125 protein-coding genes (2 of these 125 running past the window's edge) are annotated in these 115,343 nt (G+C 40.9%); 25 read left to right on the top strand and 100 right to left on the bottom strand.

What is annotated here, in order from left to right; translation table 11 throughout:
- The 20 genes from NSQ25_RS07320 to NSQ25_RS07225 all read right to left on the bottom strand — a co-directional run.
- On the bottom strand, nucleotides 1-969 hold the beginning of the coding sequence (locus NSQ25_RS07320; protein ID WP_231122763.1) for a S8 family peptidase. The gene continues 3,342 nt to the left of window position 1, outside the view; 969 of the gene's 4,311 nt are visible here — the first part of the coding sequence; its start codon is at nucleotides 967-969; the stop codon falls past the left edge of the window.
- Nucleotides 970-1,277: 308 nt separating this feature from the next.
- On the bottom strand, nucleotides 1,278-2,423 hold the full coding sequence (gene ftsZ, locus NSQ25_RS07315) for a cell division protein FtsZ (RefSeq protein WP_024426931.1): 1,146 nt from the start codon (nucleotides 2,421-2,423) through the stop codon (nucleotides 1,278-1,280).
- A 33-nt stretch (nucleotides 2,424-2,456) separates the two neighbouring features.
- On the bottom strand, nucleotides 2,457-3,779 hold the full coding sequence (gene ftsA, locus NSQ25_RS07310; protein ID WP_034281692.1) for a cell division protein FtsA: 1,323 nt from the start codon (nucleotides 3,777-3,779) through the stop codon (nucleotides 2,457-2,459).
- Between the two features lie 159 nt (nucleotides 3,780-3,938).
- Nucleotides 3,939-4,307, bottom strand: a complete 369-nt coding sequence (locus NSQ25_RS07305; RefSeq protein WP_003210988.1) for a small basic family protein — start codon at nucleotides 4,305-4,307, stop codon at nucleotides 3,939-3,941.
- On the bottom strand, nucleotides 4,307-5,032 hold the full coding sequence (locus tag NSQ25_RS07300; protein WP_034281689.1) for a DUF881 domain-containing protein: 726 nt from the start codon (nucleotides 5,030-5,032) through the stop codon (nucleotides 4,307-4,309). Before NSQ25_RS07300 ends, NSQ25_RS07305 begins: the two co-directional genes overlap by 1 nt.
- Nucleotides 5,033-5,052: 20 nt before the next feature.
- Nucleotides 5,053-5,742, bottom strand: a complete 690-nt coding sequence (locus tag NSQ25_RS07295) for a DUF881 domain-containing protein (RefSeq protein ID WP_034281688.1) — start codon at nucleotides 5,740-5,742, stop codon at nucleotides 5,053-5,055.
- Complete coding sequence (locus NSQ25_RS07290) at nucleotides 5,739-6,518, bottom strand: cell division protein FtsQ/DivIB (RefSeq protein ID WP_061109806.1); 780 nt, start codon at nucleotides 6,516-6,518, stop codon at nucleotides 5,739-5,741. The genes NSQ25_RS07295 and NSQ25_RS07290 overlap by 4 nt, the downstream gene beginning before the upstream one ends.
- 125 nt (nucleotides 6,519-6,643) lie before the next feature.
- Entirely contained in the window at nucleotides 6,644-7,555 is a 912-nt protein-coding gene (gene murB, locus NSQ25_RS07285) for a UDP-N-acetylmuramate dehydrogenase (RefSeq protein WP_034281685.1), read from the bottom strand.
- A gap of 31 nt (nucleotides 7,556-7,586) precedes the next feature.
- Nucleotides 7,587-8,681 (bottom strand): undecaprenyldiphospho-muramoylpentapeptide beta-N-acetylglucosaminyltransferase, encoded by a 1,095-nt coding sequence (gene murG / locus NSQ25_RS07280; protein ID WP_046310860.1) that lies wholly within the window; start codon nucleotides 8,679-8,681, stop codon nucleotides 7,587-7,589.
- A gap of 197 nt (nucleotides 8,682-8,878) precedes the next feature.
- Nucleotides 8,879-9,979, bottom strand: coding sequence for a stage V sporulation protein E (spoVE, locus tag NSQ25_RS07275; protein ID WP_024424259.1), 1,101 nt, complete (start codon nucleotides 9,977-9,979; stop codon nucleotides 8,879-8,881).
- A 59-nt stretch (nucleotides 9,980-10,038) separates the two neighbouring features.
- Nucleotides 10,039-11,394 carry a UDP-N-acetylmuramoyl-L-alanine--D-glutamate ligase gene (murD, locus tag NSQ25_RS07270; RefSeq protein ID WP_080943444.1) on the bottom strand — a complete coding sequence of 452 codons (1,356 nt, stop codon included), beginning with the start codon at nucleotides 11,392-11,394 and terminating at the stop codon, nucleotides 10,039-10,041.
- Nucleotides 11,395-12,369: a phospho-N-acetylmuramoyl-pentapeptide-transferase gene (gene mraY / locus NSQ25_RS07265; protein ID WP_003211854.1), complete on the bottom strand. Its 975-nt coding sequence runs from the start codon at nucleotides 12,367-12,369 to the stop codon at nucleotides 11,395-11,397.
- A 135-nt stretch (nucleotides 12,370-12,504) separates the two neighbouring features.
- A complete protein-coding gene (locus NSQ25_RS07260) occupies nucleotides 12,505-13,980 on the bottom strand; it encodes a UDP-N-acetylmuramoyl-L-alanyl-D-glutamate--2,6-diaminopimelate ligase (RefSeq protein ID WP_326136467.1) in 1,476 nt (491 codons plus the stop codon).
- A 211-nt stretch (nucleotides 13,981-14,191) separates the two neighbouring features.
- Nucleotides 14,192-16,111 carry a stage V sporulation protein D gene (locus NSQ25_RS07255; protein WP_326136468.1) on the bottom strand — a complete coding sequence of 640 codons (1,920 nt, stop codon included), beginning with the start codon at nucleotides 16,109-16,111 and terminating at the stop codon, nucleotides 14,192-14,194.
- 128 nt (nucleotides 16,112-16,239) lie between these two features.
- Nucleotides 16,240-18,390 (bottom strand): penicillin-binding protein, encoded by a 2,151-nt coding sequence (locus tag NSQ25_RS07250; RefSeq protein WP_046312222.1) that lies wholly within the window; start codon nucleotides 18,388-18,390, stop codon nucleotides 16,240-16,242.
- A gap of 7 nt (nucleotides 18,391-18,397) precedes the next feature.
- Nucleotides 18,398-18,745, bottom strand: a complete 348-nt coding sequence (gene ftsL / locus NSQ25_RS07245) for a cell division protein FtsL (RefSeq protein WP_024424265.1) — start codon at nucleotides 18,743-18,745, stop codon at nucleotides 18,398-18,400.
- 37 nt (nucleotides 18,746-18,782) lie between these two features.
- Complete coding sequence (gene rsmH, locus NSQ25_RS07240) at nucleotides 18,783-19,715, bottom strand: 16S rRNA (cytosine(1402)-N(4))-methyltransferase RsmH (protein ID WP_024426925.1); 933 nt, start codon at nucleotides 19,713-19,715, stop codon at nucleotides 18,783-18,785.
- A 66-nt stretch (nucleotides 19,716-19,781) separates the two neighbouring features.
- On the bottom strand, nucleotides 19,782-20,213 hold the full coding sequence (gene mraZ, locus NSQ25_RS07235) for a division/cell wall cluster transcriptional repressor MraZ (protein WP_003211163.1): 432 nt from the start codon (nucleotides 20,211-20,213) through the stop codon (nucleotides 19,782-19,784).
- 128 nt (nucleotides 20,214-20,341) lie between these two features.
- Nucleotides 20,342-21,961 (bottom strand): bacillithiol biosynthesis cysteine-adding enzyme BshC, encoded by a 1,620-nt coding sequence (gene bshC, locus NSQ25_RS07230; protein ID WP_326136469.1) that lies wholly within the window; start codon nucleotides 21,959-21,961, stop codon nucleotides 20,342-20,344.
- Between the two features lie 65 nt (nucleotides 21,962-22,026).
- Nucleotides 22,027-22,926 (bottom strand): 2-dehydropantoate 2-reductase, encoded by a 900-nt coding sequence (locus tag NSQ25_RS07225; RefSeq protein ID WP_034281680.1) that lies wholly within the window; start codon nucleotides 22,924-22,926, stop codon nucleotides 22,027-22,029.
- 210 nt (nucleotides 22,927-23,136) lie between these two features.
- Here NSQ25_RS07225 and NSQ25_RS07220 point away from each other — a divergent pair, with 210 nt between their 5' ends.
- Nucleotides 23,137-23,616, top strand: a complete 480-nt coding sequence (locus tag NSQ25_RS07220; RefSeq protein ID WP_007499784.1) for an N-acetyltransferase — start codon at nucleotides 23,137-23,139, stop codon at nucleotides 23,614-23,616.
- Between the two features lie 46 nt (nucleotides 23,617-23,662).
- Here NSQ25_RS07220 and gerR read toward each other — a convergent pair whose 3' ends face one another.
- From gerR to NSQ25_RS07205, 3 genes are all read right to left on the bottom strand, one after another.
- Entirely contained in the window at nucleotides 23,663-24,202 is a 540-nt protein-coding gene (gene gerR / locus NSQ25_RS07215) for a sporulation-specific transcriptional regulator GerR (RefSeq protein WP_034281678.1), read from the bottom strand.
- Nucleotides 24,203-24,342: 140 nt separating this feature from the next.
- Nucleotides 24,343-24,516: a 50S ribosomal protein L32 gene (gene rpmF, locus NSQ25_RS07210; protein WP_008354700.1), complete on the bottom strand. Its 174-nt coding sequence runs from the start codon at nucleotides 24,514-24,516 to the stop codon at nucleotides 24,343-24,345.
- A gap of 21 nt (nucleotides 24,517-24,537) precedes the next feature.
- The gene (locus NSQ25_RS07205; protein ID WP_019743276.1) at nucleotides 24,538-25,056 is read right to left on the bottom strand and encodes a DUF177 domain-containing protein; all 519 of its coding nucleotides are present in this window, start codon (nucleotides 25,054-25,056) and stop codon (nucleotides 24,538-24,540) included.
- 206 nt (nucleotides 25,057-25,262) lie between these two features.
- Between NSQ25_RS07205 and NSQ25_RS07200 the strand changes: the two genes are divergently transcribed.
- Nucleotides 25,263-26,510, top strand: a complete 1,248-nt coding sequence (locus NSQ25_RS07200; RefSeq protein ID WP_326136471.1) for a nucleotidyltransferase — start codon at nucleotides 25,263-25,265, stop codon at nucleotides 26,508-26,510.
- Between the two features lie 233 nt (nucleotides 26,511-26,743).
- Here NSQ25_RS07200 and NSQ25_RS07195 read toward each other — a convergent pair whose 3' ends face one another.
- Nucleotides 26,744-27,772, bottom strand: a complete 1,029-nt coding sequence (locus NSQ25_RS07195) for a SepM family pheromone-processing serine protease (RefSeq protein WP_024426920.1) — start codon at nucleotides 27,770-27,772, stop codon at nucleotides 26,744-26,746.
- A 4-nt stretch (nucleotides 27,773-27,776) separates the two neighbouring features.
- Nucleotides 27,777-28,556: a patatin-like phospholipase family protein gene (locus NSQ25_RS07190; protein ID WP_041117300.1), complete on the bottom strand. Its 780-nt coding sequence runs from the start codon at nucleotides 28,554-28,556 to the stop codon at nucleotides 27,777-27,779.
- A gap of 156 nt (nucleotides 28,557-28,712) precedes the next feature.
- Here NSQ25_RS07190 and ylbJ point away from each other — a divergent pair, with 156 nt between their 5' ends.
- Nucleotides 28,713-29,921 carry a sporulation integral membrane protein YlbJ gene (gene ylbJ, locus NSQ25_RS07185; protein ID WP_326136472.1) on the top strand — a complete coding sequence of 403 codons (1,209 nt, stop codon included), beginning with the start codon at nucleotides 28,713-28,715 and terminating at the stop codon, nucleotides 29,919-29,921.
- 13 nt (nucleotides 29,922-29,934) lie between these two features.
- Here ylbJ and coaD read toward each other — a convergent pair whose 3' ends face one another.
- The 9 genes from coaD to NSQ25_RS07140 all read right to left on the bottom strand — a co-directional run bounded on the left by coaD (nucleotide 29,935) and on the right by NSQ25_RS07140 (nucleotide 34,993).
- Nucleotides 29,935-30,417: a pantetheine-phosphate adenylyltransferase gene (coaD, locus tag NSQ25_RS07180; protein ID WP_024426917.1), complete on the bottom strand. Its 483-nt coding sequence runs from the start codon at nucleotides 30,415-30,417 to the stop codon at nucleotides 29,935-29,937.
- 1 nt (nucleotide 30,418) lies between these two features.
- Nucleotides 30,419-31,006, bottom strand: a complete 588-nt coding sequence (gene rsmD, locus NSQ25_RS07175; protein WP_254967935.1) for a 16S rRNA (guanine(966)-N(2))-methyltransferase RsmD — start codon at nucleotides 31,004-31,006, stop codon at nucleotides 30,419-30,421.
- A gap of 280 nt (nucleotides 31,007-31,286) precedes the next feature.
- Entirely contained in the window at nucleotides 31,287-31,559 is a 273-nt protein-coding gene (locus NSQ25_RS07170; protein ID WP_024424276.1) for a YlbG family protein, read from the bottom strand.
- Nucleotides 31,560-31,624: 65 nt separating this feature from the next.
- On the bottom strand, nucleotides 31,625-32,074 hold the full coding sequence (locus tag NSQ25_RS07165; protein ID WP_007499807.1) for a YlbF family regulator: 450 nt from the start codon (nucleotides 32,072-32,074) through the stop codon (nucleotides 31,625-31,627).
- Between the two features lie 57 nt (nucleotides 32,075-32,131).
- Nucleotides 32,132-32,542, bottom strand: coding sequence for a hypothetical protein (locus NSQ25_RS07160; protein WP_342497916.1), 411 nt, complete (start codon nucleotides 32,540-32,542; stop codon nucleotides 32,132-32,134).
- 70 nt (nucleotides 32,543-32,612) lie between these two features.
- Entirely contained in the window at nucleotides 32,613-32,861 is a 249-nt protein-coding gene (locus tag NSQ25_RS07155; RefSeq protein WP_024424278.1) for a YlbE-like family protein, read from the bottom strand.
- 19 nt (nucleotides 32,862-32,880) lie between these two features.
- The gene (locus tag NSQ25_RS07150) at nucleotides 32,881-33,294 is read right to left on the bottom strand and encodes a YlbD family protein (protein ID WP_024426914.1); all 414 of its coding nucleotides are present in this window, start codon (nucleotides 33,292-33,294) and stop codon (nucleotides 32,881-32,883) included.
- A 110-nt stretch (nucleotides 33,295-33,404) separates the two neighbouring features.
- On the bottom strand, nucleotides 33,405-34,448 hold the full coding sequence (locus tag NSQ25_RS07145) for a CAP domain-containing protein (protein ID WP_024426913.1): 1,044 nt from the start codon (nucleotides 34,446-34,448) through the stop codon (nucleotides 33,405-33,407).
- A 122-nt stretch (nucleotides 34,449-34,570) separates the two neighbouring features.
- Nucleotides 34,571-34,993 carry a CBS domain-containing protein gene (locus NSQ25_RS07140; protein ID WP_029707658.1) on the bottom strand — a complete coding sequence of 141 codons (423 nt, stop codon included), beginning with the start codon at nucleotides 34,991-34,993 and terminating at the stop codon, nucleotides 34,571-34,573.
- Nucleotides 34,994-35,154: 161 nt separating this feature from the next.
- Here NSQ25_RS07140 and NSQ25_RS07135 point away from each other — a divergent pair, with 161 nt between their 5' ends.
- Nucleotides 35,155-35,520, top strand: a complete 366-nt coding sequence (locus NSQ25_RS07135) for a YugN family protein (RefSeq protein WP_024426911.1) — start codon at nucleotides 35,155-35,157, stop codon at nucleotides 35,518-35,520.
- Between the two features lie 67 nt (nucleotides 35,521-35,587).
- Here the strand turns inward: NSQ25_RS07135 and ctaG are convergent, their stop codons facing one another.
- The 6 genes from ctaG to cyoE all read right to left on the bottom strand — a co-directional run bounded on the left by ctaG (nucleotide 35,588) and on the right by cyoE (nucleotide 41,760).
- Entirely contained in the window at nucleotides 35,588-36,466 is an 879-nt protein-coding gene (gene ctaG / locus NSQ25_RS07130; RefSeq protein ID WP_034281665.1) for a cytochrome c oxidase assembly factor CtaG, read from the bottom strand.
- Nucleotides 36,467-36,496: 30 nt separating this feature from the next.
- A complete protein-coding gene (gene ctaF, locus NSQ25_RS07125) occupies nucleotides 36,497-36,826 on the bottom strand; it encodes a cytochrome c oxidase subunit IVB (RefSeq protein ID WP_024426910.1) in 330 nt (109 codons plus the stop codon).
- 2 nt (nucleotides 36,827-36,828) lie between these two features.
- Nucleotides 36,829-37,452, bottom strand: a complete 624-nt coding sequence (gene ctaE / locus NSQ25_RS07120; protein ID WP_087977219.1) for a cytochrome c oxidase subunit III — start codon at nucleotides 37,450-37,452, stop codon at nucleotides 36,829-36,831.
- Nucleotides 37,449-39,320, bottom strand: coding sequence for a cytochrome c oxidase subunit I (ctaD, locus tag NSQ25_RS07115; RefSeq protein ID WP_034281664.1), 1,872 nt, complete (start codon nucleotides 39,318-39,320; stop codon nucleotides 37,449-37,451). Before ctaD ends, ctaE begins: the two co-directional genes overlap by 4 nt.
- 175 nt (nucleotides 39,321-39,495) lie before the next feature.
- Entirely contained in the window at nucleotides 39,496-40,563 is a 1,068-nt protein-coding gene (coxB, locus tag NSQ25_RS07110) for a cytochrome c oxidase subunit II (protein ID WP_034281662.1), read from the bottom strand.
- 279 nt (nucleotides 40,564-40,842) lie between these two features.
- Complete coding sequence (gene cyoE, locus NSQ25_RS07105; RefSeq protein ID WP_003211774.1) at nucleotides 40,843-41,760, bottom strand: heme o synthase; 918 nt, start codon at nucleotides 41,758-41,760, stop codon at nucleotides 40,843-40,845.
- A 393-nt stretch (nucleotides 41,761-42,153) separates the two neighbouring features.
- Here cyoE and NSQ25_RS07100 point away from each other — a divergent pair, with 393 nt between their 5' ends.
- The gene (locus NSQ25_RS07100) at nucleotides 42,154-43,077 is read left to right on the top strand and encodes a heme A synthase (protein ID WP_041118118.1); all 924 of its coding nucleotides are present in this window, start codon (nucleotides 42,154-42,156) and stop codon (nucleotides 43,075-43,077) included.
- A gap of 37 nt (nucleotides 43,078-43,114) precedes the next feature.
- Here NSQ25_RS07100 and NSQ25_RS07095 read toward each other — a convergent pair whose 3' ends face one another.
- The 5 genes from NSQ25_RS07095 to glsA form a co-directional block, all read right to left on the bottom strand.
- Nucleotides 43,115-44,551, bottom strand: coding sequence for a deoxyribodipyrimidine photo-lyase (locus NSQ25_RS07095; protein ID WP_326136474.1), 1,437 nt, complete (start codon nucleotides 44,549-44,551; stop codon nucleotides 43,115-43,117).
- 98 nt (nucleotides 44,552-44,649) lie between these two features.
- Nucleotides 44,650-48,096: a pyruvate carboxylase gene (gene pyc / locus NSQ25_RS07090; RefSeq protein WP_034281655.1), complete on the bottom strand. Its 3,447-nt coding sequence runs from the start codon at nucleotides 48,094-48,096 to the stop codon at nucleotides 44,650-44,652.
- Between the two features lie 79 nt (nucleotides 48,097-48,175).
- Complete coding sequence (ftsW, locus tag NSQ25_RS07085) at nucleotides 48,176-49,387, bottom strand: putative lipid II flippase FtsW (RefSeq protein WP_046310843.1); 1,212 nt, start codon at nucleotides 49,385-49,387, stop codon at nucleotides 48,176-48,178.
- 210 nt (nucleotides 49,388-49,597) lie between these two features.
- Nucleotides 49,598-49,879, bottom strand: a complete 282-nt coding sequence (locus NSQ25_RS07080) for a YlaN family protein (protein WP_003212509.1) — start codon at nucleotides 49,877-49,879, stop codon at nucleotides 49,598-49,600.
- A 122-nt stretch (nucleotides 49,880-50,001) separates the two neighbouring features.
- Nucleotides 50,002-50,931, bottom strand: a complete 930-nt coding sequence (gene glsA / locus NSQ25_RS07075; RefSeq protein WP_034281651.1) for a glutaminase A — start codon at nucleotides 50,929-50,931, stop codon at nucleotides 50,002-50,004.
- Nucleotides 50,932-51,051: 120 nt separating this feature from the next.
- Here glsA and NSQ25_RS07070 point away from each other — a divergent pair, with 120 nt between their 5' ends.
- Nucleotides 51,052-51,534, top strand: a complete 483-nt coding sequence (locus NSQ25_RS07070; RefSeq protein WP_034281650.1) for a hypothetical protein — start codon at nucleotides 51,052-51,054, stop codon at nucleotides 51,532-51,534.
- 15 nt (nucleotides 51,535-51,549) lie between these two features.
- On the opposite strand, the gene NSQ25_RS07065 is transcribed toward NSQ25_RS07070, so the two are convergent.
- Nucleotides 51,550-52,872 (bottom strand): PhoH family protein, encoded by a 1,323-nt coding sequence (locus NSQ25_RS07065; RefSeq protein WP_025092370.1) that lies wholly within the window; start codon nucleotides 52,870-52,872, stop codon nucleotides 51,550-51,552.
- Nucleotides 52,873-53,012: 140 nt separating this feature from the next.
- On the opposite strand from NSQ25_RS07065, the gene NSQ25_RS07060 reads away from it, so the two are divergent.
- The gene (locus tag NSQ25_RS07060) at nucleotides 53,013-53,630 is read left to right on the top strand and encodes a YhcN/YlaJ family sporulation lipoprotein (RefSeq protein WP_034281647.1); all 618 of its coding nucleotides are present in this window, start codon (nucleotides 53,013-53,015) and stop codon (nucleotides 53,628-53,630) included.
- A 99-nt stretch (nucleotides 53,631-53,729) separates the two neighbouring features.
- Nucleotides 53,730-53,963 carry a YlaI family protein gene (locus NSQ25_RS07055; RefSeq protein WP_223250959.1) on the top strand — a complete coding sequence of 78 codons (234 nt, stop codon included), beginning with the start codon at nucleotides 53,730-53,732 and terminating at the stop codon, nucleotides 53,961-53,963.
- Nucleotides 53,964-53,994: 31 nt separating this feature from the next.
- Here NSQ25_RS07055 and NSQ25_RS07050 read toward each other — a convergent pair whose 3' ends face one another.
- On the bottom strand, nucleotides 53,995-54,318 hold the full coding sequence (locus NSQ25_RS07050; protein ID WP_003210819.1) for a YlaH-like family protein: 324 nt from the start codon (nucleotides 54,316-54,318) through the stop codon (nucleotides 53,995-53,997).
- Between the two features lie 54 nt (nucleotides 54,319-54,372).
- The gene (gene typA / locus NSQ25_RS07045) at nucleotides 54,373-56,211 is read right to left on the bottom strand and encodes a translational GTPase TypA (RefSeq protein ID WP_041084955.1); all 1,839 of its coding nucleotides are present in this window, start codon (nucleotides 56,209-56,211) and stop codon (nucleotides 54,373-54,375) included.
- Between the two features lie 113 nt (nucleotides 56,212-56,324).
- On the opposite strand from typA, the gene NSQ25_RS07040 reads away from it, so the two are divergent.
- Together NSQ25_RS07040 and NSQ25_RS07035 are read left to right on the top strand one after the other, a co-directional pair.
- A complete protein-coding gene (locus tag NSQ25_RS07040) occupies nucleotides 56,325-56,504 on the top strand; it encodes a DUF5325 family protein (RefSeq protein WP_034281645.1) in 180 nt (59 codons plus the stop codon).
- A gap of 275 nt (nucleotides 56,505-56,779) precedes the next feature.
- On the top strand, nucleotides 56,780-57,415 hold the full coding sequence (locus NSQ25_RS07035; RefSeq protein ID WP_034281643.1) for a hypothetical protein: 636 nt from the start codon (nucleotides 56,780-56,782) through the stop codon (nucleotides 57,413-57,415).
- A gap of 42 nt (nucleotides 57,416-57,457) precedes the next feature.
- On the opposite strand, the gene NSQ25_RS07030 is transcribed toward NSQ25_RS07035, so the two are convergent.
- The 6 genes from NSQ25_RS07030 to NSQ25_RS07005 form a co-directional block, all read right to left on the bottom strand.
- Nucleotides 57,458-57,754, bottom strand: coding sequence for a zf-HC2 domain-containing protein (locus NSQ25_RS07030; RefSeq protein WP_061109793.1), 297 nt, complete (start codon nucleotides 57,752-57,754; stop codon nucleotides 57,458-57,460).
- Nucleotides 57,751-58,269 carry a sigma-70 family RNA polymerase sigma factor gene (locus NSQ25_RS07025; RefSeq protein ID WP_061109971.1) on the bottom strand — a complete coding sequence of 173 codons (519 nt, stop codon included), beginning with the start codon at nucleotides 58,267-58,269 and terminating at the stop codon, nucleotides 57,751-57,753. Before NSQ25_RS07025 ends, NSQ25_RS07030 begins: the two co-directional genes overlap by 4 nt.
- Nucleotides 58,269-58,532 carry a hypothetical protein gene (locus NSQ25_RS07020; protein WP_070325785.1) on the bottom strand — a complete coding sequence of 88 codons (264 nt, stop codon included), beginning with the start codon at nucleotides 58,530-58,532 and terminating at the stop codon, nucleotides 58,269-58,271. Before NSQ25_RS07020 ends, NSQ25_RS07025 begins: the two co-directional genes overlap by 1 nt.
- Nucleotides 58,522-60,447, bottom strand: coding sequence for a hypothetical protein (locus NSQ25_RS07015; RefSeq protein WP_326136475.1), 1,926 nt, complete (start codon nucleotides 60,445-60,447; stop codon nucleotides 58,522-58,524). The genes NSQ25_RS07020 and NSQ25_RS07015 overlap by 11 nt, the downstream gene beginning before the upstream one ends.
- 111 nt (nucleotides 60,448-60,558) lie before the next feature.
- Nucleotides 60,559-61,365: an inositol monophosphatase family protein gene (locus tag NSQ25_RS07010; protein ID WP_024426895.1), complete on the bottom strand. Its 807-nt coding sequence runs from the start codon at nucleotides 61,363-61,365 to the stop codon at nucleotides 60,559-60,561.
- A gap of 133 nt (nucleotides 61,366-61,498) precedes the next feature.
- Complete coding sequence (locus NSQ25_RS07005) at nucleotides 61,499-61,687, bottom strand: hypothetical protein (RefSeq protein ID WP_024424761.1); 189 nt, start codon at nucleotides 61,685-61,687, stop codon at nucleotides 61,499-61,501.
- A gap of 286 nt (nucleotides 61,688-61,973) precedes the next feature.
- Between NSQ25_RS07005 and NSQ25_RS07000 the strand changes: the two genes are divergently transcribed.
- A complete protein-coding gene (locus tag NSQ25_RS07000) occupies nucleotides 61,974-62,609 on the top strand; it encodes a DUF1054 domain-containing protein (RefSeq protein ID WP_024426894.1) in 636 nt (211 codons plus the stop codon).
- A gap of 27 nt (nucleotides 62,610-62,636) precedes the next feature.
- Here the strand turns inward: NSQ25_RS07000 and NSQ25_RS06995 are convergent, their stop codons facing one another.
- The gene (locus NSQ25_RS06995; RefSeq protein ID WP_326136477.1) at nucleotides 62,637-62,906 is read right to left on the bottom strand and encodes a UPF0223 family protein; all 270 of its coding nucleotides are present in this window, start codon (nucleotides 62,904-62,906) and stop codon (nucleotides 62,637-62,639) included.
- A 190-nt stretch (nucleotides 62,907-63,096) separates the two neighbouring features.
- Here NSQ25_RS06995 and NSQ25_RS06990 point away from each other — a divergent pair, with 190 nt between their 5' ends.
- A complete protein-coding gene (locus NSQ25_RS06990) occupies nucleotides 63,097-64,569 on the top strand; it encodes an aminotransferase class I/II-fold pyridoxal phosphate-dependent enzyme (protein ID WP_108909025.1) in 1,473 nt (490 codons plus the stop codon).
- Between the two features lie 43 nt (nucleotides 64,570-64,612).
- Here NSQ25_RS06990 and NSQ25_RS06985 read toward each other — a convergent pair whose 3' ends face one another.
- Entirely contained in the window at nucleotides 64,613-64,732 is a 120-nt protein-coding gene (locus NSQ25_RS06985) for a GapA-binding peptide SR1P (protein ID WP_003212464.1), read from the bottom strand.
- 316 nt (nucleotides 64,733-65,048) lie between these two features.
- Between NSQ25_RS06985 and NSQ25_RS06980 the strand changes: the two genes are divergently transcribed.
- Nucleotides 65,049-65,429, top strand: a complete 381-nt coding sequence (locus tag NSQ25_RS06980; RefSeq protein ID WP_227001729.1) for a hypothetical protein — start codon at nucleotides 65,049-65,051, stop codon at nucleotides 65,427-65,429.
- 326 nt (nucleotides 65,430-65,755) lie between these two features.
- On the opposite strand, the gene lpdA is transcribed toward NSQ25_RS06980, so the two are convergent.
- The 5 genes from lpdA to NSQ25_RS06955 form a co-directional block, all read right to left on the bottom strand.
- The gene (gene lpdA, locus NSQ25_RS06975; RefSeq protein WP_024426892.1) at nucleotides 65,756-67,168 is read right to left on the bottom strand and encodes a dihydrolipoyl dehydrogenase; all 1,413 of its coding nucleotides are present in this window, start codon (nucleotides 67,166-67,168) and stop codon (nucleotides 65,756-65,758) included.
- 4 nt (nucleotides 67,169-67,172) lie between these two features.
- Nucleotides 67,173-68,513 carry a dihydrolipoamide acetyltransferase family protein gene (locus NSQ25_RS06970; RefSeq protein WP_034281632.1) on the bottom strand — a complete coding sequence of 447 codons (1,341 nt, stop codon included), beginning with the start codon at nucleotides 68,511-68,513 and terminating at the stop codon, nucleotides 67,173-67,175.
- 107 nt (nucleotides 68,514-68,620) lie between these two features.
- Complete coding sequence (pdhB, locus tag NSQ25_RS06965; protein WP_012009824.1) at nucleotides 68,621-69,598, bottom strand: pyruvate dehydrogenase complex E1 component subunit beta; 978 nt, start codon at nucleotides 69,596-69,598, stop codon at nucleotides 68,621-68,623.
- 3 nt (nucleotides 69,599-69,601) lie between these two features.
- Nucleotides 69,602-70,717, bottom strand: coding sequence for a pyruvate dehydrogenase (acetyl-transferring) E1 component subunit alpha (gene pdhA, locus NSQ25_RS06960; protein WP_024424754.1), 1,116 nt, complete (start codon nucleotides 70,715-70,717; stop codon nucleotides 69,602-69,604).
- A 410-nt stretch (nucleotides 70,718-71,127) separates the two neighbouring features.
- Nucleotides 71,128-71,796, bottom strand: a complete 669-nt coding sequence (locus NSQ25_RS06955; RefSeq protein ID WP_326136478.1) for a YkyA family protein — start codon at nucleotides 71,794-71,796, stop codon at nucleotides 71,128-71,130.
- Nucleotides 71,797-72,028: 232 nt separating this feature from the next.
- Here NSQ25_RS06955 and NSQ25_RS06950 point away from each other — a divergent pair, with 232 nt between their 5' ends.
- A complete protein-coding gene (locus tag NSQ25_RS06950; protein ID WP_034281949.1) occupies nucleotides 72,029-72,217 on the top strand; it encodes a YjcZ family sporulation protein in 189 nt (62 codons plus the stop codon).
- Between the two features lie 111 nt (nucleotides 72,218-72,328).
- On the top strand, nucleotides 72,329-72,886 hold the full coding sequence (def, locus tag NSQ25_RS06945; RefSeq protein WP_024424751.1) for a peptide deformylase: 558 nt from the start codon (nucleotides 72,329-72,331) through the stop codon (nucleotides 72,884-72,886).
- 38 nt (nucleotides 72,887-72,924) lie between these two features.
- Here def and NSQ25_RS06940 read toward each other — a convergent pair whose 3' ends face one another.
- On the bottom strand, nucleotides 72,925-73,704 hold the full coding sequence (locus tag NSQ25_RS06940; RefSeq protein WP_024426890.1) for a Cof-type HAD-IIB family hydrolase: 780 nt from the start codon (nucleotides 73,702-73,704) through the stop codon (nucleotides 72,925-72,927).
- 397 nt (nucleotides 73,705-74,101) lie between these two features.
- Here NSQ25_RS06940 and NSQ25_RS06935 point away from each other — a divergent pair, with 397 nt between their 5' ends.
- Entirely contained in the window at nucleotides 74,102-74,311 is a 210-nt protein-coding gene (locus NSQ25_RS06935; protein ID WP_008345114.1) for a DNA-directed RNA polymerase subunit epsilon, read from the top strand.
- 5 nt (nucleotides 74,312-74,316) lie between these two features.
- Nucleotides 74,317-75,984 carry a ribonuclease J1 gene (gene rnjA / locus NSQ25_RS06930; RefSeq protein ID WP_012009818.1) on the top strand — a complete coding sequence of 556 codons (1,668 nt, stop codon included), beginning with the start codon at nucleotides 74,317-74,319 and terminating at the stop codon, nucleotides 75,982-75,984.
- A gap of 92 nt (nucleotides 75,985-76,076) precedes the next feature.
- On the opposite strand, the gene ade is transcribed toward rnjA, so the two are convergent.
- The 5 genes from ade to NSQ25_RS06905 form a co-directional block, all read right to left on the bottom strand.
- Complete coding sequence (ade, locus tag NSQ25_RS06925) at nucleotides 76,077-77,807, bottom strand: adenine deaminase (RefSeq protein ID WP_326136479.1); 1,731 nt, start codon at nucleotides 77,805-77,807, stop codon at nucleotides 76,077-76,079.
- Between the two features lie 262 nt (nucleotides 77,808-78,069).
- Nucleotides 78,070-78,738 carry a TrkA family potassium uptake protein gene (locus NSQ25_RS06920; RefSeq protein WP_008345123.1) on the bottom strand — a complete coding sequence of 223 codons (669 nt, stop codon included), beginning with the start codon at nucleotides 78,736-78,738 and terminating at the stop codon, nucleotides 78,070-78,072.
- Between the two features lie 37 nt (nucleotides 78,739-78,775).
- Entirely contained in the window at nucleotides 78,776-79,612 is an 837-nt protein-coding gene (locus tag NSQ25_RS06915; protein WP_070325777.1) for a gamma-glutamylcyclotransferase family protein, read from the bottom strand.
- 4 nt (nucleotides 79,613-79,616) lie between these two features.
- A complete protein-coding gene (locus NSQ25_RS06910; RefSeq protein ID WP_101677238.1) occupies nucleotides 79,617-80,927 on the bottom strand; it encodes an ATP-binding protein in 1,311 nt (436 codons plus the stop codon).
- Between the two features lie 145 nt (nucleotides 80,928-81,072).
- Nucleotides 81,073-81,351 (bottom strand): AbrB/MazE/SpoVT family DNA-binding domain-containing protein, encoded by a 279-nt coding sequence (locus tag NSQ25_RS06905; protein WP_024424746.1) that lies wholly within the window; start codon nucleotides 81,349-81,351, stop codon nucleotides 81,073-81,075.
- Nucleotides 81,352-81,627: 276 nt separating this feature from the next.
- Here NSQ25_RS06905 and mreBH point away from each other — a divergent pair, with 276 nt between their 5' ends.
- The 3 genes from mreBH (at nucleotide 81,628) to NSQ25_RS06890 (ending at nucleotide 84,181) form a co-directional block, all read left to right on the top strand.
- Nucleotides 81,628-82,635, top strand: coding sequence for a rod-share determining protein MreBH (mreBH, locus tag NSQ25_RS06900; RefSeq protein ID WP_024424745.1), 1,008 nt, complete (start codon nucleotides 81,628-81,630; stop codon nucleotides 82,633-82,635).
- Between the two features lie 74 nt (nucleotides 82,636-82,709).
- Nucleotides 82,710-82,841, top strand: coding sequence for a protein YkpC (locus tag NSQ25_RS06895; protein ID WP_326136480.1), 132 nt, complete (start codon nucleotides 82,710-82,712; stop codon nucleotides 82,839-82,841).
- Between the two features lie 107 nt (nucleotides 82,842-82,948).
- On the top strand, nucleotides 82,949-84,181 hold the full coding sequence (locus NSQ25_RS06890) for an aminopeptidase (RefSeq protein WP_326136482.1): 1,233 nt from the start codon (nucleotides 82,949-82,951) through the stop codon (nucleotides 84,179-84,181).
- Between the two features lie 35 nt (nucleotides 84,182-84,216).
- On the opposite strand, the gene NSQ25_RS06885 is transcribed toward NSQ25_RS06890, so the two are convergent.
- Nucleotides 84,217-85,836 carry an ATP-binding cassette domain-containing protein gene (locus tag NSQ25_RS06885; RefSeq protein WP_024426884.1) on the bottom strand — a complete coding sequence of 540 codons (1,620 nt, stop codon included), beginning with the start codon at nucleotides 85,834-85,836 and terminating at the stop codon, nucleotides 84,217-84,219.
- 143 nt (nucleotides 85,837-85,979) lie between these two features.
- On the opposite strand from NSQ25_RS06885, the gene NSQ25_RS06880 reads away from it, so the two are divergent.
- Entirely contained in the window at nucleotides 85,980-86,255 is a 276-nt protein-coding gene (locus NSQ25_RS06880) for a hypothetical protein (protein WP_070325775.1), read from the top strand.
- 62 nt (nucleotides 86,256-86,317) lie between these two features.
- Here the strand turns inward: NSQ25_RS06880 and lepB are convergent, their stop codons facing one another.
- The 8 genes from lepB to NSQ25_RS06840 all read right to left on the bottom strand — a co-directional run bounded on the left by lepB (nucleotide 86,318) and on the right by NSQ25_RS06840 (nucleotide 94,610).
- Nucleotides 86,318-86,890, bottom strand: a complete 573-nt coding sequence (gene lepB / locus NSQ25_RS06875; protein WP_029706712.1) for a signal peptidase I — start codon at nucleotides 86,888-86,890, stop codon at nucleotides 86,318-86,320.
- 211 nt (nucleotides 86,891-87,101) lie between these two features.
- Nucleotides 87,102-88,994: a PTS fructose transporter subunit IIABC gene (locus NSQ25_RS06870; protein WP_061109782.1), complete on the bottom strand. Its 1,893-nt coding sequence runs from the start codon at nucleotides 88,992-88,994 to the stop codon at nucleotides 87,102-87,104.
- A 13-nt stretch (nucleotides 88,995-89,007) separates the two neighbouring features.
- Nucleotides 89,008-89,919, bottom strand: a complete 912-nt coding sequence (gene pfkB, locus NSQ25_RS06865; RefSeq protein WP_034281616.1) for a 1-phosphofructokinase — start codon at nucleotides 89,917-89,919, stop codon at nucleotides 89,008-89,010.
- Nucleotides 89,916-90,671 (bottom strand): DeoR/GlpR family DNA-binding transcription regulator, encoded by a 756-nt coding sequence (locus tag NSQ25_RS06860; protein ID WP_326136483.1) that lies wholly within the window; start codon nucleotides 90,669-90,671, stop codon nucleotides 89,916-89,918. The genes pfkB and NSQ25_RS06860 overlap by 4 nt, the downstream gene beginning before the upstream one ends.
- Nucleotides 90,672-90,989: 318 nt before the next feature.
- Complete coding sequence (locus NSQ25_RS06855) at nucleotides 90,990-92,183, bottom strand: ABC transporter permease (protein WP_061109780.1); 1,194 nt, start codon at nucleotides 92,181-92,183, stop codon at nucleotides 90,990-90,992.
- Nucleotides 92,170-92,871 (bottom strand): ABC transporter ATP-binding protein, encoded by a 702-nt coding sequence (locus NSQ25_RS06850; RefSeq protein WP_034281612.1) that lies wholly within the window; start codon nucleotides 92,869-92,871, stop codon nucleotides 92,170-92,172. The genes NSQ25_RS06855 and NSQ25_RS06850 overlap by 14 nt, the downstream gene beginning before the upstream one ends.
- Nucleotides 92,868-93,974, bottom strand: a complete 1,107-nt coding sequence (locus NSQ25_RS06845) for an efflux RND transporter periplasmic adaptor subunit (protein ID WP_061109778.1) — start codon at nucleotides 93,972-93,974, stop codon at nucleotides 92,868-92,870. Before NSQ25_RS06845 ends, NSQ25_RS06850 begins: the two co-directional genes overlap by 4 nt.
- Before the next feature lie 9 nt (nucleotides 93,975-93,983).
- Nucleotides 93,984-94,610: a YIP1 family protein gene (locus tag NSQ25_RS06840; protein ID WP_065214315.1), complete on the bottom strand. Its 627-nt coding sequence runs from the start codon at nucleotides 94,608-94,610 to the stop codon at nucleotides 93,984-93,986.
- A 517-nt stretch (nucleotides 94,611-95,127) separates the two neighbouring features.
- On the opposite strand from NSQ25_RS06840, the gene NSQ25_RS06835 reads away from it, so the two are divergent.
- Entirely contained in the window at nucleotides 95,128-95,505 is a 378-nt protein-coding gene (locus NSQ25_RS06835; RefSeq protein WP_065214314.1) for a hypothetical protein, read from the top strand.
- A 47-nt stretch (nucleotides 95,506-95,552) separates the two neighbouring features.
- On the opposite strand, the gene moaD is transcribed toward NSQ25_RS06835, so the two are convergent.
- From moaD to NSQ25_RS06805, 6 genes are read right to left on the bottom strand one after another with little or no spacing between them, the layout of a single operon-like run.
- Nucleotides 95,553-95,786, bottom strand: coding sequence for a molybdopterin converting factor subunit 1 (gene moaD / locus NSQ25_RS06830; RefSeq protein WP_034281607.1), 234 nt, complete (start codon nucleotides 95,784-95,786; stop codon nucleotides 95,553-95,555).
- Nucleotides 95,779-96,270, bottom strand: a complete 492-nt coding sequence (locus NSQ25_RS06825) for a molybdenum cofactor biosynthesis protein MoaE (RefSeq protein ID WP_326136484.1) — start codon at nucleotides 96,268-96,270, stop codon at nucleotides 95,779-95,781. The genes moaD and NSQ25_RS06825 overlap by 8 nt, the downstream gene beginning before the upstream one ends.
- Entirely contained in the window at nucleotides 96,267-96,791 is a 525-nt protein-coding gene (gene mobB, locus NSQ25_RS06820) for a molybdopterin-guanine dinucleotide biosynthesis protein B (protein ID WP_065214461.1), read from the bottom strand. Before mobB ends, NSQ25_RS06825 begins: the two co-directional genes overlap by 4 nt.
- Complete coding sequence (glp, locus tag NSQ25_RS06815) at nucleotides 96,773-98,050, bottom strand: gephyrin-like molybdotransferase Glp (RefSeq protein WP_326136485.1); 1,278 nt, start codon at nucleotides 98,048-98,050, stop codon at nucleotides 96,773-96,775. Before glp ends, mobB begins: the two co-directional genes overlap by 19 nt.
- A 9-nt stretch (nucleotides 98,051-98,059) precedes the next feature.
- Nucleotides 98,060-99,076 carry a thiazole biosynthesis adenylyltransferase ThiF gene (locus tag NSQ25_RS06810; protein ID WP_326136486.1) on the bottom strand — a complete coding sequence of 339 codons (1,017 nt, stop codon included), beginning with the start codon at nucleotides 99,074-99,076 and terminating at the stop codon, nucleotides 98,060-98,062.
- A gap of 29 nt (nucleotides 99,077-99,105) precedes the next feature.
- A complete protein-coding gene (locus tag NSQ25_RS06805; protein WP_326136488.1) occupies nucleotides 99,106-99,687 on the bottom strand; it encodes a molybdenum cofactor guanylyltransferase in 582 nt (193 codons plus the stop codon).
- An 85-nt stretch (nucleotides 99,688-99,772) separates the two neighbouring features.
- Between NSQ25_RS06805 and NSQ25_RS06800 the strand changes: the two genes are divergently transcribed.
- Nucleotides 99,773-100,690, top strand: coding sequence for a sigmaE regulated sporulation protein (locus NSQ25_RS06800; protein WP_326136489.1), 918 nt, complete (start codon nucleotides 99,773-99,775; stop codon nucleotides 100,688-100,690).
- 47 nt (nucleotides 100,691-100,737) lie between these two features.
- Here the strand turns inward: NSQ25_RS06800 and rok are convergent, their stop codons facing one another.
- From rok to ahpA, 3 genes are all read right to left on the bottom strand, one after another.
- Nucleotides 100,738-101,310, bottom strand: coding sequence for a transcriptional regulator Rok (rok, locus tag NSQ25_RS06795; protein WP_024426871.1), 573 nt, complete (start codon nucleotides 101,308-101,310; stop codon nucleotides 100,738-100,740).
- Between the two features lie 481 nt (nucleotides 101,311-101,791).
- Nucleotides 101,792-102,250, bottom strand: a complete 459-nt coding sequence (locus tag NSQ25_RS06790) for a TlpA disulfide reductase family protein (protein WP_024424727.1) — start codon at nucleotides 102,248-102,250, stop codon at nucleotides 101,792-101,794.
- Nucleotides 102,251-102,332: 82 nt separating this feature from the next.
- Entirely contained in the window at nucleotides 102,333-102,875 is a 543-nt protein-coding gene (gene ahpA / locus NSQ25_RS06785) for a biofilm-specific peroxidase AhpA (protein WP_003211758.1), read from the bottom strand.
- Nucleotides 102,876-103,146: 271 nt separating this feature from the next.
- Here ahpA and NSQ25_RS06780 point away from each other — a divergent pair, with 271 nt between their 5' ends.
- Entirely contained in the window at nucleotides 103,147-103,956 is an 810-nt protein-coding gene (locus tag NSQ25_RS06780; RefSeq protein WP_024424726.1) for a mechanosensitive ion channel family protein, read from the top strand.
- Nucleotides 103,957-103,978: 22 nt separating this feature from the next.
- Here the strand turns inward: NSQ25_RS06780 and NSQ25_RS06775 are convergent, their stop codons facing one another.
- The 15 genes from NSQ25_RS06775 to fadH all read right to left on the bottom strand — a co-directional run bounded on the left by NSQ25_RS06775 (nucleotide 103,979) and on the right by fadH (nucleotide 115,203).
- Nucleotides 103,979-104,221: a YkuS family protein gene (locus NSQ25_RS06775; RefSeq protein ID WP_024424725.1), complete on the bottom strand. Its 243-nt coding sequence runs from the start codon at nucleotides 104,219-104,221 to the stop codon at nucleotides 103,979-103,981.
- Nucleotides 104,222-104,271: 50 nt separating this feature from the next.
- A complete protein-coding gene (locus NSQ25_RS06770; RefSeq protein ID WP_034281599.1) occupies nucleotides 104,272-105,402 on the bottom strand; it encodes an N-acetyldiaminopimelate deacetylase in 1,131 nt (376 codons plus the stop codon).
- Between the two features lie 81 nt (nucleotides 105,403-105,483).
- Nucleotides 105,484-106,194, bottom strand: a complete 711-nt coding sequence (dapD, locus tag NSQ25_RS06765; protein ID WP_008347987.1) for a 2,3,4,5-tetrahydropyridine-2,6-dicarboxylate N-acetyltransferase — start codon at nucleotides 106,192-106,194, stop codon at nucleotides 105,484-105,486.
- A gap of 109 nt (nucleotides 106,195-106,303) precedes the next feature.
- On the bottom strand, nucleotides 106,304-106,762 hold the full coding sequence (locus NSQ25_RS06760) for a flavodoxin (protein ID WP_024424724.1): 459 nt from the start codon (nucleotides 106,760-106,762) through the stop codon (nucleotides 106,304-106,306).
- 16 nt (nucleotides 106,763-106,778) lie between these two features.
- The gene (locus tag NSQ25_RS06755; protein ID WP_046312215.1) at nucleotides 106,779-107,672 is read right to left on the bottom strand and encodes a hypothetical protein; all 894 of its coding nucleotides are present in this window, start codon (nucleotides 107,670-107,672) and stop codon (nucleotides 106,779-106,781) included.
- Entirely contained in the window at nucleotides 107,662-108,138 is a 477-nt protein-coding gene (locus NSQ25_RS06750; protein ID WP_024426866.1) for a flavodoxin, read from the bottom strand. The genes NSQ25_RS06755 and NSQ25_RS06750 overlap by 11 nt, the downstream gene beginning before the upstream one ends.
- 185 nt (nucleotides 108,139-108,323) lie before the next feature.
- Nucleotides 108,324-108,746, bottom strand: a complete 423-nt coding sequence (locus tag NSQ25_RS06745) for a DUF4275 family protein (RefSeq protein ID WP_326136490.1) — start codon at nucleotides 108,744-108,746, stop codon at nucleotides 108,324-108,326.
- Between the two features lie 87 nt (nucleotides 108,747-108,833).
- Complete coding sequence (locus NSQ25_RS06740; RefSeq protein WP_120207134.1) at nucleotides 108,834-109,715, bottom strand: LysR family transcriptional regulator; 882 nt, start codon at nucleotides 109,713-109,715, stop codon at nucleotides 108,834-108,836.
- 95 nt (nucleotides 109,716-109,810) lie between these two features.
- Nucleotides 109,811-110,254 (bottom strand): cyclic-di-AMP-binding protein CbpB, encoded by a 444-nt coding sequence (gene cbpB / locus NSQ25_RS06735; protein ID WP_034281593.1) that lies wholly within the window; start codon nucleotides 110,252-110,254, stop codon nucleotides 109,811-109,813.
- A 146-nt stretch (nucleotides 110,255-110,400) separates the two neighbouring features.
- Nucleotides 110,401-110,592, bottom strand: a complete 192-nt coding sequence (gene abbA / locus NSQ25_RS06730; protein ID WP_003210802.1) for an antirepressor AbbA — start codon at nucleotides 110,590-110,592, stop codon at nucleotides 110,401-110,403.
- Between the two features lie 149 nt (nucleotides 110,593-110,741).
- On the bottom strand, nucleotides 110,742-111,257 hold the full coding sequence (locus tag NSQ25_RS06725; RefSeq protein WP_024426864.1) for a ribonuclease H-like YkuK family protein: 516 nt from the start codon (nucleotides 111,255-111,257) through the stop codon (nucleotides 110,742-110,744).
- A 146-nt stretch (nucleotides 111,258-111,403) separates the two neighbouring features.
- Nucleotides 111,404-111,646, bottom strand: coding sequence for a DUF1797 family protein (locus NSQ25_RS06720; protein WP_003212254.1), 243 nt, complete (start codon nucleotides 111,644-111,646; stop codon nucleotides 111,404-111,406).
- Between the two features lie 184 nt (nucleotides 111,647-111,830).
- Nucleotides 111,831-112,727: a manganese catalase family protein gene (locus NSQ25_RS06715; protein WP_034281589.1), complete on the bottom strand. Its 897-nt coding sequence runs from the start codon at nucleotides 112,725-112,727 to the stop codon at nucleotides 111,831-111,833.
- A 426-nt stretch (nucleotides 112,728-113,153) separates the two neighbouring features.
- Nucleotides 113,154-114,374: an EAL-associated domain-containing protein gene (locus tag NSQ25_RS06710; protein WP_034281946.1), complete on the bottom strand. Its 1,221-nt coding sequence runs from the start codon at nucleotides 114,372-114,374 to the stop codon at nucleotides 113,154-113,156.
- A gap of 64 nt (nucleotides 114,375-114,438) precedes the next feature.
- Nucleotides 114,439-115,203: a 2,4-dienoyl-CoA reductase gene (gene fadH, locus NSQ25_RS06705; protein ID WP_251232159.1), complete on the bottom strand. Its 765-nt coding sequence runs from the start codon at nucleotides 115,201-115,203 to the stop codon at nucleotides 114,439-114,441.
- A 138-nt stretch (nucleotides 115,204-115,341) separates the two neighbouring features.
- Here fadH and NSQ25_RS06700 point away from each other — a divergent pair, with 138 nt between their 5' ends.
- Nucleotides 115,342-115,343: a 2-nt sliver of a metallophosphoesterase gene (locus NSQ25_RS06700; RefSeq protein ID WP_326136491.1), read on the top strand. It continues 856 nt past the right edge of the window; just 2 of its 858 coding nucleotides fall inside the window; the start codon is cut by the window's right edge — 2 of its three bases fall inside, at nucleotides 115,342-115,343; the stop codon falls past the right edge of the window.

Genomic DNA, 115,343 nt, shown 5'->3' with positions numbered 1-115,343 from the left:
AGCTAAAATCCATTCACCTGCGTCAAGCAGATCAGCATCTGATCCACCATCTTCTGAGAAAGCTTTCACCGCGATCCATTTTGCACCTGGTGCGACTCCAATTTGATTCTCTCCATTTGGCTCAGAGCCAACCATCGTTCCCGTTACATGTGTACCATGCTCTAAATCATCGTATGGCGCTTCAGAACCTGTCGTTGCATCGTACCAATTGAATTCATGAGAAGGTTCATTCGGACGTGCAGGATCAAATCCACGGTATTTTTCTTTTAATGCAGGATGATCCCATTCCACACCTGTATCAATACTTGCCACAACGGTACCAGTTCCGTCATAGCCTAAAGCCCACGCTTCTGGGGCATGAACTTGAGAAATGTTCCACTCGATTCCATCTGCTGCTTTGATTTGTTTGTTTTTCTTTGAAGTTTTCAAATCAACAGGACGATGGATTTGACGGATTTCATTTGGCAGCACTTGATCTACTTCTGGGAAGGAAGCCACCTTTTCCATGACTTCTTTCGTTCCCGTCACAGCGAGACCATTTACAATATAGTACGAATGAATATCCTTCACTTGCTTTTTCTTTTGTGCCTTTTGTAAATAAGCAAGCAGCGCTTCTTGCGTCTCTTCAGACGTCGCTCTTAGTTCTGATACGACAGCTGATCTTTTTGTGTACTGCGTTTTAGCTGCTGTTAACTTCTGTTTTTTGGCCTTTGACACAGCATCCTTCGCCACTTTTTTGACATTGGTTTGTTCCTTCATTTTGACTAAAAAGGTCACCTTGTCTTCTTGTTGAAACTGTTTCATTAATCTAGATGAGATCTTTGCTTTTGTTTTCTTGGAGGAAACAGCTTCCTCTTGATATGAGGTAGAAGTCGATTTTGCTTGAACCATCCCAAAGCTTGTCATCGTTAAAGTACCAATCACCAAAAGACTCATCAAACGATAGCCGGCGGTCTTGCGAAACTTCACTTTCAATCAAATCCCTCCTCCTCAAATGGTCAAACAGTGTATGGGTTTAACTCCTCCCTTTCCTTTGTTCATGACAAGATTCATGGTGTTCTATTTAATGTAGTCAAATAAAGTTCATCATTTTGTCGCTTTTTGTAATAGGATTTAAAAATGATTCTTTTTACTTAATCACTCTAAGTCGAAATACATATGTTGAATAAAGTAGCCCAGACAGATTTAAGACTTTTTGATTAGGAGTGATACAGGTTTCTTTATATATTGGACATGAAAAAATCCCCTTCCGGTGGAAGGGGATGAGTGATACTCGATTAGCGTTTATTACGATTGCGCAAGAACGTTGGGATATCCAGCGTATCATCGCTTGATTGTGTATTTTGTCTCGGCTGAGATGATGACTGCTGATGTTCCTCACGCTTTACTTCACGTTTTTGAGGAATGGATTGATTTTGCTTTAATCCTTGCCCTAATGGATTTCTTTGTGGTTTTGACACCTCTGGCTCTTGCTCAATAAATCCCGTTGCGATCACGGTTACCACAATTTCATCCTTCAAGTTATCATTAATGACAGAACCGAAAATCATGTTTACATCTTCATCAGATGCAGAAGCCACAATGTCCGCTGCTTCTTGTACCTCATAAAGACTTAGGTTCGTACCACCAGTAATATTCATGATGACACCTTGTGCACCGTCGATTGCCGTTTCCAGAAGTGGTGAAGAAATAGCTTTCTTCGCAGCTTCAGCGGCACGATTTTCACCAGTCGCAACACCGATACCCATAAGAGCAGAACCTTTATTGGACATGATCGTTTTCACGTCAGCAAAGTCAAGGTTGATTAAACCTGGTGTAGCAATAAGATCTGAGATCCCTTGAACACCTTGTCGTAGCACGTTATCTGCTGCACGGAATGCTTCAAGCATTGGCGTGTTTTTATCAACAATTTCAAGCAAGCGATCATTTGGAATCACAATTAATGTGTCAACTGCTTCCTTCATAGAAGCAATTCCTTCGACTGCTTGAAGCTGACGCTTTCTTCCTTCAAATGTGAAAGGACGAGTCACGACTCCAACTGTCAATGCACCAGAATCTTTTGCGATTTTTGCAATGACAGGTGCAGCACCCGTACCAGTTCCACCGCCCATACCAGCAGTAACAAAGACCATGTCTGCGCCTTTTAATACTTCTTCAATCTGTTCTTTGCTTTCCTCAGCAGCTTTTTTACCGACTTCAGGATTCGCACCTGCTCCAAGCCCTCTTGTCAGCTTAGCACCGATTTGCATTTTCGTTTCTGCTTTTGATAGATTTAACGCCTGTGCATCTGTGTTGACTGCAATGAAATCGACACCTTGTACGTCATTTTCGATCATTCGGTTGACAGCGTTATTTCCGCCTCCACCTACTCCGATTACTTTAATTGATGCTAGGCCGTCTATATTTGTTTCAAACTCCAACATGCTGAATCCTCCTAATCCGTCGAAAATCTAATTCTATTCCCAGAACATATTAAATAGTTTTTTCATTTTGCCCGGTTTTTTATTTGTCTCTTCTTGTGCTTTTTGTTTTACTTTCGGTCTTGGCTGCGCTTCTTTTACTTGTGGTGCAGAAGAAACCGGCTCCATGGACGCGCCTACTTCATGAAACGCCTCATCCGGCATTTGGAATCCAACCTGTCTGCCCTGAATCTTTGCATTGCGATAAGCAAAGTGGATCAGACCCACTCCTGTCATATACTGAGGTTCTCTCACCCCAATATAATTCGGACTTGCAATTCTAACATTGTTTTGCAAGACCGTTTGTGCAAGAGAAAGGATACCTGGTATAGCTGCCTGTCCACCTGTTAAAACGAATCCTCCAGGCAAATCATGGACACCCATATTTCTTAATTCCTCTGCCACAAAGAGCAAGATTTCTTCCAGCCGCGCCTCGATGATATTAGCCGCTTCAAGCTGTGTATACGTCTGTTTCTGATCGGTACCGATGACAGAAACTTCAAATGTTTCCTCAGACGATGCCTCATCATAAAACGCATGTCCAAATTGTTTTTTGATTCGTTCAGCTTCTTCAGTAGAAGTTCTAAGTCCTATAGACAAATCTTTTGTAATGTTCTCTCCGCCCAAAGGGATACTGTGAGTAGAATAGAGATGCCCGTTTTCAAATACGGAAATCGTTGTAGATCCGCCGCCAATATCGACGAGAGCTACCCCTAGATTTTTTTCATCTTTCGATAATGCTGCTGAGCCCGATGCGAGCGGCTGCAAGCAAATATCCATAATTTCAATTCCAGCTCTTTCTACACATCGGAGCCAGTTATGTAGAATCGTCTTAGAACCTGTAATTAACGTTCCATCCACCTCTAGCCGAACACCAAGCATTTTTTTCGGATCAGTGATCTCATCTCTTCCGTCGACGATAAATTGTCTCGGGATGACGTCTACGACGAGATGTTCTTGAGGAATAGATACTACCTGTGCAGCATCTAAGACACGTCTCACATCTTCAGCATGTATTTCTTTGTTTTCACTAGATACTGCGACCACGCCGCTCGTGTTCTGAATATGAATGTGGTTTCCGTTAATTCCGACAATCGCCTTTTGTAAAGGAAAACCTACCATTCTTTCAGCCTGTTCAAATGCTTGTCTAATAGAATGAACTGTCTCATCTATATCAACAATCGATCCTTTTTTTAACCCTTCTGAAGGGACATTTCCAACACCTATAATGTTAAGCGAATCATCCGCCATTTCTCCGACGATGACTTTTATATTGGATGTACCGATGTCAAGGCTGACGTAAATTTCATTGTTGTTCATTCTATGGCACCTCCTCACATATCAATACTTTCTATTCTATTATTTGCTGAACAACAATACAATGAATGTGTTTTTACAAGTGTGTAACAAAACTTAAAAAATCAACATTTTTTATTAGGATTACTGAAAATATTCGTTACATCATATGTATATCCTTTTTTATGACTCACTTTTTTTCTTTTTTTCTCTAGAAATTGTCCATTTTGTTAGTAGAATTCTTCGAATAACTGCTATATTTTGAAACAATCTAACGCCGAAAGCAAACATTCCGACTAAATACAAGTCTACACCAAGATGGACGCCCAGAAAAGCTAAACTTATTGCAAGTATAATATTAAAGAAAAAGCCTGATACAAACACTAGTTCATCGTATGCCCCTTGCAGATGTGCCCTGATTCCACCAATCAATGTATCAAGCGCAGCAAGTACAGCGAGGGAAAGATAATTAGAATACTCATTCGGTATCGTAAAATTTGTTAAGAAACCGATCGCAACTCCTATGATTAAGCCAAGTACAGGAAGCCACATTAAGATTTTCCCTCCTTTACATCGTCAAGAGGCTTCAACTCGTTTAACTGAATCGCACCGTCATATGCTTTTAATTGAATTTGCTGCTTCGGCTGGCTAATACTTAAGCCGAAATTTTCCTGAGCAAACAAATCACCAATATCTGATACATTTAAACGGCTATATAATTTGTCGGCCTGGTCGCTGATCATCTTGATGGTCACTTCATCACCATCTAAGCTGTAGCCATCCATTTTCGTCGTGCCATTAATATCTCGAATCACACTTGTATTAATCACACGGTGGTCATTAATGGAAATATGTTTTGCCCCATACATATTTGCTTCGTTGATTAACTTTTTCAGAAGATCAGGCGGGATATTTTTCACTTCTTCCCCGGTCAGTTCCTTGGAGAAAAGCTGAGAGATGTCAACTTCAATTCCTTCCCCTGTCACTTCTGTAAAACCAGCCTTTTCTTTTAAATCTTTTAATGTTTTTGTCAGTTGAGCTTCTTTTGATTGATCTCCTTGATGACCATACTTTTTCAGCATTTCATCGTATTTATCAATTTCTTTCAGTAAATCCAATTCTTTACTTTTAGATGCAGATAAATCCTCTCTTAGCTCCCACACATCGCGAGTATCACGAACTTTGGGCTTTTGCAATGAATTAAATTGGATGGAGACCATGATGCCGAATATCACCATTAAGGCTGTCAAACTAAGTAAAGGCTTCTTTTTCCTCAACACCACTCACCTTTTCACTTTTAATCTTTGTGTTTTAAAAGAGGATTCATACGAATATCCTTTTTTTCAATCGTCATCGAAATGTGATCACTTGTCAGCTGATCGACTACTCCTCCTGCAATATTTAATGCAGGTATTAACACAGCCGGATCACCAATAGCAGAAATAACAAATGGCGCTGGATGCTGAACCCCGTCAACTGTGACAACTGGGCCGTTACAATGTATGTACGATTGGTGTGTAATTCTCTGTCCATTAATAGATACAGCAGAGGCCCCTGATATAAACAGTTCGTTTATCACATGAAAAATGTGGCTCTCATGAACAATGTAATTATTGACATTTTGTCCACTCGGGATATAAGATGCATCTTCAAGGGATACTTTTACCCCTTTTCCTTTTACACCGATCTCTCCTGTAAACATCCTGTATTTCTCAACATCTTCCAATACATTAAAATACTGCTCTTTTTCATTTTTCAAATTGGCCTCAGTGGCTTGAACCTGTGATTGTAGGCTATATAATTCTTTTTCAAGTTTCTGATTCGCCTTTTCTTGCTTTGTCAGCTGACTTTTCAAGGAATATTCTTTTTTCCATTGCTCTGTTCGGATGACATCTGCCTGATGCTGCTTTGTATATTGGTATGAAAAAGAAATCAGAAAACCAAGAACAAGCATTACAATTGAGAATATAACTGTTTTGCCTCTCAACGTTCATCTTCCTTTTTCTTAGATTTAAACGCTTCAAAATACGTCGCGACTTCCATATGGATTGTGCCTTTTTCAGATGGCGAAAGTTCTTTTACAATGGCAGGATAGGTTTTCATTTTATCAGCGAATGTTTTAATTGATGCAATCACGGTGTTCCCGTCATTCATATAAAATTTAACGAGCCACTGGTTTGAGCTTGTCGGCACATAATATATTTCTGAGATGAGTTCCTGAATAGAGGCTGGCAGCTGATTTAAAGTTCTAACCGTTTGCTTCAGCTTCTCTTTATTGTCCCAATCAACAAAAATAGGTCCTGCATGACTTGGTGTGACTTCTTCTGGCAATACTGTCCCATTTTCAAGAAGCTCATAGTATAGATTTCCCTTTTGAAGATAAGCAATATTGGCATATTCTTTGACAGCAATACTAACCTTATTTGGAAAATGTTTTTTGATACTGACACTTTTAATCAGTTTGTTTTGTTTAATATGATCTGCTGTTAAATCTTTATTTAAATTCCAAAACTCTGTTTCGCCTTCTTTAATCTGGGAAAGTTTCACAAGCTGTTTTGTAGGGACATGCTCGTTACCCGTAATAGTTAAAGAAGAAATTTTACTGATTGGTGTCTGCAAATAAATAATGATTAAAACCATGATAAAAAACAGTAGAATAAAAGAGATTAGTCTCCGATTCGCTTTCTGCTTCCTTTGTTCTTTAATTTTAGGAATCCGTTCTTCTATATTGACGATCTTTTCATTTTCATGATCAGGCCGCATATATATTCTTCACCCCATTCAAAGCTGCTTGTCCACACCTTTGGGTCATCATTTTGATGAGAAAACAAACGGCATTCTTCATGCCGTTTGTTTTCCTGTGATGCCATCATTCATAAATCTTGCTTTTAATTTGCTTCACCGATAATTTCTACTTCTGTATGCATATCTACATTGTAGTCATCTTTAATTTTCTTTTGGATGTACTGAATTAAGTCCAGCACGTCTTGAGCAGTAGCCCCGCCAGCGTTCACAATAAAGTTTCCATGCATGTCAGAGATTCTTGCTCCGCCAATTTGGTACCCTTTTAAATTCGCTTTTTCTACAAGCTGTCCTGCATATTCAGGCAGCGGATTTCGAAAAATACTTCCCGCACATGGTCGATTATAAGGCTGTGTTTCCTTGCGATAGTCTTTATTTTGCTGCATTTTCTTTGTGATTTTCTCGCGATCATCCTGTTTTAACTTAAACACGGCCTCGAGAACAATGCCTGGTCGTTCCTTTTGAAGGACAGACGTTCTGTAGCTAAAGTTCATCTGCTCATTTGTTAGCCACTCGATGCTTCCATCTTCAAATAAGATTCTCGCTTTCACAAGAATTTTACTGATATCAGATCCGTGCGCACCTGCGTTCATATAAACAGCGCCGCCAATAGACCCTGGAATACCAGCTGCAAATTCCAGCCCTGAAAGACCCTGCTTACTAAGAGACGTTGCAAGCCTTACAACAGAATAGCCGCCGCCAACTGTAATTTCTTCACCATTTACAGTTAAGTGATCAAGTCCAGCGCCTAACTTCAGGACGACACCGCGTATTCCTTTATCAAGTACGAGTAAATTTGATCCTCTTCCAATAACCGTCCAGTCCGCGTGGTGTTTTTTTATCTGATCCATGATCGTTTTAACTGCATCAATATCTTTAGGAACGATCAATAGATCTGCCGGCCCGCCTATTTTCATTGTCGTATGATTTGCAAGCGGCTCATTTTCAAGCACTTTACCGACTTGCGCTTCTAATAATTCATTCTTCAAGTTCTCCATATTACCCTCCGCCTTACCTAATATCATTCCATCATGTAGTCGTAATTTCTTTTAATACATTATATAAACGTCCAGCCGCATCTGGTACTCCGAGTTCTTTTGTTAAACGGCTCATTTCGTTTAATTTTTCTTCATGACCAGCAATTTCATCAATGGCATGAAGGAGGCTCTCTCCAGAAAGCTCTGATTCTCTTAAAACGATTGCAGCGTCATGCTTTTCTAGTGATCTTGCATTGATTTCCTGGTGATTTGCCGTCACGTATGGACTTGGAATAAAAATAGTTGGAATTCCAAGGGCTGTCACTTCAGCAATCGTTGTGGCTCCCGCTCTTGCAACAATCACATCAATCGATTTCAAGTACTCCGGCATTTGATGCAAGAAAGGCTTTGTAATCATATTAGGTGCTGCACCTTTTTCCTTTAGTTCGTTCAGCACTTTTTCATAATGAACCTCACCTGTGATATATAAAAGCTGATAGTTCTTAGCCTTTAATTCATCTTGCATGTCAATAACTGCTCTATTAATCGGCGCAGCCCCCCGGCTCCCGCCAAAAATAAGAACCGTTTTTTTCTTTTCATCCAGCCCAAACTCCTTCAGAGATTTCCCCTCTTTTATAGAGACGACTTCAGAGGCTCTAGGGTTTCCCGTAAATACAACCTTTTCAGATGGAAAATGTGCCTTTGCTTCTTCAAAACAGATGGCTACCTTATCAACATACCTTGCTAAAAACTTATTTGTGATACCAGGCAGGCTGTTCTGTTCGTGAATAATGGTCGGAATCTTCAGCTTAGAAGCTGCATAAACAACAGGGCCGCACACATAACCACCTGTTCCAATGACCGCATCTGGCTTAAATTCCTTTAAGTAAGATTTACTTTTTTGAACGCCTTTTAGAAATCTCATCACCGTTTTTACATTATCAAAGGAAAGCTTTCTTTTAAAACCTGAAATTTCTATGGACTTGAAAGGGATATTTTCTCTTTCTACAATTTTCTTTTCAAGTCCATTTTCAGTACCAATATATAAAAATTCTACATCAGGATGCAGTCTTTTCACTTCTTTAATAAAAGCTAAGGCCGGATAAATATGTCCGCCTGTTCCGCCTCCACTGATTACTATACGCATTATACCATTTCCCCTCAATTTTTTTCTGCTCTGAACAAAGTATAAACCCTGTTTTAAACAACAGGGCTCCGTTAAAACCTGTAAAGAAGAGGTAAAAAACATGTTTTCGGATACTAAAGCTGTCTTTTTCACTCTTCAAATCATTTTTTTGTACTTTTGCAAAATAAATGTCATCATGGTTTCATGAACTAGCAGCATTAGTATCTAGCGTACCTGCTTACATTCAAGAGTACGCCAATGGCCATCAGCATTAATGTCAGTGATGAGCCGCCATAACTTAGGAATGGGAGCGTGATACCTGTCACAGGGATAAGTCCAGTAACAACTGCGATATTAATCATCACTTGAATGGCAACCATTGAAATAATGCCAACTGCTAGGAAACTTCCATATAAGTCTGGGGCTCCAAGTGCTATTCGTATGCCTCTCCATAATAGAACACTAAAGAGCAGCAAAATGAGTGATCCTCCTATAAAGCCAAGTTCTTCAGACAATATTGCAAAGATGAAGTCTGTTTGAGGCTCAGGTAAATAAAAGAATTTTTGTCTACTTTGACCGAGACCCATCCCGAACAAACCGCCTGGACCAACAGCGTATAAGGATTGAATAATTTGAAACCCACTGCCTAGTGGATCTTCCCAAGGATTTAAGTACGATGTAATTCGTTTTATGCGGTAGGGCGCTGATAAGACTAGTGCAGCAAATCCGCTGAGCCCTAAAAGACCGAGAAATATAAAGTGAGCAATTCTCGCACCTGAAACAAATATCATAATAATACAGGTTCCAACCATTACCGTCCCTGTTCCCAAATCTGGCTGCAGCATGATGATGGCAAATGCAGAAAACACAATGCCTAATGCTGGTGCGAAACCTTTACGAAAGGATGTGATATTTTTTTGTTTTTCAGATAAGAATTTTGCAAGAAACGCAATCATCGCAAGCTTCATAAATTCAGAGGGCTGAATACTAAACGCACCGACACCGATCCAGCTTCTTGATCCATTTCTCTCCATACCGATACCAGGAATAAGTACAAGCAACAAAAGGAGAAAACAAACAGCAATCAATATCTTTGACCAAGTCCGCCATGTCCAATAATCGACTCGCATAATGAAAAACATCGCGATAACTCCGATTCCGGCAAACAAAAGCTGTCTTTTTGCAAAATAAAACGAATCATCAAATTTATACGATGCCCACACAGCACTAGCGCTGTACACCATAATTAAACCAATCGTCAATAAAAGTAACGTAATGACAACAAGCAAAAAGTCCGGAGAAGTTTTCTTATTCGTCAAGAGACCGACACCCCAAGCATAATTTCATTTGGGCTGTCAGTCATACGAGAGACAAGCCCTTATTTAAGCATATGCACGGCGTTTACAAACATGTCTCCACGTTCTTCAAATGTTTTATGCTGATCCCAGCTTGCACAAGCCGGGGATAATAAAATCACGTCTTCTTCTTCAGAAATGTTAAACGCCGCAGGTACTGCTTGTTCAACATTATCGACATGTTTTACGTGATGTATTCCCAGTTCTTCACCAAGCTTCACAAACTTAGGTGCCGTCTCACCAAATGTAATAATTCCTTTTACATTTTTCATAAAAGGTTTCAATTCATCAAATTCATTGCCCCGGTCAAGTCCGCCGGCTAATAAAATAGTCGGCTGCTCAAAAGCTGACAATGCTTTACTTGTTGCCAGTATATTGGTGGCTTTACTATCGTTATAGAATTTTCTGCTTTGAATTGTATCTACAAACTGCAGACGGTGCTTCACTCCACTAAATGTCGTGAGAACGTGTGCGATTGCTTCATTTGAACAGCCTGCATTTTTCACGACACAAATAGCTGCCAAAATATTTTCTTGGTTATGCTCACCAGGAAGAACAACATCCTTTAAATCGATGATATGTTCATTCATGTAGTAGATCGCACCATTTTTAATATACGCACCATGTTCTACTTGCTCTTTCACGGAGAAAAACACTTTTTTTGCTTTTGAAGCTTCAGCCAGTTTTACGACTGATGGATCATCGAGGTTAATGACTGCTATGTCATCATCCAGTTGATGTGCGTAAACTTTCTGCTTTGCTTTTTCATATTCATCACGAGTGTGGTGATAGTCTAAATGTGCATCAAAAATATTTAATATTAAGCTGATTTTAGGTCTGAATTCAACTGTTCCCATTAACTGAAAAGAAGAGAGTTCAGTTACGATCCACTCATCACCAGCTGCCTTTGCAGCGACTTCGCTGGCAACTGTGCCAATATTACCTGCCACTAAAGTTTTTTGACGGTCTTGTTTCAACATTTCATAAATCAAAGTCGTGGTAGTGGTTTTTCCATTTGATCCAGTAATCCCAATAAAAGGAGCTGAGGTTAAATGATAAGCTAATTCTATTTCCGTCCAAACTGGAATTTGGCGGCGAAGCGCCTCTTGAACCATCACATTTTCATATGGAATTCCAGGATTTTTAATTAAAATCGTAATTTCTTTATCATCGAACATACGAAGAGGATGGCTGCCGCAAATGACATCTATCCCCTTTTCAGAAAGAAGCTGAGCAGGTTCATTTTCTTCAAACGGCTTTTGGTCATTTACTATGACATTTACTCCATGCTCATGAAGAATTGAAGCTGCCGCATATCCGCTTTTTGCAAGACCTAATACTAGTACATGTTCGTTTTTTAACATTTGCATCTTATTCAATTATAACCACACCTCGATGTAAATTCCTAAAACAGCAAGTAATAAACCAGCTGTCCAGAAGGTGACAACTACTCTCCACTCAGACCAGCCAACTAACTCATAGTGGTGGTGAAGCGGACTCATCTTGAAGATTCTTTTTCCAGTTGTTTTAAAGGAGATCACTTGAAGAATAACAGATAACGTTTCGACAACAAATACTCCTCCAATAATGACAAGCAAAATTTCAAGCTTTGTTAAAATGGCAATCGCTACAATCGCTCCGCCTAAAGCAAGCGACCCTGTATCACCCATAAATACTTTTGCAGGATGCGCGTTAAACACAAGAAACCCAAGAACGGCTCCAGCAACAGCTACTGAAAAGATCGCTACATCGTACTGTGATTGATTCCAAGCCAGTATAGCAAAGGCTCCGAAGGCAATTGCAGCAGTTCCAGATAATAGACCATCCAGTCCATCCGTTAAGTTCACGGCATTAGAACCTCCGACAAGCATGAAAACGACAAGGATAAAGTAAGCCCATCCTAAATCAAAGCTGACATCTGTTCCTGGAATGCGAATCGTCGTTGCAAACTGATAATAATGGAAGACTGCATAAAAAATCACTGCGATCACGATTTGACCGATTAATTTCTGTTTCGATGTTAAACCTAGGTTTCGTTTCATCGCTACTTTAATATAATCATCTAAAAATCCTAATAGACCGTAGCCAAGCGTGACAAATAACAATAAAAACATTTCTGGACTAATCTCAGAAAATTTGTTGATCATCACAATCGTTGTAATTGTAATAGAAAAGATAATCATAATTCCGCCCATTGTCGGAGTACCTGATTTCTTTTGGTGAGACTGTGGTCCTTCTTCTCTAATACTTTGACCAAATTTAAGCCTTCTTAAAAACGGAATAAAAATCGGGGATAAAAGAACACTGATTAAAAATCCCATTATGATTGTAAACAATATCACCTGTTCAAGCATCGTTCTTTACTCCTTCCGAATTTCCAAAGCCGTTTTCCATCAGAAAATTACATTCATTATTAAGGTATTCATTCACGTTCTTCGTATGTTGTTTTTGTACAAAATGCTTCATTTCATTACACTCTTTTCATCATTTTAAGATTTGTTTAGATCTAAAATAGCGTCCATAGCAACCTGTGCATCATCAAAATCGTAAACTTGATCGCCAACGATTTGATATGTCTCATGACCTTTACCCGCTATTAAGACTGTATCGCCTTTTTTCGCATTGGCAATTGCAAAAAAGATGGCTTGTTTGCGATTCACAAAACTATGATAATATGCGTCTGGCACCCCATTTTCCATATCCTTCAAAATAGCTGAAGGATCTTCGCTTCTTGGGTTGTCTGATGTAAATACAGGTTCATCTGCATACTTCACAGCGATTTGGGCCATTTGAGGACGCTTTGTTTTATCACGGTCACCGCCGCAGCCTATCACACAGAAAATTTTGCCCTCTGTTAATTCTCTACACGTTGTCAGGACATTTTCTAAGCTGTCAGGTGTATGGGCGTAATCGACAATAACAGGAAAATCTTGATCACAGTTCACAAGTTCAAATCGGCCTTTGACTCCCTCCAGCTCTTCAATAGCACTTACAATCGTTTCAAATGTTAAGCCAGATACGATCCCTACTGATACAGCTGCTAGGATGTTGTACACATTAAACTTACCGATGAGGGCAACTGTCACACTTTTTGTGCCAATTGGAGTGATCAAATCAAATTGAGTTCCCTTCGGTTTGATTTGAATATTCTTTGCCATCACATCTGCTTTTTGCTCTAAGCCATATGTCATGACTTCAGCAGCTGTAACTTTTTCATAATAACTCGAAGCGTCATCATCTGCATTTAAAATCGCATGCTTTGGCTTATCGTGATGAAAGGCACTGCCAAGCTGTGAAAATAGCAAGCTTTTCGCATGTTTATATTCTTCCATTGTGTTGTGGTAATCAAGATGGTCCTGCGAAAGGTTTGTGAAAACGGCAATATCATAATCACATCCATGTACCCTGCCAAGATGCAGTGCATGTGATGATACTTCCATAATGGCTGTGTCTACATCTTGGTCAAGCATCTGTTTAAAGGTTTTCTGAAGTGTGACACTTTCAGGTGTAGTGTTTTTCACATCGAGAATGTCATCATTCACCTTCATATACATTGTACCGATTAAGCCTGTTTTCTTTTCAGCTTTTCTCATCATTTGTTCAATCATGTGTGTTGTCGAAGTTTTTCCGTTTGTTCCTGTGATCCCGATGAGATTCAGCTTATGAGTTGGCTGCTCGTAAAACGCATCAGCTATTCTTGCAAGAGCTCTTTGAGAGTGTTTTACAATAATGACTGGTACATCTGATATGTTAAGAGGGTGTTCTGCTACAATCGCTGCAGCCCCGCTTTTCACCGCTTTTTCAGCATAATCGTGTCCATCTACTGTATAGCCTTTTATACAGACAAAAAGGCTTCCTTTTTTCACCTCTCTTGAATCCATTTCAATGGAAGTGATATCAGGATTTTCGTTTATTAATTCGTTATTTTCACTTTTAAAGTATGTAAGGAGTTCTTGTAATTTCATTTCATATCAAACCTCTCAAATTCGTTCACGTGCATGTCTTGTGAAAAAAACACACAGTCTATATTTTATCGTAAAAAAAAGGATACATCCAGCGTATTCCTTAAGTTTCTCTTGGAAAAAACACACTTTAGGCTCTTTTTTTCAAACAGACCTTCTCTTTCAACAAAAAGAGGCAGCCGAATGAGTGCGGCTACCCTCTGTTCATTCTTTATTATTCATCGTTTAAGTATAATCTGATGGTGGAGCCTTCCTTGACCTTTGTCCCGGCAGCAGGTGATTGCTTCACCACTTTACTGCCCGTTCCAGAAGCATCGATCTTAAGGTTAATCAGTAAGGATTCAAGGTCTGAAACAGATCCCCCTACAAGATTCGGTACTTCAATGGTTTTTGTGTCCAGCCACTGGTACTTCTTTTCAATTTGTCCTTTTCTTTTTTTTACACCCATCTCAGGCAGGCTGTCCCGCATAATATGACCCACAATTGGTGCAGCAACTGTCCCGCCAAATTGAATAGTGCCTTTCGGGTTATCTACAGCCACATATACAACGATACTTGGATCATCAGCAGGCGCAAACCCGATAAACGACACAATGTGGTTATTTTCCATGTACTTGCCGTCTTTTACTTTCTGTGCTGTCCCTGTTTTTCCGCCAACTCGATATCCTTCAACAAATGCATTTCGGCCAGTTCCTTGAGCGACTACACTTTCAAGCGCATATCTGATTTCTTTGGATGTTTCTGCTGAAATCACTTTCTTTTTGGCAATCGGTGATTGCTTTTTCACTACCTCTTTTGTGATTGGATTTATCCATTCTTTTGCAATGTACGGCGTGTAAAGTGTTCCGCCATTTACCGCAGCTGCTACGGCAGCTACTTGCTGTATCGGCGTAACAGATACACCTTGACCAAAGGCAGTTGTCGCCTGCTCTACAGGGCCAACCCGGTCCAGCGGGAACAAAATGCCTCGCCCTTCCCCTTGAAGATCGATTCCTGTTTTTTGGCCAAATCCGAAATTTTTAATATAGGAAAATAATTTATCCTTTCCTAGACGGTCGCCTAGTTCAACAAAACCGGGGTTACAGGAGTTTTGAACCACTTCTAAAAATGACTGTGATCCGTGGCCGCCTTTTTTCCAGCACCTAAGTCTTGCACCATCAACTGTCACAGAACCGCTGTCAAAAAAATGATCGCGTTTTAAATTGACTTTTTTCTCTTCTAGTGCTGCTGCAAGCGTAATAATTTTAAACGTCGAACCTGGCTCATATGTGCTCCACACCGGTAGATTTCGGTTAAACACTTTCGAGTCAACTGATTGATAATCCGCTGGATCAAAATCCGGTCTGCTCGACATCCCAAGCACTTCACCGTTCTTCGGGTTCATCGCAATTGCAATCATCCCATCTGGGTTATATTTTGCCTGCGCATTGTCTAATTCCCGTTCTATAATGGTTTGCACCTTCGCATCGACAGTTAACTTCATATCAAGACCATCTTTAGGCGGTGTATAATCATCTGCTTCATCTGGCATTTTCTGCCCTTTTGCATCGGAATAGAACTTCACAGAGCCTTTTTCACCTTTTAGGTCATCATCATAATAGGCTTCCAGTCCAAGTAACCCTTGATTATCAATTCCAGCGAAGCCCAGCACATGAGAAAGAAAACTGCCAAACGGATAGTGTCTGATGCTGTCTTCTGCAACATAAACACCATCTAAATCAAGCTCTCTGACTTCTTTTGCTTTTTCATGAGATACTTTTCTTCCTTCTGGAGAAATTCGTTCGATGGATGTTTTCTTTGTGACGTGCTTGTACGCTTTTTCTTCAGACATATTCAGTACTGCCGCCAGTTTTTTGCTTGTTTCTGCCGGATCTTTAATTTGCCGCGGGACGACCAATATAGATGGGGCACTTTTGTTCGTCGCAAGCTCTACCCCATTTCGGTCCAAAATATCTCCCCTTTCTGGTTCGAACGGGAGGTTCCGGCTCCATGAATCTTTTGCTAAGCTTGTGAGCTTCTCGCCCATAATAAACTGTACATATCCTAATCTAGTATCTATGATGAAAAAAATGATCACCCCAAACAGCAGCACGAAAAGCAATCGTTTTCTCACTGTTACACTTGATACTCGCACGCCTGGTTCACTCCTTACATACATATGGCTTGTTTCCATCATATGCAGGCCCGTCCTTATGTAGAACGTCTCGTCTATCCCGCTCGGCAAAAGAAAAAACCTAGCAAGTGGTTTGCTAGGTTTTGCAGTTAATTCGGACTTTTAAATGTCACAGTGACGACTTTATCTGAAATCTCCGATCCTCTTTTCACACTTTGTTTGACAGCATATCCTTGTCCCTTTGTTTCGATATGCACACCGGAAATGGATGCATATTGAAGGACTTCCCGTCTCGACCAGCCTGTCATATCAGGCATTTTTATCGTTTTTCCTGCTGTTTTCAAGAAAACTTTCTGGCTTTCAGAGAATTCAGAGCCTGCACTTGGCCACTGTCGTTTAATGGAGAGGCCGTCGCCGATGACAACAGGCGTTAAGTTTTTGTTTTTGGCTTCTGTTTCCGCCTGCTTCACTTCTAAATCTAAGAATGAAGGCATTGTTTCTTGCTTCACTTTTTGTTCGCCTGATTTTTTATCGTCTGTTTTTGTTGGTGCAATATTTAAATATAGCAGACTATTTTTCATCACTGGGTTAAAGATTTGTGCAACTGGGGCAGAGCCAGTTTCTGTGTCAGACAGCTGCGGCTGCTGTACAGCTACATACACGAGCAGCTTCGGATCATCTTTTGGCGCCATTCCCATAAATGAAAAGACGTAATCGTTTCTTCCTTTGAGATAACCGCCGGCACCGCCAATTTGTCCTGTTCCTGTTTTCCCAGCAACGTCAAATCCTTTGATTTGGTAAGGCTGGCCTGTTCCAATCTTCGAGGATACCACCTCACCTAAAATGTCACGGACTTGCTTTGCTGTATCAGAGGAAATTGGCTTTCCAGCTACTGTTGGTTCGTGCTGTAAAATTGTTTTGTTTGTGTTCGGGTCTGTAATATGATCAATAACATATGGCTTCATCATCGTTCCGCCGTTTGCTATCGCTGTCGCTGCTTCTATTTGTTGAATCGGTGTAATGGCAGACGCTTGACCGTAAGCCGTCGATGCTTTGTCATATTCGTATCTGTAATTGATTTTACTAGACGCTTCGTTCGGCAAGTCAATACCTGTTTTGTCATAGAAATGGAACTTCTGCAAATATTGTTCGTAGCGCGTGAAGCCTAGTTTTTCTTTTGCCAGCTTTGCAAAAGCTACGTTAGACGAACGGAGAACACCTTCATGAAAGTCAATTTTTCCCCAGCCATTTCCATTGTTGTGGTCTCTTACAAGGCCTCCTCCTACTTTATAAGTACCAGATTGATATTTATCATTGCCTTGGTAGACACCTTCTTGGATTGCTGCAGCAAGTGTGAAGATTTTCATCGTTGAACCTGGTTCAAACGCATATGAAATGACATCATTGTTATAATTCGTAATGTCTAATTCATTTAAATTAAAGCTTGGCCGCTGTCCCATCGCGAGCACCTTTCCCGTTTTTGGGTCAACGACTGTGGCAATGATTTTCTTCGGTTTATATTTTTTGGCAACCTGCGTCATACTTTCTTCAAGGAACGCCTGGATTTTTTGATCGATGGTCAGCGTGACATTTTTCCCATCCTTCGGAGCGACAATGTCTTCTTTACTATTTGGAAGAGCCCATCCGCTTCTGTCACTGTTATATGTCACATAGCCGTCTTTTTCTTTTAAAAATTTGTTCAGCGCCTTCTCAAGTCCCATCGCGCCTGACATGTCCTTCGTTGCCTCATCTAATCTTGCATAACCGATCAGATTCGACGCAAACATGCCGTTTGGATAATATCGCTTCGTGTCTTTTTCAAATGCGATCCCTGGAAGCTTTAGCTTTTCAATTTTTTCCTTTGTTGAAAAACTGATGTCTTTCCCAGCTTTACCAAACTCCACTTGGAACGCACCTTTAGTATTCAGACGCTTTAAAATTTCGCTTTCACTCATATCAATGACTTTTGACAGCTCTTTTGCTGTCTTTTCTTTGTCGACGACATGCATCGGGTGCTTTGGGTCGACTGTCATTTTCTTGCTCATGACCGCAATGAGCTTATAAACAGACGTATCTTCTGCAATCACATTTCCATTTCGGTCTAAAATAGATCCTCTTTTGGCTTCAAGTGTTTTCTTCGATTGATATTGTTCATTTGCCTTTGCGGCTAACACTTGGCCATCGACCGTTCCTGTAATCTGAATATAGATAAAACGTGCAAGGATGATAAAGAAAAACAGGGCGAAGCAAATACTCGCAATTGCCGCGCCTCTGTTCATCATTTTATTCTTTTTAGGCATCGCCATCTTAATCGACCTTCTTAACATCTTTCGAAATGCTTAAGCCTGCTTTTTTCGCAGTATCAATGACTCTCTCCGGTTCACTCAGCAAGTCTTTTTCTTTTTGAAGCTCAGTGATCTTCTTCGATTCTAAAGATACTTGCTGTTCTAATTTCTGGACTTCAATATTAGCGTGATAGACAGCAAAGGCTTTAGAAATGATGAGAATGGAGCTGCACATAAGAGCCATGACAAACATGACAAGTAAGATTTTTTCACCAAGTGTGATAGAACCTCTTCTTTTAATAACAACCGATTGGCCTTGCTGCTCTGTTTGATATTGTTTTACTTCTCTTTGGTAAGCCAAATTACTCATAAGAAACCTCCTTTTTATCATCATCTATGGTGTCGTTTTACTTTTTTTCTGCAATTCGGAGCTTCGCTGAACGGGCACGGTTGTTATGTTCCAGCTCTTGTTCTGATGCAACGATTGGTTTTCTCGTGATCAGCTTCAGCTTTGGTTCAAGTCCTTCTGGAATCACTGGTAGTCCGTGCGGAAGTTCTGGAAGAGAAGACATTTCTTTAAATGTACTTTTACAAATCCGGTCTTCAAGTGAATGGAATGTAATGACAGAAATTCTTCCCTTCGGATTGAGTAACTCTATTGCTTGTTCTAGTGCTTCTTCAAAAACTTTCAATTCATCATTTACGGCAATTCGGATCGCTTGAAACACTCTTTTTGCTGGATGTCCGCCAGTTCGTCTTGCAGGTGCGGGAATTCCTTCTTTGATAATGTCGACAAGCTCACCTGTAGTTTCAATTGGTGCTTTTTTTCTAGCTTCTTCAATTTTGCGTGCGATTTGCTTGCTGAATTTTTCTTCCCCATATTTGTAGAAAATCCGAACTAGATCTTCAAATGGCCATTCATTCACCACTTGTTTTGCCGACAATGCGGCTGTTTGATCCATTCGCATGTCAAGAGGTGCATCATGGTGATAACTAAAGCCTCTCTCTGGTGTGTCGAGCTGAGGAGATGAAACCCCAAGGTCAAAAATCACACCGTCTACGCTTGTAATGCCTTGTTCATTCAGACGTTCTTTTAAATATCGGAAGTTGCTCTTTATGAAAAGAATGTTCGCTTTAGAATCCGCGAGCTTCTCTCGTGCATGATCCAGTGCAGCATCGTCTTGGTCAAATCCAATCAATGTACCTTTTTCTGATAGTTGAGATAGTAGATATGAGCTGTGACCTGCTCCGCCCAGCGTGCAGTCTACATATGTACCGTCTTCTTTGACGTTTAAACCGTCAACTGTTTCTTTTAATAATACTGTCTCATGTTGGAACATGATATTATGGTCCCACCTTTTTCAAATAGAAATGAATGTGTAGAAAGCTTGCTGCACAAGGGATTATTATATATCAAATCCAATCATGTTTTCAGCAATTTCAGCAAAAGAATCTTCTTGCTCTTCTGTATATTGTTCCCAGATCGACTTACTCCACAACTCAATTCGATTTGAAACGCCGATGACCACACATTCTTTTTCGAGTTTTGCATATTGGAGTAGGTTTGATGCGATGTTAATACGCCCCTGCTTGTCCAGATCGCATTCAACTGCGCCAGAGAAGAAGAACCGGGTAAACGCACGTGCATCTTTTTTCGTTAGCGGCAGTGCTTTGAGTTTCTCTTCGATTAGTTTCCACTCACTCATAGGGTAGCCAAATAAACATTGATCAAGCCCTCTCGTCAGCACAAACTGTTCTCCGAGACCGTCTCTAAATTTAGCAGGGATGATCATGCGCCCTTTTGTATCAATCGTATGTTGGTATTCACCCATGAACATGATAATCAGAGCCCCACTTTCTCACCCTTACTCTCCACTATCCACCACTTCTCTCCACAAAACTTATTTTACACTGTTTCTACATAAAAAAAAACCCTGAACTAGTCAGGGTTCATTAAAACTTTATTTCAAAGTTTGACAATTTGCTGCTTGTTTTGAAATGAAAATGGCAGATTTTTGAACGTTTTGAAGAATTCTGGACCATATTTGTTTAAAAAGTACATGATATTCCAAATTCTTTCTTGCGGGGCATCTAATGGTTTTAAGCTGTTTTCAATCCGTTCAAAATCTCGAAGGATATATCCTTCCTTCTCTTCCACACGCTGCGCCACCTTTTGATAAACAAATTGAAGCTGGCCTTCGATAAATTTGGCATTTTTATCTAGCAGCTGTTCGAAGTTTGGTTCAACCTCCAGTGCTTCTTGCCTCAATACGCCATGAACATTCGCTAATTCACGTTTCGCCTGATCAACGGCTTGAACAAAGCTGTCTGGAAGGCTTTGCTCAAAGTGAGCCTCTTTCTTTTCTTTTACTCCGTTTGTGAGCACTTCTTCAAGAGAAAGTTCTCTGACCGGCAGCTTCTTATCGATGTGCCTTTCAAGAATGGTCACGTGCAGTCTTGGAAGAACGGGTGCCATCTTTAATTCAAAATGCTCAAAAATTCCTTTCAGTTCTCCCCAATAGTTGACTTCACCGTGTCCTGCCATAAAAGCAAGTGTTGGGAGAAGGGTTTCCTGCATTAAGGGACGCGTCACCACATTGTTGCTAAACCGTTCTGGGTGCTTCTCAATTTCCTGCAAAAGCTCTTCTTTTGTCCACGTAAGCCCCACTTCTGATATAGAAAACTGGCCGTTTTCTTTTTCAATAAGGAAACGCTCTTCATCATATTCGTAAAACAGGTTCGCCTGATTGTCACCAGCTTCTATGATCGGCTGATATCCCGCTCGTTTCATGGCAGCCTGCGTTTCATTCAAACGAGCTGTGACCGCATCATTTGTCTCAACAATATGCTTGAATAACGTACGCTCAAGTGGTTTGACGCCTAAGTCTCCTGAATTAAATAGAAGCAGTCCATCTTCTTCAAAAAGGTCGCATACAATCCATTCAAAGAAATCCGTAAATGTTTGTGATTTGCGTAAACATCGAAGAAGCTGATTAAGCAAGTCATTTGTATACGCAGATTCTTCATATGTTGAAAACACATCGCGGAGCCATTTCTCTGTTTTTTCTTGATGCAGAGGTGTTCTTTTGGCAGCAGTTTTTTTGACGTTATGTAATGGCAGCTTTTGCTTGACTGGACCTTTTTCGCCAGATGTGTAGACAAAATTAATTTCATCTACGTCATGATCCTCACCTGCTACCCAAAAGACTGGAATCACAGGAACGCCAAGCACTGATTCTTTTTCTTTTGCGAACTGAATAATGGATATGATTTTATGTATGGTATAAAGCGGTCCTGCCAGTAGGCCTGCCTGCTGTCCTCCAACCACCATGACACTCCGTTCATCACGGATCTTTTCAATGTTCTGACGCATCGCTGCCGATTCAAACTTTGCGTGGTATGCGCTCATATAATCCGCTAAAGCCTCGCGCGGGAAGCTCATTTCCATGAGATCGTCGTATCTTTTTTTCCATGTGTGCTCAGAATGTATATCATAATCAAAAAAAGCAGTCATCTCTTTTTTTTCTTCTATATAATCACGTATGAATAAATTCTGACTTCGGATGGAAAGTTCAGTCAATTGCATGTTTAGAACTTCCTTTCTTCAATAAATAGTTAGTTTCCCGAAAAAAGTATAGCATGTAAATGAGCTCACTCAAAAGATTTTGTTTGCTTTTTTTCCAATACTTCCAAGCTTCGATTGAAGAAAGTAAGATGTGGCGCCAGAATTTCTTGAGCTTGAGCCTTTTTTAAAAGATAGCCAACGATGGCTTTTCTTTCGGTTTCACGGCCTTTGACGATATCTTGAAGCATTGACGATTGATTGGCGGCCGTTTTCTTACAAATGGAAACGACGTGTGACCAGAGCCGCTCTTTTTCAGCCAGACCTAGAATGGACAATGCTTCCTCAAATGCACATTTCATCATGTATTCATATGCAGGAGTTGCGATCAATTCTCCATTTTTCACATGCAATAAAGCCGTGAGCGGGTTAATACAGACATTGACCAGCAGTTTTTCCTCCAGCACTTTTTTCCATTCATCCGTATAAATCATCTGAAATTGGGCCGGCGTTTCATTCAAAGCATTTCTCACATCAGCTGCATCCTCAGGATGAAAAGCCCCCCACTTGATGACACCAATCCCTGTATGGTTTACTGCATGATCTGATACCTTCATCGCCCCGTGCTCTACGACACCTATATATATTGAATGCGGCGTGTCCCAGTTTTCTAAATCTAATAAGTGGGCCATGCCATTTTGTAAAAATAAGATTCGTTGACGAGGTAATGTGGATAGTTCATCAAGCACCTCTTGCAGCTGGTGATATTTCACCGTCACAATCAGCAGATCAAATACTCCTGTAATCCCTGCCCTTGCCTCCGCAGACGCCAGGAATGTGTCTCCTTTTACCGTTCGCTTAATACCTGATGTTCGAATCTTCTCTGCTTGTTCTTTTCTTCTTGTCAAAACAGTGATGTCATGATGCTGTGATAAATAACTGGCACAAAGCAGACCAATCGCACCGCCGCCAATGATTCCAATGTTCAACTGCCGCACTTCCCTTTTTCTGTTTACTTCATCATATCAACCATTTTAACAGTTTCAAGCCGCGATGCAAAAAGCAGATGGCGCGCCGCGATTGAATTTTTTTAATTTAAAAACTATAATAATAAGTGTAAAAACTTTTTGAGGCGGATGGGATGAAAACGCCTTCAACGACATCACTGTCAACATTATGTGTGTAAGGGGGAAGATCATATGACACAAGTAAAACGACTTCTAATCAATTACAAAACTTTAGAGGAATTTAAACAATTTAAGGAATATGGCATACAAGAACTATCCATGCTTGAAGACCTTGAAAGTAATATGATTGAAAATGACAGCAACTCTCCATTTTACGGGATTTATTTTGGAGATAAGCTGGTTGCACGTATGAGCCTTTATCAAGTGGACGGCTCGACGACAACGTATTTTGACCACAATCATGATTATTTAGAGCTGTGGAAGCTGGAAGTGCTTCCTGGGTATCAGCGTAAAGGGTACGGCGAGGCACTTGTTGATTTCGCCAAATCTTTCGGACTGCCAATCCGGACCAATCCACGCGTCAAATCTGCTGGTTTTTGGGATAAAATGGGCTTTGAAGCGGTAAAATATGATATGGAACGCGACAAAGGTGAAAATCCACTCATCTGGGAACCTGCCCATATTCAAAAGAATACAGGTGAATCCGCTTAATCACTGATGGCAAAACGCCCCTCCTTTCTCTGTGAGGGGCGTTTTCTTATTTAGCATATTCTTTTAAGTTGATATTCTGTTTGACTCTTTCAACAATCCCAATAAGTGCCCGGTAGTCTTCTTCCGTCATTTTTAATTGCCGCTTCAAATGTTCATTTTCTTCTGTGAGCGACTTCAGTTGATGCTGCGTGTCCGCCAGTTCTTCGCGTAAATAAGCAGAGCCAGCAGGTTCTTTTTCAAGCTTCTCTAAAAACTGAATCACTTCTCGCAAGGTCAATTCAGCCTGATCTGAAGATGCCTTCTCTTCTATGGTTAGCGTATTTTGCGGTAAACCCGAGGAATGAATTCCAATCTTTTTACGCAGTTCTTTCCGCTGTTTTTTCGCCAGCTCAATGCCTGCCTGATATTGTTTTCTGACGTATGAGTTCCATCTGAATCCACATGCTGCCGCTGTTCTTGACAATGCTTTCCCGACTTCCTCAAATGCGGAAAGCTGCGTTCCTCCATCTCGAATATGCCTTAAGACGACTTCTGCTAAAAGTAAATCTTCATCTTGTGTCCATGCGTCCTGCCTTGTAATCGTCAATTGATCATCCCCCCCTGAATCTGAATACCACATCATATGCGCTTACTAGAGTAGATAGACTATTTGCAGGAGAGAAACCTAAAAAAATAGACAAATAAAAAAACGCAAGGGAAGATTCCCTTACGCTTTTTTATCAAGCATTAGTTGCTTTTTACGTCTTTGCCTTTGTATGTTCCGCAAGATTTGCAGACACGATGAGAAATTTTCATTTCACCGCATTCTGGGCAAGCTACCATACCAGGTACTTGTAGTTTGAAATGCGTACGACGCAATCTTTTTTTCATTTTAGAAGTTCTTCTAAAAGGTACAGCCATTATTCCCACCTCCTTAAAGAGTTAAGATTCATTATTTTCTTCTAAAAGCTTTTTCAAGCCTTCCAGACGCGGATCAATTCGGTTTTGATGTGCATCTTCCGAAATGACCGCCCAGTCATTCCCTTCCTGTGGTGCAGCACCTTTTACGTCTGTTTGGTCGCAAAAGATTTGCATCGGCACTTCAAGAAGAATTTCTTCCTTGACTATAGGCGTTAAGTCGATGATATCGTCTTCTACAACAGATACGTCTTCATCTTCTATATCGTCTGTCTTATGAAGTACAAATAGTTCTTTCGTTGAAATCGCAAATGGATAATTTACATCAACAAGCGTTCTTGAACAAGGCAATGTCATTTCACCTGTGATGGTTAAATCAAATGCGACTTGCTTTGATTCGATCACTCCAGTCCCTTTCACCTCTACCGGTGAAATACGACGTATATCTGAATGAAGGCTAGTAAGTTCATTTAAGTCAACCGTCTCATGAAAATCGAAGCTGTTTTTAGCTTTTTGATGTAACTGATAAACTGTCCATTTCAATTGTATCACCTCTAAGAGCAACAAACATGATTATAGCTTTCATCATGCTATTTGTCAATATTTTTTCTTTACAGTCCTTTGTGATGTCAGAGCGTTGTTTGACATCAGTTCACGGAATGCCTACACTGAAAAAAATGGGCTTCATTTTTCCCTTATGCTACTGTAGCATAGACCATTTAACCATAGCAAGAAAGGCGGAACATCTATTGAAAGCAACAGGAGTTGTTGTCGAGTACAATCCATTTCATTATGGACATGCCTATCATGTTCGCCAGGCGAAAACACATACCTCCTCAGATGTAGCCGTTGCCGTCATGAGCGGATCCTTTCTCCAGCGCGGAGAGCCCGCTATCGTCTCCAAATGGGCACGAACAAAAATGGCATTGCAAAACGGTGTAGACATCGTGTGTGAGCTTCCATACATATATGCAGTGCAAAAGGCAGAAACCTTTGCAAACGGCGCTGTGTCTATTCTAGATGCTTTAAAATGCCGCTCCCTTTTTTTCGGAAGTGAGGACGGAAACATCAAAGCATTTGAGCGAACAGCTCACGCTTGGCATGAGAAAAAAGAAGAAATCGACCTTTTCACAAAAGCAAAGGTAAAAGAAGGTCTTAGTTATCCGGCTGCCGCTGCCGCTGCGTTTCAAGAGGTCATTGATCCGAAACACTTACTGGATCTGTCTAGGCCTAATAACATTTTAGGCTTCCATTATGTCAAAGCCATCTTAGAGAGATCTCCTCACATAGAGCCCTTTACCTCTCAAAGAATTGCATCCGGTTATCATGATCAAGAGCTTCCTAAACATCAGAAAATCGCAAGCGCTACAAGCATCCGAAAAGCCTTAAAAGAGAATGGGTCATTTGAAACTGTCGCCTCTTATCTCCCGGAAGCCTCGCTTAAGCAATTACATGACTATTATTCTTCTTATGATCTTTTACATACGCAAGAAGACTATTTCAGCTTCTTAAAACATGTGTTTCACACAATGGATACAGCAGAACTAGAAGGCATCTATGAAATTGAAGAAGGCATCGAACACCGCATGCAAAAGGCGATCACACATGCGTCCTCCTACGAGGAATATCTATCACTTGTGAAAACAAAACGATATACGTGGACAAGGCTGCAGCGGATGAATACGCACCTTTTAATGAGGGTGAAGAAAACGGTCATGCATGAGCTGCTAAAGGAGAAACAAGCACCATACATTCGTTTACTTGGTATGTCAAAGAAAGGTCAGCAATACTTATCTCTTGTAAAAAAGGAATTGGACGTACCGCTTGTCAGCAAGCTGTCTTCCTTTTCACATCCTGCCCTTGATCTTGACATTCGCGCTTCCCGCGTCTTCAGCCTTCCCATCAGCGAACCAATGCAAACAAAGTTAACAGAAGCAGAATTTAAAACCTCACCGATCCGCTATGATGAAGAGACTGGTCTCTTCCAATCTCGATAAAAAAAGCAGCCTAAGGCTGCTCTCTGATTGTTGACAAAGGGCTAAAAGGATCTTTATTTTAGTCCTTTGTCCTCTTTTCAGCGTGATAGAAAACCTTTGAAGTCTAGGAAGGGCGAGCACCGGAACGGAGCGAATTTGACATTCGTGAGTACCGGCGCAGAGACCTGACACCGAATGCGAGGGTTTGTCTACACGCTGAGAGCAGCCTGTGATAAAGGCTGCTCTTTTTTCACTTAAGATGCTTTCTCTTTTAACTTGTTTAAATAGTTCAGTGCGTCCTGCATTGTGTCCACAGGAACGATTTTCATATTACTTTTAATATCTTTTGCTGTTTTCACTGCATTTTTGTAGTCTGAATTTGGATCACCTTTATCGTTTGGTGCAAAGAAGATATCTTTTCCTGCTTTATCTGCTGCAACAACCTTTTGATCTATTCCGCCAATTGGCCCGACCGTACCATCAGCGTCAATCGTTCCAGTCCCTGCAATCGCATAACCATGTGTTTCGTCTTCTTTTGTCAGCTGGTTATAAATTTCAAGTGACATCATTAAACCTGCCGACGGGCCGCCGATATTTTCAATATCGACCTTAATGGAAGGCGAGACTTTCACATTTCGGTCTGTAAATAATGATACGCCAATTCCAACTCGGTTCGGCTCTTCTTTAAAAGGTTTTAACTTCACTTTCTGCGTGATATCCTTGCCGTTTCGTTCAAGGACAAAACGGACAGATGTACCAGCTTTTTGACGGCTGATATACGACACCATTTTATCAGCAGAATCATACGTCTTGCCATCAACGCTTTTAATCCGGTCGCCCACTTCAATTTTGCCATAAGCAGGCATGCCTTTCATGACGTAGCTCGCATATACCCCATTAAACGTATAATCTACTTTTTTGCCTGCTTTTGTATACGCTGCAATCATGGCATTTTCTTGAGAGCTTTTCATCAGCTGAAGCTGTCTTTTCATATAATCTTCATCCGACTCTCCGTCCGCTTTAATATTTTCTTCTGGGACGATCTCGTCATATTTATTCATTTTCGCAAGTAAATACGTATACGGATTGGCTGGACCTACTTTTATCGTCATAAGAGAGAAGCTGCCCTTCTCGCCGTATCCACCGTCCACTTGAATGTGAGGGGCAATCTCTGTTGCATCACCCGGCTTTGTCACGTAATACGGCAGTTTAACAAAAGTTAAGCCAAATAAGACAAGAACAACGACAAAAAAGCTGAGCCAGCGAATATTCAATTTTTTCATTCGATTAACACTCCCATTTATCAATGACATCTTTCAGTTTACCTGCTAGTTGATCTGCGGCGAGCTCACCAGCTTCAATCATCTCCTGAACCTGGGTGAACGAACTAGAGCTAAATGTTTCAAGCCTCGGCCGGATCATGAGATCTGCATGAATGGTTTGATGACGGACCAATTCATTTTGAAGGATGTCCAAACTTTGCATAATCACATCCGATAATCTCGTCGCCTTTTCTGTTTTTTTCACCCTTGATACATCAGAGGCGATAATAAGGTCTGCGCCCATTTCTTTTAAAACAGACACAGGAATGCGGTCAACAACCGCTCCATCCACTAGCTGTCTGCCGCCCATTTCGTGAGGAACAAACACGCCTGGAATGCTGATGCTTGCTCTGACTGCTTGTGAGACAGACCCTTCTTTAAACACAACCTTCTCCCCTGTTTCGAGGTCACAGGCAACCACCGCAAGGGGCATTCTTAATTCTTCGAATGTTTTCCCATATGTAAACGTGTGAATCAGCTGCAAAATTCGATTTCCTTTTAAAAGACCGATTTTTGGCAGTGTATAGTCAGCATAATACTTTCTTCTGAAGACAAGTGCAAGTTTTTTCATTTTTTCTACGTCTTGTCCTGCCGCATAAAAGCTCCCAACAAGTGCGCCAATACTGCTTCCAGCAATCATATCTACCTGTATTCCTTGCTTCTCAAGACTAGACAATACCCCGATATGCGCCATTCCCCTCGCACCCCCGGAGCCTAGTGCAAGCCCGATGATCGGTCGCTTCATGAAAATCCACCCTCCTCTTTCTATGCATATATACGAATCTATAGGTCTAAACATGCCCCTACTGCTCGTATAGTAATAGAAGACAGGCTCGGCTAGTTTCTTTTTCTAATATCACGAGCTCGCCAATAGATCATAACGGCAAGGGGCGAAATCTCCATGAAAAAATGGAACACTCTGTTCATCGCTGCTTTTTTTATTTTTTTAACAGCCACTGTGATTACACATCCACAAGCCTCTTTGCAAGCGTCGAAAAATGGACTTGCAATGTGGTGGGAGGTTGTATTTCCATCATTGCTTCCTTTTTTTATTTTGTCCGAGCTATTAATTAGTTTCGGGATTGTCAGATTTGTCGGGGTATTATTAGAGCCATTTATGCGCCCCATCTTCCGGGTGCCGGGTGTAGGCGGATTTGTACTGGCTATGGGAATGGCTTCAGGTTTTCCTTCTGGAGCAAAATTAACAACAAGACTCAGGCAGGAAAGGCAGTTGACGAGAATCGAAGCAGAGCGTCTCGTTTCTTTTACAAATTCATCGAATCCATTGTTTATTTTCGGTGCGGTGGCTGTTGGTTTTTTTCATCACCCAGCTTTAGGCATTGTACTCGCCAGCGCTCATTATTTAGGGAATCTCGCTGTTGGTGTGACGATGCGCGCGTATAAAGCGCGGCATGATGCACACCTAAGAAGCCGCAAGAAGTTTTTATTCCCGCCGTTTAAAGAGGCATTTAATGCTCTTCATACAGCAAGACTCGCAGAGAAAAGACCGCTCGGCCAAATTTTAAGTGATGCAGTCATGTCATCAGTCCAAACACTCTTTATGATTGGCGGCTTTATTATCTTATTTTCTGTGTTTAGTAAAATGCTGTCAGTTGTCCATGTGACAGACCTTTTATCCATCGGGCTCGGATATATGCTGCAAACGATGCATCTTCCGCCAGAATTAGACCTTGCCATGATTGCCGGTTTATTTGAAATCACATTAGGAAGCCAGATGACGGGGTCACAGGAAGTCACCCTTCTCGCTAAAACCATTGTCGTCAGCTTTATTTTAGGATTCAGCGGGTTTTCTGTTCAAGCCCAAGTCGCCGGCATTTTGGCGGCAACCGATATCCGCTTTAAACCGTTTTTCTTCGCCCGTTTGCTTCACGGAATTTATGCAGCTGTTTTTGCCTTTTTATTATTCAAGCCTCTTTATGTCTCTCGATCAGACATGGCTCTCCCAGCGGGTGCCTTTGATGCAGGCCAGCAGGTCGTCATGTTCAGCAGCGTGGTTTGGAATCAGCTTGTGACAGCTGGTCCTTTGATCACACTTTGCAGCTTGATTGTGTATATCGCACTGTACTATCGGAAATTAAAAAATGGATGAGTGCTGGGTGCACTCATCCATTAAATTTTTCCTTCAGCGCTGCTTCTACCTCTTTTGGTACAAGATCTTTGACTGCCCCATGATATTTCGCTACTTCTTTGACAATACTGGAGCTTAAGAAGGAATATTGATTGTTGGTCATCATAAAAAACGTTTCAATTTCATCGTCTAACACTTTGTTCATTGAGGTGCCTTGCATCTCATACTCAAAGTCCGTCACAGCCCTTAATCCGCGTAAAATGACTTTGGCTTCTTTTTGCTTTGCATAATCAACAAGCAGGCCGTGAAACGATTCAACTTTAATATTTGGCAGCTCCTTCGTCGCTTGGCGAATAAGCTCACACCGTTCTTCAACAGTAAATAACGGTTTTTTAGATGAGTTATTTAATACACATACATACACTTCATCAAAAATCTTTGCACCTCTTTTGATGATATCCAAATGCCCCAATGTAACTGGATCGAAGCTGCCCGGACAAACGGCTATGTTCCCCATGCTAATTTCCCCGCTTTCTATAAATCGTAATACCAGTCAATCCGTACAGTTCCTGTCTTGTGATATGAAGCTGTCCTGCTTCTTCTGGCAGCTTCACGTCTTTATCATGCTCACACACGATCACGCCGTCATCTGTTAACAAGGCGTGCTCGTCAATCATTTCAAGAAGTGCTTTTAGCTGTTGATCTTTATAGGGCGGATCAAGGAAAATGGCTTGAAAGGATTCCTCTCGTTTCACAACAGCTGCGAGTGCACGCTTTGCTTCATTTCGAAACACTTCACTTTGATCCATTAGCGACAATTGATTCAGGTTTCCTTTAATCGTCTGAATCGCCTTTATATCTCGATCAACAAATATGCAATGATCGAATCCTCTAGAAAGCGCTTCAATCCCTAAACCACCGCTTCCTGCAAATAAATCAAGAGCCCATCCGCCATCAAAATACGGGCCGATCATATTAAATATTGATTCTTTTACTTTATCTGTCGTCGGTCTTGTTGATTGACCTGGTACCGCTTTAAGTGTGCGGCCTTTTCTCGTTCCAGAGATGACTCTCATTTTTCCACCACTTTTTCTGCTTGCTTCTATTCGTCATTGTTTATGACAAAAAATTCAACATTATCTTACCACATCACTCCTCAAGGAACAATGCGTGGATATTCATTCATTTTCTATGTATAGATCACGAAATCCGGGGTCATACTACTTATAACAGCATCTGATGTGGTGCTGTTGCCAACCGCGGAGAAGACTTACGTTTCCCCATAAGTTCTTCCTCCGGTTTCTCCTCTCCCTTTGCCTTCTCCTTAATGAATCATTAAGAATAGAAGGACCCCGCGGGTGATGCCGCGGGGATTTTTTTGTGTCTTTAAAAGCCCACCTTATAATCATACTCTTTTGCTTTGTCCAATTTGGATTCGTACTCTAATTTAATAAAAGGTTTATATGAAGGCTCAACACGTTTCACAAATGGTAACGAGCTGAGTTTAGCCATATGGCGCTCAAGATCATCCATATCACAATAGATCACGGCATATTTCATTTTCCTTGAAATATAGTGAACATTCCCGAATTTTCTTAGCGCTTTTGACTGCTTTAACGAATGCAGCCAGACAACCATCCCTTGACGTTTGGTTTCCATCTTTTCACCTGCCGCTTTTCAATTCTTTTCATTCATTATGTAAAAGACGAGACATTCAAGTCTCGTCAAGATACTTTACAGCCGCAGCTGCCACCTGATCCACAGCCGCCGCCGCATGATGATAGACCATCAAAATATGGGTTCCCTGTTGGAACTTTAATATATGCTGATACAGCTTGACCGATTTCAATACTAATCTCATCTAAGATGGATTGAATCGCTGTTTCTGCTTTTTTGAAATCAACCACTGTATCGTGAAGATCTAGCTTTCTTTTGACCTCACGCATTTCCTTTGAGATCGTTCTATAGTCCGGATGATACTTGCCGAACCGCTGCACATCCTCATACTGCTCTTTTACTTTTGTAAAATGGGCAATAATTTGTTGGGCTTCTTCGTCTTGCTGGAGACGCTTAAAGCAGTTGCGGTAATGTTCAGCCTCCTCCGACTGAAGAATCATGGCAGCCAATTGATTTGCTTCCTCTTGGAGCTCCACAGATTCGATTGTCGCATACATAAATGTTGCACCTCCAATTCATAGTTTACCACGAAACCTATGGATCAGAAAATGCTTTTACGTGACAAATACATCCCATGTCTCTCTTTTCTGTTGATATTCTGGATGACGGGAATTCAGCACAACGGTCATTTTATGCTTTCCTTTTGAAAGATGCTTGACCACAAATGCCGCGGTATACTCATTCCCTGCACGTTTCCCGTCTACATACACTGTAAAATATCCCGCCTTCTCGTTCTTTTTCAGACGCTCTGGCTGAAGATGAAAATCTTGAAGTGTACTTTCTATATAGACAGACGACCCTTGCACTTTGTATTTCAAAAAGCCTTGCTGCTTCATTTCGCTTTGGGCCTGCTGCATGACTGGTACTGCTGGGTCTTGCTTAATCACTTGCTCTTCTCCATGTTGACTTTGACACCCAGTGACAAGAAAAAGCAATGCGCCTATTGACAGCATCCATTTCATCATCTGATTCTCCTTTCATCTACTTTTATAGGATGCTCAGGAAATAGACATCTTAATCAACTCAAAAAAAGCCTCAGCCGGCTCCATTTTGATTGCGCATTGCTTGGAACATTTGAATCATCATTTCAGCCATTTGGACGCTATTGCTCAACTGACTCACACGATGAGGAATGGTTTTTTCGTAAAAGTTCATTTTATCTAATTCAAAGGACGTTAGATTTTCAGGATGCCGCGTCAGCTGTCTGTACCAGATAGGACGCTGCCTTATGAATTTGATTCGCTCCTCTTCGGCCATGACAAATTCCTGTACTTCTTTTCGCACCAGAAGCATCCCCTTTCACTTAATCTTTCCTGAAGGAGAATGGGTGCTGACTGCCTCCAGATGAACCTTTCTTTGAACCATTGGATGAAAATTGGCCGAGTAAGCTTTGTAAAGAGGAAATAGACTGGCTCATTTTGTTAATCTGTTCATTCATTTGATCAGCGTCCATTTTTTTCACAGCAGAAACCATTTTAGACATAAAATCTGCTTTTCCTGTTTCACTTGGCTTAGAGGCTTTTTCTTCTTTCGCATCTTCAGATTTCGATTGCCGGTAAGGTGACCACATCTCATCTTCCTCACCAAACATGACCCAATTCTCGTATACACTTTGCCAGCTTTTTTCTTGCGATTGCACTTCTTGAATTAACTTCGGATGGCGTCTGACGAATTGTTTAAATTCATCAATGGATGTTTGTTTTTGCTTGTTTGTCATATCCTCACCCCCCATACAAATGCCTACTATACTATATACATCAGCATCTGTTTTGGTGAGCCTCTTTTTAACCATCAAAAAAGCAGCTGCGACCATGCAGCTGCTTTCGTTTAAGATGTTTTCTTGATGAAATTTTGGGTGTAATATTTTTCTTTTACCCCTACGCCAAGATGCGTGTAATCTTTATTTAATAACGCCTTCCTGTGACCTTCACTATTGAGCCAGCCCTCTACCGCTGCGGGTCCATCGACATAGTTATAAGCAATGTTTTCACCTGCGAGCTGAAAGCCCACCTCGCCTCTTTCTAACCGGTCTTTCAGCGTACCGTATTTTTTAGATTCATGGGAGAAATAATGATTCTCTTTCATGTCCTCACTATGCATGAAGGCCACTTCAGAGGTTTCATCATCCCACTTTAAGATCGGCAGGTTGTACTTATGGCGGATAATATTGGTCATATCAAAAATTTGTTTTTGACTGGAAGCTTCGATATCTTTCCACTTTTCGCCTGATATCGCCTCAGGTTCTATCAATTGACCTCGATAGACCACCTCATACGGCTTTTGTTTCACAAATGTATCTGCGTTGAAGGCCCTGATACTTGAAAGGGTGCTTTCAAACTTATCCATGTAAAGCTGAACATACACATCATCTCCGACTTTCACAGTGGGTCTTGTATTCATATCATCTTCTGAGAATTCAAAGCGGTATGAATTTTGTTCATCCTCTACATGAATGTAAGGTGCAATTTGTGTTTTCTTAAATACTTCACTTGTGGCTTGACCGATTTTAAACGGTTCTACATTCAGTCCGTCTCCTGTTGCAAACAAGGTCACCACTTTACTATCCTTTACCCCTACTTGAATATAGTGCTTCTTCGATTGGTTGTAAATCCACCAGTCATAATCATATGCGGAAGGATCAATGCGATCTGGTTCTCCCAGCTGTTTAAGCACTTCGTTTGAAGATTTCCCCATAAAGGACATGAGTCCCTTTTTTGGGATGTTGATCGGCTTATCGCTAGATGTTTCTTCATTAGACACCTTCGGTTCATTGCTGTTTTCTTTTTCTGGTGAAGATCCATATTGAATAAACAGAACGTATGTTCCAGATATAATCAGGAGGATGAGGAGTGTTTTGAGCACAGTTTTCAAATAAACACCTCCGTTAAATTGGCAAGGTACAAAAAGTACCTTCTACTGTCATTTAAACAAAACTTGCTCCATTTATCAACGACAATACAGCCTATTTAACACGAATTTAAAATATGCCCCTCTTAATGAAGAAATCCTTGTCCATGATCTTGATCCTGTTGAGAGATTTCTGTCAGTGCCTCTCCCGCGCGATCATTTGATAAATCTTCGACTGATAAATCTCCTAGAGCGACAATCCCTGTTAATGCGCCGTTTTTTACAACAGGAATGCGGCGGAGCTGATGCTCTGACATGAGCCGGACAATTTCTTCAAGTGTTGCATCTTCTTCAGCTGTTAGTACTTCCTTTGTCATCAGCGAGCCCACTTCCTGTGAGTTTGGCTTTTTTTCTGCAATGCCTCTAAGCACAAGGTCACGGTCTGTCACTATCCCAACGAGCTGATCTCCGTCAACCACTGGAATGGCACCGATATCAGCATCTCTCATTTTGACTGCTGCTTCATACGTATTGTCATCTTGCTGACATGTCACTACTTTTTTTGTCATAATATCTTTGATTTTTTTCGTTTTCACGTTGATTCCTCCATCCGTTATTTTCTTTATTACTGTAACCAGCTTATAAAAGAACATACCTTTCACAGTTGAAAGTTTAACGCTTTCATACTATGATTGTCAGTAAAGGGAAATTTTATAAGGAGGGGTTTTGGGTGAAGTTTGAAGGTACGGGGATTGAAGAGGTATCAGCTGACTTAAATAAATTAGATTTCATTATGGAAAGCGAAGGATTTGTACGAGCCGATCAATGGGATTATGAGCGTGTGACGTACGACAGAAAGTACAGCATGGTAGAGGGAACCTTTTATTTACGGATTTCCGGCTACGCTACTGAAGGAGATGTCGGTGCCAAAAAGGCACACATTCAGCTTCTAACACCATTACTTGGAAAACACTATTATCCACATGGCGTTGAATACGGCGAAGGCGAAGAATTCCCTAAGTCTCTCATCCAATCGAGCAAAAAAACACTTGCACAGCTGAAGGAAAAACTAGAAGCCATGACGGCTGAAGCATAAAACAAAGGGCTAAAATATTCTTTATTTTAGCCCTAGATGAAAGCACAGCCATCTGGCTGTGCTTTTTTTACTCATATTTCGGAATAAGCGCATCTGGTACGGCATCTTTCGCTCTTTCTTTTCTTGCCCAGTCAAAGAAGACAACAGCAAGAATAGAGCCATACACAATCTCCTGAATAATTTTCATCAAAATCGCACCTAGCTGCTGATCCTCTAGCAGCGGCAAGGTGTGGAACATATCAGGGCCAGTGAGAGCAAGGCCTGCAAGCATATCACTTGGCACACATAAATGCAGTGCTTGTATCCAGGCGCCTGCATCTGAATAGGTTGCATAGATCGGTGCCTCACTAAACATGATGAGTGCACAGGCCGGAGTCATCAATATCCCGTCTGCCATGATATATCCAAGCTTCAAAATGCCTGTGATCTGCGGCTGACTTTGGACTTTATGGACAAGCGGCCACCACATGAAAAAGGCAGCGATAAAAATAACCACCGTCATCAATGCGTGGTAAAACGGATCTGTTTTCACAAAATCAAACACAAGCGGAATGTGATACAGCGAAAACAATCCGTTAAATCCAAGCAGTGCAATTAAAGGTTTGGAAAACAAACGGAAAACAGCTTGAATACCTGGTGTTTGAATGATCCGCTCCCATATGGCTGGAGGCAATCCTGTAATAAGGAGAGGCGGGATGACTAGGTATAGCACCGCCATTTGCGCCATATGTGCACTAAACATAATATGCCCCATTAAATCAATTGGGCTCCCTTTCACAGCATATAACAGAACAAGCCCCGTCAGAAATAACGTTTTCTCTTTCACCGTCGCACGGTGCTTTCCCTTTGTCACAAGAAGCAGATAAAGAGCAGCTGCTATCACAATACAAGTCAAATAATAAGGGCTCCATAATGCCCGAAATCCGAATATTTCTAAGTTCTCCATTGCTGCGCCTCCTTCAAGGGCAAAGCGGGTTTACCACCATATAATGGTCAAAAAGGCTAATACGGTAATAAACGCAACAAACACACCTGAGTATAGAAACAAGGCGGGTGTTTCATGCCCTTTTTGGTTCATGTGCATAAAATAATAAAGCTGAAAAGCTACCTGAATGCCTGCAAGCAGTAAAATAAATGGTACTGCGAACCAATTTCCAACGTCTTCTGAGGCGATCGTTAAAAACGCAACAAATGTTAATCCAATCATCAAGCCGAAGGAAATGAGCTGATGCTTCATTTCCTCGGCATTTTTCTTTTTACGATATACAAGATCGACTTTGGACTGATTTGTGTTTTTATTTCCCATTCTTATCCCACCATTCCCATTAAATATACAACGGTAAAGATGAAGACCCACACAACATCAATGAAGTGCCAATAGAGACTTGCCACATAATATTTCGGCGCATTGTATAAATCAAGTCCGCGTCTCATATTTCGAATCATAAGAGCGGTAATCCAGCAAAGTCCGAAGGCAACGTGAGCTCCGTGAGTTCCAACAAGTGTATAGAAGGAAGAACCAAGAGCTGAGCTGGTAATCGTAAACTCATACGCATGCACATAGTGATAAAACTCATAAATCTCAACCCCTAAAAATCCAGCACCTAAAAGGACCGTGATACCAAGCCAAAGCTGCATCTTTTTAAAGGCAAAGTTTTTCATATGATACATGGCATACACACTCGTTAAACTGCTCGTTAATAGAAGCATTGTGGCAATAAAGACAAGTGTGAGGTCAAACATATCAGTTGTTTTTGCTCCGCCTGCATTTGAGTTTTTCAGCGCCAAATAAGTGGCGAAAAGCGATGCAAACAGAACGGTTTCTCCTCCAAGAAACAGCCAGAACCCGACAAACTTATTCTTCCCTTCTAACGTGGCCTTCTCAGGAGAAGCCGGAAAGGTTTCCGCCGTCATTTTTTGTGGTTCCATTATGCTTTCACCCCTTTATCATCGTCGTCAGTCAAATCTTCTTTGTGAATATGGTATCCATGATCATCTTTCAGAGACCTAACCAGCATGGTCGCAAACGTAATGCCAAGACCAATGAAGATCACCGGAAGCCCCCAGCTGTGCTCTTGACGATACATGAAACCAAACGCTGACACAAATAGACCGAATGAGATAATGACAGGCAAGATGGAGTTATTCGGCATGTGAATATCATCGAGCGGTTCAGATGCTGTCATTCCTTTTTTACCATCCATTTTTTCAATCCATAATGGATCTAGTCCTCTGACAAGCGGAAGCTGTTTAAAGTTGTATTCTGGCGGAGGCGAAGACACTGCCCATTCAAGTGTTCTTCCATCTCCCCAAGGATCGCTCGATACACGCTCCCCTTTGGCTGTTGTCCAGATGATATTAATCAGCATGATCACAACAGCTACAAACATAAACAGTGCCCCAATCGTACTGATCAAGTTCCCAAGCTCGAGACCCTGACCTGGCAGGAATGTAAAGACCCGGCGCGGCATGCCCCATAGACCGAGAAAATGCTGGATAAAGAAAGTTAAATGGAAACCGATGAAAAACAGCACAAAGCCAATTTTTCCAAGCTTCTCATTCAGTATTTTTCCAAACATCTTCGGCCACCAGTAATGCACACCTGCTAGAATACCGAATACAACCCCGCCGATAATGACGTAATGGAAATGCGCCACAACAAAATACGTATCATGGAACTGATAATCCGCTGCAGCTGCCGCAAGCATGACCCCAGTTACCCCGCCAAGTAAGAACGACGGAATAAAGGCAACAGAATAAAGCATCGGCGTTGTAAACTTCACATTACCGCCCCATATCGTGAGCAGCCAGTTGAATACTTTAATTCCTGTTGGCACCGCAATTGCCATGGTCGCTACAGCAAAGATCGCATTGGCGATAGGTCCAAGCCCCGTAGTGAACATGTGATGCGCCCATACCATGAATCCAAGGAAACCAATCAATACAGTAGCGAACACCATGGACGAGTAACCAAACAATCTTTTTCTTGCAAACACCGGAATGATCTCAGAGAAGATTCCGAATGCCGGCAGGATCAAGATATATACTTCCGGGTGTCCGAAAATCCAGAACAAATGCTCCCAGATGATTGTATTTCCTCCAAGCTCTGGATTGAAAAAGCTCGTGTCAAACATTCTATCAAGCATCAGCATCGCAAGCCCTGCTGTCAGCGGCGGGAATGCGAATAAAATAAGTGCAGAGGCGACAAATGTCGTCCAAGTAAAGAGCGGCATTCTCATATACGTCATGCCAGGCGCTCTCATATTAATAATCGTTGCAAGAAAGTTAATCCCGGCAATCAGCGTACCAATACCCGCAATCTGCAAACCTAAAATATAGAAATCCATTCCATGCCCTTCTGAATTCAGCGTGAGCGAAGCGTATGCAGTCCAGCCAGCATCAGGTGCTCCGCCCATAAACCATCCAAGGTTTAAGAAAATTCCTCCGAAAAAGAATAACCAAAAACCAAGTGAATTCACAAACGGAAATGCTACGTCACGTGCACCAATTTGAATTGGTACAACCGCATTCATTAATGCAAATAAAAGCGGCATAGCTGCAAGGAAAATCATTGTCGTTCCATGCATCGTCATGATTTCATTGTAAACCCCTGCACTGACAAAATCACTTTCAGGGATGGCTAGCTGAATACGGATAAACATCGCTTCTATCCCGCCAACCAAAAAGAAAAATCCCCCTGCCACTAAATATAATATGGCAATTTTTTTGTGGTCAACCGTTGTCAAGTAATCCCATAAGACAGCGCCAAACCCCCGCTTTTTAGCTATTGTACTCACCATGAAATCCCCCTCTTATCTCCCATTTGCCCCTTTTCATATAGATGTCTTTCTTCACGATCCTTTAAGCAGACTATGTCTGACAGATGACGGCTTCTCGGTTGTAGAGACATATTCGGGAGCTCTTAACAAAAACTTCACATCGATCACATACCCTCTTGAATATCTGCTCTAGGCGTTACTCGATTTTAAGACCTTTTAAATACTCGTAAAGTGCATCTGCTTCTGAGTCATTTAATTTAGGGTACGTTCCTGTCATCTTATTACCTGGTTTAAAGCTTTCTGGATCTTTCAGCCATGCTTTCACATTTTCTTTGTTCATGTCTTTGATTCCAGCTACTTTCGTTCGCTCTCCGAAGGTCGCAAGGTTTGGTGCTGTCCTTGCTGCTTCCGGCCGCTTGTCACCAGGCTCTACTGCGTGACAGCTTAAGCAGTTTTTCTCTTTAAATAGCTTTTCACCCTCTAAAGCGAGATCCTTTGTGGATTCAGGCTTCTTGTAATCAGCCATTTTTTTCGTCCATCCTAAGAACTCATCTTGAGAAAGCGTTTTAACTTTAAAGTCCATTAAAGCATGTGACGGCCCGCAAAGCTCCGCACATTTCCCGTAGAAATATTCCCCTGCATCTTTCGTTCGTTTCGAGTCAAAGGTTAAATAAAATTTGTTCTCATTATCTGTGTTTGTATCAATTTTACCGCCAGCCGATGGAATCCAGAATGAGTGTTTGACATCGGATGCTTTCAGCTTAAAATACACCTTTTGATCTGTTGGTACGATCAATTCCTGACTTGTGACAATCCCATAATCAGGGTATTCAAATTCCCACCAATATAAGCTGGCCCTTACATTAACAACAAGTGTCTTTTCAGGATCTCGTTTTTTCTTATCCATAGCGCTTGTGTCCCCTAGTTCAAGCGTGTATGCAACAACAGGTACAACGAGAATAATGAGTAGAAGAATCGGAATCGCTGTCCATGTGATTTCCAAGTTGCGGTTCCCTTCCACCTGCTTTGGAATCGTATCTTCTCCCACTTTAGAACGTTTGAATTTAATGATGACGTAAAAGAAAATGATCGATACAACAATGACGACAAGAACCATAATAAGTGTACTCAGTACCGTTAGGAAAAACTGTTTATCTGCTACTTCCCCAACTGGCTTGAGTGTTGATAAGTATGGTTCACCACAGCCCGCCAAAACGAGCGTCAGTAAGAGAAACAGTGAATAAACACGCCATTTTCTTATCATAATTTGTCCCAACCCCTTTTGCTTGATCTCCTTTGCCTTTCGCTTTTTACCTCTTATTTATAAAATCACTTCTCACCCATCTATAACCCCCGCCTCTTATAAAAGCACTTACATTTCCTCTTTTCATAAAAAAATGATGTTTTTACTCAAAATACCATCTATGTATAAACAGAAAGCCGCCTAAATAGAACTGAATATCAGGCGGCTTTCATAGTTGTTAGAAAATGTTGTGTTATAAGATATAGCCTTTGTTTTGATGTGATCAAAGTGTATTTCACTCTAGAATAGTGTAATAATAATCATCGCTACGAAAAAGATGGTTAAGTAGTTTAATGAATAAACGAACATGAGCGTCGACCACTTCATGACGTCTTTCATTTTAAAGCCCATAAGGCCAATAACAAGCCATCCAATATTAAGCAATGTACCAAGTGCGACAATCGGCCATCCTAATCCACCTAAGAAAAATGGAAGCGGTAGAAGACATGCTGTCCAAATGATGATCTGGCGTTTTGTGACTTCAAAGCCGTAAACAACTGGCAGCATTGGAATGCCCGCCTTACGGTAATCTTCCGTTTTCTTAATCGCAAGTGACAGGAAGTGCGGGATTTGCCAAATGAACATAATCATAAACAAAACCCAAGCCGTTGTGTCGATTGTACCTGTGACAGCTGTCCAGCCGATTAATGGCGGAACCGCGCCAGATACACTTCCGATAACTGTATTGATGGTGTAATGGCGTTTAGACCACATGGTGTAAAGAACCGCATAAGTAAAGACTCCAATAAATCCAATCACTGCTGATGTAATGGTTGTCATCAGAAGCATAATGAGTCCTAATACAACAAGCAGAATGCCAAATGCATACGCTTGCCCCGGCTGAATTTTACCTGTAACCGTCGGTCTTGTTTTTGTTCTTTCCATTAATATATCAATATCACGGTCAAACGCATTATTAATTGCGCATGAACCGGCAATAATAAGAGAAGAACCAATCATTGTTAACAGCACAATATCAAGATTTCCAAGAAAACTCATACCTGTAAAATAAAAAGCAAGCCACATTCCAGTAAATGTCGTAATGAAATTGGAATTGACGATGCCCATTTTAATCAGAGCAAGAAAATCTTTCCACGCTGTTGTTTCTTCTATTTGTCCATGAATAGCTGCTTCCGCGGCTGTTTTGGAATTTGCCAATGTGTATAACCTCCCTTGCCCAAACCTTCAAACGAACGAATGACACGTAAAATCATTACAACTCTATCATACAAGATAAACAGCTGTAAAAAAACATCCTATTAAATAATAAACGACAAACTTGAAGTTATTTGTGAACTTTTCGTGAATTTATTAGGATATATGTGTGTTTCAGAAGGCGGTGCAAAATGAAATATTCTCTCCTCTATTTCTATCAGACTGTCAAAGAAAGATCAAGCACTCTAAATCTGTAAACTTTGTGAACTGACATATCATTTTTTTGTGAACTTTGGTCATTATGAATTGCAACAGAACACGCATTTGGCTTAAACTTGAGAGCATGTGAGGTTTTCATTTACATCAGAAGTTTTTTAGAGAAGGTGAAATAATTTGATGAAATTTGCTTTAAGGCTATTGAGCGTGATCACAACGTTTGTGATGCTGATCGTGCTGATTGGCGGTGCGCTTGTGACGAAAACCGGTTCGGGTCTTGGCTGCGGTAGACAGTGGCCCCTTTGCCACGGTCGTTTCTTTCCTGAAATGAACCCCGCTTCCATCATCGAATGGAGTCACCGCATGTCAACAGGGGTTTCCACCATTCTTGTTCTGGCACTGGCGGTCTTATGCTGGAAAAAAATTAGTCCAGTATTCCGTGAAACCAAATTTTTGGTCATCATGTCCATTATATTTTTAATGCTTCAAGCGCTGTTAGGAGCTCTTGCCGTCGTATTTGGTTCTAACGCACTTGTGATGGCACTGCACTTCGGTATTTCACTCATTTCATTTGCTTCAGTATTACTGCTTGCACTTCTTGTCTTTGAAGCAACCAGATCTGAAACAAAGCTTGTGAAGCCGCTTCATATCGGCAAAAAAATGCAGTTCCATATTTATGGGTTGATCACGTATACGTATATCGTGGTATATACGGGCGCTTATGTGAGACATACAAAGTCAAGCCTTGCTTGTTCTGTCTTCCCGTTTTGTTCAAAAGACGGTGCGCTTCCAGCGTATTTTAATCAGTGGGTTCAAATGTCTCACCGAGCAGCAGCACTTCTTTTATTCGTCTGGATATTTGTCGCTATGTTCCATGCCCTGAAACATTATAAAGAACAGAAGCAGCTGTATTATGGATGGATCATTTCAGCCATTCTCATTACACTTCAAGCCATTTCAGGTGTGATGTCTGTTTATTCTCAGCTTGCACTTGGTTACGCGCTGGCTCATTCATTCTTTATTTCTTGTTTGTTTGGGGTGCTATGCTACTTCTGCTTACTTATTGCCCGGTTTAAATATGAAAGCAAAGAGCCATTTAGATAAAAATTGTATCCCCCTTTCATGTAGAGAGGGGGATTCTTTATTGTCGTTTTGCTTCTTCGAATAGCGAGATGGCTTTTTTGCGTCTTTCCTTGTGATCAACTGTCGGCAGCGGGTATGTATCACCCAGCACACAGCTCGATTTCCGTTGTTCATCTATCGGCATTTTAATTGGTTCATGAATCCATTTTTCCTCAACATGCTCTAGCTCTCGTACATATCTTCTAATATATTCCCCGCTTGGATCAAACCGCTTCGACTGGGTCGTTGGGTTAAAAATACGGAAGTACGGCACGGCATCTGTCCCAACAGAAGCTGCCCACTGAAATCCTCCGATATTCGAAGCCTCATCATAATCCACAAGCTTTTTTGCAAAATACGCTTCTCCCTTTCTCCAATCAATCAAATAGTCCTTTGTTAAAAATGAGGCAGTGACCATTCTTAAACGATTATGCATCCAGCCTTCCTCATTTAATTGTCTCATCCCTGCATCAACGAGAGGAAAGCCTGTTTCACCTTTACACCATGCTTCAAACAGCGTCTCATCTTCATTCCATTTCATCCCTTGAAACGCTGAATTGATTTCTTTTTCTTTCATCTCTGGATAATGAGCATAAATCATATGGTAAAAATCTCGCCACGCCAGCTCTTTGATAAAGGTTTCTCTGCCCTCGTCTTCAAACAGTGCTTCCTTATGTACCGCATGAAAGATCGTTCGAATTGAGATGGTCCCTGTTTTTAAGAAACGTGACAGCTTGCTCGTTCCAAAAACAGATGGCATATCTCGTTTTTCATGGTAACGTGTTAGTCTTTTTTGGATAAAGTCATGCAGCGTGTTCATCGCTTTGTGTGAGCCGATTTGATCAAATTTTCTTGAGCATCTCATGATTATACTGCGCAGTTTGTTATTCCCTTTGTGTGAAAGTGACTCATCACAAATCGTATGAGCGCTGCTGAGAAATGATTTGTCAACTTTTATCACAGGCTGCTTCTCTTGCTTTCGCCATGATTGATAGTATGGAGTAAACACTTGATAATGAGTGCCATCCCTTTTTAAAATATCTTGCGCCCCGTGAAGGTGTGTATCTTGCCATTTTGATACATGAATGCCCTTCTTTTCTAAAAAAGCGGTTACTTGATGGTCACGCTTTTGACCGATTCCCACTTGATCTTCATTAAAAAAGACAGCATTGATGTCATACACATCGATAACTTGCTGAAAGGCACGCAAGACATCACCATAGAGAAGATGAACATACATTTGAGATTCTCTTGCTTTCTTGATAAAATGCGCCAAGTTTTGAAAAAAATGTTCGTTGTTTAAATCGAGGTCCATTTCAGTAAAAAATGGATCTAGATGATAAAGAGCAAATAATTTGTACTCGTGTTTTTTTGCATATGTGATCGCTTTTGATAAGGCGATATGATCATCTAATCGCATATCCCGGCGAAACCAAATCACAACAATGTTGTCCAACTTTCTTCACCTCACTCTATAGTGTAATCACTCTCACTGGCTGCTGCACATTTTAATGCGCTCAAAAAAGACACATCACGGTGGATGTGTCTCACTTCTTATTCAGGCTTTAATACGATTAACAGATCACCGGTTTGAATCGGTTCTCCATTTGTCACATGTATTTCATCTACGACCGCAGAAAATGGTGCTTGTACAGTCGTTTCCATTTTCATGGCTTCATTGATCATCAAATGCTCACCTTGTGAAATTTTCTGCCCTTTTTCCACGAGTACTTTGATGACAGTGCCTGGCATCGATGCGGCGATGTGATTTGGATTTGAACGGTCCGCCTTCATTTTTTCTTGAACGGAGGATTTGATGCTTTCATCCTTAATCACCACTTCACGCGGCTGGCCATTTAACTCAAAGTAAAGAACTCTTGTGGCATCTGGATTCGGTTCACCAATTGATACGAGTTTGACAATCAGGGTTTTTCCTTTTTCGATTTCTACCTCAATCTCTTCTCCAAGCCTCATCCCGTAGAAGAACGTTGGTGTATCAAGAACAGAGATGTCACCATAGCTTTCTGCTGTTTGGACAAATTCAGAAAAGACTTTCGGATATAAGGCATACGCAATTGCGTCTTGCTCTGTTAACGTCAGGTCATGAGATTCTTTGAACTGCTTCTTAATGTCTTCAAAGTCCACTGGCTTCAGCTTCTCACCAGGTCTGACAGTAAGAGGCTCTTCCCCTTTTAAAATCAGCTTTTGCAGCTTTTCTGGGAATCCGCCATGCGGCTGGCCTAAATAGCCTTTAAATAATTCCACAACAGAATCCGGGAAGTCTAGTGTTGCGCCTTTTTCATAAACATCTTCTTCTGTTAGATCATTTTGCACCATATAAAGTGCCATATCTCCAACTACTTTAGAGGATGGTGTTACCTTTACAATATCACCAAACATGTCATTCACACGTCTGTACATTTCCTTTACTTCATTCCAGCGCTCGCCAAGACCGACACCTTTCGCCTGCTGCTGCAAGTTACTATATTGACCGCCAGGCATTTCATGTTCATAAATTTCTGTATGAGGCGAATTCATGCCGCTTTCAAATTCATGATAGTATTTTCTGACGGAATCCCAGTATTGAGAAAGGCGTTCGACAGATTGGACATTCATGTCTGGCTTTCTTTCATGTCCATCTAAAGCATAATAAAGTGAGCTTGCACTTGGCTGCGATGTGAGTCCTGCCATAGAGCTGACGGCAACATCCACAATATCAACACCTGCATCAATCGCTCTTGCATAGGTGAACAGTCCATTTCCACTCGTGTCATGCGTATGAAGATGGATAGGGATCGTAAGCTCATCTTTTAAAGCAGAGACTAGCTCGTAGGCTGCCTGCGGTTTTAATAGCCCCGCCATATCTTTAATACCTAAAATATGTGCGCCGGCAGATTCAAGCTCTTTTGCAAGAGATACATAGTAATCAAGATCATATTTTGGGCGAGATGGATCAAGAATATCTCCCGTATAACAAATCGCCGCCTCTGCCACTTTGCCTGATTCCCGAACAGAATCAATGGCAAGCGTCATGCCTTTGACCCAGTTTAAGCTGTCGAAAATACGGAACACATCAATGCCTGCCTCGGCTGATTCTTTTACAAATGCTTTGATCACATTATCCGGATAGTTTGTATATCCGACAGCATTTGATGATCTTAACAGCATTTGGAACAGCGTGTTTGGCACTTCTTGACGAAGCTCTTTCAATCGTTCCCAAGGATCTTCTTTTAAGAAACGGTACGCAACATCAAATGTAGCGCCGCCCCACATTTCCATACTAAACAGCTCTGGCCATAAACCTGCTGTCGGCTGGGCAACTTTCTTTAAATCATGTGTTCTGAAGCGTGTCGCAAGCAGAGACTGATGCGCATCTCTAAAGGTTGTGTCAGTTAAAAGGACGTTATTTTGTTCTTTTACCCAGTTGGCAAGTCCCTCAGGTCCATGCGTATCTAACAATTGTTTTGTCCCAGACGGAATCTCTTGATTAAGAGGAAGCTTCGGTACGTCTGGCTTGTCAAAATGAGGCTTCTTTTTCTCCGCAATACCTGGGAACCCATTAATGGTAACGTTACCAATATAAGTCAGCATCTTCGTTCCGCGGTCTTTTTGCTTAGGGAAATTAAATAGCTCTGGCGTTGAGTCGATAAACGATGTATCGTATTCCCCTTTTAGGAACTTCTCATGCTTAGCCACATTTTCAAGAAATGGGATGTTAGTTTTAATCCCGCGAATCCTGAATTCTTGTAAATTTCGGACCATTTTAGCAGCCGCTTGATCAAACGTGAGCGCCCATGTAGACAGCTTGACCAATAGTGAGTCGTAATAAGGTGTAATGACCGCACCTTGGAAGCTGTTCCCTGTATCAAGACGTACACCAAATCCCCCACCTGAGCGGTAGGCCATAATTTTTCCTGTGTCTGGCATAAAGTCATTTAAAGGATCTTCTGTTGTGACCCTTGATTGAATGGCAAAGCCGTGTGTAAAGATATCTTCTTGCTTTGGAATACCAACTTCTTTGCTGTGAAGGTTATGCCCCTTTGCAACAAGAATTTGGGTTTGAACGATATCGACACCTGTGATCATTTCTGTAATCGTGTGTTCTACCTGTACCCTTGGATTGACTTCAATAAAGTAAAACTCTCCATTTGCAACAAGGAATTCTACAGTCCCTGCATTAATGTACGATACATTCTTGGCCAGCTGGACAGCTGCTTCGCAAATATCTTCACGCAATTGATCTGTTAGAGACACACTTGGCGCCACTTCAATGACCTTTTGATGCCGCCTTTGAACAGAGCAGTCACGCTCATATAAATGAATGATATTGCCGTGATTGTCTCCAATCACCTGCACTTCAATATGTTTTGGATTTTCAATCAGCTTTTCAACGTATACTTCGTCATTTCCAAAAGCAGCTTTTGCCTCTGACTTCGCACGGTCATAGGCTTCCTTCAGCTCTTCTTTTGATCTGACAATGCGCATACCCCGGCCGCCGCCGCCTAGTGAAGCTTTAATAATAAACGGGTAACCGTATTCTTCACCGAATTTTTCGACTTCTTCGACCGAATCAACTGGTCCGTCACTTCCTGGAATGACTGGAATACCAGCTTTTTTCGCTTCATCTCTCGCCTTTACTTTATCTCCAAACATATCTAAATGCTGAGAAGTTGGACCGATAAATTGAATGCCTTCCTCTTCGCATCGTCTTGCAAAATGAATGTTTTCGGATAAAAATCCGTAGCCTGGATGAATCGCATCCACGTCATTTCGTTTTGCAATTTCGATGATCCCCTCGATATCGAGGTAGGCATCAATCGGTTTTTTCCCTTCTCCAACTAGATATGCTTCATCAGCTTTATAGCGATGATAAGAGCCAGAGTCTTCTTTGGAATAAATGGCCACTGTACGTAAGTTGAGCTCTGTACAGGCCCTGAAGACTCTGATAGCGATTTCCCCTCTGTTTGCAACTAGAACCTTTTGAATTGTTCTCTGTGACATTCTCACTCCTCCATATCCCTTAAAATTTTATATGTACTCTATAATAAAGGAAGAAATGAAAACTGTACACTTTTGTTTTCTAAAGATTCAAAGTTTTCTGCAATCCATTTTTTTCAACCGATGGTTTGCTCATTGATTTTTTCTTTTTATAACGCTCTTTATATTCAGTAAACATGCTGATATTCAGCAGCATTCCCATACAGATGCTAAGTAAAATGATAGACGATCCCCCGTAGCTGATAAACGGAAGTGTCACCCCAGTAATTGGAATAAGACCTGAAACACCGCCTAAATTGATACAAGTTTGGATCGCAATCATGGAGGAAATTCCTATTGCAAGCAAACTTCCAAACGGATCTTCACACTTTCTCGCAATATAAAAACCTTTCACGACGATGAAACCAAGAAGAGCGAGAACAAAAAACACGCCGAAAAAACCAAGCTCTTCTGAGATAATTGCCATGATAAAATCTGTGTGCGGTTCTGGAAGATACCCGTACTTTTGAACACTTTCCCCTAGACCGAGTCCAAAAAAGCCGCCTGATCCAATCGCATAATATGAATTAATCAATTGATGCCCAGTAGCCCCTGCATCTTTAAATGGATCTTGGAAACTCTCAAAACGTCCGAGACGATTTTGCGTGAAAATTTTATCCCAAAAAAGAATAATAAACGGGGTCACGACGACCATCACTGCACTAAATAGCGCCAGCAGCTTCGCAAGCGTTTTGCCGCTAAAGCCTGAGCATAAAATCATCGCAAGGGCAATCATGCCAATAATAAAGGCTGTCCCATAGTCTGGCTGCAAAATGATAAATCCGCACAGGATAGAGACAATCACGATTGGAGGCGTGACACCTCTTAAAATATGATCAATATAATGCTGCTTTTTGGCATACACCGCAGCAAGATAGATGATGACGACAATCTTCACAAATTCAGCTGGCTGAAGACTAAAAGGGCCTAATTTGATCCAGCTTCTTGCGTTCCCTGCAACATGACCGAGAAAGTACACATAGATGAGGGAAAAAACTGAAATCAGCAGCATACCAATCTGGAATTTCTTATTTGAAAACAGCTGATATGGAACTAATGCTGTAAAGATTAAGATGGCTGCTCCAACAATCATAAATAAGAGCTGTTTCTTAAAAAAGTTATCTGGCGCGGCATCGTATCTGATAACAGATGTAATCATACTTGAGCTATATACCATAACCAAACCGAATGCGCTGATTAAGATGATGGCGAACAATAATGAGTAGTCATACGATTTTAGCATTCTCTTTAACATATAATCCTCTTCCTAACGTCTGTTTCTACTGCTTGATATCTTCTTAGCTGTTCTTATTCTACTACATTTTCTCCGTTTGATCCCGTTTTACCTCTTTTATATTGTTCGTCATTCATGAAAGAATCAAGTCCGTTTGCCGTCAATCCATCAAAAGAAATGAGAGGACAAAAAAACTCAAACCTATGTTGTGGAAGTTTGAGTTTTCAATCGTTATTTTTTTGTGAACGCATCATGAAGTGCGGAAAGCTCTCTCTCAAGTTTATCGAGTAGTTTCTTGCCTTCATGTTGATCAACTAATCCAAGCCGGACAGCAAAATCAATCTCCCTCGATAATCCGAACATTTGAGTATCTAAAACCTCTTCATAAAGAGGACATTGCGGCATCGTTAAGTTGTCCATTTGCACTTGGATCAATTTTAAAATTTTATCTGCATCCAATTTTAATAAAGCCAGTGCTTTTTGCCGATGATCGACTAAAATTTCTGACGCCAAAAGTATCCCTCCGTTCCCCAGGCGAGTACCTAATTCTTCTATTTATCATAAAGCGAAACGCCCAAAATTGCAAGCAGATTTGTACAGTTCGCTTTGTAAAAATAAAAAGAAGACATTCCTCATTAAAAGATACTCATCTCATATTTTTCACTCATGAGCTCAAGCAGCTTAATCCCAGCAATACTATTCCCTTTTTCATCCAGTGCAGGACCGAAAATTCCGATCCCAAAATCATATGGTGCCGCTCCCATAATCCCGCCTGAAACACCGCTTTTAGCAGGTATGCCGATATTAATGGCAAATTCCCCGCTTGCATTATACATGCCGCACGTCACCATAAAGGTTTTACAAATTCTAGCGACATCTTTTGAAAGAATTTGCTGGCCCGTCTCTGGATGTCTGCCATCTAATGAAAAAACACAAGCAATTTTCGCCAAATCTAAGCTGTTCATCATGATGGCGCATTGTTTCGTATACACGTCCATGACCTCTTCTACGTTCCCTCTAATAATATGATATTGCTTCATATAATAGCACATAGCCCGGTTAATCATCGATGTCTCAAATTCGGATGCCGCTGTCTCTTTGCAGTATGTAATGCTTTTATCATTTGCGAGCTCTCTAATAAAGCCAAGAAGGCGGTTCAGCTGATCTTGCGGAGTCGCTCCTCTTATCAAGCTTGTAACTGCAAGCGCTCCTGCATTAATCATTGGATTCAGCGGCTTATTCGGACTTGCTGTTTCCAGCTTAATCATTGAATTAAACGGATCACCTGTAGGCTCTTGTCCAACAAATTGAAAGACTTTTTTTGGCCCTTCTTCTGAGAGTACGAGCGCAAGGGCTAATACTTTAGAAATACTTTGCAGGGTAAAGCGTTTATCTACATCTCCTGCCGAGTGGCAAGTATTACTCACATGGTACACAGCCACAGATAAATCCGTCTGATCCGCTTTGGCAAGAGCGGGAATATAGGATGCTACTTTGCCATCTTTGGCCACTTTTTTTGCTTCTTCTACAAATCGCTGAAGCTCTTCATTGTCGCGACATGCCATGCCCAATATCCTCCCTATGTTTCATGTACGATTAGTGTGTACAAGGAGAAGCATGTTTATGAAAGTGACAAAGCAGGAGAAAACTTCTATAATTTATGGTGGAAAGGGGTTGTCTTGAACATGAGTATCATTCAAATTAAGGGGAACGTAAAGTACAAGATCACCATTGATCCAAGTGTATGGATTTTTGATGACCGCAAATTTTTAATGGATTCATTTTTTGAAAACAGCGCAGCAAATGAAGAAAATCAGCTGGATCAGGAGCTTGACCAAGAGCGGGTGATCAGAGAAGGTCAAACACTTCCACCCACTTTAAAAACAGAGAAGAAGTACGAAAAGGAAAGACTCGTCACAGGCAGCTTCGGAATGAAGCTGGGTGATATGCTGAAAAATGCAGAACCGCTTGAACATGCAGACACATGCGAATTTGTCACAGAAACAGAGACAATTGCTGTTCCGCTTTCTCAGGCAATGGAAAGCATTGCACACTTCAGCCAAAATGGGAAGCCGATGACTGAAGAAGGACCAATCCACGTTTATTTCGCAGATCAGTCCAACCTCACTCAGCCGATAAAAGGTGTCAAAGAGCTCATCATTACATAAGACAGAGGGTCTGGACTACAGCAAATCAGCTGCAAGCTGTGCAAGTCCAGACCTTTCTCCTTTGACAAGCTTGACATGTCCAGATATTTGCTGTCCTTTGAACCGCTCAATGACATACGTAAGCCCATTATTTAAGCTGTCTAAATAAGGATGATCAATCTGCTCCGGGTCCCCCATCAGCACAATTTTACTTCCCTCTCCGACGCGCGTTAATAATGTTTTCACCTCGTGTTTCGTTAAATTCTGCGCCTCATCAATGATAATAAATTGATCAGGGATACTTCTTCCGCGGATATACGTTAAAGCTTCGACTTGAATAGAACCAATACCCGCCAAAATCGCATCAAGTTCACCAGGTTTTTTTGTATTAAATAAAAATTCCAGGTTGTCATAAATCGGCTGCATCCATGGTCTGAGTTTCTCTTCCTTTTCACCTGGCAAGTAGCCTAAATCCTTGCCGACAGGAACAATGGAACGGGCTACGATCAGTTTTTTAAACATGCCGAGATCCTCTGTCTGCATTAATCCGGCAGCAAGTGCAAGCAGTGTTTTACCAGTACCCGCTTTTCCGATCAATGTCACAAGCGGAATATCACGGCGCAATAGCAGCTCTAGGGCCATCGTCTGCTGAACATTTTTCGGACGGATTCCCCAAACATGCTCTTGATCATAAATGAGGCGTTTCACGTGCTCTGCCTTTTGATCAAGCATTCCTAAAGCAGAACCGCCTTCATTCCCCTTCATAATGACAAATTGATGAGGGTTTAATGGTGCACTTGTGACCTCTTTTATCGGCAATTGACTTTGCTTATAAAATGTATTCAATTGCTCGGTCGGAATATAGAGCTCATGATAGCCGTTATCAATGTCTTCGTTTTGCAGCACACGGTCACTTAAGAAGTCCTCTGCCTGAAGACCTATCGCATCTGCCTTTACCCTGACTAAGACATCCTTACTGACCAAAATGACAGGCCGGCCGTGAGGTTTTGTTTCTTCCTCTAAGCTCAAATTTTTCGCGACCGCTAAAATCCGATTATCGTTCGTTTTTTCAATAAAAATTTCTTGAAGCTCATGGAAAGAGCGATGATTCAGCTCGATGCGCAGCGTCCCTTTTGACTCTAGCGTAATTTTTTCATGCAGTTTCCCTTTCGATCTCAAACCGTCGATTAAACGTGAGACGCGCCGGGCGTTTTGCCCAACCTCGTCCATGTATCTCTTTTTCGAGTCTACTTCTTCTAACACAACGGCCGGAATGACGACTTCGTTGTCTTCAAATGAAAAGATTGAATTCGGATCCTGTAATAACACATTTGTGTCTAATACATAAATTTTACTCAGGTCCTTCGCCTCCTGATCGGGGTTTCATTCATCCTTGTCTTTCCCAAAACGATTGTTAAAATATATGTTTTCATGAATAAAGTTAGAAGGTTAATTCAACAATAAAATAAATCATGCAGTTTGTGAAGGAGGGAATTTAGATGCGACTATTTTTAACATTATTCATGATTCAAACGATCATTCTGTTAGGCGCTTGCCAGCAGCAGGAAAAGCCAGAAGCGCTGGACAAGCAAGATGGACGCCAGCACTTAGTACGGGTGTCAGACTCATCCAAGAAAAAGACAAATCAAGCCCGCCCATCTACAGATGTTGCGCAGCATCTTGTCAATGTGACAGAGCATGTAGCAGATGTCAATGATGCAACGGCAATTGTCATCGGCCGCTATGCTGTTGTTGGTATTGATGTAAAAGATGATTTAGATAGAAGCAAAGTAGAAACCATTAAATATTCAGTTGCAAAAGCGCTGAGAAATGACCCTGAAGGTGCAAATGCTGTTGTGGTTGCTGATCCAGATACAGTCAGCCGTTTAAAAGAAATGGGCAAAGAAATCCAAGCAGGCCGTCCGGTAAGCGGTATTATGGACGAACTGGCTGCCATTGTCGGCCGCGTGATGCCAGAGATGCCGAGAAATGAGATCGAGCGTAACGAAAAAGACCCGACAAATGATCCGAATAATCAGCTCAAAGAACAGGATCAAAAGCAGTTAGAAAAAAATCAAAACGACCAATCAAACCATCATATGAATCAGAAGAAATAATGAGAACGGCTTATATCTCCTGTGATATAAGCCTTTTTCTACGCTGATTTTAAGTAGCTGGAAAACATGCTATAATAAATGCAATAAAGTGAGGTGAAAATGATGAGAGTGAAGTGCTCATTATGTGAAAAGCTTGAAACCATTGATGATGATACACTTGTTGCTAAACGGTTAAGAAACCGGCCAATTCATACATATATGTGCGATGACTGCCAAGAACGCATTAAAATAAAGACTGAAGCCCGCATCAAAACTGGCAGATTCTCTCTTTATCAGGATCCTGCGACGAAAGAGAAAAAGAAGAAAAAAGGAAAGAAAGAACAAAAGACATAAAAAAAGACCTGACACATGTTCAGGTCTTTTTTTACGTATTAACTGTTCCTTCTTTTTTCGCACGATGCAGCCGTATTTTATAAATAATCAAAATGGCAGCTGCCACAACCAGTCCTTCCGCTACTGGAAGGAAGATACCTAGAAATGTGAGAAACGTGCAGCCAAAAATCAAAAACAAATAAATCACGAGCGCTTTTAAAATCGGTAAACGTCTTGCAAAGCCGAGCTTAAAAACAATAATCGCTAAAACAAGGATGGTGCCATATAGGAGCCACATCCCTGTTTGCGGATTTTCATCGACACGAAACAGCATCGCGAAAAAGGATAGATTTTCACTTACTTCCTGATCATTCAAAAAGATTCCCTCCCCTTATCTTTCAGGGTTCTATCTTTTTAATTCTTCATGGAATTAAGATAATCCTGCTAGCTTTTTCTTCTTCGCTGCTTTCTCACGTTCGTTTTTGTCTAAAATTTTCTTTCTAAGACGAATTGATTCAGGTGTAACCTCACAGTATTCGTCTTCATTCAAGTACTCAAGAGATTCCTCAAGTGACATAATACGAGGTTTTTTCATGCTAACCGTTTGATCTTTCGTCGCTGAACGTACGTTTGTTTGTTGTTTCATACGGCTTACGTTTACAACAAGGTCATTCTCACGATTATGCTCCCCAACAATCATCCCTTGGTATACTTCAGTACCCGGCTCAACGAAGATCACACCGCGCTCTTCAACACCTTGGATTCCGTAAGCAGTCGCTTTACCTGTTTCCATTGAAACAAGTACACCTTGACGGCGTCCGCCAACTTGACCAGACTGCATTGGCTGGTAGCTGTCAAACGTATGGTTCAAAATACCAAAACCACGAGTTAATGAAAGAAATTCAGTTGTATAACCAATTAAACCACGTGATGGTACTGTAAAGATCAGGCGAACTTGACCGTTACCATTATTGATCATGTCAATCATTTCACCTTTTCTTGCACCCATTGATTCCATAACAGAGCCAGTATGCTCTTCTGGTACATCAATTTGAACGCGCTCTACAGGCTCACATCGAACACCATCAACTTCTTTTACAATAACTTCTGGCTTCGATACTTGTAATTCAAAACCTTCACGTCTCATATTCTCAATGAGAATGGATAAGTGAAGCTCTCCGCGTCCAGAAACAACCCAAGCATCAGGTGAATCAGTTGGATCCACACGAAGACTGACGTCTGTTTGAAGCTGCTGCTCTAAACGCTCTTCAATTTTACGTGATGTCACGTATTTTCCTTCACGGCCTGCAAATGGGCTGTTGTTTACAACAAACGTCATTTGAAGTGTCGGCTCATCAATACGAAGGATTGGAAGTGCTTCTTGGTGTTCTACCGGACAAACCGTTTCACCTACGTTGATGTCTTCCATTCCAGATACAGCGACAAGATCTCCCGCTTTCGCTTCGTTGATTTCCACTCGTTTTAACCCTTGGAAACCAAAGATCTTTGTTACTCGGAATTGTTTCACAGTGCCGTCGACTTTCATCAAGGCTACCTGCTGTCCTACTTGCATTGTTCCTCTGAATACACGGCCAATTCCAATTCTGCCAACATAATCATTGTAATCAAGTAGTGCCACTTGGAATTGAAGCGGCTCTTCATGGTTATCAACTGGGCAAGGAATATGGTTCACAATGGCTTCAAACAAAGATTCCATGTTTTCATCTTGCTTGCTCGCATCGTTACTTGCTGTACCATTGATTGCTGATGCATAGACAACTGGGAATTCAAGCTGTTCTTCTGTTGCATCCAATTCAATGAACAAGTCGATCACTTCATCAACTACTTCAGCCGGACGAGCAAAGTCGCGGTCAATTTTATTGACGACAACGATTGGTGTTAAGTTTTGCTCAAGTGCTTTTTTCAGCACAAAGCGTGTTTGAGGCATACAGCCTTCATAAGCATCCACAACGAGGAGTACACCATCTACCATTTTCATGATACGCTCAACTTCACCACCGAAATCGGCGTGTCCTGGTGTATCTAAAATATTAATGCGTGTATCTTTATAATGGATCGCAGTATTTTTAGCTAAAATCGTAATACCGCGCTCTCGCTCTAAATCATTTGAATCCATGGCTCTCTCAGCGATATTTTCATTCGCACGGAAAGTACCAGCTTGATGGAGCAATTGGTCAACAAGCGTCGTTTTACCATGGTCAACGTGGGCAATAATTGCGATGTTGCGAAGGTCTTTTCGAAGTTTCACATTTTCATCTCCTAAAATAATTAGATAACTTTCATATTATATCACAATCCCCTTTAAATGCCGATCGTTTTTCTGTAAACTTATATTAACTCTAAAAAAAGGGATGGAGACAAATGAAACAAATCAAATGGCTTCTATTATTATGTGCATTACTTGCAGTTGTCAGTATGGCGTTTATTGGGGTATCTCTTGCAGAAAAAAACATACTGGGTATATGTTTTAGTATCGTGTTCGCCATGATTTTCATGGGTACAGGATTTACATTAAAAAGAAAATTAAACGTGCAATCATAAAATTAGTTAAAAGCCTTTTACATTCTATATGTAGAAGGCTTTTTATTTTGAGTAAAAACAAGACAAATCACCTATGAAAGCTCCATTCATCAGACGGAACGTATCTTGAAGAATTGACAAAAGTAAGCAATCTGCACCCCTATATTTTTCGACAAGAACTTTTATAGTTCTCCAAAATCAAACAGAAAGTTACATTTTTCCTATTCTTCCACAAAGTTTCTCATGGTATGCTTTTCTTGCAACAAAATTTAACAGAAAAGGGAGAGAAAAGAAGCATGAAGAAGTTTTTGAGCAAATCGCTCAGCTCTGTTGTATTTTTCGCTTTAGCTATCATTCTTACTTTCACAACAGTAGCTCCTGGGCAAGCAAGCGCTGCAACTTTCAAAGGAATTCCTTTTGAACAGCAGCAAATCATTAAAGAATTATTGGAGAAAAACGAGCGTGTCATCAACATTCTCATCAATTCATTTGTTGAGGAAGACAACAGCTACACATTTGATGTGAAAAAAGCTGTTGAGCTCGGACTAACTGAAGAAGAAGCGGCGACTGCTGAGAAATTCTTAGATCGCGCAGCTGTTCTTACAATCGTTTTCAGTGAAAGCATCACTAAAAACGAAAAAGGGAAATTGGTTTTTGATGCAGCAAAAGCTGTTGAACTTGGTCTTACAAAAGAAGAAGCGGCTAAATTTGAAAAGCTTTTCAAATCAGTGATCAGAATTGCTGATCTTGCTGGTGATGCCCTTGTTCTAGACAAAAAAGGAAACGTTGTGATTGATTCAAAAATCGCAAAAGGTCTTGGATTCAGCTCTACTGAATTACTTGTTTTCAACCAAATGCTTAAGAAAATTCCTCAAGAGCAATTGAAAACGTTCTATGATGCAGTTCAAATTGCGAAAGAAAAATTAAGCTAATCTCAGAAAAACCCCCACCTGGTTCATCCAGATGGGGGTTTTTTATTTCAGCCAATAAAGAATGATCATCATGACGTACCCTATACCAAACGCGATACTTGCTCGATAAAGCAGCTTACCATAGTAGCGCTTTTCAAATTTTCTTTTTTCTTCCTTTTCATCTATATATGGCACGAGATCAGGAGCCTGTATAAGAGTTATTGGCTCTTTCATTTCGTGATAAAGGTGACGGCAGCTTTCGCAGGATTGTATGTGCTCTGCAACAATTTTATTTGTTTCTGCACTTGTGTCTCCCTCTATATAAAGTGGTAACAATTCTTCAATCAAATAACAGCTCATTTATTGAACTCCTCACAATGTAGCATTCGCTTCAGCTCTAACCTCGCTCGATGAAGGGTTGTTTTGACTTTAGATAAAGTCCAATTCAAAATTTCAGCTACTTCTTCATATGATAATTCTTGAATATCTCTTAAAATGAGGACATCCCGATATGAATCCTTCAGCTGATGAATATGATGCCACAGCCTTTCTATGTCGGCTTGTGTTTCGATGTAATCTTCTGGTGTTGTGAACGACTGCTGCTCTAAGAAATCCATTTCTTCTACGTTCGTAAAAGTCCATTTTATTTTTCGGCGATAGTCATTCACAAATGTGTGATACGCAATGGTATAAAGCCATGTTTTCATACTAGAATGTCCCTTAAAGGAGGACAACCCATGCAGTGCCTTCATAAATACGTCTTGCGCAAGGTCCTTGGCCGTTTCCATATTTCCCGTCCGGCGATATAAATATTTGGTGATTTCCTGAAAATATTCTTCATAGATTTTTTCAATTTGGTCGGCTGGTCTGGACATCAAAAATAAAACCACACAGTCATCCAAATCGATAAAACGATAAAAAAGAAGTATAACGAGTAAATAAACCCTTTCATGCGTTTTAACTCGTCATAGTCATTATGGCTTTCCATCGGCGCTGAAGACTGCTTTCTTCCCGCGGCCGTATGCTGAAATTGCTGTTCGTGTGCCTTCATCCAGCTGGCTGCCTCGGCTCCTAGATCCCCTTCTTGATACAGTTCATATAAGTCTTGAAAGATGGCTTGTTTTTCTTTATCTGTCAAAACGATGCACCTCTTTTGTTCGTCCATTCACTTCATAGATTTTATGCTCACTTGATCCGAAGGTTTGTATAATGACAAGCCATGAAATGTCGATATTCCCTTCTTTGTCGATCATCCTCACAGGTTTTATTTGTTTTTTATAGATCGTATATGGTTTATACCTTTTAAGTACTTGCTGATAGACTTCATTACGATCTTGATTAGATACTCCGTGCGGGATAGAAGAAGCTGCTTGCACTCTCAACTCAATTCCATCATCCCCTTTAAACAGATTGACGACATGAGAGGAGCGTTTAAATATATATTGTTTACTTTCACTAGTGCCTGTTACTTTTCTTACGTCTTTTGGCTTTTTCCCTATGATTTTTAACAAATCTTCATCGCTGACGTTCTCTTTTTTCTGTTGAAGAAGTGATTTTGACAACTTGAAGCTGATGATATCTTTTGTTGAGCCATTAAACAGAAACTCAGATTGATCTTTTGTTGTGACTCTCACTTCATGCTGCCAATCCAAATAAAAATCATTGATGCCTGTGATTTGATAAGCTGGCAGCTTTAGGTTTAAATGTTTATAAATACTGTTGATCCTGTTTTTTATCTCCATTTCTGTTAAACGGATGCCGTCTATATCCTTTAATTGAAAGATAGCGTTTTCGTATTGCGCTTGTCGAAGCGTCCCTTTTTTCCAGGTGGCAAACGCTAAACTGTCCTCTTCATTCTGAGACATTTTTGGCAGAAGAAGAACGTCCGTCTTTCCGTCCTCTTTTTTTACAGCTAATTGAATGCGCTGTAGATCAATTGATCGCCCGCTTCTTTCGAAAAATTCAATGGTTTTTTTCTTATATTCTTTATCGGTCAGTTCCTTCCCCTCTACACGACCTCGATAAGAATACCCGCTTAAATCGCCTGTAAACGCAGAAATATTCACTTCATACTGATCATCTGCAAACACGTAATGATAAGGGATAGGCTGATGACTAGCATTTAAATAAAGCGATTGATCCTCTGGTACAAATTTTGAAGCGAATGCTTTTGCACTTACTGCTGATAAAGGGCGATATTCTTCTGAAAAAGTATCTACCAGTTCCGTTTTGGTGAATTGGAACATGGTATGAGGAATATTGACAATCGGGTTGAGTAATAGCAGAAAAAAGACAGCTATACAACCAGCGCCCCACTGCCTTAATTTCACCTTGTCCCGTAGTAAAGCAGATAACAAATCAATCGTCATAAAGCTTCCTGCCGCTGCTACTAAAATGACAATCGATTTAAATGTAGATTGAAGCTCATACTTCGAAATAGAAGGATAAAATATATAAAGCAAAGCTGCGAAAATCAAGATATAAAACAAAAGCAATTCCTTCCACTTCCAATGCCAAAACAAGCGAAAGAAAAGGTGGAGCAGCAAAGCGGCAAAGCAAGCCATAGCCAAAATGGTGATCATATCTCTCCATACTAACCCCGTATCACTGCTAAGAAAGAACTTTTTGCTTTCAGCAAACACAATAAACACTGTTTGACATAAAGGCAGAAGTAATACAGATAAATCAAAAGCAAAGAACATACCTTTATTTTTTAAATAAGGAAGAGTAATGACATAGTACAGTGATGCAAGCAAGACGTACCCATAAATGAGAAATTGCATGAAATCTGTCAGCACTTCAAATGTTTCGATCGTATACTGTCTAGACAGGACTTGGTGGATCATTTCAACTGTCATCCCGCCTAATAGCACTACTCTTAATATGATACCAGCATAGAATACATAACTACTCCTCTTTTCTTTCCATATGGGGAGTGTCACGAAAAGGACAAATAGTCCAAGTACACACCATTGAATGATGTGGATACTGTACTCATTTAAAATAAAATACCTTTCAAAATAGAGCGATAAATCACTAAACAAATCAAACATTGATACACAATCCTTTACATGAAATTAAGGCCTCATTCGTATAGACATCCGCCTTACCAAAAAGTTTCAGGAAAAACAAAAAATCACTTCATTCTCATGAAGTGATGTCGTTTATTTTTTATTTCCGCTTCCTTTTATGTAATCATGCAAGATTTTTTCACAAATGGATCGATTTCCAGCCACTATGCTGTTTTTGTCTAGGAACGTAAGACGTTCTCCGTGAATATTTGAGTAAACGGCCCCTACTTCATCAAGCAGCACGCAGCCCGCTGCATAATCCCACGGCGCAAGCCTTAAGGTGACATATGCGTCACTTCTGCCGCTTGCAATATAAGCAAGCTCAAGGGCAGCTGATCCAATCGTTCGTGTCCCTCTCACGTCACGCACTAGACGGGCAAATGGTTTGGCGTCAAAATAAGGACTTTCAATCGCCCATGTCGGATTAATACCCACAATCGCTTTTTCAATCTCCACATCTTTTAATGGAGGGAGCAGGATATCGTTCATATAGGCTCCTTCTCCTTTAATGGCATGGTAGAGCTCGTCATGAATGACGTCATAAATAAGACCGATTTTCCCCACACCATTTTCAAATATCCCGATTGAAATGGCAAAGTTGCGCTTTTGATGGACAAAGTTCATTGTGCCATCAATCGGATCAATGATCCACACAATTCCATCGAGTGAGGTGACCTCTTCCCCTTGTCCCTCTTCTCCTAAAATGTGATGATCTGAAAATGTCGACTGTATTTTTTCAATAAAAAAACGTTCTGTTTCTTTATCGATATTTGTGACTAGATCATTTGGATTTGATTTTGTTTCAATTGATAGACCTTCCTGCATGGACGCTTTAATACGGCTCCCTGCTTCTTTTACCCAGAGCTTTGCAAGACGGTCAATTTCCACCCAGTTTGTCATCAGATTGTAAACCTCTTTTCTATGTAGGACCTATTTGTAATAGCATACTGATATTATGTACGTAAAAGCAAGAAAAAAGCAGCTTCATACAAAAACGAACCGATGAATTGGTTCGTTTTTACCTCACCCTGTTTTACCCTTGAAGCTGCTCCCATTCTTTTCTTAGGCGCTCAAGCTTTCGTTTGCTGCGTTCGATTTGGATGTCATCTTTTTGTTCGATGGCTTCATGAAGCGTAGAAAGCTCATAATCAACCTCTAATCTCCACACAGCGATGCGATTTTTCTTCTCCTGTCTATAGCCCTGCTTCACGATTTGCTTCATTGGTCAACGCCCCTTCCAGAGAATGATTCATTCCTTGTCAGTTTTCATTGATAAAAATTCAATCGATAAGAGAAATGGTTCTTGCTTATATCGTATGAAGCGATCGCATAACCGCAACGACATTCTGAAAATTGTGTCTTTACCTATTAATGATGTACCACAAAATGAAAGGTTTTAAACGCTGCACCACGCCCTTTACAATCTTTTATCTGACGGTGCATCTTTTTTTGAGCTTGACCCAAGCTATGATAAAATATGATCAGCGAAAAGATACAGGAGGCATAACATGAGTGAAATGCGTTTTAGAGATGAAGATTTTGAAACATTCACAGTTGATGGTTTAGATGAACGAATGACTGTATTAAAAGAAAGAGTACGTCCAAAGCTTGAGGCACTTGGCGAACATTTTGCACCACTTCTTTCTTCTATTACAGGAGACGAAATGTTTGTACACGTCGCAAAGCATGCTAGAAGATCTGTCAACCCGCCAAATGATACATGGGTTGCTTTTGCAAACAGTAAGCGCGGATATAAAAAACTCCCTCATTTTCAAATTGGGCTTTGGAAAACACATGTCTTTGTCTGGTTTGCGCTCATTTATGAATCTCCAGTGAAAGGTGAGTACGGCCAGCTGTTTGAAAAAGAGCTAGACACCATCCAGCAGAAAATACCGCAAGATTTTGTTTGGTCTAAAGATCATATGAAACCAGATGTCATGCGGCACAGCGAACTAGATTCCGAACAGCTGAAAACGCTTTTTGAACGTGTTCAAACAGTCAAGAAAGCCGAGCTTCTATGCGGCATCCAGCTGCCTAGAGAGGAAGTCGTTCAAATGAATAATGAAGAATTCCTATCGAAAATCGAAAATGCCTTCCGCACGCTGACGTATCTATACCGCTTCACACAGAAAGAATCTGTATAAAAAAACGAGCCCTTATAGGCTCGTTTTTTACATGCGTATAACGGCTGTCTCTTCTGCCTCTCTTGCGGTTTTCACTGCACGATAAGGGAAATACCCGCTTCCCTTTTCAAAAGCCGCACAATGCGTTTTTTCCTCTGCTTTTGATGGCACAACCTCTTTAAATCGTTTATAAGCATCTAATAACTCCTGCTTCGCAATTCCTTTTTCATAGGCTTTTTCAACAGCCTGAAAAAATGAAATGACCGCAATTTTTTCCTCTGTCGTCCAGTCGACATCCATTGGATATTGATATTCCATTTACTTGTCCCTCACTTTAACACTCATTTCTCATTTGAACTTTTATTATAGCATCTGTTTGATCAGAAACCGATTGATTTTATGCTTTACATTCCGATCAGTTCATAATATAATTCTTTTGTTTTATGCAATGAAATCTGCTGTAATTGGCACAATAATAGCAGGTATTTCGATGAAGGTGGGAAAGCAATTGTCACAACATGATACACCCTTATATACTGGACTAAAAAAACACGCAGCAACGAATCCAGTCCAATTTCACATTCCAGGCCATAAAAAAGGAGCCGGAATGGATCCTGAATTTAGAGCATTCATTGGCGACAATGCATTAAGCATTGACCTCATTAATATAGAACCTCTCGATGATTTACATTCACCTCGAGGGATGATAAAAGAAGCACAGGAGCTTGCTGCTGAAGCCTTCGGTGCTGATCATACGTTTTTCTCCATTCAAGGAACAAGCGGGGCCATCATGACAATGGTGATGACGGTATGCGGACCTGGAGATAAAATTATCGTTCCGCGTAATGTCCATAAATCAATTATGTCCGCGATTGTATTTTCTGGCGCAGTTCCTGTTTTTATTCACCCAGAAATAGACAAAGAACTTGGCATCTCTCACGGGATTACACCTGAATCAGCCAAAAAGGCGCTCACTGAGCATCCAGATGCGAAAGGTTTGCTTGTCATTAATCCAACGTATTTTGGTATTTCAGCAGACTTAAAATCAATCGTAGACATTGCCCATTCATTTGATGTGCCTGTCCTTGTCGATGAAGCACACGGTGTGCATATACATTTTCATGATGAGCTTCCCCTCTCTGCCATGCAGGCAGGTGCCGACATGGCAGCAACAAGTGTCCATAAACTTGGCGGCTCTCTTACGCAGAGCTCTATTTTAAATATGAAGGAAGGGCTTGTTTCAAAAGACCGCGTGCAATCGATTTTGAGTATGCTGACGACAACGTCCACTTCTTATTTGCTCTTAGCGTCACTTGATGTCGCTCGAAAACGATTAGCCACTGAAGGTAAGGCACTTGCAGATGAAGCCATTCGTTTGGCTGAATCAGCGAGAGACCGTTTGAATCAAATTGACGGCATTACCTGCATTGGCAAGGAAGTACTCGGTTCAGCTTCCACTTACGATTATGACCCAACGAAATTAATTATCTCTATTAAAGACCTTGGGTTAAACGGACATGATGTCGAAAAGTGGCTGAGAGAAAGTTACCGAATTGAAGTAGAGCTCTCTGACCTGTACAACATTTTATGTATCGTCACCCCTGGCGATTCAGATGAGACAATTGATACGCTCGTGACGGCGATGCAGGAAATTGCCGCAGCCTCTACTCGTGAGGGCGGCAAACAAGCGGTAACAGAAGTGCTGCTGCCTGAGATCCCATCGCTTGCTATGACGCCGCGTGACGCCTTTTACGCTACAACGGAAGTCGTTCCGTTTAAGGAAGCAGTCGGCCGCATTATCGCAGAGTTTGTGATGGTGTATCCGCCAGGTATTCCGATTTTTATACCAGGTGAAATTATCACAGAAGAAAATATATCGTATATCTTTAAAAATATTGAAATTGGTCTCCCTGTCCAAGGACCTGAAGATTCAACGCTTGAAATGATCCGTGTGATTAAGGAACAAAAACCAATTTTATAAAAAAGAAACATGCAGCCCCAAATGGAGCTGCATGCTTTTTTATTTATTCAGAGGCTTCATCACAGCAATGACAGTGACCGCACGTTCCGTATAGCGTTGTCACTTTTTCATTTTCAAACTGATCAATGGTTTCATTGCAATCTTGACAAATAATTGTACCCACGTACATTCCCCTTTTCTTCATTCATAGTTTGAAAGCGTTTGATCTATTTCTTATTCCTATAATATTATGTCACATTTAAGTTGTCAACGGTTAATTGTATGACACATTTAATCATTTTTTATAAATATGTGCTTTTTTCTCATCATATTGAGGGAACGTTTCAATTGTATTTTGCTTCATATCAATTCTGTAACAATTGAGTAACAATCGAAAATTGTCAAAAGGGACATGATACACTAGAGTGACTAACAGGGAACAAGCTCCTAAAAATGTTGGGACAACCCCAAATGATTTTGAGGTGAATAGATTGAATTTTATGAGGACACTTCTCATTATATTCCCCATGCTCTTTGTACTTAGTTCATGCTCATTTGCGTATATCATACCGAATCAGACCGACCAAGTCCGTCATATTCAAAAACCGAGAATTCTCTTTTTTACTGATGCAGAAAACCTTGATAAAGAAAGCCCATATTATGATGCAGTCCTCGAATTAAAAAATGAATACCCTAAGGAAATGTCAAAAATGATTGTGAAAGAAGATCGTAAAGGCTGGAAAAATGAAGTGGACGAATTACCGGCTATTTTACTTGTCAATGATGAAAAAGTGATCGTGAAGGTGGAAGGAAATGTCCGCAGTAAACAGGAGATCTTATCGCCTTTATGTCATGCTTTAGACCGCGTCAATACAAACTAATGATATTTACCTTACACTTATATATATCCATATGAAAAAACCCCTCATCTCATGAGGGGTTTCAAATTGTTGACAAAGGGCTAAAATGATCTTTATTTTAGCTCTTTGTCTTTTTTTCAGCGTGATAGAAAACCTTTGAAGTCTAGGAAGGACGAGCACAGGCGCGGAGCGAATTTGACATTCGTGAGCACCAGCGCGCAGGACTGACAAAGAATGCGAGGGTTTGTCTACACGCTGAAACCCCTCACCTCATGAGGGGTTTTTCATATGGTGTTCAGGGCACCAAAAAAACCCTCTCCATCAAGGAGAGGGCTTCATAGGTTTCATTATTTTACGATGTGGATTGGGCTTCCGATTGCTACTTCAGCCGTTTCCATTGTAATTTCACCTAATGTTGGGTGAGCGTGAATTGTCATAGCGATATCTTCAGCAGTCACTCCAGCTTCGATTGCAAGGCTAAGCTCTGAAATCATATCAGAAGCACCAACACCTGCGATTTGAGCACCGATCACTAGACCATCCTCTTTACGAGTGATCATTTTCATGAAGCCATCAGTTGCATCTAGAGAAAGTGCACGTCCGTTCGCTGCGAATGGGAATTTCGCTGCAACGATTTCGATTCCTTCTGCTTTTGCTTCTGCTTCAGTATATCCAACAGTTGCAAGTTCTGGCTCAGAGAATACAACAGCAGGAATACCAAGGTAATCAATTTCAGCTGGCTCTCCAGCGATTGCTTCAGCTGCAATTTTACCTTCGTAAGAAGCTTTGTGAGCAAGTGGTGGTCCATCAACGATGTCACCAATTGCATAGATGTTAGATACGCTTGTACGGCATTGTTTGTCTGTTTTGACAACTCCGCGGTCAGTCAATTCAACACCAACTTGCTCAAGACCAAGCTCATCAGTGTTTGGACGACGACCAACAGTCACAAGTACGTAATCAGCATCAACTGTTTTTTCTTCGCCTTTTACTTCGAACGTAACAGTGACACCATCAGATTTTTCTTCAACGCCTTTTGCAAGAGCGTTTGTATGGATTTCAACGTTTCCTTTTTTCTTCAGGTTACGTTTAACCAATGAGCTCATTTGCTTTTCGAAACCTGGTAGGATTTCGTCTCCACCTTCAAGGATCACAACTTCTGTTCCAAAGTTTGCATAAGCAGTACCAAGCTCAGTACCGATGTATCCACCACCGATGACAACTAACTTTTTAGGTACTTCTTTAAGCGCTAAAGCACCAGTTGAGTTGATCACGCGGTCTGTGTATTTAAAAGTAGGCAATTCAATTGGACGAGATCCAGTTGCAAGAATTGCATTTTTGAACGTATAAGTCTGTGCTGAATTATCATCCATTACACGTACAGAGTTGCTGTCTACGAAATAAGCTTCACCTTTGACGATGTCTACTTTATTTCCTTTAAGAAGACCTTGAACTCCACCTGTTAACTTATTAACAACAGAAGCTTTCCACTCTTGAACTTTTGTGAAATCAACTGTTACGTTTTCAGCTTTGATACCCATGTCTTCAGAATGCTTAGCATTTTCGAAACGATGGCCAGCATTGATTAATGCTTTTGAAGGGATACAGCCAACGTTTAGACATACACCGCCAAGTGTTCCTTTTTCAACGATTGTTACTTTTTGTCCAAGCTGTGCAGCACGAATAGCAGCTACATATCCACCAGGACCTGCACCGATGACAAGAGTATCTGTTTCGATTGGGAAATCTCCTACTACCATGACATTACGCCTCCATTAAAATTAATTGTGGATCATTCAATAAACGCTTGATGTGGTTAAGGGCATTTTGCGCAGTAGCTCCGTCAATCATACGGTGGTCAAAGCTTAGGGAAAGAGCTAAGACTGGAGCTGCAACGATTTCGCCATCACGAACAACCGCTTTTTCAGCGATACGTCCAATACCAAGGATCGCTACTTCTGGGTGGTTGATGACTGGAGTAAACCATTGTCCACCAGCAGAACCGATGTTTGTGATTGTGCAAGATGCACCTTTCATTTCAGCTGGAGCCAATTTACCATCACGTGCTTTTGTTGCAAGCTCATTGATTTCGTTAGAAACTTCGAAAATCGCTTTGCGATCTGCATTTTTCACAACTGGAACTAGCAAGCCTTTTTCAGTGTCAGCTGCAATTCCGATGTTGTAGTAATGCTTTTGAACAACTTCATCCGTTTTATCATCGATAGAAGTGTTAAGTACTGGGTACTTTTTCAAAGCAGAAGTTAGAGCTTTTACAACGTAAGGCAAGTAAGTTAACTTGATTCCTTGATCAGCTGCAACTTGTTTGAATTGTTTACGATGTGCAACAAGGTTTGTTACATCAACTTCATCCATTAATGTTACGTGAGGAGCTGTATGCTTAGAGTTCACCATTGCTTTTGCGATTGCTTTGCGGATTCCGCTCATTTTCTCGCGAGTTTCTGGGAATTCTCCTTCAAGAACTGGAGCTGCTGCCGCTTTAGGAGCTGCTGCTTCTTTCGCACTTTCAGCTGCTTGAGGTGCTGCTTCTTGAGCTGCAGAACCACCATTAACGAAGCTGTCGATATCTTCTTTTAACACACGGCCGTTTTTACCAGAACCTGCAACTTTGTAAATTTCAACGCCTTTTTCACGAGCATATTTACGTACAGATGGCATAGCGATCACGCGTTTGTTTGGATCAGCGTCTACTTGCTCTTGTGCGCCTGCACCAGTTGCTGCTGCCGCTTCTTCTTGTGCTACTTCTTTCTTCTCTGGCTCGTTACCAGCTTCAGCAGTACCTTGTACTTGAGCTTCAGTTTTTGCTTCGCCTTCTTCTTCGCTGCCTTTAAATTGAAGATTTTCGTAACCAGGTGCATCAAACGTAATGATTGTTTGTCCTACAGTTGCAACTGTTCCCTCTTCAACTTTTAATTCTAATACTTTTCCTTTAACAGGTGAAGGAATTTCTACAACTGCTTTATCATTTTGTACCTCTGCTAAAACGTCATCTTCATTGATTTCGTCGTTTGGTTTAACAAACCACTTAACGATCTCACCTTCGTGGATACCTTCTCCGATGTCCGGAAGTTTAAATTCAAATGCCACTGTTTTTCGCCTCCTAGATTTTGTTGAACCCTTGTTGTGTATATTTACACGGTCATGTAATTGATAAAGGGGAAGAGAAATAAATTCTTTTCCCCTCTGTCATTTAATTAAAATTCAAGAACTTTCTTCGCTGTTTCAAGTACATCTTTATGGTTTGGAAGCCATACGCTCTCAGCTTGAGAGAAAGCAAATACAGTATCAGGTGCAGCTACACGAAGTACTGGTGCTTCCAAGCTAAGGATCGCTCTGTCATTGATTTCAGCTACTACGTTTGCAGCAATACCAGCTTGTTTTTGTGCTTCTTGAACAACGATCGCACGGCCTGTTTTTTCAACAGAAGCGATGATTGTTTCAATATCAAGCGGGCTTACTGTACGAAGGTCGATAACCTCAGCAGAAACGCCTTCTTTTTCTAGCTCTTCAGCAGCTTTTAGTGATTCGTGAACCATTGCACCGTAAGTGATGATTGAAAGGTCAGAACCTTCACGTTTCACGTCAGCTTTACCGATTTCAATTGTGTACTCTTCTTCAGGAACTTCCTGACGGAAAGAACGATAAAGTTTCATATGCTCAAGGAACACTACAGGATCGTTGTCACGAATTGCAGAAATTAAAAGTCCTTTTGCATCGTAAGGTGTTGAAGGAATAACAACCTTGATACCAGGCTGTTGTGCGATAAGTCCTTCTAAGCTGTCAGCGTGAAGCTCAGGTGTGTGAACTCCCCCGCCGAATGGAGAACGGATTGTCACTGGGGAATGCCAGCGTCCGCCAGAACGGTAACGCATACGAGCCATTTGTCCAGAAACAGAATCTAATACTTCGTAAACGAATCCGAAGAATTGAATTTCCATTACCGGGCGGAATTCTTGTAGTCCAAGGCCAATAGCAAGACCGCCAATACCAGATTCAGCAAGTGGAGTATCGAAAACACGATCCTCACCAAACTCTTTTTGCAATCCTTCAGTCGCACGGAATACGCCGCCGTTTTTACCAACGTCTTCTCCGAAAACGAGAACGTTTTCGTCATTTTTCAGTTCTGTGCGTAACGCATCAGTGATCGCTTGAATCATTGTCATTTGCGCCATGGCTTACTTCGACTCCTTCTGTTTGTAAATTTCAAGCTGTTCAACTAAGTTGAATGGTTTTACATCGTACATGTTTTCAATCAAGTCAGTGACTTTTTGCTTAGGCTGTTCGTCAGCTTCTTTGATCGCTTGTTTGATTTGTTCTTTTGCATCTTCGATGACCTTATTCTCTTCTTCTTCAGACCATAGGCCTTTGTTTTCCAAGAATTTACGGTAGCGTACCAATGGATCTTTTTGCTCCCACTCGTTTTCATCTTCTTTTGTACGATATCTTGTTGGATCGTCACCAGCCATTGTATGTGGGCCGTAACGGAATGTAAGAGTTTCGATTAATGTTGGACCTTCACCATTTACAGCGCGCTCACGAGCTTCAGCAGTTGCTGCATAAACAGCTAATGCATCCATACCGTCAACTTGTACGCCTACGATACCAGCTGCAGCTGCTTTTTGTGCAATTGTTTGTGCAGCAGACTGCTTTTCAACAGGTGTAGAGATCGCATATCTGTTGTTTTGGACAACAAAAATCGCTGGCGCTTTGTAAGCCCCTGCAAAGTTAATACCTTCGTAGAAATCACCTTGTGAAGCTCCACCGTCACCAGTGTAAGTGATTGCAACAGCTTTTTTACCGCGCTTTTTCAAACCAAGAGCTACACCAGCAGCTTGAATGATTTGAGCACCGATAATGATTTGCGGTGAAAGTGCATTCACATCTTCAGGCATTTGGTTACCAACAAAGTGTCCGCGAGAGAACAAGAATGCTTTTGTTAGCGGAAGACCATGCCAGATTAATTGTGGTACATCACGATATCCTGGAAGAATGAAATCTTCTTTCTCAAGTGCAAAGTGAGTTGCAAGCTGAGAAGCCTCTTGTCCAGCTGTTGGCGCATAGAAGCCAAGACGTCCTTGACGGTTCAATGAAATTGAACGTTGATCTAATACTCGTGTAAACACCATACGGCGCATTAATTCTTTTAATTGGTCATCTGAAAGATCCGGCATTGCCGCTTCGTTTACGACTTCGCCTTTTTCGTTTAAAATTTGAAACGTTTCAAACTGCTTTTTGATGGCATCAAATTGCTTTTTGCTATCAACAATTGCTTTTTTTGTTTTTGCAGCCATTCTAAAGTCACCTCTTCCTTTCTTTTAACAGTCCATTTGTCGTGAATCCATTTATACATACAGATATAGGATAACCCAAAATACTCATATGACTCCTGTATATAATAGCCACTAAGATCGTTGTCGAAACATTGGTTGATCACTCGTTTTTGAGTCCTTATAACTGTATTAACGATAGTTCACAAAAAACTAATACAACTTCTGTTAACAAGGAATAGTTTACAACAAGAAAAATAGTCCGTCAATTGATTTAACGGCTTTATTTAAATAAATGTATTCGCTTTACTTTTTATGGTGAACTGTATCAATCTGTTTAACAAACAACCTAATCTGTACTAGTATAGAGTGTACTGCTGTACTACAATAGAAAATGTTTGTTTTTGTCGAAAAATAAAAAAAGAGCTGTTTTTTCAGCTCTTTTTCGATCCTTGATCTGCTGCTTTATACAAAGCCTGTTTATGATCATTCAATTGATCTGTATATCGATTGAACTTCTTACTTTCTTTTCTGACTTTGCTATATGAACGATTCACGGTCTTCAGCTTTGACTTCAGCTCTTCATATCCTAGATCCTTTTTCTTTAAAGATTGATACAAAAGCTGATCTTGTTTCAGCGCCTTTTGATACTCCTTGTAAAGCTGATCATATGACGCATATCGTTTCTCGATTGATTTGACCGTTTGATCTGCTTTCTCTTTTAACTCCGCATTTTGCAATCGTGCAGCAGATTCCTTTACTGTTTTCAATTCTTTTTTCGATTCATCCATACTGACTTTTTCTGTTTTTAAATGTTCTTCTCTTTGTGCTGCCGATTCTAACGCCTGATCAGAAAGGCTTGCCACTGTTTTTGTATGGTCCTTTGTTGTTTGAATCATTTTTTTATACAGCTTCTGCTCTTTTTCCTCATAGCTTTGCAGTGTACCTTGCTCTTTTTCGAAGGATGCTTCTTTTTCACTCATTTTCGTCATCGCGTCCTGCATATCATTGAATGGACTTTGACCTCCGCACCCTGTCAGCAAAAGGGTACATATCCCCGCTAAAGCAGCACCTGCTTTCAAGCTTCTTTTCATCTGTCTCATCACAAGGCCCCCTTTACATCTCCACATACCACTATAATTTTTATAGACGTTTGTGACAAGGAAAGAGGTCAGTCATGTGAGGCGGAGAAGATTTTTTTCAAGCAATAGGCGCATGACTATACAAATAGTGCATTCATACATAGTTTATATTACACGCTTCGCCTTCACTTATGAGAGGCCAAGTGTATTTCCAAAGGAGGTCAAAAGTATGTCTAATTATAGTCATGGAAGTATGTATGGTGGATACGGCGGTTACGGGTATGGATTCGGTGGCGGATATGGCGGCGGCTGTTGTTACCCAAGTTATGGCGGTGGATACGGATACGGCGGCGGACGTACATTCGCTTTAATCGTTGTGCTTTTCATCCTATTAATTATCGTTGGCGCAGCATTCTTAGGCGGCGGCGGTGGCTGCTGCTAAGGCTGTTTAAGCCTCTGACCGGTCTCATAGGACCGGTCTTCTTTATTTCATTGCATATGTTGTGTATCATTTTATATACTTTACATACAAAGGAAATAGGAGTGAAGTTTTGTGATTACCATGGATGATATCGTAAGGGACGGACATCCCGTCTTAAGACAAACAGCTGAAGCGGTCGAGCTCCCGCCGACAGAAGAGGAAAAACAGCAATTAGCTGACATGATCGAATTCGTCAAAAACAGTCAGGATGCTGACATTGCTGAAAAATACGGACTAAGACCCGGCGTTGGATTGGCAGCTCCGCAAATCAATATTAGTAAACGAATGATCGCTGTTCACTGTGAGGATGAAGACGGAGAAGAATATAGCTATGCTCTGTTCAACCCGCGTATTGTCAGTCATTCAGTCAAAAGAGCTTATTTAGCGACTGGTGAAGGCTGCTTATCAGTTGATGAAGCCATCCCTGGATTTGTTCCTCGATATCAAAAAATCAGGGTCAAGGCCACTACGCTTGAAGGAGAGGACATTGATATCCGTCTAAAAGGGTTCCCTGCCATTGTCTTTCAGCACGAAATTGACCATTTAAATGGCATTATGTTTTATGATCATATTCAAAAGGATCAGCCGTTCGCTGAGCCAGAAAACTCTGTTGCGATCGGCAGATCATAACATAAAAAGAAGACCCGTCGTTCTAAGGGTCTTCTTTTTTATTCTTCAATGAGGCCAAGCTGGGTCACTGCATGGAATATGCCGTCCTCATCTACCGGCTTTGTCACAAAATCAGCCAATGCTTTCAATTCACTCACAGCATTTCCCATCGCCACGCCTGTTCCAGCAAACGAAATCATTTCTCTATCATTCAATCCGTCTCCAAAGGCAATGGTATCCTTTTGATCGTAAGGAAGTCTTTCGATGACTCGTTTGATTCCTTCAGCTTTTGATCCGCCTTTTGGCAGAACGTCCGTTGACAGCTCATGCCATCTGACAAGGTCAATTTCTTCGCGGAATGCCTTATACTCCACTTCCTCTTCTGCCTTACAAAATAACAGCATTTGAAAAATGTCGTTTTCTTTAAAGAAAGATACATCGTGCTCAGGATGCTCTGTTTTCAAAGTACCGATTCCTTCATGGATAAACGGATGATTCGGCACAGACGCCTTCATCGTTTCTTCTCCCATAAAAACGAGCGGATGATCATGACGATCCGCTGTCTCATAAATCCGCTCCATCAGCTCCTGCTTCAGCGGATTGCCGTAAATAACGTCTCCCTCATACATGACATACTGACCGTTATAAGCAATGAATGAGTCAAGCCCTAATTCTTCTAAAATGGGCCGGATCAGAAAAGGAGAACGCCCAGATGCAATAAAGAGATGATGACCTTTTTCTTTTAATAAATGAACCGCTCGCTTCGTTGACTCAGGTATATTTTTATCATGGTCATATAAAGTACCGTCGATATCAAAGAAGATGACTTTTTTATTCATATCTCGCCCTCCTGCTCTTCGTTATGTATACACACTCCCTTTCATCATACAGAAAGATTTCAGCTTTCGAAACCAATTCCTTTTGAAAGCGCCTATTTCCCACATATAACCATGTAACATTCAATAGAAACATCATATAATACAAGTATATAGAGAGACCGGAACACACTGGTTAAGCTTACTTCAACCCGAAAGGAGGCGGCATGTGATGCTTCGTCGTCTGCGTAAGAAAATTCGAAGACAATGGAAGGACATGCTTCGCAAAAAATCAATTGCTTAAAAGGATCTTCCGCACATTTGCCGAAGGTCCTTTTTTCTCAGAGACTTTTCTTATGCGCGTTTTTTTAATATAATAGAATAAGCGAGTGTAACATACGGTATTTAAGGAGAGATTTGGATGATATATAAGGTATTTTTTCAGGCAAGTACTACTGAGGTACCTGTAAGAGAACACACAGATTCACTATACGTTGAAGCGGTTTCTGAAAGAGACGTACGCGATAAGTTGAAAAAACATAACTACAACATTGAATTCATTCAGCCTGTAGACGGTGCTTTTTTAGACTATGAACGAGAAAGTGAAAATTTTAAAGTATTGGAGCTATGAGAGGAATGAAATTTGTTAAAAACGATCAGGCGGCAGTTTTTGCGCTCGGCGGTTTAGGCGAGATCGGTAAAAACACGTATGGCGTTCAATTTCAAGATGAAATCATTTTAATTGATGCAGGCATTAAGTTTCCTGAAGACGAGCTTCTTGGAATTGACTACGTCATCCCTGACTATACGTACTTAGTTAAAAACGAAGATAAAATCAAAGGTCTTTTCATCACTCACGGACATGAAGACCACATCGGCGGTATCCCTTACCTTCTCAAGCAAGTGAATATTCCAGTTTACGGCGGCAAACTCGCAATCGGCCTACTTCGTAATAAATTGGAAGAGCATGGTCTCTTGAGACAAACAAAACTTCACATTTTTGAAGAAGAAGATACCATTAAATTTAGAAAAACAGCTGTGTCTTTCTTTAGAACGACACACAGTATTCCAGATTCTTATGGAATTGTCGTGAAGACACCTCCTGGTAACATCGTACATACAGGTGATTTCAAGTTTGACTTTACTCCTGTTGGCGAGCCTGCCAATTTAACCAAAATGGCTGAGATCGGAAAAGAAGGCGTTCTTTGTCTTTTATCTGATAGTACAAACAGTGAAATCCCAGAATTTACGATGTCTGAAAGACGCGTAGGTGAAAGCATTGATGACATCTTTAGAAAAGTCGATGGACGCATCATCTTTGCCACGTTTGCTTCAAACATTCACAGACTTCAGCAAGTGATTGAGTCTGCTGTTGCCAACGGCAGAAAAGTCGCTGTATTTGGACGCAGTATGGAGTCTGCTATTGATATTGGACAAGATCTTGGCTATATTAAATGTCCAAAAAACACGTTTATTGAACATAATGAAATCAACCGCCTTCCAGCAAACAAAGTGACCATTCTTTGTACTGGAAGCCAGGGTGAACCGATGGCAGCTCTTTCTCGTATTGCGAACGGTACTCACCGCCAGATTTCCATTAACCCTGGAGACACTGTTGTCTTCTCATCTTCACCGATCCCAGGTAACAATATTAGTGTAAGCCGCACCATTAACCAGCTTTATCGTGCAGGTGCTGAGGTCATTCATGGCTCGCTAAATAATATTCATACATCTGGTCACGGCGGACAAGAAGAACAAAAACTCATGCTCCGTTTAATTAAACCAAAATTCTTTATGCCGATTCACGGTGAATACCGCATGCAAAAAACGCATATCAAACTTGCGAATGATTGCGGCATCCCTGAGGAAAACTGCTTTATCATGGATAACGGTGAAGTTCTTGCACTGAAAGGTGACGAAGCAAGTGTCGCTGGCAAAATCCCATCAGGCAACGTGTATATCGACGGAAGCGGTATTGGCGATATCGGAAACATCGTTTTAAGAGACCGCCGCATTCTTTCTGAAGAGGGCCTTGTTATTGTGGTCGTCAGCATGGACATGAAAGAATTCAAAATCTCTGCTGGTCCTGATTTGATCTCAAGAGGTTTTGTCTACATGAGAGAATCTGGAGACCTGATCAACGATGCACAGGATTTAATTTCGAAGCATCTTGAAAAAGTAATGGAACGTAAGACAACTCAGTGGTCTGAAATTAAGAACGAAATTACTGACACCCTTGCACCTTTCCTTTATGAAAAAACAAGACGCCGTCCAATGATCTTACCGATTATTATGGAAGTGTAATCACAAAAAGAGACACAAGCCGCTTGGCTGTGTCTCTTTTTTTCACCGTTCATTGAAAAAACCGCATATATACATATGCGGTTTCTCTCTTTTTATGATTGAATTGGGAGATGCTGAAAGCTTCTGACATCAAACAAACCCTTTGTCGTCATTTTCACATCAGGAATGACTGGGAGTGCCAAGAAGGACAGCGTCAAAAACGGATTAAAGTCTAAAATAAAACCTGTTTCTTTTAACGCTTCATGGAGTGCATGAAGGCTTTCATTTACAAGATGTGCCGGCTGATCTGAAAGTAAACCAGAGATCGGTAATGGCAGTGTATGAAGAGTCTGGCCCTCTTTGACAACAGTCAAACCGCCGCCTGCTTCTTTTAACGAGTCAATGGCTTTCACGATATCAGTATCATTTGTGCCAACCGCAATTAAATTGTGAGAATCATGTGCAACCGTTGTTGCAATTGCGCCCTTTTCTAATCCAAAGCCGCTGACAATCCCTATCCCCATTTCAGATAAGCCTTGATGGCGTTCGACAAGCACCATTTTTAATACATCTCTTTCTGTATCACTAGTGAATTGTCCGTTCGTTTCTGAAGGAGAGATTTGTTCTAATTTTGTTTCTAGCTGATTTGGAATAATGCGGATGACATTCATCTTTTGATGAGCTGTGATAGACAGAGCCAGATCTTGCTCTTGAACGTCTATAGCATGAACAGATTGTAATAAGGCTGGACTCGGTGCAATTTTTTCGACACCTGGCTTGTACTCTCCATGCTGCGCCACTAATTCTCCAGCAATAAATACGCTGGTAATGTCTACTTGATGAAGATCAGAGACGAGCATAAAATCAGCATCAAAGCCTGGCGCAATGGCTCCCTTTGTTTTGAGGCCAAAACACTCTGCTGCGTTTAAACTTCCCATTTGATACGCTAAAAATGGGTCTAACCCTTCTTTTATAGACATACGTACTTGTTCATCAATACTTCCTTCAGCCATTAAATCATCTAAATGTTTATCATCGGTACAAAAGAAAAAGCGTCTCGCATTCTTTTCATTCACAGCTGGTAAAACGCTTTTCACGTTTTTGGCAACAGAGCCTTCTCTCAGCATGACATACATACCTCGTTTTACACGTTCAAGGGCTTCTTCGGCTGTTGTCACCTCATGATCTGTTTGGACATTCGCTGTGCGGTAAACGTTTATTAATCGGTCTGTTAAGCCTGCTAGATGGCCATCAATCAATTTATTCTCGTTTTGAGCATCAAGCAGCTTTTGAAGCATATCTTCTTCTGCCTGCTCCACACCGACGTAATCCATCACCTCAGCAAGACCAAGAACCTCTTTCTCTTGATACAAAGGCTTTAAATCTTTCGCTTTTAAAACAGCACCTGATCGTTCAAAACTGACTGCCGGTACGCAGGATGGCAGCATGAAATAAATATTTAAGGCAGCTTTTCTCGCTTCTTCCAGCATAAAACGGATGCCTGTGACCCCTGACACATTGGCAATTTCATGCGGGTCTGTTACGACAGTTGTCACACCGCACGGGACGACAGCTTTGGAGAATTCAGCAGGGGTAACCATAGAGGACTCGATATGAACGTGGCCATCAATAAAACCGGGTACAAGCATTTGACCTGCTGCATCCAGTTCCTGTTCTCCCTCGTACTCTCCAATCCCTACTATTTGTCCATTTTCAACAGCGACATCAGCGTCTATCCATTCCTGGTTAAACACGTCCATAACTTTCGCATGTTTAATCACTAGGGCTGCTTTTTTTCTCTTTGCAGCTACCTCAATTTGATGTCTGAAAAGCTCCTTATCCAACGACACTGCCTCCTCCAAGTAAACAATATAATGTTTCTTATCGTAAACGAATCTGTTTGCCCAGTCAATGACATTTAGAGAAAATCACCCAGATAAAAAGACTGATTTTTATTTCTGAATAGTGATAATTGCATGAAAAATATGATGAATGACTTTAGCTGTTTATGCAGAACAAAACAGCCCTTTTAAATGTCTTCTTCCCTCTTCACTGTCCACCTCATGTGTACATAATCATATTAAAAAACACCCCGCCTAGGAGTGTTTAATAATCGTTCTGCATTTCTCGTTTTTCAAAACGTCCGATATCGGCAACTGCCCCAATGACAATCAGAATATCTTCTTTTTGAATCATTTCATCTGCGAGCGGTGAAACAATCACTTCTTTTCCACGCTTAATCGCCACAATATTAATGCCATATCTCGCTCTAATATCGAGATCTAAAAGAGAATGCCCTGCAAGCCTGCTGTTGGCAACGATTTCAATGAGGCTGTACTCATCTGACAGCTCAAGATAATCTAATACGTTATTGGAAATGATTTTATGTGCAATTCGTCTGCCCATGTCCCGCTCTGGATGAACGATGCGATCAGCCCCAATTTTATTTAACACCTTTTCGTGGTAATCGTTTTGCGCTTTTACTGTGACCATTTTAACGCCAAGCTCTTTCAGCATAATCGTCGTTAAAATACTGGCCTGAATGTTTTCACCAATCGCAACGATGACATGATCAAAATTGCGAATGCCGAGATTTTTTAAAACAGATTCGTCCGTCGAATCACCAATGACCGCATGTGACGCAATTTTCGCGTATTCGTTCACTCGATCTTCATTCATATCCATGGCCATGACTTCAAGTCCTTCTTCGCTCAGCGCCTTACAAATACTTCCGCCAAAGCGTCCAAGACCAATGACTGCATATTCCTTTTTCATGTTCAGACTCCTTTTATCTCACTTACCATGCATTTTACTACGGTTTGATTAATGAATCCATATGCGAGCGAATTTTTTTGCGGAATGCTTCACTTAAGTAAAGATCTGCTCCTTTTTCAATTTCACTGCGGTAATGACCTGGCGGAGCAATTTCTTCGCTCTTTTGAAGAACAAGAAAGGTTAAACAGTCTTCATATATCTGATCACCTATTTTGACATCGACAAAAGCTGGACGATATGTGCCCTCATAGACGCCTTCTCGTTTGTACAAATATCGAATGGCATCAAAAGGAACCTCATATAAAACGCCTTCTGTTTCTCCGCCGTCTTCTACCATATCTGCTCTTGATCCATCAGGCCTTACCAATGTAAATCTAGTTGTAAAGCCGTTCAGAGCACCGCCGCCGATGATTTGTTTAAAATAATGATCAACTTCCGCCAGTTTAAATCTTGCATCATCCATACAGGAACCATAGGCAAAATAATAGAAGGATGCCGGCTGCTGCTGCCACATTCTATATTCCTTCCAGCAGCCGCTCTCGATCTCCTTCAGCGATGATGCCTTCTGCTTTGGTAAAGTGTATGTAACAGCCGCCACCGGCCCTTTGTCTGTCATGACATCGACCACCTGCTTGTCATACCCTTCCTCAAGCAAATCTATCTTATTCAGCGTGCTTGCGGTTACCTCGTACAATTCTCCATATACTGTGCTTTTCTCTTTTAGAACGCACGCAGGGTATCCTTGACCTGTATCATAGATTCTGCCGCTGATCCAAGCTGATTTAGCTAATGGCCTGCTTTCTTTCATATACGTCTCGTGGTGCTCTTCATGCTGCAGAAGCGTCCCATATACAAATAAAGCTTTCTCCTTCATGAAATCACGTCCTCTCGCCTTGCTGGTGTCTGCTTTTTTGCCACACAGGTAAATAGATATGAAAAGCTGTACCTTTTCCCAGCTCACTGACCACATCCATCCTACCGTGATGATCTTTTAAAATCGCTGCACAGATGGTGAGGCCAAGTCCCGTCCCTTCTGTTTTTGTGGAGAAGAAAGGATCATATATTTTCTGAATATCCTCTTCAGACATCCCTTTTCCTTCATCTTGAATGGTAATTTTCCATTCGTTCATCACTTTTTCTGTTGATATGTATATACTGCCGCCTTCAGGCATTGCCTCAATGGCATTTTTAATTAAATTAATGAACAGCTGCTTCATTTGGTTAGCGTCTGCTAATATAGCGCCGACATCCTGCTTTTTAAATGGCTGTTTGAGATCAATATTCGAAAGGACTGCATTGGTTTTTAGCAATGTAATCACCTGTTCTAACAGTCCATGAAGCTGAACTTCTTGAAAATGGACCGACTGCGGCTTTGCCAGTACCAGCAGCTCACTTAAAACAAAATCAATCCGTTTAATTTCAGAAAAGATAATGTCAAAATAATCGGTTCTTTCAGGATATTGTGTTTTCATCAGCTGCAAAAAGCCATTTACTGAGGTCAGCGGATTTCTGACTTCATGGGCGATTCCAGCGGCTATTTGTCCTGCAACAGCCAGCTTTTGCGCCTGCATTTGCACTTGTTGATTTGATTTTTCAAGCTCAAGCTTTGCCAGCTTTTGTTTTGTAATATCTGCAACTGTTCCAATACCTCCAGTAAACTGGTGCTCCTCATCAAAGTAGAGCTTATAATGAACGTCTCCCCATACTTTCTTCCCCTCTTTATGAAGAAGCTGCAGCTCGATCCGCCCTGAATCTTTATGCTCTTTGATGACAGATGACAAATGCTGAATAACTCTTTCTTCTTGATCAAAGTACTGATTGTACATCGTACCTAGACATTCATCTATGTCATAGCCGGTCATTTGTTTCCATGCTTGATTTAAGAAAATGATGTGCCCTTTTTCATCTGTTTCAAAGACAATTTCTTGCAAGTTATCTGTAATTCGATTCAGCCGCTCTGTCAGTTCGTGTGCTTCTTTTTCTCTCTTATTTAGATCTGACACAAGTAAATTCAAGCGGTCTACATATCCTGAGACACCCCAGATCCCTGCTAACACAACGACTGTAAAGGCTAGATCGAGCGGCCAATTAATTTGATAGCCGCCTACATAATAAAAGAAATCCCAGCTTATGATTAAGATAAATGCAAGAACAGATAACACGATCCGAACTTGATATGTTTTGTTCAAATGATTCCACCTGCCGCCCTGAGATTCTTTGTCAATTGTACCATTTTCCACTTATTTTTTGAGGGAGATGGGGCATTTTTAAGGAACTTTTTTAAAGAAAAAATAGCCTGTTCTCAGCACAGAGGAAGAGAGCAGGCTATTTTGATTACTTCTGAAGAGCTTCTTGCAGTTCTTTTAACAGCAGTTCTGCGCCTTCAGCGCTTAATGTAATTTGACCATTTCCATATTCATGGTTCTCTGATGTAATCTCACCAGTCATGAGACAAACGCCCTCTGGCTGATATTTTTTCAAGACGATTTTATCTCCATCTATAAAAAATTCCATACTGTCTTTAATAGCGATATCAAGTGCTCTTCTCAATTCGATTGGCATCACAATACGCCCTAGTTCGTCTACTTTTCTTACGACTCCGATAGATTTCAATTTCGTTCCCTCTTTCTTTCATTAGCTCAAGATCAATCTGTTTTTCACCAATTGATATATCGTAGACGTAAGAGATTCTTAAAAGGTTTCTCCTCTATAAAAATTTTTTTCATAAAAGAAAAAACAAAGGGAAAATTTATTGTGATTGTCAAAATGATACTTGAATTTTACAGATTCATTTCAAGGTGATCACAAACCCCCACAAATGACATCAACCCTCTGAACTTTTAAATGTAAAATTGTTTAAAACAGCAAAAATAGAGATTGGGTGAAAACATGTTTCAAAATGCCGAAATTGGAATTGATTTAGGAACAGCTAACATATTGGTTTATAGTAAAAATAAGGGAATTATTTTAAATGAACCGTCCGTCGTAGCAGTCGATACAGAAACAAAGACTGTACTTGCCGTCGGATCAGAAGCAAAAGAAATGATCGGGAAAACACCTGGGAAAATTGTTGCGATCCGTCCGATGAAAGACGGTGTCATCGCTGATTATGATATGACAACAGATTTACTTAAACAAATCATGAAAAAAGCAGGAAAAAATATCGGGTTTACCTTCAGAAAGCCAACTGTCGTTGTATGTACACCTTCTGGTTCAACAGCTGTTGAGCGCCGCGCCATCAGCGATGCTGTGAAAAACTGCGGAGCAAAGCATGTGCATTTAATTGAAGAACCTGTTGCAGCTGCAATCGGTGCTGATCTTCCGGTAGACGAGCCTGTGGCGAACGTCGTAGTCGATATTGGCGGCGGAACAACAGAAGTTGCGATCATTTCATTTGGCGGCGTTGTCTCTTGTCATTCGATCCGAATTGGCGGCGATCAGCTGGATGAAGATATCATTACGTTTGTCAGAAAGAAATATAACCTATTAATCGGCGAACGGACGGCCGAGCAGGTGAAAATGGAAATTGGATATGGTCTTATTGAACATGAGCCTGAATCATTAGAAGTGCGCGGTCGCGACCTTGTGACAGGTCTGCCAAAAACGATCACACTTGTCTCTCATGAAATTCAAGGCGCCATGCGAGAATCACTTCTTCATATTTTAGAAGCGATCCGTGCCACATTAGAGGACAGCCCTCCAGAGCTAAGCGGAGATATTGTAGACCGCGGCGTCATTTTAACTGGCGGAGGCGCTCTTTTAAATGGAATTCAAGAATGGCTTTCTCAAGAGATTGTTGTTCCAGTCCATATTGCAGCCAATCCCCTTGAATCTGTTGCCATTGGAACAGGTCGTTCATTAGAAGTGATCGACAAATTGCAAAAAACTTTAAAATAATCTTCTTGTTCTACTTCTTTTTTTGTCATTTTGATCATATCGTGAGAAATGGATAAACGTGAAGGAGGAAGAACATGTTGCTTGATTTAGGTAAACGGGTCGTTGTCACAGTCATTTTAACGGGTATTATTTTAGGAGGAATGAGCCTGTCGTTTTCACATATGCCGCCTTCTAATGCACAGCCTGTGAAACAACTGAACCACTAAAAAAGCCGCACGAAAGCGGCTTTTTTATTTTGGCTTTAAACGGGCTCCCCATTTTCCTTTTCGGTCATAAATCTGATATGATGAACATGACTAAAGGAGGGGTTTTTATGAGTTCATTTGAAAAACAACTAGATCAATATGCGAAGACCATCGTTGAGGTCGGTGTGAATGTACAAAAGGGGCAGGAAGTCGTTGTATCCGCATTTACTGAATCTGCACATCTTGTTCGTCTTATAGCGAAACACGCGTATGAGCGCGGGGCGAAAAACGTACATATCCGCTGGAGTGATGGTGTTCTCACTCGTTTAAAATATGAACATGCACCGCAAGATGTATTTGAGCAATTCCCTGAATGGGAAGCACAGATGATGGAAACCATCGCAAAACGCGGAGGCGCTTTTATTACCATCCTGTCAGAAAGCCCTGACCTTTTGCGAGGCATTGATTCGAAAAAAATCGCTGCACAGCAAAAAGCTGCTGGTTCAGCACTACATACATATCGTCAATACGTTCAATCTGACAAAGTCGCTTGGACAGTCGTAGGTGCTGCATCAAAAGAATGGGCGAAAAAGATTTTCCCTGATCATACAGATGAAGAAGCTGTCACGTTATTGTGGGATCAAATCTTTAAAGTCGCACGCGCTGATCAAGCAGATCCAGTTGAGGCTTGGAAAAAGCACGATGCGTCATTAAACGAAAAGGTCAAAATACTCAATGAACGCCACTACCACAAGCTTCATTATGAAGCACCGGGCACAGACTTAACGATCGAGCTTCCAGAGCAGCATATTTGGGTAGGTGCTGGCAGCGTAAGTGAACGCGGCGTTTCGTTCATGGCCAACATGCCGACAGAAGAAGTCTTTACCGTACCGAAAAAAGACGGTGTAAACGGGACAGTCTCAAGCACAAAGCCGCTCAGCTATGCTGGAAACATCATTGATGAGTTTTCATTAACCTTTGAAAATGGCCGGATTGTGGATGTGAAAGCAAAAGAAGGCGAAGATATGTTAAAATCTCTCGTTGAAACAGATGAAGGCTCTCATTATCTAGGTGAGGTTGCCCTCGTACCAGATGATTCACCAATTTCTAACTCAAATATTCTTTATTACAATACACTTTACGATGAAAATGCATCAAACCACCTTGCCATCGGCAGCGGATATGCGTTTAATATCGAAGGCGGAAAAGAAATGAAACGAGAAGAATTGGATGCAGCGGGTGTGAACAGCAGTATTACACACGTTGATTTTATGATTGGTTCAAAGGAAATGAATATTGACGGGATCACAAAAGACGGGAAACGCGAACCGATCTTCCGAAATGGAAACTGGGCGATTTAATCAAAAAAAGACATCCTATGGATGTCTTTTTTTATTTATGCGTAAAGCTCTTCAAGTCTTTTTTGGATGTCTTGATCTGATAAGAACTCATCATATGTTGTTTGTTTATCGACGATGCCATTTGGCGTCACTTCGATAATCCGGTTTGCGACTGTTTCAACAAACTGATGGTCATGAGATGAGAAGAGCATAGCTCCTTTAAAGCTCATGAGGCCGTTATTCAGCGCTGTAATGGATTCTAGGTCTAAGTGGTTCGTTGGCTCATCCAGCAGCAGAATATTCGCTCCAGACAGCATCATTTTTGATAACATACAACGAACCTTTTCTCCTCCTGATAAGACACTTGCTTTTTTCTTCACTTCTTCCCCAGAGAAAAGCATACGTCCTAGGAAACCACGCAGGAAGCTTTCGCTTTGATCATTCGGAGAATATTGACGAAGCCAATCAACGAGATCAACATCGTTTCCTTCAAAGTATTCACTATTATCTTTCGGGAAAAAGGCTTGTGACGTTGTGACGCCCCATTTAAATGATCCGCTGTCTGGCTCCATTTCACCAGCAAGGATTTTAAATAAAGTGGACACAGCAAGCTCATTACGGCTTAAGAACGCAATTTTATCTTCGCGGTTCATAATAAAGCTGACATTATCCAGTACTTTCACACCGTCAATTGTTTTTGATAGACCTTCTACTTGAAGGACATCATTTCCGATTTCGCGCTCTGGCGCAAAATGAACATACGGATATTTACGTGAAGACGGCTTAATGTCATCTAAAGAGATTTTATCAAGCAATTTCTTTCTTGATGTCGCTTGCTTCGATTTAGAAGCGTTCGCACTAAACCGGGCAACGAATTCTTGAAGCTGCTTAATTTGTTCTTCTTTTTTCTTATTTGCTTCTTGGCTTAGTTTCAGCGCTAACTGGCTGGACTCATACCAAAAATCATAGTTACCGACGTATACTTGGATTTTTCCGAAATCAAGGTCCGCAATATGTGTACATACTTTGTTTAAGAAATGACGATCATGCGAAACGACGATGACGGTATTTTCAAAGTTAATGAGGAACTCTTCGAGCCACTGGATTGCTTGTAAGTCCAAGTGGTTCGTCGGCTCATCGAGAAGAAGAACGTCAGGCTTGCCAAATAAAGCTTGAGCTAAAAGTACTTTTACCTTTTCAGAACCGCCAAGCTCAGACATTTTCTTCGATTGAAGGCTTTCTGGAATGCCAAGGCCCTTTAATAGGATCGCCGCTTCACTTTCAGCTTCCCAGCCGTTTAATTCAGCAAACTCACCTTCAAGCTCCGCTGCACGAATCCCGTCTTCATCTGAGAAATCAGGTTTCATATAGATCGCATCTTTCTCCTGCATCACGTCATATAGACGTTTGTGACCCATGATGACGACTTTCAGCACTTCAAACTCTTCGTATTCAAAGTGGTTCTGTTTTAAAATCGCTAAACGCTCACCAGGACTCATATGAACATCGCCCGTTTGAGGCTCAATTTCTCCAGAAAGAATCTTTAGGAACGTTGATTTACCAGCTCCATTGGCACCAATTAATCCGTAGCAGTTGCCAGGAGTGAATTTAATATTTACTTCTTCAAATAGTTTACGATCAGCAAAGCGCAAACTAACATTATTTACTGCAATCATTTATTAATCCTCCATCACTCATTCATCAATATGAAGTATAACATGAATAACGTTTGATAGAAACGTCTCTCGCTAAGAACGAAGGCTTTTTGTCTATTATGATATAATAAACGGGAATGATTGATTGAAGGAGTTCGGGCGATTTGAGATTACTCACACTGATGGAATACTGTTTATTGATTTTCTTTATGGGCATTTATTTATCTGCAACAGGCTTTAATGCGAGGGACTTTGGCCTTTATATTGGGCTTATCCTCATTTACACACTGGTTCACATCTTTTCCAAACGTTTTTTACAAAAGCGGGGAAAAGAAAACCAAAAGATCGGATTGTTTCGATCCGTTTTAGCCATTACCGGATCTGTATTCGCTTCTGTTCTAGCGATTGTGATCATTGTCACAGTGCTCACGCCAAATTAAAAACGACCCTTCTGTAAGGGTCGCTTGTTCAAGTACCTTCTCTTGCCCACGAGAAGGTGCTTTTATTTTGTCTGTCGAATATCGCCAAATGGGAAGAAAACAAATTCTGATGTCCCGACAACCCGATCCTTCTCAATGAGGCCAAGTCCATTTCTGCTGTCCATGGAATTCAGTCTGTTGTCCCCCATCACAAAGTAATCGTTTTTCGGTACTTTCACTGGGCCAAAATCTCCAGTTAAATGCACTTCATACTCTTTCGCATGCGCCTTGTTCTCTTTTAAATAAGGCTCATCTACTTTTTTTCCATTAATGTAAAGCGTATCATCCTTCATTTCAATCGTATCACCTGGAAGGCCGATCAATCGTTTGACATAATGAATCTTCTGACCATCTTTTCCATTAATAATCACGATGTCACCGCGTTTTACACCACCGAGATAGTTAATGGTTTTGTTGACAAACAGCTTTTCCCCGTCATGAAGTGTTGGTTCCATTGACTCTCCTTCCACCACATACGGTTCAAATATAAACGTACGGATGAGCAAGACGAGTGCAAGTGCGATTAAAATGGCTTTGATCCATTCAAACAGTGAACTTTTCTTCTCTGTTTTGGCTTGCTTCGCATCAGATTGAATTTCATTTTCGTTTTGTTTGTTTTCTTCGTTCAAAATACTGCTTCCTCCTAAGACTTTCTGCTAAAAGACTTGAAACGTGAATTGAATAACTTTACTTTATCATATGTCATTTAAAAATTCACAAGACAACCATCTAATTAGATATTTTTTCCTAATTCACTGATGATTAAACAAAAAGAAGCACCGTTTTTCACGATGCTTCTCTTCTGCATTACGCTTCTTGCCTGACTGGTTTTTTCAAAATACCCAGTAAAATCGCTGTCACAACAGCACCGATTAAGATGCTGATGATATAAAGAACTGGATGATTTGTTACCCAGAAAACAAATAGTCCGCCATGCGGTGCAGGAAGCGTCACTCTAAAGAATTCCGTTAATCCGCCAGCAACTGCTGCACCAATAACAGCTGAAGGAATCACACGAAGAGGATCTGCTGCCGCAAACGGGATCGCCCCTTCAGTGATGAAGGCAGCTCCCATGAAGTAACATGTAATCCCTGCTTCACGGTCACGTTTTGAGAACTTATTTCTAAAGATCGTTGTTGCAAGTGCAATACCTAGTGGTGGTACCATTCCGCCTGCCATAATTGCAGCATGCGGTGCATAGTTGCCAGCAGCAATCATTGCAAGACCAAATGTGTAAGCCGCTTTGTTAATTGGGCCTCCCATATCAATTGCCATCATACCAGCTAAAATAATACCCATTAAGACAAGGTTTCCCGTACCTAATGATTCAAGCCAATGTGTTAATCCGTCCATCACCATTTTCACTGGTGTGTTGACAATATAATGCATGATAATGCCTGTGAAGAAAATACCGAACAACGGATACAGCAGAACCGGTTTAATCCCGTCGAGTGTCTGCGGTACGAATGTGAATACTTTTTTGAGCAGCACAACAATGTAACCTGCTAGGAAACCAGCAATCAGTCCGCCTAAGAACCCTGCACCTGCTGCTGACGCCATAAAACCACCGACCATACCTGGCGCAAAACCTGGACGATCTGCAATACTCATGGCAATAAATCCAGCTAATACAGCAACGATTAAGGCAAGCGCATTATCGCCGCCAATTCCTTTTAAGACAGCTGCAAATGAATTAAATGAAGGGTCCTTAGGATCTGCTGAGTTAATGCCCCAGAAGAATGAAATCGCAACAAGGATACCTCCTCCGACAACAAATGGAAGCATGTTACTTACACCACTCATTAAGTGCTTGTAAAATCCGCTTCTTCCTTTGCCAGATGATTCATTTTCGTCTTTAGAAGAATTGCCGCCTGAACCTTTATAAATCGGCGCATCTTGATTGATTGCTTTTTCAATTAATTCCTGTGGACGGCGAATACCAGCTGTTACAGGGACTTCAATGACATGCTTGCCTTTAAAGCGTTCCATTTCTACTTGCTTGTCCGCTGCTACAATGATGGCTGGTGCTTCTTCAATTTCTTTTGCTGTAAGGGCATGTTTAATACCGCCAGAGCCGTTTGTTTCAACTTTAATGTCAACGCCCATTTCTTTTGCTTTTTCTTTCAAAGCATCTGCTGCCATAAATGTATGGGCAATGCCTGTTGGGCAAGCTGTTACTGCTAAAATTTTAGCGGGTTTTCCTTCTGCTGCCGGCTCCTCTTGAACTTCCTCTTCTTCTTCATCATCTTGATCATGTGTATTGATGATCTCAATGATTTCATCTTCAGTCGCCGCTTCAAGGAGCTGCTTTCGGATTTCTTCACGCATTAGAAGTGTGGATAAACGAGAAAGTGCCTCTAAGTGCGTGTTGTTTGCGCCTTCAGTTGCGGCAATCATAAAGACAAGATGACTCGGCTGCGCGTCTAGTGATTCATAATCAACACCAGCAGTTGAGCGGCCAAATGCAATGGCAGGCTCTTTTACACTTGCTGTTTTAGCGTGCGGGATGGCAATTCCTTCACCAATACCAGTAGAGCTCTGTTTTTCACGATTAATCACAGCTTCTTTGTAGCCCTCTTTATCATTTAACTTGCCTGCTGTATCTAAAACAGTGACCAGCTCTTCAATGACTGCTTCTTTCTGCTGGCTGTCTAATTGAAGCTTAATGGTATGCTTCGTGAGTAGTTCTGTAATTTTCATGATGACTCCTCCTTTAAATGCGTGTGACTTTTACTTGTGGTAATAGTGTGTCAACAAGCTCTTTTGTGCCAAGCTCCTCAGAAAAGGCTGTAGCGCTTCCTGAAGTAACACCAAGCTTAAATGAATCTTCAATTGAAAGGCCTTTTGAAACGCCGGCTAAAAACCCTGCAACGACTGAATCTCCTGCTCCAACTGAATTAACGAGCGTTCCCTTTGGAACATTGGACTGATAGATTCCTTCTTTACTGAATAAAAGGGCGCCATCTCCAGCCATGGAGACGATGACATGTTCAGCACCTTGTTCTAACAGCTTTTTCCCATAAGGAATTGCTTCTTCTGCTGATGAAATACTCGTCTCAAACATTTCACCCAGTTCATGATGATTTGGCTTCATTAAGAATGGTTTCATGTCAGCTGCTTTTTTTAACGCTTCGCCAGAAATATCAAGAACAACTCTTACACCTTGCTCTTTGCAAACTTCAGCAATACGCTCATATGTGTTATGAGGTAATGAAGAAGGAATGCTGCCAGCTAAAACCACGACATCTCCTTCAGTTAATGAAGAAAATTGAGATAGAAATGACTCAAATTGCGCTTCAGTAATTGATGGGCCGAGTCCGTTGATTTCTGTCTCTTCACCTGTTTTTAGTTTCACATTAATTCTTGTATCTTCTGACACCTCGTGAAAGGCTGTTTGTAATTGTTCGTTCTGTAAAAAATCCTGAATATATTTGCCTGTAAATCCACCAATGAATCCAAGTGCTTTTGATTCAACACCGTGACGTTTTAATAGCCTTGAGACATTAATTCCTTTACCACCTGGATATTTTTGATCATAGGTTGAACGATTTAAACCGCCGACTGCAAAATCCTCCACGTGTACAATGTAATCAACTGATGGGTTTAAAGTAACTGTATAAATCATGTTTTCACTACCTTTATAACCGTTTTTTCATGGTAATTATCGAATGAATCCTCTTTTGCGTCGTTTGTGATAATGGTGGCTTCCTGTAAACTAGCAAAGGTTGAAAACGATATTTCGCCAAACTTCGAGGCATCTGATAAGATATAGGTTTTTTTCGCCTGTTTCATGGCTCTTTTTTTCATGAGTGCTTCCTCTGGATCAGGCGTTGTAAAACCCGCCTCGGGATGAATGCCGTTTGTCCCAACAAAGCTTTTGTCAAAACGATAATTTTCCATCGCTGTCAAAGCTGCGGCTCCCACCATGGCTCCTGTTCGATGTTTCACTGATCCGCCTATCAAGTAAAAGGAAATACCTTTTCTCATAAGTGCTTCAATGTGCATCACACCGTTTGTCACCACGACAATATCTTGATCTGGATCGATATATTCAATCATTTGCTGTGTGGTTGTACCAGCATCTAAATAAATACAGTCGCCCTGTTTTAAAAGAGATGCCGCTGCCTCTGCTACCAATGACTTTTCTTGAAGGTTTTTGGCAGATTTCTCAAATACATCTGGTTCAAGGCGAATACTCGAAACCTTGGCCGCTCCTCCATGAACCCTTTTCAGAAATCCTTTTTCTTCAAGGGCTGATAAATCTCTTCTAATTGTAGATTCAGACGCATCCGTCATCATCGTTAAGTCCTGTATTTTAATGACATCATTTTCTTCTAAGCTGTCGATAATGAGTTGATGTCTTTCCGGTGTTAACATGAGAACACCCCTTTTGAAAACGTATTCATTTTGCGCGCACCTTTATTGTAATCGCTTTTTTCAACATTATCAATACAAAACAATCAAATACATTCAATAACTATCAAAATCTTTCACCATGGTCATCTTACCTTTATATGTACCATTTGTAAACTGAAAAATATGTGACATTAAGATGAAAGTCATGATATTAGCATTTCTATCATTTTTTATTTCATTCAATGGAACTAAAAAAAGCTTTTATGCGATTTGCATAAAAGCTTTTGATGGGTAATGAAGGCGAATGTAAACCGTTTGTATGCTTTTTTCTTCTCCGAATTATTCATACCTGAGCGATTCAATAGGGTCTAGTCTCGCTGCTTTATTCGCAGGAATTAACCCAAAAACAATACCAATGAGCATACTAAACAGTACGCCTCCACAAACCACTTGCCAAGATACGAGAGACGGCCAGCCGGCAAATAGTGATACTAGCGAAGCACCGCCTAAACCAAGTGCAATTCCCATCAGCCCGCCGATGAGTGTTAAAACGACAGACTCAATTAAAAACTGAACGAGAATTTGCGCCCTTGTTGCGCCCATCGCCTTTCGAATACCGATTTCTCTTGTCCTCTCTGTCACAGAAACGAGCATAATATTCATCACACCGATGCCGCCGACAAGTAAAGAGATTCCGGCTATTGAGCCAATGATCGTTGTCATAACGGACGTTATTTGACCGATCCCTTCTGCGATTTCTTCCATATTGATCATTTCGTAAGCATCTTCTGTATGATGATTTTCATTTAATATGGCAGCCGCGCTCTTTCCTACTTCCTTCATTTGATCCGCATGTGCGACTTGAATAGACAACTTATCATATTCATTCATACCAAATGTGGAGGTGAGCATCGCAAATGGGACATATATTTCATTCATATCAAATGAAAACATCCCTTTCTGTTTTGCTAACACACCGATGACTTCAACTGGCTGTCCGTTCATCCAAATCAGTTCACCTAATGCCTTTTGTCCATTGAATAGTTCTTTTTGTAAGCCATCCGAGATGAGGGCAGCTCTTCTGCCGCTTCTAAAGTCAATATCTCTTAAATTCTGTCCTTCTGCGATTTGTAATGAATGTACATCCGTATACCCCTCATTTATGCCGTTAACTGTCGCATCAACTGTCGTATCTTGAAATCTCAGCTGCATTCCTTGTGCAGTCGAGGAGGCGACCTGCTTCACCCCATTGATTGTCCTAATGCTTTTTATGTCTTCCTCAGTAAATGAGGCTTCGAATAAAGCATTTGGATTTGCATTTAACTCTTCGTCAGAAGGCGTATATGTCATATCAATGGTATTGTTTGGACCTGAAATCGATCCTTTTAACATTTGCTCACCGCCTTGACCGATCGCCACGACTGCAATGACTGATCCAACACCAATAATAATCCCAAGCATCGTTAAAATAGAACGTAATTTATGAGCTAAAACCGAATTCAGCGCTATTTTGATATTTTCAAAGAGTTTCATTCATAGCGTCCCCTTGCATCCATCTATCTTCAACAAGCCGTCCATCTCTCACAACGACCGTACGGTTTGTATACGCAGCTATTTCTTCTTCATGGGTGACAAGCACAATCGTTGTCCCTTCCTCATTCAGCTGTGTAAACTGTTCCATAATTGACATGCTTGTTTTTGAGTCGAGAGCACCAGTCGGTTCGTCTGCCAAAATAAGCTGAGGCTTATTGACAATCGCTCGTGCAATTGCCACCCTTTGCTTTTGTCCTCCTGACAACTCACTTGGCATATGTTTCATTCGATCTGCCAAACCAACCTTTTCAAGTGCCAATTCCGCACGTTCTTTTCTTTCCTTTTGGCTGATCCCAGCGTAAATCATCGGAAGTTCAACATTGCGTCTCGCATTTAACCTTGGCAGGAGGTGAAATTGCTGAAAAACAAATCCAATGGATTGATTTCGAATGACCGCGAGCTCTTGATCCTTTGCTGCTGACAGCTCTGTACCTTGAAAATGATATTGTCCCGTCGTCGGGCGGTCTAAACAGCCAATAATATTCATTAACGTTGACTTTCCAGAGCCTGACGGGCCCATAATGGACATATACTCACCTTTTTCAATGACAAGATTCATGTCACTTAATACATCAAATGTTTCGTGTGCGACCTCATAGCTTTTTGTTACGTTGGAAAGCTGAATCATTCAGCATTCACTTCCATTCCGTCATACATGTCATCTGTTGGATGAGCAATGATTTGGTCCTCTGCCTTGACACCTTTTGTCACTTCAAGATCATGACCTGACGTTTCCCCTATGACCACTTTTACTTTTTTCAGTACATTTTCTCGAACAACATAAACGTATTGTCCATCAGTCTCTTTTTTTACTGCTGTTTCAGGAATTGTTTGCGCTTGGCGCTTATCTGTTTCAATTTCCATGATCATTTTAAAACCAGGCTTCGCCTCAGGTTTCTTCCCCTTTATTTCAACTTCAACAGGATATTGAACCGTTTGATCGCTCGAAGTTGTTTCGGCCGCAGTCTGGACAGGAACAGCACCTACTTTTTTCACGACTCCTTGCCAGCTCTTCCCGCGAATGACATCAGACGTTACCTTCACTTTTTGTTTCTTTTTGATTTTGATGGCATCATACTCTGAGATCAAACCCCGCACGATCATTTTTTTCTCATTACCAATATGGATGATCGGCTGCCTATCTTCCGGCCCCCCTGCTCCGGCCTCTTGCTCAATGGAAATCACTGTTCCATCAATTTTACTATGTACGGTTAAATCTTCTATTTGCGCCTTTACTTTTTCTTGGCTGATCTCTGCTTGCTTTTGTTCTAATTCAGCCGCTTTCAGTTCTAATTGAAGCTGATCTCGCTCGCTTTTGGCATTAGCGTCAGAACCGCCTGCTTTTTTCTCATCTAATTCACTCAGCCTATTTTGCAATTGTTCCAATTTTAATGTACTTGACTCAGCGGCTAATGCTTGCTGCTGCTCCTCAAGCTCCAGTTCCTTGTTTTCATATGTAAGAAGCGGCGTTCCAGCCTTTACCTTTTCCCCTTCTTTCACAGCAATTCCCTTCAATTTCCCCTTTTCCTCTTCTTCATAGATGAACTGCTCTTCAGAAAATGAAAGTGTCCCGGGTGTCATCACCGTAGATGTGATTTCTTTCGGCGTGAGTTTGACTGTTTTAATCGCTGCTGTAGAAACAGGCTTTGCTTGGTTTTTCGCAATATTAAATCCAATAAATAGTCCAATCACAATAATTAAAATAGATCCGATGATGATTTTCTTTCTCATAAAAACATTCTACCCCCAGCTTACTGATATGTTAATTGCTGTTCCTACATATTGAAAAATTAACGATAAAATATAAAAGACGCCTATAATCACCCAAGAAATTTTCGGTGATATACGCCCAACTTGGATGAATAAAAAGCCTGTTAAAACAAGATTCCAGATCACAAATAAATCGATATTGGCTAACACCGCCTGCCATGGACCAGAAATTCGAATGAGTGCGTTTAACGAAGTAACCGTGACATCTTTTGGAACATGAAAAAGGATTACTGCCAAATGAGAAATAATCGTCCCAATGATCGTAACGGGTGTAATGAACAGAACCGCTGAAAACAGCTGCCGAAATGATGCATCACCTTTCGCTAAAAATACGATGAACTTATATATAGCAGCATTGATGACAATCCCAAATACCAGACCAATGAGCGTCACCACATAAACAACAGGTACCGGCAAACTTAAATCTGCCCACATTCCCTTATTTACGAGCTCAGACAAATAAGTCACAACAACTGTTAAAATAAGCACACAAGATAAAGGCCACCAAACAACTGGATGTTCCCATACTCTTTTCAGGTGCTCTGATGGTCTTGTGCTCACTCCAATGATCGTAGGTTTTTGCATGTTTTCTTTCACCAAATGTCATCCTCTCTATGTCAAGCAAATATGCAAACGCACAATGACGCTCTTTTTCTTTCTATTTTATCAAAAGATTGCCAATAAGTGATCGATCATTTGATTTTCTTATTTTCGTTGAGAAAAAATTTTATCTATTATTCTATTTTCACGAATGAAACCCTTCAAATGACCCCATGATCCGACCATATTCATATCAAGAATCGTGCTTTTACTGACTTAAAAACATTTTATTAAGTAAACAATATGTCTTTCGGAATAAATATCCTTTTCTTTTGGATTCGCATGGTCTTAGATAGACACAACAATTTTTTGTTAAAATAATCCTAGTAATTTGGACAAATCCCGGCTTTATAGGACTATGATTGGTTTCTTTTACAGAACAAATAAGTCTTTAGTATCAATACTTTCATATTAAAAAATTAAAAATAAAGGGATTTTACTTGATCAAAAGTTATTTTTTCATATAATGTAAAATAGAGGTAGGTTAAATGATAGTGGAAATGGAGTCAAGTGAATGTTAAGAGAAAAATTGAAAATGCAATTGATTTTACTGTATGAAAAGGAACAAGAAGCATGGCAATACTTTCGAAAGGAAAGAGAATCGATTTATCATGAGCTCAAATTACTTGATATGAAAGAAAGCAGACCTTCTAACGACAAAATATACTACGCTGCAAGATGTGTAGATATTATTAAAGAGAAAAAGGGAAGCATTGTGAGCACAAAAGAATTAAAGGAACAGCTTCAAGCCCAAACAGATTTCAATGTGAGACGAATCAGCGAATTGTATGATCTCATTCAGCAGCTCGATCCTCACATTTCTAAAGCAAGAAGGGGATGTTTTATTTACGAAGATTACACCCAAGTACCTCTACAAACTTTTCACACATAAAAAATTGGTTACAGCCGGGCGGCCATAACCAAATCCTCTAATATCTATTATCCACCACTTACAGGAGGAATGAGTGCAACAGTGTCCCCGCTACGCACTTCAGCATTTTCCCTCGTATATATTTCGTTGACTGCAACCATTACATTTTGTGCAGCATCAACACCATATACCTCCTGTAATTCTATTTTAATCTCATCAACCGTTGTTTGTTCTTTTTGAATGATGATTTGTTGTTTCCCGGCCTTCTCAGCAAGGCCGGCGAACAATAACACATTAATCATGCTGATCACCTTCTTTCTCTGCAAGTTGAAGATGGCTAGGTTTACCTTCTGGATATGAAACCGTTTCAAGCTGATTACCTATCCAGGCCTCTCCATCTTCCCAATATTCTTTTTTCCAAATAGGAACGATTTCCTTGATTCGTTCAATAGCATATTCATTGGCTTCGTAGGCAGCCTTCCTATGAGGAGAAGAAACGGCGATCGCAACAGCAATATCGGTTATCTCAAGTGTTCCAATCCGGTGCACAATCGCTGCTTCAGTGTCAGGCCACCGATTCTTCATTTCTTGTCCAATCTGCCTTAGCATACTTTCCGCCATTGGTATGTATGCTTCGTACGTTAAACGCAATGTTTTCTTGCCTTTTGTCCATTCTCTGACCGTCCCGATAAACGTTGTAATCGCTCCTGCCTTTCGTCTTGTCACATGCTGAATCAATTCGTTAACCTCAATCGGCGTTTTTGTTATTTTAAAAAGTTCGCTCAAAACGTGCCGCCTCCCTTCAATAAGTGAAAAGCAAATGTCATCCCGCGCTTATCAAAAGCTGAAAACACAGGAAACGGGTAATTTTCGGTTAATGGATCCTCTTGAGAAAAATAAATAGCTGCCTGTATATTAGAAAGAGTTGAAAGGTCAATAAGCTCCTCTTCATTCTTGACACAAACGATTTTGCGATAAGGCGCCTGTTTGTACCCCTCTATGAGAACAGCGTCTAACGGAAGATGCTGACACATGCTGAGCAGCTGCTCTAACGTGATGTGCTGCATCGAAAAGTGAAATTCACCCTCTCCTTCCACACCTGCGGCATATGCCCCTGCTTGTACATATCGATCGGTATCTTTTTCTTTGAAAAGACGATCTGGTGTCCCGCCATGTCCATGGTGTTTAAAGCAGCCTAGCTTCAGCCCTTCACGTTCAGCCAGCTGACAGAGCTTTTCGATCAAGGTAGTCTTGCCGCTATTTTGATAACCGACCACCTGTAATATGCTTAATTTGTCATCCAGCACGAGGAACCACCGCCTTTGTGCTGAAACAGCAGAACAGCAACTTGATCACCTGCTTGAAAACCTCTTGTTCCCCCAGGCAGCACGATGAAACAGTCAGCCTCTGCAATAGAGGTCACTGCACTTGATTTATCAAGACCTGTCGGAGTCACACTGATGTGACTGCCAGTGAATTGAAGGGCAGCCCTGACAAAACGAGTAAACGGATTGGCTTTTGGAAAATCATGTGTGAGTTTCGCCTCTGCAAAAGCGGGAAATGGATTTTCTTTCATATACCATTTATAGATGATCGGCTTCACAAATAATTCAAAGCCCACAAAACAGGCAGCAGGATTTCCGGACAGCCCAAACAGCAATTGACCATTTGGCATTGCAGCCACAGTCGTCACACTTCCAGGTCTCATGGCTACTTTATTAAACAGCACCTTGGCTCCCAGTTTTTCATAAATGGCAGGCAGAAAGTCAAAATCGCCCACTGACACACCGCCTGTTGTGATCAGAATGTCTACCTTGCTCATGGCTGCTTTTACTGCATGATAACTTTTGTCAAAGTCATCGGAGACTCCGCCTAAATCAAGCGGCTCAGCTCCGGCCTCAAGTACCTGCGCATAGACCATACTAAGATTACTATTTCTAATCTTGCCGTCCACCATGGCATCACTTACTTGAAGAAGCTCTGTGCCTGTTGAGATAATGCCAATCACCGGTTTTTTGACAACTGGCACTACCGCATATCCGAATGTCGCCAATAGAGCCGTGACGCCAGGAGTGACATCTGTTCCTTTTTTGACCATCACGTTTCCTTTGAGTACCTCTTCTCCTTGACGAGAAATATTGTCTCCCTTTTTCAGCGGTCTTTTCAGTGACATGAATGATTTGCCGCCTTTTTCAAAAGTCTTCGTCAGTTCAATCATGATAACGACATTTGCGCCATTTGGAATTTTTGCTCCTGTCATAATACGAATGGCCTGAAAGGGACCGATGGTTTTTGCTGAGACCATTCCTGCACCAATATGATCAATGACTTCGAATTCAACTGGATGCTCGCTTGATGCTTCTTTTGTATCTTCTGCCCGAAGTGCAAAGCCATCATACGGAGAACGATCAAATGCCGGAACATCATGGTCTGCCAAAATATCTTCTGCAATAAACCGTCCAAGGCTGTCCTTTAAAGGGACCCATTCTATTTCTCCATGTTTTTCGTATTGGTGGACTTTCTTTATGGCCTCTTCTACTTGTATTGGCTGCCGTCTTTCCATCACACTTCACTCCTATATCCCTAGCAGTCTTGCTAGTAATGAATTGGCTTCTTTTTCATCGTTTGTTCCATGGATTAATGCACGTCCCCCTTTGAAACAGACCATTCGGTAGTTTTCGTAGCGTACATGGATTAAGAAGTCGTTTACTTCCACCTCACATATAGATGAGAGCCGCTCTTTTATATGCTGAAATGATAGTTTTGCTAAATCCTTTGATACAATTTGAACGGTGTCACGTCCACAAAGCACCGTGGATTTTTTACGCTGGTCATGTAAATAAGGATAGGTTCTTGCCGTGCCGCAAGTTGGACAGTCTTTCTGCTTCGTGCGAGATAAATCCATTTTAAAGGATGTAGACTGCCAAAGATCAAACGTGACAAATTTCCGCTCGATTTGCTCTTCATGACCTGTTAAATATTTGAGTGCCTCTGTTTGCTGATAAGCAGAAACCATTTGAACGGCAGGTGAAATAATCCCCGCTGTATCGCACGTCAAGCCGCCAACAGGCATTGCCGTGAACACACATGATAAACATGGCGTTTTATCCGGCAATATGGTCATATACATCCCCTGACTGCTCACACAAGCGCCATAAATCCACGGTGTCTTCGTTACTAGCGATAAATCATTCATCACCATTCTTGTCTCAAAATTATCTGTTGCATCAATGACGATATCTGCTCTCTGGAATAACGGCCTTAACAGCTCCGCCCCTGCATCTTCAATCAGGGCGTGTATCTTCACTTCATGATTGATCTGCTCGAGACGTTTTTTTGCCGCTGCTGCTTTTGGCATATGCGCCTTTGCATCATGTTCCGTGTACAGCTGCTGCCGCTGTAAATTTGAAAATTCCACATAATCACGATCGACAATCGTAAGCGTACCGATGCCAGACCGAACAAGTCCTTCCGCAGAGGCGGTACCAAGAGCACCGGCTCCAACGATCAGAACATGACTTTCAGCCAGCGCATGCTGTCCTTTTTCCCCCACCGGAGGGAACAAGATTTGTCTTGAATATCGGTCATTCAATGCTGCTCTCTCCTCACCGTTTTTATGTATCATATCATACCGTTTTCAGGTAAATCGCTTCTTTTATTGATATTACGAAATTCGTTTGATGTCACGTTCAGTTCTTCCTCTGAAACGATGCGCACTTGAAGCTTTTGAAGCAAGTCCTTGACGGCAAATTGATTCTCTTTTAAACACGCACGAATAAACGGCAGAGAGCGGCGGTGATAAAGCGCAAGCAAAGGCTGTAATCTGCCCTCAACAAGCGGGATAATGGCATCTGTGTGCTCGCTGCAATAGGACGATAATACTTTCGCCGTTTCCTTCCGGATGAAAGGCATGTCACATGCCGTTACTAAATACCATTCTGCCTTTTGCTTTTGCATCGCCGTATATATGCCGGCAAGCGGTCCGCATCCGCGCACCTCTTCATCATCTAACCACACACTTTGTTCACCTCTTGCTTTGAAAAAAGGAAGAAGCGACGGATGACTGATGATAACCGTCTGCCCTTCTAAAAGCTGCTCTTTCACATGCTCATATAATGGTTTCCCTTGATACATATGACTTGCCTTTGGCTCTCCAAAGCGTCTGGAAGCTCCTCCAGCTAAAATTACATTCACTACGTGCATCCACTAAGTCCTCCTTTGATATGGTTGTTCTAATCGCACTCCTTTCGCATACTTTATTGGTAACATGAATAAGGAGGGTCTATCGATGAACAGGCGCCATGCTTCTCCCCTATTCCATGATTTATCTCAAGAGAATTTATACTTAAAAGCTGAAACTGCCAAATATCAACAAATGATCTCTGATTTACAGTCCTCATATACGTATTCTAAAAATAAGAAGTTAACTCAAGAATATCATGAGATGAAAAAGGATTTCACGCAATTAAAACAACAATTGGATGAAATGACCAATGATCAACACGATGCTGCCTCAAAAATACAGGAACTCTCCTACAGCAAATCAGAATTATTACATAAAATGGTCCTTCTCCATGAGATGCTGCAAAAGGAAACCTATCATAGAAGAAAAGAAACAGAAGAAAAACACAGGCTGCATTTGAAAGTTGTCAAATATAAAGAAATCTCTCAACAATTAAATGAACGGATAGAGGATCAAGATAAACGACTTGCAAAAGAGGAGAAAAAAGGAAATACTTTATCCGCAGTGATTGAGAAGCTGCAGCAAACATTGGGCAATAAAAACGCAGAGCTCCATGTATTACAGGAAGGCGTCAGACATCTTCAAGAGCGTTTTTATGAAACACAGGAGAAATTACTGCAAATTGAAAAAGCAAAAGAAGCGATTTTTTACGAAACGCTCACAAGCTATCAAAAACAGTTAGCAGAAAGCGAAGAATGGATTGCCTCTCATTTTGCTGATATTGACCAGTCAGCACAAACAAATGCACAGCCATTCTCACGAGACCGCATCCTGCAAACGACAGAAGAAATCGAACCGATCTTGAAGAAACTCAACGAACAAGTTCAAACACTTCAGGAACAAGTCGATGCAGTGCAGCATAATGGAGAGGTCATGACAGTCAAAATCGACAGCTTCAAAAAACAGCGTGATCACCTGCCCAAGGAACGCAAAATTGTCTATACTGTTGATCAAAAGAAGTAATTCTCGAAATAAAAAACTGCTGGCTTTTACGCCCAGCAGTTTTTTATTTATTCGTCTTCTGTTTGAATGTCGCCTTCTAAAATATACTGTCCGCGATAAGGCTTCTTCACTTCAGGGTACATTTTAATTAAGCTTTGCATAAACGTTGTCATATTTGGGATTTCAAGACCGCTCTCTTTTTCGATCTCTTTTTGAAGCTCTGAGCTTTTAATCGCTGCATTATGACGCTTTAACGTTTTAATCGCAGCTTCACGAAGCTTCGCTGCCTTAGAGCCAGGACGAGCTGTGCCTCTTCTGCGTCTTGTCGATCCTTCAGGAATACCTACAGGCGCACCGTTTAGCTGTCCTGTTCCTAAAGATGATGATTGTGGTTGTGCCGGCTGCTGGTAGCTTCTCATTTCTTGCGCAGCAAGCTCAGCTAATACAGGCAGTGAATCCGTCTTTCTCTCTGTACGTACTTCTTTTTTTGTATCTGACACTAGACCTGTTCCTTGACGGTCTAATTCTCTTAATTTTGCATAAATCGCATCTCGCTCAATTTGATATTCACGGATGACCTTTACTTCTGCCTCGTTTAATTGTTCCAATCGTAAACGTAACGCTTCCCTCTCATTAAACAATGGATTTCCCCCTCATCATATAAAAAATATTCTATAGTAAATATTAGATTAGAAAACTAATTTTATCAACTATTTTTTTATCATTTTACAGTTTGCTAACAGATAGGTATTTTCAACTAAAATTTTGCCAAAGAGGAAAAATCGGCACCCATTTCATTGCCACTATAGGCTTTTGACAAACCTTAAAATATTGTAAAAAAATTGAATAAACGCTTATACTACTTGATTTATATAGTTATTTACCTAACTGAAATTTCTTTTGTGCAAAAACGTTCTGAATAGTAAAAAGTTAAAATCTTTACATTTTCATTTCAAAACAAAAATGTAAATAGGTCGTTATACCTTTTTGTTTCAGGGATATTTTTTAATAAACTCCCTCATTTTCTCTTTTCTTAGGAATAACACCTACATAAAAACTCATCCGAAGCCATATGCTTCCTAATTTTGTCCATGAAAAAACCCCCATTTATGGGGGAAAAGCTTATTCTGCAGCCTTTTCAGACTCAGAAAGCACTCGATTGACACGTTTTTCAAGCATTTTCATTCCGCTTCCGCCGGCTTGGAAGTGGCGCAAAGCACCTGTTTTATCAAATACATAATATGCCGGTACATATTCGTTTTCAAAGGCTTCTGTTAAGTGATGATCACTGTCCACAAAGATTGGCTGCGTAATTTCATGCTCTTTCGCAACTTCTTTGATTTTTTCTAGATCTAGGTCATCCTCTGAACGAGGCATATGAACTGCCACAACGTTTAGTTGATCCTTGTATTCATCACGGAATTGATTGACTTGAGGCATTGCCTCTTTACAAAGATGACAGCTGACTGACCAGAAATGAATCAATGTTGGTTTGTCACCAATCAAATCTTCTTTTGTTACTTCTCCATTTAACCATTCTTTTGCACCAGTTAGTTCTGGCATTGGTTGACGTAATTTCATTATGAAGCGCCTCCATCCATTGTATGTGTCGAAACAAAAAGGTCTAACATCAGTTAGACCCTCCTGTTTCTTCAGTTATCAATTAAAGTGTTTTTTGACCAGGTTTCCAGTTCGCTGGGCAAAGTCCACCAGTTTGTAATGCTTGAAGAACACGTAATGTCTCATCTACATCACGACCGATATTGTTGTGGAATACTGTTTGGTATTGTAGTTCGCCTTCTGGGTTAATGATGAATAAACCGCGAAGAGCAATTCCTTCTTCTTCAATTAAAACGCCGTATTCTCTAGATACTGTGTGGTTAGTATCAGCAGCTAACGGGTATTTTAATTCACCTAGACCATTATCTTTACGGTCTGTATTGATCCAAGCAAGATGCGTGTGGATTGTATCAGTAGATACACCAATGATTTCTGCATCTAAATCTTCGAACTCGTCATAACGATCGCTCATTGCTGTAATTTCAGTTGGGCAAACAAATGTGAAATCCATTGGATAGAAGAAAAGAACTGTCCATTTGTCATTCTTCATGTTTTCCTCTAAACTTACTTTACCAAATTCCTTGTTAGCAAGTACTGCTTCCATTTCAAAACGTGGAGCTTGTTTTCCTACAAAACGCTCTGCCATATGTAAATCCCTCCAAAAAATAATATCTTTATACAGTCTTCTTAGCTGTATATAAAATGAGAATCAAAACTTAAAATTCTCATTTAGTTAATAACTTCACAATTACAATTATAATACTTATGCGATTTTTAGTCAATATTAATTAATAATAAATTTAATTAACGATTTGTCACAATTCCTGCTCTACTTATCAAAAGTTTAACATGACTTGCATAAGGGAACAAATGATTAGCTTCTCTTTTAGAGCATACATAGAAAGGTTTTGAAGATTATGAGAGCATTTCAACAAGTAGATTGGGTTTCCATTATCCTCAATAGCAGTATGATTTTGCTAAAACTAGTCGCCATCTTTGCCATTTACTTTATCATCAGAGCCATAGGAAACAAGATGATTAAGCGCGCCTATTCAACATTCGCTGAAAAGCATGAGGTCTCTTTATCAAGAGCTCAGACACTGCAAAGTTTGACGTTAAATATTTTCGCCTACTTATTGATTTTTATTCTAGTTGTGATGATCCTCGACTTATTTCATTATAACCCGACCGCTTTACTGGCAGGTGCGGGCGTTGTGGGACTTGCGATCGGCTTTGGCGCTCAAGGGTTAGTGAGTGATATTGTGACTGGATTCTTTATATTATTGGAAAAACAATTTGATGTAGGAGAATATATAACGGTCGCTGGCTTCGATGGGATTGTCGAACAAATTGGCCTAAGAACCACGCAGCTTCGAAGCTTTGACGGCACCCTTCATTTCATTCCAAATCGCAGCATACTGAATGTAAGCAATCATTCAAGAGGGACAATGCAGGCACTCGTTGATATTGAGCTGTCACCGGATGAAAATGTGGATCAGATGATCACAGCCCTCCAAGCTGCCTGTGATGAGGTACGGGAGGAAACTCCTCAAATTATCGAAGGTCCTCAAGTTGTCGGCGTAGAGGCGTTCGGTTCCTCTTCCCTTGTGCTGCGCATCATAGCGAAAACTGAAACAATGGAGCAATGGCGAGTGGAACGAATCTTGCGCAAAAAAATGAAAGAAGTACTCGATATAGAAAAAGAGCAAAAAGAACCGGGATCATAATCTACCGGTTCTTTTTCTTGTTTTATTGAACACGCTGTTCTACTTCTTGGCAAATTTCATCAGCCGTCATACCTGATGCTGTAATAACAGATGCCTTTGTTGTTGTGTCTGAAATGCCAAGAACATTTGAATCTAGTCCTGTGACGACATAACAGTCACACTGATCCATTTGCTGTTCATTTTGAATACGTACGACATCATATCCTTTTTGCTTCAATAGTTCTTCTACATCGGATAAAGATTGTTCTACACCAATTCTTGTCATAATCAAGAACACCTCCTGTTCATAAGGTGTACAGGAGGCAGCTCGATTATTCATTCCCCAGCTTGCTTTTTAAAATAAGCCGTCATGACATTCACAGCTGTTTCAATCGCGTTTTCATCAGGCTGGAGCTTTGCATGGTGCAGGCCGTATTCTGAATCGACCCCTAACCAAAACATGAAGCCGGGATATTTTTTCAGCATGTAGCCAAAATCTTCTCCTGTCATGGCTTCTCTGCATTCAATCACATTTGCTAGCCCTTCTTCGGCTACATATGACATAAATTCCTCTGTCAAATCCTTTGAATTGTCCACTTCGTAATAAGAGGAAGGGTATTGAACGGTTGCCTTGCATTCGTAGCCAATTTCAACGCCTTTTGCCAATGCTTCAATTCGCTTTCTCACCTTGTCCATAGACTCTGGGGATAGTGTGCGAATGGTACCGTCAAGCTTTGCATGCTGCGCAATAATATTTTGAGCCGTTCCACCGGTAATTGTACCGACTGTAATGACCGCACTATCAAGGGGATCGACATTACGCGAAATGACCGATTGCAGCTGACCTACAAGTGCACTTGCAGCAACAACCATATCATTTGCTAAATGAGGATATGCAGCGTGTCCGCCTTTTCCTTCAAGCTCAATCACAAGCTCACTCGTATTGGCAAATAACAAACCAGGCTTCGTAGCAATTGTTCCAACAGGATATTCAGGTGCGATATGCAGCGCTGTAATAAAGTCTGGTGTCCATTTTTTCAATACATCACTTGCAAGCATCGGTTCAGCTCCGCCTGGCCCTTCTTCTGCCGGCTGGAAGATAAATAATACGTCTTCTTTGATCGGTTCATGAACGAAATGATCAATGATACCAAGTGCAATGGTCATATGAAGGTCATGTCCACATGCATGCATCTTTCCTTCATGCACAGATTCAAATGGATACCCTGTTTCCTCAGGAATAGACAGACCGTCCATATCTGCACGATAAGCAAATACGCGCGTTGGATTTGTTCCCTTCACTTTCACAAAAAGCCCAGTTCGCCACGTTTCAATCTCAACTCGATCTTTTGAATAGGTGCTAAGGTGCTGAATGAGATACGCTTGAGTTTTAAATTCTTGGAAACCAAGCTCAGGGATTTGGTGTAAATCTCTTCGAATGGATATTAATTGCTCACGATTTAACAAGTGAACTCACTTCCTTTCTTCTATACGAATAAGACGTGGATATCTCATCCACGTCTTTGTCTTCAGCTGCGAATTATATAATTAAAGCTGACGCAGTTCTTGTTTGATTTCAGTCTTACCTTTTGTTTTCTCATCAATGTCTTTGATTTTCTTAGCAGGTGTACCTGCTACAACTGTGTAAGGCTCTACATCGTTTACAACGATCGCACCAGCAGCTACTACTGCACCTTTACCAATTGTCACGCCTTCTAGAACAACAGCGTTCGCACCGATGACAACGTCATCTTCTACAACAACTGGTTTAGCAGACGGCGGCTCAATGACACCTGCAAGAACAGATCCAGCACCGATATGACAGTTCTTACCTACTGTCGCACGGCCGCCAAGCACCACGTTCATGTCAATCATCGTACCTTCGCCAATCACAGAACCGATATTAATAGAAGCACCCATCATAATGACTGCATTATCACCGATTTCAACTTGGTCACGAATGATTGCCCCTGGCTCAATACGGGCTTTAATGTTTTTCAAATCTAACATCGGAATTGCAGAGTTGCGGCGGTCATTTTCCACGACAACATCTTCAATTTTATCTTTGTTAGATGCTAGCGCTTCTTGAATTTCGCTCCACTCACCGAAAACAACTCCAGTGTTTCCTGTGATGAATGTTTTTGCATGTTCACCAAACTCAATACCTTCTAAGTCTCCTTTGATATAGACTTTGACAGGTGTTGATTTTGTACTATTTTGAATAAATGAAATAATTTCATTAGCGTCCATTTGTTTCATGTATGTATGTCCTCCTCTTAATTTATACTTCATTACTGTACCAAAGGAGTGTTTTAATGACAAGTGTTAGAGTCATCTCCGCAATGGAAAATAAAACAAGCGGGACCGATTATCCCGCTTCTTGCTGGTGAAGCTGAACAAATTGTCTGCCAAAAGAAATTAATTCGTCTTCTTCCTCCCCTTCTGGATTGAGCTCAATCTTAACTGAAGGCAGGACAATGTCACCGCCAAGCTCCTTCACTTTTTCTTCAATTAGGTCGACAGCTCCGCAAAAATGTTCGTAAGATGTATCGCCAGAACCAAATACTGCAAATGCTTTTCCCGTTAAATCAAGCTCTTCCATTTCTTCATATAAATCAATAAAATCATCCGGAAGATCGCCATCTCCCCATGTATACGCACCTAACATAATGTGCGAGTAATCATTGAGCAGCTCAGCATCAATATCCATCGCTTCATGCCGGTCTACGCTGGCTCCTGCTTCCGTTATACCTTTTTCAATTAAATCTGCCATCGCTTCTGTATTTCCAGACATCGTGGCATATACCAATAAAACCTTTTCTGTCACTTTTTCTTCCTCCTTATCAATGAATCAATGCAGGCTCCTCATATGGCCTGACAAACTTACTTTCATATAAACCCGCACAGAAAAAGTTTTCGTTTTGATTGGCTACACGAAAACCATGTCCTTTGATCGTATCAAACCATTTGAGCTCTTTTTGCTCAATATCAAGCTGATACACTTTAGAAAATCCGTGTTCGTCTTGTGAGGTGGTCACATACACAATGCCATTATCCTCTGACACATCCAAAAATGATTCTTCTCTAGCAAAGGCCTGTGATTGAATATCATGCAGAATATTTGTATGTAAATCTAAAATTTGAACAGATCCTTTTTTGCCTTTTTTTGAACCTAACGCACAAACAAGAAGATGTTCATGACAGAGCAGCATAGAAGCTGTCATGCGGTGCTCCTCTCTGTTTAGAAGAAAAATCTGTTCACTTTGCAAGTCATACACCCATATTCCTCCGTGAACCTCATGAATCTGTGTTCCAATATAAAGATGGTCACCTGCAGCACATAAAGAACGAATGACCGGCGGATGATTCACATGAGCAAATGGCTTCATAATTTCCCAGGAAATTCCGAAATCATTTGACACATAGATACTATGTTTTCCATGCGCACATACAAACCCATCTTTGCGTCCTGTAATAGACCAAACGACTGCATTTGTTGGGAATGAAGACAACGCCCATGTACTGCCTTCATCTCCTGATCTAATTACTGTGCCATTTTCACCAACACCGAATAAATAAGGGCCAATATAGCTGATCGCATGGATTTTATGCTTGAGCTTAAACAGCTGCTGCCATCCGCTTTCCACATTATAGTGAAAAATACCTTCACGTTTTACAGCAACAAAGTATCCACCGTTTTTAGATGCTGCAACGGCTGTTGCTCCTTTATGAAACATGATTTTCAACTCGTTTCTCAGACAAAGCAGCCCACGTTAAAAAGCTCGCTGCAAATTCCTGACAGCACGCCACATCTTCATCTGTATCCGGTGCAAGCTCCATTTTTAATGTTTCAGGAAAAACGGATGCACCCGTTGATTTCAGCATGTCATGGAATGTATGGACAGCCTCACAAAACTTCGGATAGCTGTAATCACCCGATCCAAAGACAGCTGCTTTGATGTGGCTAAGTTCAAGAGTAGAGACCTCTTCATAAAAATCCTCTGCTTCATAAGGCAAATCTCCATCACCCCATGTATAAGAACCAATGAATACGTAATCGTATGAGGAAAGGTCTTCTGCATTCGTATCATCAAATTCCATCATTTCTGTATCGATCCCTTTTCCTTCAAGTGTTTGCTTTAAGATTGCTGCCATATCTTCCGTATTTCCAGACATACTCGCAAATGCAATTAGTGCTTTCATCTATCGGTCACCTCATCTAAATGATAATCATTTTCAATTATTATATGTACACTTTAAATGATAATGATTTTCATTGTCAAATGTTTTTATGAAAAGACATTGATCAAGATCAGCATAACCAATAAAAAAACCCGCTCATTCCAATTGGAAGACAGGTTTTTTATTTCGAAATGATCAAGGCTTGATCATTCGCTCGTTTCATCTATTTGAATAAAATATGGACCATAGTCCGTTTCATGCGTCATCACAAATGTCCATTTTTCATTCCAATCCATCACATACATATCGTTATAATCCATATCATCAGATTGATATGGTAAATCATTAATTGAAAGTGAGCTGGCATTTTCGAACAGATACGCCTCGTTCACAAATTGATAAAAAACAGTACATTTGTACTTTGGTTGTTTAAGAAATGCGTCAATCGCTTCATCTTTTTCAAGGCATGTAACCATTCCTGAGCTGCATAAATGCCATAGAAAGTCATCTATTGCCACCTCTTTTTGTTCCTTGATTGACAGATGACGAGCAAAACGTTCACGCCATCTCGCGCGTAAATCATTTCCCCATTTCGGTTTGTTGATTTTGATCAACTGTTTGTTTCTCATTTGGTGAAATCGCTCCTCAAATTGTGTATGAAGTCGAAGGACTACACTTATCCTAAAAAAGGCACCTTCTTTCTTCCAAGAAGGTACTTACACCGCATCATTTTCAAGCATTTCTTTAACCACACCGACAAAAGCTTGCACCTGTTTTAGCTGAAAAGACGCTTCATAGCCTAGCAGCCATGTGTCACGGCCGATTTGCTCTCCATTCACATCAACAAGCGGTGTTTTATAAACACTTTTTTCGTGATCATATAATGTAACAGAAGGCAAAATGGCGTAGCCGATGCCGTGGTAGGCCATTTGTTTACATGTTTCAATTTGGTCCACGAGAATCGTCTGCTTTGGAGACACTTTAAATTTTTGGTGCCACCAGTGCTGGATTTCCTGATAATATGTGCTGTCGCTTTTAAATTGGATAAATGGCCGCTCCGTCTTGATTAATTCATCTACGTCCTTGATCACGGAATCGACTAAATATAAATGATCTGTCATCAAGTATTCCTTTGTCCCCTTCCAATCAGGGTTGCCGCGAATGATCCCAATGTGCACATGGTCCTCATACAAGCTTTTGAGCATTTCACTGCTCCAGCCGGTCACGAGTGACACCTTGGCATTTGGGTATTTTTCGACATACCGCTTTAACACTTTCGGCAGCCAGTGCTGTCCAATAATGGATGCAACCGCAAGCTTTAGTGTACCGTGAATTTCCCCTTCAAGTTCATCGATTCGTTCTCTCACTCGATCCTGCTCAACCGTTACTTCTTTTGCAAATTGAATAATCTGTTCTCCTGCCGAAGTCACGGTGAGCCCTTTCTGAGAACGAAAAAAGATTTTGGTTCCCCATTCCTTTTCAATCGTCTGCAATCTTTGAGATAAAGCAGGCTGAGAGACAAAGAGCCGCTCTGAAGCCTTTCTCATATTCAATTCTTCACTTAGCACAACAAGCATATGTAACTCCTGAAGCTGCATGGGCGTCCCCTTTCTCTCTATAAGTTTTTCTTATTCTATATGCTCATTATATAAATTTTAACTTATGAAGGCAAAAAAATAAGCTGGGCTGCAGCTCATTTTTTCGCGGAATGAATGACCTCATTTAAGCGCTTTAATACAACACGTCGTGTAAAAATGCCCTCAAAGACCTGCTCCTCATTTTCTACACAAACAAATCCATTATTCGTCACAGCGTGAACGCCTTTTAGTACAGGATCTGTTGTTTTAAGTCTCGGAATATCCGTCAGCATGACCTCTTCAACCTTCAACTGGTCCAGCTTCTCGAATTCGATACGTTCTAAACCGAAGATTTTATCCATAATCATATTCGTTCCAATTAACCCGTGTAAATGATAAGAAGCGTCTAATACCGGTATGGCTGTATATCCTGTTTTTGTTAGAACCAATAGGGCATGCTCAAGATTATTTCCAATTTGAACATGTGCCACCTTATCTGCATCAATCATATGCTCGGCTACTGTTGACTCAAGCAATTGAGTCGGTTCTATCTCTATCATGTTTCTTCGACCCCTTTTCTCTCAATCATCAATCATACATTCCCCTTTACCATTAAGCATAAACTAAAACGAAATTTGTCGAAAGATTTTTTCTGCATAAAAAAGATACTCAGCCCCCGAGTATCTAATAGAATGTTAAATCAATATTAATTCTCAAACCTTACTCTGTCATACAATGTGATCAATTGCTTATACGTATTGTCGTCGACATTTTTTGTTCCACATTCTATATCATTGATCTCACTGCTTAGTAATTCGACAGCATATTCCTGATTCAGCAATACGTTTAATAATAGCTTTTTCTCTTCTTCATTAAAACGATTTTCGATGACGCTCATTCAACATCAGGCCCCCTGTTTCATATATGCTTTTATATTGATTAGCAGGCTTTTGAATGTCTGCTTCCTCTCTATACAGCTAGAATAAGGAACTAGAATCGAATCGTCAACCGCACGTTTCGACAAGGTTTGGAGAAAAATGACGGAATTTATTTTGTGTATCGATTGGCATAGCAAAATGCTGCATATGAGTCGGGTTTTATTTTTGCTTCAATTCCCATAGCTGTGATCATTCCGGTCATTTCCTGAATCAGCTCTTTCGTACTTCCTTTTTTGCCAATATCCAGATGGGCTTCAAAACGAAGGTCTGCCCCTTCCTCAGCAAACGGAAGAAGCAAATCCATCAGTTCTGTTAAAGGCCCCTCAAGGATGTCTGCACATACCTTTTGGCTAAACGCTGTCTCTAATGAAATTTTTTCTCTAAGACTTTGCACGGGTCTCTCGATCACTTGTTGTGTGAGACAACCCCAAGCTCCTTTGCCAATCCGGTGGAGATGAATTGCAGTCATAAATGTTGTGACATTTTGATTGACCTGAGAGTCCGTACCAATTGATAACACATAGGCGGATCTAGGGTCTTTTCGAATAAAGTCTTTCATTCTCATGACGACATCAGAAAACGCTAAATGATCTTCAGAAAGATTGTAGAAAAAAGAATCACTCACAGAAAGGAACTCCTTTTTAATGGTCTCTTATCCGAAAAATGCGCTGATTGATCATCTTCCATTTGTACATCTCATCTATGATGATCCATGTATGCTGCCGCAATAAACGAAGGAATCCTCAGAAAAAACATTTCATACGATTCAGCTTAGGATTGTAGAAGCTCAAAAATCTCAATCGAAATCATATCAATGTTGTCAAATGGGAAAGTATTTGGCTTATCCCCTTGTTGAAAAACAGTCAATTCAAACGTTTGATTCTTTTCGAAATACTTAACACTACAGATTTTCTCACCGTTCACTTCGAAATAACGCTGTGCCGGCTCGTTTGCAGCTTCTGCTGTCTCTTGAAGACTTTGCAGCCTTGTAATGATACCCATTAATTGTGACATTCTAAAAAAAGACTCCTTTCAAAAAAACAACTCAAGATGAACCCGTATTGATTATACACAAGTCCTACAAAGCATCATACCATAAAGTGTTCTCAGATGATATTTTTCCTCTTGAATTCAAAAAAAGAAAAAGAATCTGTTTTTTTAGTTTGAGTCTTTTTTCTCATCTCATGCACCATGATTTTTATAAACCGGCAGATCTCATCAGCCGTTTCGCAATTTCATCAAAATCTTCTTTAGAAATCCCCGGAGCAAACTCTTCTGGCAATTCTCTATAATCTGGCACAGGTGCTCCTTGCGGGGTGCCCTCAATGACTGTCAGCGGCTTTCCATCAATCGGGTGGCTGCCTTTCCAAATTTTATTGATATCCTTGTAATCCGTATCACTAAATGTGTACAGCTTTGTATGAACATTCTGGTCTTCAAATTTCCTCGCTGAATCAAAGTATTTGTTGTCGAGATTTGGGATTGGCAGCATTTTCCCTAAATCTACTCCTGTAGCGACTTCAAGTGCCTTTGCATATGCCACAATATGCACGCCGCCCCTGACAAGTAAATAACCGATCATCTCTCTTGCTGTAGGATGGTCTGTCATTTCATATACACGCATTTTGTGCGTACGAGCTCCGCATTCAAGAAAGAAATTATGGAGGAGATCAAGAATGAGGTTGCCACTTGAGAACACATTCTCTCCGGTCCAAGGTTTTGCCATTGAATCAAACGGATAGCCTGTTTGGGCTGTTTGAATAAAATGCTGTGTATTTCGTTTATCGACAGCTGCCTTCATCGGCGTCGTATCTGGATCCCCGCCATGGGTGGTTCCTGTAATCATGAGATTGATGGCTGTGGTTACTAGCTCGACATGACCGAATTCTTCAGCCGTAATACTGGATACGAGGTCATAAAACGGTTTGAGTTTTCGTTTTCCTCTAAAGTTAAAGGATTGAAACATGTAATTATTTAATGTGGACATTTCACCGAATTTCCCGCCGAGTAATTCTTGCACAGCAGCGGCACCATTTGCATCTGGGTGATCTGGTCTTGGCAAATCAATGAGCAGCCGCATGTCACGTTTGATCATGATGTTTCCCTCCTACCGTCTAACTATCATCACTTAAGATGTATGGAGAGTTTGGGCTGTCCTATGCATGAAGGGAAAGATTGAAGCACAAAAAAAACTTGGCGGGGGTAGCGCCAAGTTTTTTGGATCTTGATCTGATAGAGGGGTTGGGGAACAGAGAGTAGCTTCTCTCTATAACTAAATGATAATGATTATCAGTTTCATTGTCAACCATTTTTTATTTCTTTTTTCTATCAAAAAAAGCAGCCTGCGAGGCTGCTCAGATTGAGACAAAAGGCTAAAATGCCTTTTGTTTATATTTCAGCGTGATAGAAAACCTTTGAAGTCTAGGAAGGACGAGTACCGGAGCGGAGCGAATTGTACATTCGTGAGCACTGGCACATAGGACTGACAACGAATGCGAGGGTTTGTCTTCACTCCGCGTCTTCAAATTAATCCATCTTGCTCATATAAATAAGCATACGGAAGGTCTATAAACAAATACATATCACCCTCTAAAGGATAAGAAAACGTACGTATCCTCTCACCGGTTTCTAAATCACTGTAAATATCGCTGAAAAATCCTTTTCCGCTAATTCTCATTTGAAGAATATTTTCTAGGAAATAAGGACGCCAGCTCCAGTTTTTTTCTATATACTCCGGCTGAAACAGCCATTCTTCTTCTTTTTTAAACACATTTCCAGTGATTTGAAAGCCTTCTTCATTACACATATAAATCCGGAAGCTGCAATCTGTTAGTTCAAGTGCCAGTTTTTGAATGAGCTCATCATTTGTGCTGCACGATTTCTTTAAAGTCGTAACAGCTAGATGAATTCGTTTATAGAATGTTTCAGAATGTTCGTAGACAGCTTGCAGCTTCTTTTTCTCATGGGCAATAAATTGCTGGAATTCTTCTCTAAGCTGATCTTTTCGGTGGCTTCGGTCGATTAATTCTCCTGCAGGCTCATGAAGATAGAACCCTTGAAAATATCTCCCGCCATTTCTCCAAGCATACTGCAGCTGGAAATTTGCTTCAATATCCTCATAAATTAAGGCAGCTCCTATTTTTCTTGCAAGCAATGAAATGCTGTACAAGACATATTCATAGGAAGGAGATGGAGCCGATGCCTTTAATGCCTGTAAATCTATTTTTAATAAATCAGGTGAAAGCAAGGCAATCCGGTCCAGATTACTGCTTTCTTTTCCTATATTTGAGACGGCGATTTTAATCCCATATGTACGATAATACGTTAACGTATGGTATAGCTGTTCAATGTCGCCGCTAAACGTATGCTCTGCAAACTCAATAACAAACCGGTTAAGCTGAATGCCCCTTGCTTCATATTCCTTTAAAAGTTCTAAAAAGCTTTCACCATGATCCAGCATGAGGATATTGGCATCATGATTAATAAAAATGAGCAAATCGTCATCTGCAGTTGTGAAGAGATCAAGTGCTTGAGTCAATACTTTGTGATCTACTTCCAATTTATATTCGTCAGGAATAGATGAATCCGTAAAGAAGGAGCCTAGGCTGACCGTTTCTGACTCAAGCTTCATTCTTCCTAGAATCTCATAGCCTATCACTTTTTGCTCTTCCGCACTGAATATTGCTTGATAGTGCGGGAAAACATCTTCAATATTCGTTAAAATATCCAATGGATCGACCATTTTCATCACCTGCTTCTCTCTTTGTGTGATTATACCACATCAAAAGCAGGTCTTACATCGTCAATCAAAATGGTGATTGGTTGAGCCATTGTCCCCCATCCATCGTGATACAATCTCCATTTATATAAGACGCATGCTCAGACAATAAAAAGCTCGCAAGCGCTGCAATTTCCTCAGGTGTTCCCAGTCTGCCAAGAGGAACACTATCTAATGTTCTTTGCGCTGCCTCTTCAGATTCCCATAGTTTATCTGCACCGCCTGTTCTCTCAATTGGACCTGGTGCGATCGCATTGACGCGAATGCGATATTGCTTCCCCCATTCCACAGCAAGCGTTCGAGTGAGAGACAACACACCTGCCTTTGCTGCCGCCGAATGCGCCACGCCTACACCAGCACCCCATGCATAGGTGGCCACCATGTTAATCATACTTCCCCTTTTCTTTTGACGAATCCAGTAATTCCCCACTGCATGGCTGCAAAAAAATGTACCATTTAACACAATATCAATGACAGCCTTCCAGCCGTTAGGAGACAGTTTTTCTGCTGGCACTAAAAAATTTCCTGCTGCGTTGTTAATGAGGGCATCGACATCACCAAATGTATCCACTGCAAACTTGACCATATGGTCAGCATCCTCCGGGTTTCGTACATCCATTTGGAAATAAGCGACCGATCCGCCCTTCTGCTTCATTTCTTTTGCCGTCTTTTCCAGCGTCTCTTCCGTTCTACCAGTAATCACGACATTCCAGCCTTCAGCTGCCAAATGAGCAGCCATCGCCTTCCCCATACCGCTTGATCCCCCTGTGACAATCACTGTTTGTTTCGTCATTTGTTCTCCCCCTCTGTGTCATTTGAATGACTATTCATTCATTATTGTCTATCATATCATGATTGACCCTCGGTGCACCATATGGGAGATTTTCCAAATATGATGCTATACTTAATTTTATTTATAAAGGAGTCTTATAT

The organism is Bacillus sp. FSL R5-0512, assembly GCF_038593295.1.
GTDB classification, from domain to species: domain Bacteria; phylum Bacillota; class Bacilli; order Bacillales; family Bacillaceae; genus Bacillus; species Bacillus safensis.
The sequence above is the reverse complement of the archived record's forward strand: the minus strand, read 5'-3'. Positions and strand labels throughout refer to the sequence as shown.

Coding starts and splice junctions, on each gene's coding strand:
- rsmH (WP_024426925.1), bottom strand. CDS start 19,715: ATGTTCCAACATGAGACAGTATTATTAAAAGAAACAGTTGACGGTTTA.
- NSQ25_RS06855 (WP_061109780.1), bottom strand. CDS start 92,183: ATGAAACTCTTTGAAAATATCAAAATAGCGCTGAATTCGGTTTTAGCT.
- ctaG (WP_034281665.1), bottom strand. CDS start 36,466: ATGGAGAACTTAGAAATATTCGGATTTCGGGCATTATGGAGCCCTTAT.
- ftsA (WP_034281692.1), bottom strand. CDS start 3,779: ATGAACAACAATGAAATTTACGTCAGCCTTGACATCGGTACATCCAAT.
- NSQ25_RS06845 (WP_061109778.1), bottom strand. CDS start 93,974: ATGAGAAAGAAAATCATCATCGGATCTATTTTAATTATTGTGATTGGA.
- NSQ25_RS07030 (WP_061109793.1), bottom strand. CDS start 57,754: ATGAGCTGTTATTTGATTGAAGAATTGTTACCACTTTATATAGAGGGA.
- ahpA (WP_003211758.1), bottom strand. CDS start 102,875: ATGGCAGAGCGTTTTGTAGGAAAACAAGCTCCACGTTTTGAAATGGAA.
- abbA (WP_003210802.1), bottom strand. CDS start 110,592: ATGAGCGTCATCGAAAATCGTTTTAATGAAGAAGAGAAAAAGCTATTA.
- NSQ25_RS06720 (WP_003212254.1), bottom strand. CDS start 111,646: ATGTCACAATTAATGGGTATCATTACAAGGCTGCAAAGTCTTCAAGAG.
- NSQ25_RS07005 (WP_024424761.1), bottom strand. CDS start 61,687: ATGAAGCAAATCGTGAAGCAGGGCTATAGACAGGAGAAGAAAAATCGC.
- NSQ25_RS06870 (WP_061109782.1), bottom strand. CDS start 88,994: ATGAAAATTACAGAACTACTCACGAAGCATACCATTAAGCTTCAATTA.
- moaD (WP_034281607.1), bottom strand. CDS start 95,786: ATGATTAATGTGTTATTGTTCGCCGGCCTTGCTGAGAAGGCCGGGAAA.
- NSQ25_RS06755 (WP_046312215.1), bottom strand. CDS start 107,672: ATGTTTCATAAAGGAGCAACAGCCGTTGCAGCATCTAAAAACGGTGGA.
- NSQ25_RS06710 (WP_034281946.1), bottom strand. CDS start 114,374: ATGGTCGATCCATTGGATATTTTAACGAATATTGAAGATGTTTTCCCG.
- NSQ25_RS06885 (WP_024426884.1), bottom strand. CDS start 85,836: ATGATTGCAGTAAATAATGTTAGTTTGCGCTTTGCTGATCGTAAACTA.
- NSQ25_RS06920 (WP_008345123.1), bottom strand. CDS start 78,738: ATGAAAAAGGAATATGCAGTCATTGGTCTTGGACGCTTTGGCGGAAGT.
- ylbJ (WP_326136472.1), top strand. CDS start 28,713: ATGAAAAAATGGAACACTCTGTTCATCGCTGCTTTTTTTATTTTTTTA.
- NSQ25_RS06850 (WP_034281612.1), bottom strand. CDS start 92,871: ATGATTCAGCTTTCCAACGTAACAAAAAGCTATGAGGTCGCACACGAA.
- NSQ25_RS06745 (WP_326136490.1), bottom strand. CDS start 108,746: ATGAGAAACAAACAGTTGATCAAAATCAACAAACCGAAATGGGGAAAT.
- NSQ25_RS06715 (WP_034281589.1), bottom strand. CDS start 112,727: ATGATCAAACGTGACATGCGGCTGCTCATTGATTTGCCAAGACCAGAT.
- NSQ25_RS07010 (WP_024426895.1), bottom strand. CDS start 61,365: ATGACAAACTGGGTGGAAATTGACCGTCTTGCAAAGCTCTGGGTAAAA.
- NSQ25_RS07055 (WP_223250959.1), top strand. CDS start 53,730: ATGATGAGAGTGAAGTGCTCATTATGTGAAAAGCTTGAAACCATTGAT.
- NSQ25_RS06940 (WP_024426890.1), bottom strand. CDS start 73,704: ATGAATAAAAAAGTCATCTTCTTTGATATCGACGGTACTTTATATGAC.
- NSQ25_RS07290 (WP_061109806.1), bottom strand. CDS start 6,518: ATGCGGCCTGATCATGAAAATGAAAAGATCGTCAATATAGAAGAACGG.
- cbpB (WP_034281593.1), bottom strand. CDS start 110,254: ATGATAGAGATAGAACCGACTCAATTGCTTGAGTCAACAGTAGCCGAG.
- mraZ (WP_003211163.1), bottom strand. CDS start 20,213: ATGTTCATGGGTGAATACCAACATACGATTGATACAAAAGGGCGCATG.
- bshC (WP_326136469.1), bottom strand. CDS start 21,961: ATGCAATTGACTGAACTTTCCATCCGAAGTCAGAATTTATTCATACGT.
- NSQ25_RS06935 (WP_008345114.1), top strand. CDS start 74,102: ATGATATATAAGGTATTTTTTCAGGCAAGTACTACTGAGGTACCTGTA.
- lpdA (WP_024426892.1), bottom strand. CDS start 67,168: ATGGTAGTAGGAGATTTCCCAATCGAAACAGATACTCTTGTCATCGGT.
- NSQ25_RS07305 (WP_003210988.1), bottom strand. CDS start 4,307: ATGTGGCTTCCTGTACTTGGCTTAATCATAGGAGTTGCGATCGGTTTC.
- NSQ25_RS06895 (WP_326136480.1), top strand. CDS start 82,710: ATGTTGCTTGATTTAGGTAAACGGGTCGTTGTCACAGTCATTTTAACG.
- ctaD (WP_034281664.1), bottom strand. CDS start 39,320: ATGGTGAGTACAATAGCTAAAAAGCGGGGGTTTGGCGCTGTCTTATGG.
- NSQ25_RS07015 (WP_326136475.1), bottom strand. CDS start 60,447: ATGTTTGATTTGTTTAGTGATTTATCGCTCTATTTTGAAAGGTATTTT.
- rpmF (WP_008354700.1), bottom strand. CDS start 24,516: ATGGCTGTACCTTTTAGAAGAACTTCTAAAATGAAAAAAAGATTGCGT.
- ftsL (WP_024424265.1), bottom strand. CDS start 18,745: ATGAGTAATTTGGCTTACCAAAGAGAAGTAAAACAATATCAAACAGAG.
- NSQ25_RS07160 (WP_342497916.1), bottom strand. CDS start 32,542: ATGATGAAATGGATGCTGTCAATAGGCGCATTGCTTTTTCTTGTCACT.
- NSQ25_RS07060 (WP_034281647.1), top strand. CDS start 53,013: ATGCGACTATTTTTAACATTATTCATGATTCAAACGATCATTCTGTTA.
- murG (WP_046310860.1), bottom strand. CDS start 8,681: ATGCGTATAGTAATCAGTGGAGGCGGAACAGGCGGACATATTTATCCG.
- NSQ25_RS06950 (WP_034281949.1), top strand. CDS start 72,029: ATGTATGGTGGATACGGCGGTTACGGGTATGGATTCGGTGGCGGATAT.
- NSQ25_RS07165 (WP_007499807.1), bottom strand. CDS start 32,074: ATGTATGCGACAATCGAATCTGTGGAGCTCCAAGAGGAAGCAAATCAA.
- NSQ25_RS06750 (WP_024426866.1), bottom strand. CDS start 108,138: ATGAAAGCACTAATTGCATTTGCGAGTATGTCTGGAAATACGGAAGAT.
- NSQ25_RS06955 (WP_326136478.1), bottom strand. CDS start 71,796: ATGAGACAGATGAAAAGAAGCTTGAAAGCAGGTGCTGCTTTAGCGGGG.
- NSQ25_RS07220 (WP_007499784.1), top strand. CDS start 23,137: ATGACACAAGTAAAACGACTTCTAATCAATTACAAAACTTTAGAGGAA.
- coxB (WP_034281662.1), bottom strand. CDS start 40,563: ATGATAAGAAAATGGCGTGTTTATTCACTGTTTCTCTTACTGACGCTC.
- NSQ25_RS07150 (WP_024426914.1), bottom strand. CDS start 33,294: ATGACAAACAAGCAAAAACAAACATCCATTGATGAATTTAAACAATTC.
- NSQ25_RS06860 (WP_326136483.1), bottom strand. CDS start 90,671: ATGTTAACACCGGAAAGACATCAACTCATTATCGACAGCTTAGAAGAA.
- NSQ25_RS06790 (WP_024424727.1), bottom strand. CDS start 102,250: ATGAAATTACGTCAACCAATGCCAGAACTAACTGGTGCAAAAGAATGG.
- NSQ25_RS07190 (WP_041117300.1), bottom strand. CDS start 28,556: ATGAAGCGACCGATCATCGGGCTTGCACTAGGCTCCGGGGGTGCGAGG.
- NSQ25_RS06915 (WP_070325777.1), bottom strand. CDS start 79,612: ATGAAGGAGAAAGCTTTATTTGTATATGGGACGCTTCTGCAGCATGAA.
- NSQ25_RS06890 (WP_326136482.1), top strand. CDS start 82,949: ATGAGTTCATTTGAAAAACAACTAGATCAATATGCGAAGACCATCGTT.
- glsA (WP_034281651.1), bottom strand. CDS start 50,931: ATGGCATGTCGCGACAATGAAGAGCTTCAGCGATTTGTAGAAGAAGCA.
- coaD (WP_024426917.1), bottom strand. CDS start 30,417: ATGGGGAACATAGCCGTTTGTCCGGGCAGCTTCGATCCAGTTACATTG.
- pyc (WP_034281655.1), bottom strand. CDS start 48,096: ATGTCACAGAGAACAATTCAAAAGGTTCTAGTTGCAAACAGAGGGGAA.
- NSQ25_RS07070 (WP_034281650.1), top strand. CDS start 51,052: ATGAGTATCATTCAAATTAAGGGGAACGTAAAGTACAAGATCACCATT.
- rnjA (WP_012009818.1), top strand. CDS start 74,317: ATGAAATTTGTTAAAAACGATCAGGCGGCAGTTTTTGCGCTCGGCGGT.
- NSQ25_RS06835 (WP_065214314.1), top strand. CDS start 95,128: ATGTTAAGAGAAAAATTGAAAATGCAATTGATTTTACTGTATGAAAAG.
- pfkB (WP_034281616.1), bottom strand. CDS start 89,919: ATGATTTATACAGTTACTTTAAACCCATCAGTTGATTACATTGTACAC.
- NSQ25_RS06775 (WP_024424725.1), bottom strand. CDS start 104,221: ATGACAAGAATTGGTGTAGAACAATCTTTATCCGATGTAGAAGAACTA.
- NSQ25_RS07140 (WP_029707658.1), bottom strand. CDS start 34,993: ATGACAAAAAAAGTAGTGACATGTCAGCAAGATGACAATACGTATGAA.
- NSQ25_RS07260 (WP_326136467.1), bottom strand. CDS start 13,980: ATGAAATTACAAGAACTCCTTACATACTTTAAAAGTGAAAATAACGAA.
- NSQ25_RS06995 (WP_326136477.1), bottom strand. CDS start 62,906: ATGGAATATCAATATCCAATGGATGTCGACTGGACGACAGAGGAAAAA.
- pdhA (WP_024424754.1), bottom strand. CDS start 70,717: ATGGCTGCAAAAACAAAAAAAGCAATTGTTGATAGCAAAAAGCAATTT.
- NSQ25_RS06805 (WP_326136488.1), bottom strand. CDS start 99,687: ATGCACGTAGTGAATGTAATTTTAGCTGGAGGAGCTTCCAGACGCTTT.
- NSQ25_RS06780 (WP_024424726.1), top strand. CDS start 103,147: ATGAGAGCATTTCAACAAGTAGATTGGGTTTCCATTATCCTCAATAGC.
- NSQ25_RS07040 (WP_034281645.1), top strand. CDS start 56,325: ATGAAACAAATCAAATGGCTTCTATTATTATGTGCATTACTTGCAGTT.
- NSQ25_RS07100 (WP_041118118.1), top strand. CDS start 42,154: ATGAAATTTGCTTTAAGGCTATTGAGCGTGATCACAACGTTTGTGATG.
- NSQ25_RS07000 (WP_024426894.1), top strand. CDS start 61,974: ATGAGTGAAATGCGTTTTAGAGATGAAGATTTTGAAACATTCACAGTT.
- NSQ25_RS07195 (WP_024426920.1), bottom strand. CDS start 27,772: ATGAAAAAATTGAATATTCGCTGGCTCAGCTTTTTTGTCGTTGTTCTT.
- mreBH (WP_024424745.1), top strand. CDS start 81,628: ATGTTTCAAAATGCCGAAATTGGAATTGATTTAGGAACAGCTAACATA.
- NSQ25_RS06980 (WP_227001729.1), top strand. CDS start 65,049: ATGAGGACACTTCTCATTATATTCCCCATGCTCTTTGTACTTAGTTCA.
- ftsW (WP_046310843.1), bottom strand. CDS start 49,387: ATGTTAAAGAGAATGCTAAAATCGTATGACTACTCATTATTGTTCGCC.
- dapD (WP_008347987.1), bottom strand. CDS start 106,194: ATGAAACAAATGGACGCTAATGAAATTATTTCATTTATTCAAAATAGT.
- mraY (WP_003211854.1), bottom strand. CDS start 12,369: ATGCTTGAACAGGTGATATTGTTTACAATCATAATGGGATTTTTAATC.
- murB (WP_034281685.1), bottom strand. CDS start 7,555: ATGGAGAACTTGAAGAATGAATTATTAGAAGCGCAAGTCGGTAAAGTG.
- fadH (WP_251232159.1), bottom strand. CDS start 115,203: ATGACGAAACAAACAGTGATTGTCACAGGGGGATCAAGCGGTATGGGG.
- NSQ25_RS07250 (WP_046312222.1), bottom strand. CDS start 18,390: ATGCCTAAAAAGAATAAAATGATGAACAGAGGCGCGGCAATTGCGAGT.
- NSQ25_RS07170 (WP_024424276.1), bottom strand. CDS start 31,559: ATGGAAACCAAACGTCAAGGGATGGTTGTCTGGCTGCATTCGTTAAAG.
- NSQ25_RS06740 (WP_120207134.1), bottom strand. CDS start 109,715: ATGCAGCTTCAGGAGTTACATATGCTTGTTGTGCTAAGTGAAGAATTG.
- NSQ25_RS06800 (WP_326136489.1), top strand. CDS start 99,773: ATGAACAGGCGCCATGCTTCTCCCCTATTCCATGATTTATCTCAAGAG.
- NSQ25_RS07035 (WP_034281643.1), top strand. CDS start 56,780: ATGAAGAAGTTTTTGAGCAAATCGCTCAGCTCTGTTGTATTTTTCGCT.
- pdhB (WP_012009824.1), bottom strand. CDS start 69,598: ATGGCGCAAATGACAATGATTCAAGCGATCACTGATGCGTTACGCACA.
- NSQ25_RS07025 (WP_061109971.1), bottom strand. CDS start 58,269: ATGTCCAGACCAGCCGACCAAATTGAAAAAATCTATGAAGAATATTTT.
- ctaF (WP_024426910.1), bottom strand. CDS start 36,826: ATGGGAAATAAAAACACAAATCAGTCCAAAGTCGATCTTGTATATCGT.
- ftsZ (WP_024426931.1), bottom strand. CDS start 2,423: ATGTTGGAGTTTGAAACAAATATAGACGGCCTAGCATCAATTAAAGTA.